Origin of the sequence: Domibacillus indicus, from assembly GCF_000970685.1 — a bacterium.
GTDB lineage: Bacteria > Bacillota > Bacilli > Bacillales > Domibacillaceae > Domibacillus > Domibacillus indicus.
In genome coordinates this window covers 569879-685221 of sequence record NZ_LAJB01000002.1, presented here as the reverse complement: position 1 = coordinate 685221, position 115343 = coordinate 569879, and the positions used below count along the sequence as shown (strand labels likewise).

Here is a 115343-nt window from a genome sequence, read left to right as displayed (position 1 = left end):
TCGAACAAAAAAGCGGCCAAATCCTTTCCACAAGAAAAGTGACTGTAAATGAATAAGATACGGATTCATCCATTAACCTGGCTGTTTGGTGCTGCTGCCGCAGCAACAGGGTTGTTCCTGGAAGCCATATGTGTTGGAGTAATCCTGCTGATTCATGAATTGGGGCACACCGGTGCTGCGTATGCAATGGGCTGGCGTATTCAAAAAATAGAGCTGCTCCCGTTCGGCGGAAAAATGGAAACAGATGAATACGCGGGAAAGCCGCTTTTTGAAGAATGGATCGTTGTTTTGGCCGGTCCGTTTATGCACATTCCCATGTTGATCGGAAGCTTTCTGCTTTTAAAAGCCGGATGGATGGATGCTGCTTTATATGATCTGTTTTTTAAGCTGAATGCGGCTGTGTTCTTATTCAATCTGCTTCCGGCTCTTCCACTTGATGGAGGGAAAATAATTCAACTTGTTTTATGCGCAGCACAGCCTTATTATCATGCATATAAGCAATCCATTTTTTTATCAGCGGCGGTGCTTTTTTTAATTATGGCTTCAGCCGTAATGGTCCTGCCATTTTATGTGCAGCTGCTTTTGACTGTTTCTTATATTGGAGTTCAGCTTCTGGTTATGTGGAAAGAAAAAGAAATTATGTTTATTCGATTTTTAACCGCCCGTTTTTATAGCCCTGTATCGATGCGCCTGTTATGCCTGCCTCTTTTAAAAACGGACCGGCTGCTTCATGCTGTCCGTTTATTTAGAAGAAACCGGACTCATAAATTTCAGGTGGACGGACAGGAGGAGTTATCGGAGGAACAGCTTCTTCAATCTTTTTTTAAAGGAAAAAAAGAGGTTGAAGATCTATTTAAAAATACAGATTGACACTCCTTTTGAAAAATGATAGAATTCATATGTTATTGTTTGTAGCACCCGTGCTACAACCGCACACAGCAGGTTTGAAAGTACCGGTCCGGTCACCTGTTACGTGGCGAGTCTGAGTAAACAGGGAGGTGCAGAAATGTACGCAATTATTGAAACAGGCGGCAAGCAGGTTAAAGTTGAAGAAGGCCAGGCAATCTACATCGAAAAATTGAACGCACAAGATGGTGACACTGTCACATTTGATAAAGTTCTTTTCGTTGGCGGTGACGACGTTAAAGTCGGCAGCCCAGTCGTAGAAGGCGCAACAGTAACGGCTAAGGTTGAAAAGCAAGGCCGTGCGAAGAAAATCATCGTTTTCAAATTCAAAGCGAAGAAAAACTATCGCAGAAAGCAAGGACACCGTCAGCCTTACACGAAAGTAGTCATTGAAAAAATCAACGCATAAGGCGATGATCCAATGATCTATGTAAACATTAATAGAAACGAATCCGGCTGTATTTCATCGTTTACAATGGAAGGACATGCAGGTTTTGATGACAGCGGCAAAGATCTGGTTTGCGCCGGTGCTTCAGCAGTTTCGTTCGGAGCGCTCAATGCAGTCATGGCATTGACCGGCATTATCCCTGATATTGAACAGGGAAAAGACGGCGGTTTGCTGTCTTGCCGTGTGCCTGATGGACTGCCGGAAGCGAAGCAGGAACAAGTTCAGCTGTTGCTGGAAGGCATGATTGTTTCATTACAGACGATTGAAGAAGAGTACGGGCAGTATATTCAAGTAAAATTTCTATAGGAGGTGAAAACACATGTTGAAATTAGATCTTCAATTTTTCGCATCCAAAAAAGGGGTAGGTTCTACAAAAAACGGACGTGACTCTGAAGCGAAGCGTCTTGGCGCTAAGCGTGCAGATGGTCAGTTCGTAACAGGTGGTTCTATTCTTTACCGTCAACGCGGTACGAAAATTCACCCGGGTGAAAACGTTGGCCGTGGCGGAGATGATACATTGTTTGCAAAAGTAGACGGTATCGTTCGTTTTGAGCGTGTTGGCCGCGATCGTAAAAAAGTAAGTGTATATCCTGCTGCTCAATAAGCGGATAGATGAACGGAGGCGTTCTGAAAGTCAACTTTCGGAGCGCTTCTTTTTTTTATGCAAAGCCGTTTATCTTTCCCGTTCAAATGGTACATTTTTCTGCTATACTAATGAAAAGGAATGATGTTCGTAAACGGGCAGGAGGTGTGATCAGTCAAGTGGAAAAAGAAGAATGGACGGTAGTAAAAACGCTTCGTCATGCGCGTCATGACTGGATGAATGACATACAGGTTGTCAAAGGGTATCTTGCCATGAATAATCTTGATGAAGCAGCCAGGGCAACCGATCACATTATTATGAAAGCTGTGCAGGAATCAAGACTTTGTAATCTTGGCATGCCGGGGATGGCGGAGCTGTTTATAACGTTCAATTGGTCGCAGCGCCTATTTAAGCTTGAATATGAGCTCGATCATACTATTATATCTCGACGGGCAGATGATCAAAAGGCACTTTGTTTCTTTAACCGTTTATTTTCACTGCTGGAGCAGCACATAAAAGAATACAACGAACATGAGTTATTTGTGCATATGTCTGAAAAAGAAGGGCGTTTTTTTGTGCAAATGGAATGGATGGGTGAAGTGCTTAATCGGTCCCTGCTATTGAAGGAAATGGATGAAATATCAAAAGCGCTGGGCTTGAAAAGCGCTGTGTTGGAAACGAGCGGTCAGGATATACTAATGGAAGTGACATTTTAGGAGGAGCAGACAATATGTTTGTAGATCAGGTTAAAATATATGTTAAAGGCGGCGATGGCGGAAATGGCATGGTTGCATTCCGCCGGGAGAAGTACGTGCCAAACGGAGGCCCTGCAGGCGGCGACGGCGGAAATGGCGCAAATGTTGTGTTTGAAGTAGAAGAAGGACTTCGGACACTTATGGACTTTCGCTACCAGCGCCATTTTAAAGCTCCGCGCGGCGAGCATGGCATGAGCAAGAACATGCACGGGCGCAATTCAAAGGATATGGTTATTAAAGTGCCGCCCGGAACAGTGGTAACAGATGACGAAACAGGAGAAGTAATTGCTGATCTTGTCGAACACGGACAGCAGGCAATTATCGCCAAAGGCGGACGCGGCGGACGGGGGAACAGCCGCTTTGCCACTCCGGCCAACCCCGCACCGGAAATTTCTGAAAACGGGGAGCCGGGCATTGAGCGCAATGTAACACTCGAATTAAAGCTGTTAGCGGATGTCGGGCTTGTCGGCTTCCCGAGCGTTGGAAAATCAACACTGCTTTCTGTTGTAACAGCGGCAAGGCCTAAAATTGCTGCTTATCATTTTACAACACTTGTGCCGAACCTTGGTATGGTCGAAACAGAAGACGGCCGAAGCTTTGTTATGGCAGATTTGCCGGGATTAATTGAAGGTGCCCATGAAGGGACAGGTCTTGGACATCAATTTTTACGGCATATTGAACGAACGCGTGTTATTGTGCATGTGCTGGATATGTCCGCCATGGAAGGACGTGATCCATATGAAGATTACGTAACCATTAGAAATGAGCTGAAAGAGTATAATCTTCGCCTGACAGAACGTCCTGAGATTATTGTAGCGAACAAAATGGATATGCCGGAAGCGGAAGAAAATTTAAAAGTATTTAAAGAAAAAGTAGAGCCTGATGCGGTTATTTTCCCGATTTCTGCTCTGACCCGCACCGGGCTGCGTGATCTATTGTTTGTGATTGCTGATAAAGTGGAAGAAACACCGGAATTCCCGCTTGACCACGAAGAAGAAGATCTATCGGTTAACCGGGTAGTGTACCGCCATGAAAAACAAGCCGCAGAGTTTGTTATCTCCCGAGGACCGGATGGTGCCTTTGAAATAACAGGCAGCAAGGTTGAAAAGCTGTTTAAAATGACGGACTTTACTCGCGAAGCATCCATTCGCCGGTTTGCCCGCCAGCTTCGTACGATGGGGGTAGACGACGCCCTGCGCGAACGGGGTGCTGAAAATGGCGATATTGTACGCTTGCTGGATTATGAGTTTGAATTTGTCGAATAAAAGCTGTTGCAGGCGGTTTTAAGGGGGAACGACATGGGGAAAAAAGAGCGAAATGAAAAATTTTATCTGGTTCGGGAAGATGTACTTCCCGAAGCCATGAAAAAAACGCTTGATGCCAAGGAATTAATTGAACGGAAAAAAGCCGATTCTGTCTGGGAAGCGGTGCAAAAAGTAGATTTAAGCCGCAGTGCTTTTTATAAATACCGCGACACGGTGTTTCCGTTTCACACGGTTGTTAAAGAGCGGATCATTACACTGTTTTTTCATTTGGAAGACCGGTCGGGTACCCTGTCTGAGCTGCTTGCTGTTGTAGCGGGCTGCGGCGGAAATGTGCTGACGATTCATCAGACGATTCCGCTGCAAGGCCGCGCAAATGTGACGCTTTCTTTAAACGTCACCGGCATGAAAACGGGATTGGACGAGCTGTTAATGCGCTTAAAAAAATTAGAATTTGTTGATACAGTAGAAGTGCTTGGATCTGGTGCGTGATCCACTTGAATGAGAAGACTGGAGTGAATTGTTTTGAGGAAAATTGCTTTTTTGGGGCCAGCAGCAACTTTTACGGATATCGCTGTATCAGACGCTTTTCCGCATGATGAGCGAATTCCGTGCGTAACCATTCCGGAGTGCATGGATTATGTACTGGAAGGAAAAGCGGACCTGGCTGTTGTACCTATTGAAAATGCCTTAGAAGGAACGGTCAATATGACCATTGATCATTTATTTCACGAAGCAGACTTAACGATAGTTGGGGAACTGACAGCGCCGATTCAGCAGCATTTGCTTATTCACCCGGATAATGCCCACAAATGGAAGGAGTCTGCGCGTATCTTATCGCACCCGCACGCAATCGCGCAGTGCCATAAATTTTTGCATCGCTATTTTTATAGTGTTCCATCCCAGCAAATGACCTCTACGGCAGCGGCCGCCAAATACGTAAGTGAACATCCTGAAGAATGTGTGGCGGCGATTGCCAATTCGCTGTCTGCAAAAGAGTACGGGTTATTTACAGCGCAAAGGGATATTCATGATTACAATTTCAACCACACCCGGTTCCTGGTTTTGTCGAAAACACATGAAGAGCTGGCGTTTCCACTTCCACGAACAGGAGGCAAGACAACGATTGTCGTCACGCTTCCAACCGATCGTCCAGGAACACTTCATCAGGTTCTAGCAACGTTTGCATGGAGAAACTTGAATCTTGCAAAAATTGAATCACGCCCTCTCAAAACAGGGCTGGGCAATTATTTTTTCATTATCGATGTGGCACAGCGTATTGATGATGTGCTTGTACCCGGTGCTTTTGCAGAAATGGAGGCGCTTGGGTGCAAGGTGCAGGTGCTGGGCAGCTATTATGGCTATGAAGTGGGACAAGCCGCAGAAAAAGCGTAAAAAAGCTCATCGAATGATGAGCTTTTTTTTTATTCAAGCAAAAAGCCGGCGTCCCGAAGCGCCTGCTCTGCTTCATCCAGGGCCGCTTCATCCCTGGCGGATAGTGTATGCAGATGGACTCCTTCTGTTAATTCAGATAAATAAGCCGCTTTCGTTTCGTTAATCTTTTCTAAAAACCGGAGGGCTTCTTTCCGGTTTGACACCATAATCGAAGCTGTTAAATCTCCGTAAACCGGATGTTCAATTTTCACATCTTTGACCAGGACGCCCAGATCGACAAGAAGCAGCAATTCTTCCTTTGTTTGAGACGGAGGATGCGAGCAGGCCACCACGCGCTCAACACTCGCTGCTTCCGGGGCTGTAAAATATACATATCCCTGGCTTGTGGCCATAATGGGAATGCCGCGTGCTTTAAGAAGCGTAATGTCCCCTACGATCACCTGGCGGCTCACTTGTGCGCGTTCAGCAAGCTCATTCCCGGTCAGCGGCGCATTCTCCGACTGAAGCCAGAATAAAATTTGTTCCCTCCGCTCTTCTCCAATCAGTTTCTTTTTTTCAGTCATGACATAATCCCTCCACCGGCTATCATAGCACAACCGCCTGCTCTGCAACATGCCGGAGCGCCTGTCCAAGCCTGGTGACTTCCTTTTCAGTTGTGTCCGGCCCGAATGAAACGCGGAAAAACTGGCGCGCTTCTTCAAAACTCATTCCCATCGCAAGAGCTGCTTTCATGCCAGATGCTGAAGAAGCATCACACGCACTCCCGGTTGAGATGTATATATTCTGTGCATTTAAAGCGAGCATAACAAGCTGGCCTTCCAATCCCGGAATACACATACCGATTACACCGGGATATTGATGGGAGCTTTCACCTTCAATCCATCGAATCGAAGATCCCTTCAGCTTTTCTTTCAGCAGACTTCTTAAATAGGCAAGCTTTTTGATAGAAGGAGAGCTTTTCGCTGCTTGTGCAAAAGCGGCGATGGCTGGTGTATCCACAGTGCCGCCCCGGATGCCTTTTTCATGAGTTAAACCTGGAAACACCGGCTTGAGCGAATGAAAAGGAGAAAGATACACGGCGCCGCATCCTTTTGGACCGCCGACTTTATGGGCTGAAAATGTCATAGAGTCCGCGTGAATAGAATCAAGCGGAATTTTGCCGAATGACTGGACACAGTCCGTGTGGAAAAGAATATTTCTTTTTTTTGCTTCTGCGGCAATTTGCTCAACAGGCTGAATAGTTCCGATTTCAGGATTAATATGCTGAATGGAAATCAACACGGTATCAGCGCGGATTGCGCGTAAAATCGATTCTACTGTGACAATTCCATTTTTATTCATCGGAAGTTTTGTTATCTCATAGCCCTCTGACTGCAGGAAGGACATCGCAGAGTGCACAGAAGTATGTTCCGCTGCCCCGGTGATAATATGCTTTTTGGATTTGTTTCTCACTAAAGACAAAACAGCCAGAATATTTCCTTCGGTCCCGCTGCCGGTAAAATAAATGCCATCCTTTAACACACCGGCCTGTCTGGCGATATCGGCCCGGCACTGTTCAAGAAGCAGCGAGGCACGTGTGCCTTCATCATGAGGGCTTGATGCGTTGCCAAAAAAATAACGGGCTGCTTCCAGGTAGATATCAAGTGCTTCTTTCTTCATAGGAGAAGTAGCGGCATAGTCAAAATACAATAGTATCCCTGCTTCCTTAAACTTAAATTTATTCTTGTCTTTCTGTTTATTTTATGTAAAGATAAGTGTCAAGACAACTGTAAAGTGAGGGTGAATGATGAAAAAAACGCCGGGCGCGGTCATTGTTGGATCGGGAATTGCGGCTTTGCAGGCAGCAAGGCACCTGGCTGCGCATATGAATGTGATTGTTATCACAAAAGGAGAAATTCGTCAGAGCAATTCGTATTTTGCACAGGGCGGTATCGCGGCAGTCCTGTCTCCGCCAGATACGCATGCCTCTCATATAAATGATACGCTTTCTGCAGGAGAACAGCATCATGTTCCTGAAGCCGTTGAACAGCTTATAACAGAAGGGGCAGCGAGGATAAGGGAACTGCTCATAGAAGGCTTCCCGGCAGACCGGCAGGAAAACGGAGCCCTGTCACTGGGGCTTGAAGGTGCCCACAGCCGGCCGCGTATTGTTCATGCGGGAGGCGATGCAACAGGGAAATGGACGGTTGAACATCTTCTTGCACGTCTCCCGGGCCAGGTAGAACTCCGTGAGAATGAACTGGCTTTTGAACTCATTGTTCATGAAGGAGTTTGTACAGGAGTGAAGACGAAGGATGCAAAAGGCGGTATTCATGAATACAAAGCTGATCATATCGTGCTGGCAGCTGGCGGAGCGGGTGCGCTTTATTCCTTTACTTCTAATCAGGAAACGATAACAGGTGATGGCATCGCGCTTGCTTATCGAGCCGGCGCAGCCGTAACAGACATGGAATTTATCCAGTTTCACCCAACCCTCCTTTATGTAAATGGAAAAGCAAAAGGATTGATTTCCGAAGCGGTCAGGGGGGCCGGGGCCGTATTAGTAGATGAATCAGGAAAAAGAATTATGCAGGGTGTACATCCACTGGAAGATCTGGCGCCGCGCCATATAACAGCTTTTGAGATATACAAAGCCCGAAGAAGCGGAAAAGAAGTTTATCTTAACATGTCCATGATTGAAGGGTTTGAGAAACTATTTCCGACTATCTCGGCTCTTTGCAGTAAGCAGGGAATTGATTTGCAGGAAGGGCGCATTCCTGTCGCGCCAGGAAGCCATTTTTTAATGGGCGGAGTAAAAGCGGATACGTGCGGGCGAACGTCCATTAAAGGTTTATATGCCATTGGTGAAACAGCCTGCACAGGTGTTCACGGCGCGAACCGGCTTGCCAGCAATTCGCTGCTGGAAGGTATTGCATTTGGCAGGCGTTTTGTAAAGTCATTGCTGGAGGGTGAAAACACTATAGAAAGAGCTGTCCCGTCGGTTTCGGCAGCAGCATCTGATATACCGCCTCTTTTTGAAAAAAGTGAATTGCAATCGATGATGATGGAATCGGCCGGATTGATACGAACGGAAGAAAAGCTTGAGGCACTGGCAGGCTGCCTTCGGGAGGCCGCGCAGTTAAAAGGGGATATCAGCCGCTGGCCGGCAGAGAAGATAGAACGTTTATTTATGCATACGACGGCTTATTTGATTGCTGTTTCGGCCCTGAGCCGGACAGAATCGCGCGGTGCCCATATACGGTCAGATTATCCGTCCAGAGAGGACAGCTGGGAAAATACATGGATTACAATCGAAAATGGCCAATTAAATAAGAGGAGCGGAGAACATGAATGGAATCAAAATAGAGGAAGCACTGAAAGCCTTTTTTATTGAAGACATTGGTGACAGGGATCTTTCAGGAGAAAGCATTTTTTCAGAAGCAGAAACAGGCGGTTTTTCTTTTTATGCGAAGGAAGCAGGCATTTTTTGCGGGAAAACGGTAATTGAAAGAGGGTTTCGGCTTATTGATGAGCATGTCTTTGTTCAGGTGCGGGAGAGGGACGGTGAATGGGTGGAAAAAGGCGAGTGCCTGGCCCGGATCGAAGGTTCATACCGGTCACTTTTAGCAGGAGAGCGGGTCATTTTAAATTTGGTTCAGCGTATGAGCGGCATTGCCACAACAGCGGCGCTGGCAGTAGAACAAACAAAAGGCACAGCGGCAAAAATATGCGATACGAGAAAAACAACCCCGGGCCTGAGAATGTTTGAAAAATATGCCGTTCGGACGGGCGGCGCTTTTAATCACCGAAACGGGCTGTACGATGCTGTCATGCTGAAAGACAATCATATTGCGTTTGCCGGCGGAATTAAACAGGCCGTTGTGAAAGCGAAGGAGTCCTGCGGCCACACGGTCAAGGTTGAAGTGGAAATTGAAACGAGGGAACAGCTGGAGGAAGCTATAGACTCGGGGGCTGATATTATCATGTTTGACAATTGCAGGCCGGCTGATATTGCTGCATGGCTGCCGCTGGTGCCAGATCACATTGCGACAGAAGCCTCGGGAGGCATTACGCTTGAAAATATTCGTGATTACGCAGTGACCGGTATTGAATGGATTTCGCTTGGAGCATTAACTCACTCGGCCAGGGCGCTCGATATTAGTGCAAGAGCTGAAATGAAAGGAGCTGTTTCCCATGGCTTTAATTGAATTAACAAAAGGATTGCTGCCAGGCCGATATCGACAGATGGAACGGGCGGAAATGGAAGAGAGAGTCAGGAAAATCAAAGAGGAGCTGGGTACATCTCTTTTTATTCCGGGACATCATTATCAAAAAGATGAGGTTATTCAATTTGCTGATGCAGTGGGAGATTCTCTTCAGCTGGCACAGGTTTCAGCTGCCAATCGGCAGGCTGAACATATTGTTTTTTGCGGTGTTCACTTTATGGCGGAAACGGCAGATATTTTAACAAGTGAGGCGCAGACGGTTTATTTGCCGGATATGCGCGCCGGCTGTTCTATGGCAGATATGGCTGACATTTACCAGACAGAGCGTGCCTGGTCTGCTTTGCAGGAATTATTCGGCGACACAATCATCCCGCTCACGTATGTAAATTCTACAGCGGCGATCAAGGCGTTTACGGGGCGAAATGGCGGCTCCTGTGTCACTTCATCCAATGCCCGCTCGATGGTGGAATGGGCATTTACAGAAAAACCCCGTATTTTATTTTTACCGGATCAGCACCTGGGACGCAATACTGCTTTTGATATTGGCGTCCCGCTTGAAAAAATGGCAGTCTGGAATCCTGTGTCAGATATACTTGAATTCGAAGGAAATATAAACGATATACAGGTAATTTTATGGAAAGGGCATTGTTCTGTTCATGAAAACTTTACGGTGTCGAATATTCAAGAGCTGCGCCGAACAAGGCCGGACATGAATATTATTGTTCACCCGGAGTGCCGGAGGGAGGTAGTCGCTCTTGCGGATGATAATGGCTCGACCAAATATATCATTGATGCTATTGAAAGAGCGGAGGCTGGGTCCGCCTGGGCAATCGGGACTGAAATGAACCTTGTTAAACGGATTATTGAAAGCCATCCAGACAAGGATATTGTGTCACTTAATCCAAATATGTGCCCGTGTTTGACGATGAACCGAATTGATCTGCCTCACCTGTTATGGTCTCTTGAAACAATCGCTGCAGGAGAGAGAGGCAATGTGATTCAGGTTGGCAACGAAACAGCTGCAGAAGCAAAGCTGTCACTTGCCCGAATGCTGATGCGGGCTTATTAACTTTTCCGCACACAGCCCAGCCGGGCGCATACAATATGGTTGAATGATCATTGAGGAGGGACACAATGAAAATCCATATTGTGCAGCGCGGAGATACGCTTTGGTCTATTGCAGAGAAACATCAAGTATCTTTTGAGGAAGTTAAAAAATTGAACGCTCATTTGGCCAATCCGGATATGATCGTTCCAGGCATGAAAATTAAACTGCCGGATACAGCAGTAATGCCGATGGAGAGGGAACATCCATATGCAGATAAAAAACCGATTGCAAACCCGCCGCAAATGGAAGAGGTAAAAGAAATGGAAGAAGTAAGCCCGGAAGAGCTGACAATGCCAGATGAGTTTAAAATGCCTGAAAACTGGATGACAGAACCGGTGCCAGCTCCAGCGCCAGCTCCAACACCGGTTCCAATGCCAGCTCCAGAACAGGTAGAATCGGATATGATGATGCCTATGCCGTACCCGCCCGTGCCCTGCTATTTTTTCCCGGTTCCTTATCCGATGCCCTATATGATGCCGATGATGCCGGAGGTCGAAGCCGAGGAAGAAGCTGAATATCCAAACATGCCGAACATGCCAAAGCCTGATATGCACCAAATGCCGGAAACACATCAGATGCCTGAAGCACATCAGATGCCAGAGGCACACCAGATGCCCGGAATGCAGCAAATGCCTTATATGATGCCGCGGTGCCCGTATTGCCACCGCTGAGCGAAAAGACGTGCGTTTTTGCACGTCTTTTTTATTTTGTACAAATTGGCCAGCTTATATATATACATATTTTTTATGCGGAATGATCAAAAATAGGAGGGTATGTGACGGAATGATTACATTTGATTGATTTATTGAATGTTTTTGGTGTATATTGATTGAAGATGATTGTTTTTGTGTGAAAGCGGTTGTATAATGGAAGTATTAAGAGAAGGGAGGGATGCAGCCAGTGCTGACAGAAGAACGCCATGCCATGATTTTAAACTTGTTAAAAGAAAAAGAAGTGGTGAAAATTCAGGAGCTGACAGGAGCAACAGGAGCATCAGAATCGACTATCCGCCGCGATTTGACGGATCTAGAAGCAGCAGGTCTGCTGAGGCGGGTTCATGGCGGCGCTGCAAAAGTATCGAGGAAACGTATTGAACCAACAATGGGTGAAAAAAGTAATCGTTTCTCAGAAGAAAAGCGTGCAGCAGGCAGGCTGGCTGCTTCTCTCATCGAAGACAATGACTGTATATTTATTGATGCGGGAACAACAACACTTGCTCTTATTCCATACATTCAAGCGAAAAATATTGTTGCTGTAACGAGTGGTTTTGATCATTTGCGGCTTTTAGCTGAACAAGGAATTGAAGCGTACAGCACCGGGGGGCGGTTAAAAAAGTCCACGGAAGCTCTAACCGGAACAGGAGCGGTACATGGCCTTCAGCAATATTGGTTTGATAAAGCGTTTCTTGGTGTAAATGGAATTCATTTAAAAGCGGGGTATACAACCCCAGATCCCGAGGAAGCAGCTGTAAAAACAGAAGCAATCAATCGTGCTCAGCAGCCGTTTATTTTATCTGATGCATCCAAATTTCAGGAGAGCACCTTTGCTCATATTGCTGATCTTGACGAGGCAGTTATTATTACGGGCAAAATACCGGAGAAAACAAGACGGATGTTTGAGAAAGTGACGGACATCAAGGAGGCACTATCATGATTTACACATGCACATTAAATCCCGCTGTTGATTATGTGATACGGGTAAATGAGTTCGAGGCAGGAGGATTGAATCGTTCCGAAAGCGCCGATATGTATGCAGGCGGAAAAGGAATCAACGTTTCCAGGGTATTAAAACGCCTTGGCAGCGATACGTGTGCAATCGGTTTTGCAGGCGGATTTACGGGAGAGTTTATTAAAAATGAACTGGACCGGGAAGGTGTGTTTCATCGTTTCACAACAGTACAGGGTGTGACCCGGATTAACGTGAAATTAAAATCAGACACAGAAACAGAAATCAACGGCCCTGCTCCGGCTGTCACAGAAGAGGATGCAAGCCGTCTTGTGCAGCTGATAAGCGGGCTGACTGAGCGGGACTGGCTGCATATTGGCGGCAGTGTTCCAGCCTCATTGCCGGCAGACTACGCAGGTACACTGATTGACGCAGCGCGGAAAAAAGGAGCGCGGGTTGTCGTGGATACGAGCGGTGCTGCGCTGAAAGCATTGCTGCCGTATAAACCGTTTTTTGTTAAACCAAACCATCATGAGCTTGGTGAATTATTCGACACAGAAGTAACATCAAAAGAGCAGGCGGCTTCTATCGCGAAAAAATTGGTTGATGAAGGCGCTGAAAATGTGATTGTTTCGATGGGCGGTGAAGGAGCCGTGCTGGTAAACGAAGCGGGAGCTTATTTTGCTTCACCTCCAAAAGGAACAGTCAAAAATACAGTTGGCTCCGGTGATTCAATGGTAGCCGCCTTTATGGCGAAAATAGACGCCGGCCTAAAGCCTCATGAAGCGTTCCATTGGGCAGTTGCAGCAGGAAGTGCCACTGCGTTTTCAGATGATCTGTGCACAAAAGCAGAAGTAGAAGATGTGTACAGCCGCGTAACAATTGCAAAAGCAAAGCAGGAGGGGTAAGGATGAAAATTACAGACTTGCTGAAAAAAGACACTGTTATTATGGATTTGTCTGCAACGGATAAAGCGTCTGTTATCGATGAGTTGGTTGCAAAGCTGGATCAAGCCGGCCGTTTAAACGACCGTGCTGCCTATAAAGAAGCGATTTTAGCCCGTGAGGCACAAAGCACAACAGGTGTCGGTGAAGGAATTGCTATCCCGCATGCGAAAACAGCCGCGGTAAAAACACCGGCTGTCGCATTTGGCCGGGCAAAAAATGGAATTGATTACGAATCATTGGATGGCCAGCCGTCTACGCTGTTCTTCATGATCGCGGCTCCTGATGGCGCCAACGAAGCGCATTTAGAAACACTTTCAAGCTTATCCGGCTTTTTAATGGATCCTGGCTTCCGGGATGAACTGCTGAATGCGAAAAACGAAGATGAAATAATCCAGGCGTTTGACCTGCGCGAAAATGCCGAGGAAAAAGAAGAAACAGCAGCTCCTGCTGAGACGGATGCGCCGCTCGTTCTTGCGGTAACAGCCTGCCCAACGGGGATTGCACATACGTATATGGCAGCAGACGCACTTAAAGCAAAAGCAAAGGAAAAAGGCCTTAACTTTAAGGTAGAAACAAACGGATCAAGCGGCGTGAAAAATGCTCTTACAGCAGACGAAATTGCCAGTGCAGCAGCGATTATCGTTGCAGCCGACAAGCAGGTTGAAATGGAGCGCTTCAAAGGCAAGCACGTTATTCAAGTGCCGGTCGCACAGGGAATCCGCAATCCGGATGGACTGCTTGATCGTGCGGTCAAACAGGATGCTCCCGTATTCCAGGGCGGAGGCGGGTCCGCCTCTTCCTCTTCGTCTAATGAAGGGACTTCTGCCGGCAGCGCATTTTACAAGCATTTAATGAGCGGTGTATCCGCGATGCTCCCACTTGTAGTCGGCGGCGGTATTTTGATCGCGATTTCGTTCTTCTTCGGTATCGATGCCGTAAATCCCGAGGACCCGTCCTATAATGCATTTGCTAAAGCGTTGAATGATATTGGCGGCGGCTCTGCTTTTGCTTTAATGATTCCGGTTCTTGCCGGGTTTATTGCAATGAGTATTGCGGATCGTCCCGGTCTTGCTCCTGGTTTAGTCGGCGGTCTTCTCGCGGCAAATGCTAATGCTGGCTTTCTTGGCGGTTTAATTGCCGGTTTCCTTGCTGGTTATATTGTAGTTGGATTGAAAAAGCTGTTTGCCGGCCTTCCACAGGCACTTGATGGAATTAAACCGGTTCTTCTGTATCCGTTATTCGGTATTTTAATTACCGGCCTTGTGATGGTTTATGTAATAAACGGCCCGGTTGGTGCTTTAAACAAATGGCTTGTTGATGTTCTTGGCGGTATGGGGACAAGCAACCTTGTGCTGTTAGGAATTATTCTTGGCGGTATGATGGCCGTTGATATGGGTGGTCCTATTAACAAAGCAGCGTTTACTTTCGGTATTGCTATGATTGATGCCGGCAACTTTGGCCCGCATGCGGCTGTTATGGCCGGCGGTATGGTTCCGCCGCTTGGCATTGCGCTTGCAACAACATTCTTTAAAAATCGTTTTACTGCACAGGAACGCGATGCAGGTAAAACAAACTATATTATGGGTCTGTCCTTTATTACCGAAGGAGCGATTCCATTTGCAGCAAAAGATCCGGCTCGTGTGATTCCAGCGGCAGTAGCCGGTTCAGCAGTAGCCGGTGCGCTTACAATGATCTTTGGGGTTAAGCTTCCTGCTCCACACGGCGGAATTTTCGTTTTCCCTGTTGTCCAGGGCAGCGCGCTTTTATACCTTTTAGCGGTTTTAATCGGTGCAGCAGTAACAGCACTTCTGCTTGCCGTTTTGAAAAAGCCGGTTAAATAAAATCATAAACGGCGGTTCAACAAATGTTGAGCCGTCTTTTTTTATTTAACGATATATAAGCCCTGGACTTTTCTATGGAAAAAAGAAACTGAAAGGGATAGTATTAAAAGAAAAGGGAAACGGGGAAAGTAAATGGGAAACTTGCATGGGAAACGAGTCGCCATTACCGGTTCGCGCAAAATGGCGGAAATGAGTATGATGGTACAGAAAAAAGGAGGCACAGCATTGGAGCGGCCTCTTCAGGAAACCATTAAATGCACAGCGGAGAACATGAAAGCATCGGTTGATGAAGTGATTGAGAACGGAACAGACTGGAGCGTCTTTACAACCGGAATTGGCACATCTGCCGTTTTTGAGGCTGCCGCTGAACTGGGGCTTGCCGAACCGTTTTACAAAGCTGTTGCGGCTTCCCAAATTGCAGCCCGGGGTTATAAAACCGTGCAAGAATTAAAGAAACACGGCTTAAAACCAGCGGCAGAAGACAGCGACGGCACCAATGCGGGGCTGCTGCAGGCAATAGAAGAAGTAGATTTGCAGGAATGCCGTGTTTTCCTGCAGCTGCACGGCGAACCAGCACCGGCATTGGAACAGGGATTTGCAGCCAAGGGAGCAAAAATGACTTATATTTTGCCGTATAAAACAACTGTACCGCAGCCGCAAACAGTTACACAGCTTGTAAAAGAAGTTATCGCTGGAGATATGGATGCCGTATTGTTTACAGCAACTCCGCAGGTGCGCGTGCTGTTTCAGGAAGCAGTAAAACAGGGGCTGGCTGAAGAACTGGCTGAAGCATTTAATGAGCGGGCAGCAGCCGGTTCCGTCGGCAGAGTGACGACTGGCACGTTAAACGAATACGGGGTCAGCCGGGTGATTGCCCCGGACCATGAGCGGATGGGGGCGCTGGTTGTAGCCGTTAATGAGTTTTTCAAAGAGAACTGAATATTCAGGGAACAAACGTTTCTTTTTGCGCTTCATTATGATATGATACAATGAACAAAGCGTTTTTAAAGGAGACAAAAATTTGTACGAGTATATTAAAGGAATTATTTCATTTATTGGGCCGGAGTATATTGTCGTTGAAAACAGCGGCATCGGCTATCGGATTTTAACGCCAAATCCGTTTGCTTTTTCAAAACATGAGCAAAAAGAACAGCAGGTTTATTTATACCAGCATATTCGTGAGGATGCTCACCTGCTTTTTGGCTTTGCAACAGCTGAAGAAAAGCGGCTTTTTGAAAAGTTGATCAGCGTATCGGGCATCGGGCCAAAAGGAGCGCTGGCGGTTCTTGCATCTGGAACACCTTCACATGTTGTGAACGCAATTGAGCGTGAAGATGAGCCATACTTAATTAAGTTTCCGGGCATCGGTAAAAAAACAGCCCGGCAGATGATTCTGGATTTAAAAGGAAAGCTTGATCATGTTGTATCTGATTCCTTAACAGGCTTATTTGTTCAAGAACAGGCAGAAACGGAACCAGTGGATAATGAAGCGCTCGCTGAAGCTTTGCTCGCGCTCGAAGCACTCGGCTATTCGGCCCGTGAGATTAAACGCATATCCGGGAAGCTGGAGAAAGAAGAGGCCATGTCGACCGATGAATATATTCGGAAAGGGCTGCAGCTGCTGCTCGGATAACAAGGAGGGACTGTCTTGGAGGATCAACGTGTTCTATCAGGCGGAGCCGGAGCGGAAGAACGGTTTGAAGAACAGTCGCTCCGTCCGCAGACGTTAAGCCAATATATCGGACAAGACCAGGTAAAACAGAACTTGTCTATATTTATTGAAGCGGCATTAAAGCGGGAGGAAACATTAGACCATGTGCTGTTATACGGACCGCCGGGTCTTGGGAAAACAACGATGGCTGCTGTCATTGCCAATGAAATGGGTGCCGGCTTCCGGACGACTTCCGGACCGGCTATTGAACGGCCGGGTGATTTAGCGGCCGTTTTAACGGCGCTTGCGCCTGGTGATGTTCTATTTATAGATGAAATTCACCGTCTGCCGCGTTCCATTGAAGAAGTGCTGTATCCGGCGATGGAAGATTTTTGCCTGGATATTGTCATTGGAAAAGGGCCGGAAGCGAGATCTGTCCGGCTTGATTTGCCGCCGTTTACACTGATTGGCGCTACAACCCGGGCTGGAGCGCTGTCTGCGCCGCTTCGTGATCGTTTTGGCGTTCATTCCCGCCTGGAATACTATACGTCAGATCAGCTGAAAGAAGTGGTAATGCGGACAGCAGACATATTCGGAACGGCAATTGATAAGGCTGGCGCCGAAGAGCTGGCAAGGCGCTCGCGTGGAACACCTCGTATTGCCAACCGGTTATTAAAGCGGGTGCGCGATTATGCGGAGGTTCGCGGGGAAGGGCATATCACTCTGGAGAAAGCAAATGAGGCACTTGAGCTTTTGCAGGTGGACCGTCTTGGTCTTGATCACATTGACCATAAATTATTAACAACGATTTTAGGGCGTTTTAAAGGCGGACCGGTCGGCCTGGATACACTGGCGGCCAGTATCGGTGAAGAATCAGCAACGATTGAGGATGTGTATGAGCCGTATTTGCTGCAAATTGGTTTTTTACAGCGAACGCCGCGGGGAAGAACCGCACTGCCTGCCGCATATGAACATTTTCACATGGAGGTGCCGCCTTTATGACAGGACTGGGCAGACTGTTAATGCTGGCTGGTGCTGTCCTGTTTGTCCTTGGCGTGCTGCTGCAATTTACAAAGCTCGGCCGGCTGCCGGGTGATATTGTCATTAAAAGGGAAAATGCAACTTTTTATTTTCCAATTGTAACATCCATTGTGGCAAGCATTGTGCTGTCGCTTATTTTTTATGTAATTGGAAAATGGAGATAAATTAGAGGTGTAATGAATGAAAGTAGAAGAGTTTGATTTTGAACTGCCGGAAGAATTAATTGCACAGACTCCTTTAAAAGAGCGTGCAGAAAGCCGCTTGATGGTGCTGGATAAAAACGATGGCACACTGATCCACGAAACATTCAAAAATGTTATAGAGTATTTGAACCCTGGTGATCTGCTTGTTTTGAACGATACGAAAGTACTGCCTGCACGCCTTCATGGAATAAAGGAAGAAACGGGCGCCAGCATTGAGGTGCTTCTTTTAAAACAGGATGAAACAGATGTGTGGGAAACACTTGTAAAGCCGGCCAAGCGTATTAAGGAAGGCAGTGTGATCACATTTGGGGGCGGAAAGCTGAAAGCCGTCTGTACCGGTGAAAAAGAACAGGGAGGCCGGCTGCTGCGTTTTGAATATGAGGGGATTTTTTATGAAGTACTCGACGAACTTGGGGAAATGCCGCTGCCGCCCTATATAAAAGAACAGCTTGAGGAAAAAGACCGCTATCAGACAGTGTATGCAAAAGAGCGCGGCTCCGCTGCCGCGCCGACAGCAGGTCTTCATTTTACTGAACCGCTGCTCGCCCAGCTGAAGGAAAAAGGGATACAAATTGAATTTATTACCCTTCATGTCGGCCTTGGCACGTTTCGGCCGGTATCCGTTGATTCAATTGAAGAGCATGACATGCACGCGGAGTATTACACAATTTCAGCGCAAACAGAAGAAGCGATCCGGGAAACGAAAAAACGCGGCGGCCGTGTGATCGCTGTTGGCACAACATCTGTCCGTACGCTCGAAACGGCTGCGCGTGAACACGGCGAGGTAAGGCAATCAAGCGGCTGGACTGATATTTTTATTTATCCAGGATTTGAATTTAAAGCAATTGACGGCATGATTACGAATTTTCATTTGCCAAAATCAACATTAATTATGTTAATCAGTGCGCTGGCTGGAAAAAATCATGTGCTTTCAGCATATGCAGAAGCAGTCAAGGAAAAATACCGCTTTTTCAGTTTCGGAGATGCGATGCTGATTATCGATTTGAAAGGTGACAAACAGAATGACAGCCATTAAATATGAACATATTAAAACATGTAAACAAACAGGAGCACGCCTGGGCCGTGTTCATACGCCGCACGGCAGCTTTGAAACACCGGTTTTTATGCCGGTCGGGACGCTTGCAACCGTTAAAACGATGGCGCCGGAAGACATTAAGGCAATGGGCGCCAATATTCTGCTCAGCAATACGTATCATCTGTGGCTTCGGCCAGGGCACGACATTGTCCAGGAAGCAGGCGGCCTTCATAAGTTTATGAATTGGGACGGGGCTATTTTAACGGATTCTGGCGGATTCCAGGTGTTTTCCCTGAGTGAATTCCGAAAAATCGAAGAAGAGGGTGTCCACTTCCGCAATCATATTAACGGGGATAAATTATTTTTATCACCGGAAAAAGCGATGGAAATTCAAAATGCGCTTGGTTCAGACATCATGATGGCATTTGATGAGTGCCCTCCATATCCAGCAGAGTACGAATATATGAAAAAGTCTGTGGAGCGGACATCACGCTGGGCAGAACGCTGCTTAACCGCACACAAGCGCCCGGACGACCAGGGGCTGTTTGGTATTGTACAGGGTGGAGAATACGAAGAGCTCCGCAAGCAAAGCGCCCGTGACCTTGTATCGCTGGACTTTCCTGGATATGCCATCGGCGGCCTGTCTGTTGGAGAGCCGAAAGATGTTATGAACCGTGTACTTGAATTTACAACGCCGCATCTGCCGGCAGACAAACCCCGTTACTTAATGGGCGTCGGCTCACCGGATTCATTGATTGACGGAGCGATACGCGGCATTGATATGTTCGACTGTGTACTTCCGACGCGGATTGCGCGAAATGGAACGTTAATGACAAGTGAAGGCAGGCTGGTTGTAAAGAATGCCAAGTATGCCCGTGATTTTGGGCCGCTTGACCCAAACTGCAGCTGTTATGCCTGCAAAAATTATTCGCGTGCTTATGTCCGCCACTTACTTCATTGTAATGAAACATTCGGAATTCGACTTACGACTTACCATAACCTCCATTTTCTGATAAACTTAATGGAAAACGTACGTCAAGCGATTCGAGAGGACCGGCTTGGTGATTTCCGCGAAGAGTTCTTTGAACAATATGGGTTTAACCGTCCGGATGCAAAGAACTTTTGACGTTGTTCTGTTTTTGGAAAGGAGTGAAAAAGACGAATGGAAGCTTTAGCACAATTTCTCCCATTAATCGTTATGTTTGCGCTGTTTTATTTTCTGTTAATTCGCCCGCAGCGCAAGCGTCAGCGGCAGGTAATGGAAATGCAAAACAATTTGCAAAAAGGTGATAAAATTGTCACGATCGGCGGACTGCATGGGATGATCGAATCATCTGATGAAACAACTATCACGGTCGTTGTTGGAGATGGTACACGTTTGACATTTGACCGTTCAGCAATACGTGATGTAGTTGACAAAAGTGCCAAGTAAGGAAAACCAGGCTGTATGAAAACACCTGTTTTTCAACGCCCGCTGGCGGACGAAAAGTGGAATAGTTTTCAAAGCCATAAGTATTCTTCTGCATGAAGCACTGAAAGCCCGGATTTTTCTCCGGGCTTTTTTACGTGCGCCAAAACAGAAGGGTGTTTATATCTTCTTTTTTGAAAATACCGAGAACAGCCGCACCGAACAAATAAACAGCCAAACAGCCCAGAATGCCTCCTCCAAGATAAAGAAATGTGTTATGCATTAGAAACGGCAGAAAAGCATGGGAGCCCAAATACGTGAAAGCAAGCAGCAAAACAATTTTCGCATAAAGTCCGTACTGGAGAGAAAATGGAACAGATTTAAGCATAGACGCTGTATGAAGAAGGGTAACAAGCACGATGCCAGCCGATATCGAAATAGCAGTTCCGCGAATGCCGAACGCCGGCTGGCTGGATAAAAGGAAGATAATGCAAAGCTTGACTGCTGCTCCATAAAAGCTGTTCAGCATGGCAGCACGCGACAAGTTCAGTGCCTGCAAAACCGCCTGCAGTGGTCCCTGACAGTAATAGAAAAGAAAAAAGGGAGCCATAAGCTGAATTAAATCTGCTCCTTTTTTTATATGATACATAACAAGCATTAAAGGTTCGGCAAATAAAAACAGAACGACTGCCGCAAATCCGCCGGAAAACAGGCAAAAACGGATTGATTCGTTTACCCGCCATGCAATAGCACTGAATTTTTTTTTGCTGAATGACTCGCTTATATCCGGAACAAGTGAAGAGGAAAGAGCCACCGTTAAAAAAGAGGGCAAAAACATAAGCGGAAGTGCATAGCCGGTTAATACCCCGTATTCTTTCATTGCTTCACTGGATGCCAGTCCGGCAATTGCCAGGCTTTTTACCACCACAATAGGTTCAAGAAACCAGGCTCCCGAGCCGATCAGCCGGCTTCCAACAGCAGGGAGAGCTGTCTCGGCAATTTCTCCGGAAAGAGCCCGGCTTGTCCACCTTCCAGGCCACTGGCGGACTTTTTTCCACTCCGGGCGAAAGGAGGCGAGAAGGTAAAAAAGTGACATAAGCTCTCCGACTGAAGCAGCGGCCATTGCTCCAGCTGCCGCATATTCAATGCCATACGGCAAGAGCAGCCGCCCCGTAGCAATAATCAGCCCGATCCGCACAATCTGTTCAACAAGCTGTGAGATGGCGGCCGGCTTCATATGCATTTTCCCCTGAAAATAAGCACGGATAATGGAAGAAACAGCAATAATAGGCACAGAAGGAGCAATTGCATAAAGAGGCAGAACCGCCCGCTTATCATGAAAAAGAGACTCGGCCAGGTAAGGAGCAAACAAGCAGAGCAGCGGCGTTAAAACAACAGCTAACGAAAGAGTGATAAAAAGGGATGTGTATAAAATATGCTTTCGCTGCGCGTCATTTTCTGCCGCCGCCACACTTCGGGTGACCGCGACGGGCAGCCCGAACTGAACAGCTGTGACCGTTAAAATAAATGCCGGGAAAACGGCCATGTACAGGCCGACTCCTTCTTCTCCAATTAAGCGGGCAATTACCATTCGATTAACAAAGCCAAGAATTTTAACAAGGAAAATGGCACCCGCCAGCCACATCGTTCCTTTTATAAATGATGACAACCTGCCACCGCCTTTTTAGGAAAGTAATTGTAAAGAAAATATTGTATAATGAGATATATGTGCTAAGATGGACGAGCATGACAGGGGGCATTCAGAATGGGGAAGCATCCATACGACATGTATTATGACAAGCTGCTGCCGGCATTGGTCAGCAAAGTGGAAGAATTCAGGCTGCTTGATTACCAGACGGCGGAGACAGCAACACTCTGGCGTTATTTGCTGAGTAAAAAGTGGAAAAAAACCGATGAAGAACGGCCGCTTTCACGGCTGGTCGGCGATATTTTATCAGTCAAGCCCAGTGATTATATGAATTTTATGCAGCTTGCCGCTTTCAAAACGCCGGGATGGGGGGAGCCGTTATCCGAGCAGGAGCTGGCTTCTTTATTTGATCCCCGGAAAGATCAGGAAGTAAATTGACAGTCTGTTTTTTCTCATTCATAATGAAGAGTGCTGAGGAATTCTGGTATTCGTTACCGGAATTTTTTTTATCAACTTGTTCTTTTACATACAATAAGGAGTGGAAATGAAGAATGGTAAAACGAAGCCGTATCGTTGCTTTTTTGCTTGTTGTCCTTGTTTTGTTTGGTGCAATGGGCGGAACGGCAGGCGATATTGTCAAAAATATTAAATTAGGCCTTGATTTGCAGGGCGGTTTTGAAGTGCTCTATGAAGTTAAGCCTGCAAAAGAAGGACAGAAAATAACCGAAAGCGTTGTGGCTGACACGGCCGAAGCACTCGATCGCCGCATTAACGCACTTGGTGTCAGCGAGCCTAGTATTCAAGTAGAAGAAGGAAATCGTATTCGAGTCCAGCTTGCCGGTATTGAAGACCAGGAACAGGCGCGGAATATGCTGTCGACACAAGCAAATCTGTCTTTCCGTGACGTAAATGACAATTTAATGATGGATGGAAGCGACCTGGTAGAAGGCGGTGCCGAACAGTCATTTACAGAAACGGGGCAGCCAAACGTAGCTGTTAAGCTGAAAGATAAAAACAAATTCAAGGAAGTAACGGAAAAAATTGTCACGATGGCCCCAAATAATCAGCTTGTAATCTGGCTTGATTTTGAAGAGGGTGTTGATTCGTTTGCTAAAGAGGCACAGAAAGAAAACCCGAAATTCTTATCTTCTCCTAATGTAGACGAAGTGTTTAATACAACGGAAGTAACCATTCAAGGCAATTTTACTGTAGAAGAAGCTCAGGAACTGGCAGCTTTATTAGATGCAGGCGCTTTGCCGGTTAAATTAAATGAAATATATTCTACATCCGTTGGTGCGCAATTTGGCGAAAAAGCGCTGAACGAAACTGTTCTTGCTGGTATTGTCGGCATTGGAATCATCTTTTTGTTTATGATTCTTTATTACCGGCTGCCCGGCTTAATTGCAGTCATCACGTTAACGGCCTTTCTTTATTTAACCCTGCTTATATTTGACTTGCTCGGTGCGGTTATGACATTGCCGGGTATTGCGGCACTCATACTCGGGGTTGGAATGGCGGTGGATGCGAACATTATCACTGCTGAAAGGATTAGGGAAGAAATCAAAATTGGACGCTCTATAAAAGCTGCATTTAAAACAGGAAGCAGCAATGCGTTTCTTACAGTAGTGGATGCAAACTTAACAACCCTTTTAGCGGGCGGTGTATTATTTTATTTTGGAACGAGCTCCGTTAAAGGATTTGCGACTACGCTTATTATTAGCATCCTTGTCAGCTTTATTACCGCTATTTGGGGGGCAAGAGTTTTAATGAGCCTGCTTGTAAAAAGCAATTGGCTTAACGACAGACCCGGCTGGTTTGGTGTAAAGAAATCCGCAATTTATCCAATTAGTGAAGGATACGATGCGCTCGATCTGCCAACTAAATTTGATAAGCTTGATTTTGTTAAGCCTCATAAAAAATTATTTGCTTTTTCAGCTGTTGCCATTATAGCAGGCATGATTGTTCTTGCTGTTTTTCGTTTAAACCTGGGAATTGATTTCTCAAGCGGTTCCCGCCTCGAATTATTAGCTGATCAGCCACTGACCGAGCAAGCCGTGGAAGCGGAGCTGGATAAACTCGGCTATGATGTAAACGTGACGCTTGGCGGAGACAACCAAAACATAGCATCCGCGCGCTTTGATGAAGCACTGACACAGCAGGAAATTGCAAAAGTAAAATCTAGTTTAGATAAAAAATTCGGTGCCGAACCAAATATTAGCACCGTATCACCAGTAGTCGGAAAAGAATTGGCGAAAAATGCTGTCAAGGCACTTGCTATTGCAGCGGTAGGGATTATCTTATATGTAGCTTTCCGCTTTGAACTTTACATGGGTATTGCTTCTGTATTGGCTTTGCTTCATGACGTGTTTTTCATTATTGCGTTTTTCAGCTTAACCCGTTTAGAGGTGGATATTACTTTTATAGCAGCGGTTCTTACCATTGTTGGATATTCCATAAATGACACAATCGTTACATTTGACCGGATTCGTGAAAATCTGACAAAGATCAAAAAAATTACCGCGCCGGAACAGCTTGATGGTATTGTTAACAAAAGTATTCGCCAGACATTAGCACGTTCTGTGAACACGGTGCTGACTGTCGTTATTGCCGTAATAGCTTTAATTATTCTAGGAAGTACATCAATCCTAAATTTCTCAATTGCTCTGCTTGTCGGCTTGATCGGCGGCGCATATTCTTCGATCTTTATTGCAGCCCAGCTTTGGCTGATCTGGAAAAAGAAAGAACTGAAGAAAAAAGGGAAGCTTATTACGTATAAAGAAAGAAATACGAGTAAAGATGAGCTTCAAGTGTAACAAAAAGCGTCCAGGCTTCCTGGACGCTTTTTTACATATGCACAAACGCTTCTGCAGAATCAATCTGGCCAAAGACTCGTGTAACAGGGAGACGCTCTCCTGTAAGCCACTGGTTAAAATCGATTGGAAACGGATGAGCCTGTTCGCCGACACCGACCAGAACGCGCAGGGAGCGAGGATCATAAACCGTTGTGTGAAGCGTACCGGCCCAGCTGCCGTATTTCTTTTTGAAGATACAGTAAGCCGGATTGTTAAAAAGCTCGTATGCTCCCTCCATGCTTCGCGGCGTGTCAGCAAGCTTTTGCAAGTTGGAAAGCCGTTCTTTGGACTCGGCCGTGTGATAACGATTTTCGCCGGACAGCTTGTCCGAAACGAAATGATTGGCACAGACATCGGTCTGCCTGCGCACTTGAACACCACGCGGAGAGGCTTCCACGACAGCACTTTGCAGGGAAGCATCGTAAAGAGAGTAGTTAAACGAATGGCGATGCGGAAGAGAAGAAAGGAGAGCAATGGCTTCCTCAGTTGTTGCACACGAATCAAGCACCAGACGGGCAATGATGCTGCATGTAAATCCATCTTCAGCACGGCGACGGTTTACAAAATGAAAGCCGATCACCAGCCCTTTCTCATTCATGCCATCGATTCGTCCCACCAGCCGGCCGCTAATGCCGACAGAAGCATATCCATGGTCCGGCTGCCACAAAAGAAGCCGTCCTTCATATGTTTTAGGGTGGAAATCATAATTTCGGACGAACAGGCCATTTTTCATCATAGCCGAACAGCCGCTGTTTACATCATCTGCTTGAAAGCCGCTGTATTCATGAACTGCATCGTATAATGACCAGCCAAGTGATTCCGCTAATCCTTCAAACTCTTCCCACATAACAGGCGCGAATGTTTGAAAATATTGTTTTATCCGGTGAAAATCAATCTTATAGGAATGAAGTGATTTTTTGCGGCGCTGCTGATGCACGGCAAAAAGCGGTGACTGCTTTAATTTGTCACCGGCCAGCCGGCCCAGCTCATAATAACTCCCTCTTCCTTGAATCACATCTATATAAAAGCGCTGCATTGTAATTCCTGCTTTCTTTTTCTTTCTATCGTGCCTTTTTTGAAAGAAGAATTCAAGGACAGAATGAGCCGGAAATGTTTGAAGCGAATAGGGAAACGGGAAAAGTAAAGACAGGCAAGGGAGGGAATAAAAATTGAAAACACAAACAGCACTTATTCTAGGACTGGTTTTTGCATTAATTATTGCCATTTTTGCAGTGCTGAATGTTGATCCTGTTACAGTCAACTACGCCTTCGGCTCTGCCCAGTGGCCGCTAATTCTTGTGATTTTGTTTTCCGTTTTGCTGGGCGGCCTGGCCATCTTTATGTTTAGTTTGTTCCGCACGATGGCACTTAAGCACCAAAATAAAGAGCTGATCCGCCAGAATGAGCAATTAAAAAAGGAAATGCATGAATTAAAGCTTGAGCACCGGGAGATTGTAACGCCGGATGCCAATTCAACCCGGCTGTCTCCGGACGGAGATTAAAAGAAACCGGAAGCTGTGTAATCTACATACAGCTTCCGGTTTTTCCTTTGTTGTCATTTATTCATTTGACCCGTATAATGAGTACGTTATGGGGTGAAATTATGCTAAAACCAAAAATGCGCTGGTCCTTAAAAGAAGTGGATCGCATACAAAGTGAAGCGTTCGCGGAAGAAATCGGGACGAGTCCGCTTGCCGCATCACTTTTATTGGGACGCGGAATTACCAAAAAAGAAGAAGCACGGGCTTTTTTATTTGATGAAGGTATGACATTCCATGATCCTTTTTTGCTGAAGGATATGGACAAAGCCATCAGCCGCATCCGCCAGGCGAAAGAGCAGGGGGAGGCAGTGCTTGTTTTTGGTGATTATGATGCGGATGGAGTCAGCAGTACATCTGTCCTTTTAACAGCACTTCGTGATTATGGAGTTTCTGCTGATTATTATATTCCAAACCGGTTTACGGAAGGGTACGGTCCGAATGAGCCGGCTTTTCGCCATGCAAAGGAAAGCGGCTTTGGCTTGATTATTACAGTGGACACCGGCATTTCAGGTATTCACGAAGCAACAGTGGCGAAAGAAATCGGTATTGATTTAATTATTACAGATCATCACGAGCCCGGACCTGAATTGCCGGAAGCACTGGCCATTATACATCCTAAGCACCCGGGCGGGTCCTATCCGTTTGGGCATCTTGCCGGAGTAGGCGTTGCTTTAAAGGTAGCCCATGCCCTGTATGAGAAAGTGCCGGAGCATTTGCTGGACCTGGCCGCGATTGGGACGATTGCCGATTTAGTTCCCCTGAATGGAGAAAATCGGCTCATTGCCAAAAAAGGCATCAGGGCATTGCGCCAATCGCAGCGGCCGGGCATTGTTGCTCTTTGCAAGCAGACAGGCACGGAGCAGTCTTCGATCAATGAAGAAACAGTCGGATTTATGATTGGTCCGCGTATTAATGCAGCAGGCCGGCTTGATGATGCCGGGCCTGCCGCAGAGCTTATGCTGACAGAAGACATGGAAGAAGCAATGATGCTGGCAGAAGAAATCGACGCAATGAATAAGCAGCGCCAGACAATTGTAAATGAAATGGCAAAGGAAGCAATCGAGATTGTCAGCCGGGATTATCCGCCAGACGAATATCCTGTTATTATTGTTGGGAAAGAAGGATGGAATCCCGGAGTTGTCGGGATTGTGGCATCCCGTCTCACCGATACGTTTTACCGTCCGGCTATTGTGCTTGGTTTCGATACGGAAAAAGGAATCGCCAAGGGCTCTGCAAGGAGCATTAAAGGTTTTGATCTTTATCAGAGCTTATCAACGTGCCGCGATATTTTGCCGCACTTTGGCGGCCATCCGATGGCTGCAGGCATGACCCTGTCTATTGATGATGTGGATGAGCTTCGCCGCCGCATGGTTAAAATCGCCAATGAAACACTGGCGGAAGAAGATTTTACGCCAATTATTCAAGTCGACAGCGAAGCATCCATACCGGATATTACTGTGCAAAGTATTGAGGAGCTTAACAAACTGGCTCCTTTTGGCATGAACAATCCGAAACCGCTTTTTGTTATTCGTGATGCAAAAATCGCAGCAATGAAAAAAATCGGTGCAAATCAAACCCATTTAAAGGCTGCCTTTGAACAAGCCGGCCAGGCCATTGATGGCATCGGTTTCGGGATGGGAGAGTACGCGGACCATATTGCAAAAACGGCGGAAGTGTCTGTGATTGGTGAATTGTCTATTAACGAGTGGAATAATATGCGCCGCCCGCAAATTATGCTCCGGGACATGCGGGTGGATGAATGCCAGCTGTTTGATATGCGCGGCGGCAAAAGCCATTTACACTGGCTTAATGATGTGCCAAATGAAAAAATCACTATCTCGTTTGGCCGCGAATCTGCTGATCCTTCTGTTGTATGTGTCAAGTCAGAGCAGGAAGCGGCGCAAATTGAAATGGACGACAAAAATATCATCCTGTTAAACCTGCCGGAGAACGAACAAGTAATAAAATCATTGCTTGCCGGCAAAGCCCCGGCACGTATTTACGCTCATTTTCGTACAGAAGAAAGCCACTTTTTCAGCGCCATGCCAACACGGGACCAATTTAAATGGTATTATGGATTTTTACTGAAAAGAGGCATATTTGACATAAAGCAGCACGGTGAACTTCTGGCGAAGAAACAGGGATGGCCATATGCGTCTATCCGGTTTATGTCAAAAGTGTTTTTTGAGCTTGGATTTGTTAAACTAAACGATGGAAAGATTGAAGTGCAAAAGGATGCGGACAAGCGTGATTTAAGTGAGTCGCCTGCCTATATACAAAAGCAGACGCAATTTAACCTTGAACAAAAGCTCGTTTATTCATCCTATCAGGAGCTGAAGTCCGTTTTAGACAAATGGATGAAGGGTTCTGATGCATACAGGGAGGAACTATTGAAATGAATTTAAAAGAGTATATTAAAATTGTGCCGGACTGGCCAAAGCCAGGCATTCAGTTTAAGGATATTACCCCGCTCATGGATAATGGAGACGCATTTCGTTATGCAACGGATCAAATTGTTCTGTATGCAAAAGAAAAGCAGGTGGATTTAATTGTCGGCCCGGAAGCACGCGGCTTTATTGTCGGCTGCCCGGTTGCTTATTCGCTTGGTGTCGGCTTTGCACCTGTGCGTAAAGAAGGCAAGCTGCCGCGTGAAACCATTAAAGTCGAGTACGGCCTTGAATACGGGAAAGATGTGCTGACGATCCACAAGGATGCTGTGAAGCCTGGACAGCGTGTTCTCATTACCGATGATCTTCTGGCAACAGGCGGAACAATCGAAGCAACAATCAAGCTTGTAGAGCAGCTTGGCGGGATTGTAGTCGGCATCGCCTTTTTAATTGAATTAAATTACTTGAACGGGCGTGAAAAACTCGATGGGTATGATGTATTAACAATCATTCCTTATGATTAATTCGACAAAAATCGCCTGATTCAGAAAAAAAGTGCAGGATGACTTTACATCCTGTACTTTTTTTTCGATAATAAGAACAATCAGTTTTTTCGGAAAGGGCGAAGGTGAACAAAACATATGGCGAAAGACCAGATATTAACCGCCGATCAGGTCATTGACCGGACCCGTGCCTACTTGAACGAAGAGCATGTCAAGTTTGTCCGGCGTGCGTTTGAGTATGCGAAAGAGGCGCACAAGCACCAGTTTCGTAAATCGGGCGAGCCGTATATTATTCATCCGATACAGGTCGCAGGTATTTTAGCTGACCTTGAAATGGACCCTGCAACGGTTGCATCCGGCTTCCTTCATGATGTAGTGGAAGATACGGAAGTCACCCTGCAGGACCTGGCGGATGAATTTAATGCGGAAGTGGCTATGCTTGTGGACGGTGTGACAAAGCTCGGGAAAATTAAATACAAATCAAAAGAAGAGCAGCAGGCGGAAAACCATCGGAAAATGTTTGTGGCAATGGCGCAGGACATCCGGGTTATATTAATTAAGCTGGCTGACCGCCTTCATAATATGCGGACGCTTAAGCACCTGCCGCAGGAAAAACAGCGGCGTATTTCAAATGAAACGCTGGAAATCTTCGCACCACTCGCCCATCGCCTCGGTATGTCAAAAATTAAATGGGAGCTTGAAGATACAGCGCTTCGTTATTTAAACCCGCAGCAGTATTACCGAATCGTTAATCTGATGAAGCGAAAGCGGGAAGAGCGGGAGCAATACCTGGACGATGTAATTGATTCGATGCGGAGCCGGCTGGATGAAATGGATATTACTGCAGAAATTTCGGGGCGCCCAAAACACATATACAGCATTTACCGGAAAATGGCGATGCAGCACAAACAGTTTAATGAAATTTATGATTTGTTAGCGGTGCGTATTGTAGTTGACAGCATCAAAGACTGCTATGCGGCACTTGGCATTATTCATACATGCTGGAAGCCGATGCCGGGAAGGTTTAAAGACTATATTGCAATGCCGAAAACAAATATGTATCAGTCCCTTCATACGACGGTTATCGGTCCAAAAGGTGATCCGCTCGAAGTGCAGATCCGCACCGAAGAAATGCACCGTATTGCTGAATACGGGGTAGCGGCGCATTGGGCGTACAAGGAAGGCCGGGCCGTTGACGAAAACGCATCGTTTGAAAAGAAAATGACCTGGTTCCGGGAAATTTTGGATTTTCAAAATGATTCACAGGACGCGGAAGAATTTATGGAGTCGCTTAAGCTGGATTTATTCTCCGATATGGTGTTTGTGTTCACGCCAAAAGGTGATGTTCTTGAATTGCCGGCTGGTTCCGTCCCGATAGATTTTGCTTATCGAATTCATTCTGAAATCGGCAATAAAACAATCGGCGCAAAAGTAAACGGCAAAATGGTGACGCTTGACTACAAGCTGAAAACAGGGGATATTTTAGAGATTTTAACCTCCAAGCATTCATACGGTCCAAGCAAGGACTGGATTAAAATGGCCCAGACTTCCCAGGCGAAAAATAAAATACGCCAATTTTTCAAGAAACAAAACCGCGAAGAAAATGTGGAAAAAGGCCAGGAAATGATCGAGAATGAAATTAAAAATATGGACTTCGATGTAAAAGAAGTGATGACGCAGCAAAATTTAAAGCGCGTGGCTGAAAAGTTTAACTTTTTAAACGAAGATGACATGTTTGCAGCAGTAGGCTACAACGGTGTAACCGCCCTTCAGGTAGCAAATCGGCTGACGGAGAAGCTTCGCAAGCAGCGCGACCAGGAAGCGGCGCTCAATGAAGTGGTGAAAGAAATAAAAGCACCGCCAAATCCGGCAGCCCAAAAGAAAAACGCCGGCGTAACGGTTAAAGGAATTGATAATCTATTAATTCGCCTGTCCCGCTGCTGCAATCCCGTACCTGGTGATGATATCGTAGGCTATATTACGAAAGGCCGCGGGGTCTCCGTTCACCGGGAGGACTGCCCGAATGTAACAGCGGATGACGATACAGAAAACCGTCTTATTCCGGTTGAATGGGAATCCGGAGGAGCGAATCAAAAAGAATACCTTGTGGACATTGAAATTTCCGGCTATGACCGCCAGGGTCTTTTAAATGAAGTACTGCAGGTTGTCAGTGAAACGAAAACCAATATTTCCGCAGTATCCGGGCGCTCTGACCGAAATAAAATGGCGAAAATTGATATGTCTATTTTTATCCGCAATGTAACCCATTTGCAAAAAGTGGTTGAACGGGTCAAGCAGATTCCCGATATTTATTCGGTCCGCCGTATTATGAATTAAATGTAGAAGGTGTTTACCAATGAAAGTTGTTTTGCAAAGAAGCAAAAAAGCAAGTGTTACAGTAAATGGTGAAATAAAAGGCAAAATTGATTCAGGGCTTGTGCTGCTTGTTGGAGTAACGCATGATGATACCGAGCAGGATGCAGCATGGCTCGCTGAAAAAATTATTCACCTCCGTATATTCGAAGATGAATCGGGAAAAATGAATGAATCCCTGCTTGACCGGGGGGCATCTATTCTATCGATATCGCAATTCACCTTATATGGTGACTGCAAAAAAGGGCGGCGCCCAAATTTTATGAAAGCAGCGCCCGGTGAACAGGCTGAAAAACTATATGAAACATTCAACCGCCTTCTTCGTGAACAGGGAGTACATGTAGAAACCGGCGTATTCGGTGCAATGATGGATGTTGCGCTTGTAAATGATGGCCCGGTTACATTGATTCTTAATACAAAAGATTAAGGTTGAAATAAAGGGAAAAGTTTTTTATACTTTTTTCAGCAGGGTTGTACAGAAAATCCATGACAGCAGCATAAATAAAGCCATAGACGAAGAAAAGTAGTAAAGGGCTGGCCGGACAGAGAAAAATGCCGAGACTGAGAGCATTTACGGTACATCTTTATGAACAGACACTTCCGAGGCGTTTTTCTGAAATAAAAAGTAGGGAAAACCGCGAATTGCGTTATCAAAAAAAGTGAAAGCTTTGGCTTTAACGAGGGTGGTACCGCGGAAAACTTCCGTCCCTGCGCAAATTGCAGGGATGGAAGTTTTTTTATGTGCTTTTACAAATAAAGGAGGAATGACCATGTCAGTGAATATTCCACGCGGCACACAGGATATCCTGCCAGGCCAGTCAGAAAAATGGCAGTACATAGAAACCATCGCCAAAGATGTCTGCCGCCGTTATCACTATAAAGAAATTCGGACGCCGATTTTTGAGCATACCGAATTGTTCAAGCGCAGTGTCGGCGATACAACGGATATCGTTCAAAAGGAGATGTACACCTTTGAAGACAGGGGAGAACGAAGCTTAACGCTCCGGCCGGAAGGAACAGCTGCGGTGGTCCGGTCATTTGTTGAAAATAAAATGTTTGGCCATCCAGATCAGCCGGTGAAACTTTTTTATACGGGCCCGATGTTCCGTTATGAACGTCCCCAGGCCGGGCGCTACCGCCAGTTTGTCCAGTTTGGAGTCGAAGCAATTGGCAGCGAAGATCCAGCAATTGATGCGGAAGTCATCGCACTTGTAATGGACATTTACAAATCAGCGGGGCTTAAAAAGCTAAATCTGGTTATTAATTCTCTTGGCGATGCCGAAAGCCGGAATGCACACCGTGAAGCGCTCATCCGCCATTTTGAGCCGCGTATCGGTGAGTTTTGCAGTGACTGCCAGACACGTTTGCAGCAAAATCCGCTTCGGATTTTAGATTGTAAAAAAGACCGGGGGCATGAGCTGATGCAGACGGCACCGTCTATTTTGGATTACTTAAATGACCAATCAAAAGCGTATTTTGAAAAAGTTACGAGTTATTTGGACGCTATTGGTATTTCATGCACAGTAGATCCGAAACTTGTCCGCGGGCTTGATTACTACAATCACACAGCTTTTGAAGTTATGAGCGAAGCAGAGGGATTTGGAGCGATCACGACGCTATGCGGCGGGGGACGTTACAACGGCCTTGTGCAGCAGCTCGGCGGCCCGGAATCACCCGGAATTGGCTTTGCTTTCAGCATTGAGCGTTTTATCGCCGCAATGGAGGCGGAAAAAGCAGAGTGGCCGATTGATCAAGGGCTGGACTGCTTTGTTGTAGCACTTGGAGACGCAGCGAAAGACCGTTCCGTGTCACTCGTTCATGAGCTGCGGGCAGCCGGGCTTTCAGCGGATCGTGATTATCAGGATCGGAAGATGAAGGCGCAGTTAAAGGCATCCGACCGTCAAAATGCGCGCTTTACCGCCATTTTAGGCGAAGATGAACTGGCGGAAAACCGGATCACTATCAAAGATATGGCAGAAGGTTCTCAGGACCAGATATCACTTGATGAACTGGCCGGTTATATTAAAACAAAAATGGAGGAAAAGTAAATGTTTGGACGCACGTTTTATAACGGTGAAATGACCGAAGAACATATTGGACAGGAAGTATCATTAAAAGGATGGGTACAGCGCCGCCGTGACCTGGGAAGCGTAATTTTTATTGATTTGCGCGACCGCACAGGCATCATGCAGATTGTTTTTAACCCGGAGATTTCAGCGGAAGCGCTGGCTGTGGCTGAAAAAGTCCGCAATGAATATGTACTTGATGTAAAAGGGACTATTGTAAAACGTGATCCGGAAACGGTAAACGAAAATATCCCGACTGGTACCATTGAAGTACATGTAACGGAAATCAATGTACTGAGCGAGGCGAAAACACCGCCGTTTATGATTGAAGACGGAACAGAAGTAAACGAAGATGTACGTTTAAAATATCGTTATATGGACCTTCGCCGCCCGGTCATGTTTGAAACGCTGAAAATGCGCAGTGATGTAACAAAAACCATCCGTGATTACCTGGACGAAGGCGGCTTTTTGGATGTAGAAACACCGATTTTAACAAAATCAACGCCGGAAGGTGCACGCGACTACCTGGTTCCAAGCCGTGTACACCCGGGTGAGTTTTACGCGCTGCCGCAGTCACCGCAGATTTTCAAGCAGCTGCTGATGGTATCCGGCGTGGACCGCTATTACCAGATCGCCCGCTGCTTCCGTGATGAGGATTTGCGTGCCGACCGCCAGCCTGAATTTACGCAGGTCGATATTGAAACAAGCTTTATGAGCCAGGAAGACATCATGCAAATGACAGAAGAAATGCTGAAAAAAGTAATGAAGCGTGTGAAAAACGTTGAGATCGACGGAGCTTTTGAACGCATAACATATGAAGACGCCATGAACCGTTTTGGCTCTGATAAGCCGGATACACGCTTTGGTCTGGAATTGATTGATATGGCGGATGTAGTGCGCGGTTCAGGCTTTAAAGTATTTGCACAGGTTGTGGAATCAGGCGGTCAGGTAAAAGCCCTTTGTGTACCGGGAGGCGGAGAAAAATATTCCCGTAAAGACATCGATCACTTAACAGAATTTGCTGCCATTTACGGCGCGAAAGGTCTTGCCTGGCTGAAAGTTGAAGAAGATGGCATGAAAGGCCCGATCATTAAGTTCTTCACTGATGAAGAACAGGCAAAAATGCTTGAAACAGCAGGTGCCAAAACGGGTGACTTGATTATGTTTGTTGCAGACAAAAAGCAGGTTGTAGCCGATGCTCTCGGTGCTCTGCGCTTAAAGCTAGGAAAAGAGCTTGGCATGATTGATGAGTCAAAATACAATTTCCTCTGGGTGACAGACTGGCCATTGCTTGAGTACGATGAAGAAGAAGGACGCTACTATGCAGCGCATCACCCGTTTACAATGCCATTCCGTGAAGACCTGGATAAAATGGAGTCTGATCCGGGCGCTGTACGGGCGCAAGCCTATGACATTGTCCTAAACGGCTATGAGCTTGGCGGCGGTTCCATCCGGATTTTCGAGAGAGATGTCCAGGAGAAAATGTTTAAGCTGCTTGGCTTTACAGAAGAGCAGGCGAAAGAGCAATTTGGCTTCCTGCTTGATGCATTTGAATACGGAACGCCTCCGCATGGCGGGATTGCTCTTGGCCTTGATAGACTCGTAATGCTGCTTGCCGGACGGACAAACCTGCGGGATACGATCGCGTTCCCGAAAACAGCCAGTGCTGCGGATGTACTGACAGATGCGCCGGGCGAGGTATCAGATGCCCAGCTCGAAGAATTGCATTTGCGTATCAGCCAGACTGCAAAATAAGACAAAAGTTTTATTTTAAATTTTCAGATTAATTTGGAAGGGTCTTAGTTGACCTTCAAAAAAACGTATGATAATATGTATCCAATGAGGCGAATCCTGATGTGTACGTTAGTTACACATTCTGTTTTGACCGAACACTATATGTTAGGGAGTCCGAGTTTTTGGACAGCGCACATGCCCTTTGCGGGGACTTGCAACGCCCGAAACAGGGCACCCACCTGCTGAAGAGCGGGTTCAAAACATATGTTTTACAACGACGGCACGATCGGGATTCGCCGTCTTTTTTTATGCCTAAAACAGGAGTGAATGATATATGCTTCATCAATTTTCCCGCAATGAGCTTGCTTTTGGACAGGAAGGACTTGAATTATTAAAAAATACAACCGTCGCCGTTCTTGGAATCGGCGGAGTCGGCTCCTTTGCCGCCGAGGCGCTTGCACGCTCCGGTGTGGGGCGCTTGATTCTGGTTGATAAAGATGTTATTGATATTACAAACATAAACCGCCAGCTGCCTGCCCTGTTATCAACAGTCGGCCAGCCGAAAGCGGATTTAATGAAAGAGCGGATTGCTGATATTAATCCTGACTGCGAGGTAACGGCTCTGAAAATGTTTTACACGGAAGAAACATATGAGCAGTTTTTCAGCTATGGTCTCAATTACGTAGTAGATGCATCCGACACTATCTCTTATAAAATTCACTTAATGAAAGAATGCCTGAAACGAGATATCCCGATTATTTCCAGCATGGGAGCTGCGAATAAGATGGATCCAACACGGTTCACCATTGCCGACATTTCCAAAACTCATACGGATCCCATTGCGAAAGTGATTCGTACGCGCCTGCGGAAGGAAGGAATTAAAAAAGGCATTCCGGTTATTTTTTCAGATGAAAGCCCGATTGTCATTCGTGAAGACGTGCGGCAGGTCGTTGGAAATGAAAAAGCGGAAATCCGTAAAGCAAAAATGCCTCCTGCTTCCAATGCGTTTGTTCCATCTGTTGCGGGATTAATCGCGGCAAGTTACGTAGTACGTGATATTTTAAAAGATATTAAAATTGCACGTGTAAATGATTAAAAAGATCGCCTTTTATGGCGGTCTTTTTTTTGATAAATCAGGACTTTTTATCTAGTTATTGGTATAATGTCATTGATTAACAATGAACGGAGCTTATGAATATGAATATATTTATGGCGCGCCAGCCTATTTTAGATGACGAAGAACGTGTAATTGCGTATGAATTGCTGTATCGAAACAGTGAAACAAATTCTTTTCCAGACATTTCACACGACCGGGCAACAATTGAAGTTCTTGTCCATTCCTTTTTAACAGTAGGCATTGAGAAAATAGCTCATGGAAACCCGTGTTTTATTAATTTTACTGAAACGCTGCTTAAACAAAGAGTCGCTGAAAACTTTAGTCCTCAGCATGTCGTTGTGGAAGTGCTCGAAGACGTACCGATTACGCCCGAACTGATCGATACGCTCAGACAGCTTAAGCGGAAAGGGTATTCCATTGCACTCGATGATTTTGTTATGCAAAAAGACGTACATTTGTATGACGAACTATTTATGCTTGCTGCGTACATAAAAGTTGATTTTTTGCATTCAACTGAAGAGGAAAGATCAGCAGTTGAACAAAAAGTAAAAAATGAATTTCCCCATATTGCTCTTCTGGCAGAAAAAGTAGAAACGCGGGAAGTATTTGAGCGGGCAAAAAAAGCAGGTTATAAATTGTTTCAGGGGTACTTTTTTTCGAAACCGCAATTAATTCGTTCTACTGATCTGCCATTGAACATAATATCTTATTTTCATTTAATTAAACTGCTGCATTCAGAAAATATCGATATTAAGGAGGTCACCCGCTTAATTGAACAGGACGTTGCTCTTTCGTATCAATTACTAAAACTGGTGAATTCACCCGCTTTGCGCAGACGGTCAAAAATTAATTCCATCAAGCAGGCAGTCATGATGCTTGGGCTTGTGGAATTAACCAAATGGCTTTATGTATTGGCTTTAAGAGAAATCCAAATGGATATTCCTGAAAAAACAAAGGAATTAATGGAATCAGCTTTGTTTCGTGCCAAGGCATGCGAGCAGCTGGCAATTGAAACACAGGCGTCCCCTCCAGCAGAATTTTTCCTGGCGGGTATGTTTTCACTGGCGGATGTACTTTTGCAGTACAGCATTCCGGAATTATTAAATCAAATTCCTTTATCAGATCAGGTAAATGAAACACTTATGGGGAAGGAAACCGCGATTACGCCTTATTTAGAACTGGTTACCGCAATGGACAGGGTCGATTGGAATGCGATCCGCTTAAAAGCAGTTGAAATGCAGCTTGATGCAGAAAGCATTCAAAGAATTTATGAAACGGCCCGCTTATGGGCAAATAATATATACGTGGAAACAGATTACTAAAAAAGTAGTGAATGGAAAAACAGTTATTAGTCTTAGTCTGCAGGCAGCCGGAACATACGGCTGTCTTTTTTTATGCTGGACCAATAGGAAAAGCCTTTAAGCAGTGAGCAATAAAAAAGTTTCTCGCGGCTTTGTTTTCCTTCTAATATTTGCAGGCCGCTTTTATATAAAGAAGCCAGACTTTCACAAACAAATTTGCCTGCAGAACTGCTTATTAATAAGCAGTTGCATGCTGTTGAAAAAAAGAGATTGTCAATTGAAATACGTAATAAAAGCACAGCCATTCTCTGAACAATAAAAGTGGAATGAGCTTTTCTTCCGCCGCCCAGCCCTCCGCCCGTTCCGTTTCAGAAAAAACAGCTATACATGAATAAAAGTTCTCTCTTTCTTCTGACAGAAGAAGAAAACAAATCCTGCTGTTTTCCTCCCCACAAAGGCGGCATGCGCGGGGCGTAGACTCCAATGGGACAAACTGGCTCGCCTGACCCATGGAACGCGGAGCCCCGCGAATACCGCCGTTTCTTGCATGGACCAAGCACTGTTCTTCTGCACTCTCGTTTTTTTGTATGAAAATGGTTGACGTGTGTTTGTGTATTAGTGTACTATTTGTATAGTACACTAATACATGAGGTGATAATGGTGTTTAAGGGATTGGTAATAAAAGATTTTTTGCTGATTAGAATGTATTTATTTACCTGGCTGGCTGTTCTCATTGTTCTTTATACAGCAGGCGCAAGCTTTGCTGCCTATCAAAAACAGTTTTATTTGGTTTTTCCGTTTCTACTTGTCCTGTACGTAGGCCACACATTGGTTCTGCCGGTTACAGCGGGGATTTTGCTGAAAGCAGAAGAAAAAGGACAGTACTGGCTGCATGGGACAGCCGATGGCAAAAGGCTGTTAAGTTCAAAGCTTATTGTCTCCACTATTGTTCTTCTCGCTTCCCTGCTTTTGACAAATGTGTTGATGGCATTCAGCTTAATGGCGGCCAATGGGGAGAGCCAGCTGGCATTCCTGGAAGGCCAGTTTCCCTGGGTTGAGGGCGTTTTGTTTAATGGAGGGATCATCTTTAGTGCATTTTACCTTACCACATGGGGGTTGTTTTTATGGTCTTTATTTCATTCGATGGCCCAATCCCCTGCTTTGAGAAAAATTCGCTGGATCCTTATTATTGCGGTTTATTTTATTACCCAGACTGTTATTGTAAGAGTTACAGAGTGGAGTGCCGTAAAAGCATTTTTGCAAAGCTGGTCAATTCAAATTGAATCGCCCCTGTCAAGTACAGGAGGGATGAATGAAATCAGTTTTACAATGGACAGTAACGGGCTTTTGGTCTGGCCCCTTCTTTTGTCCTGTGCAGGCTTTTGTCTGCTGTTTTTTGCGGCCGCATGGCTTCTTGATCGAAAAGTTGAGGTGTAAATAATGAGTGCTGAATTTAAAACATCAAAGCCGATATACAGTCAAATTGCCGACCGGATTATCCAGCAGTTTGTACGGGGTGAATTGCATCCTGGTGAAAAACTTCCGTCAGTGCGGGAAATGGCGATTCAATCGGGCGTTAATCCAAATACAATTCAACGGACATACGGGGAGCTGGAACGCCTTGGTGTCGTTGAAACAAAGCGGGGGCAGGGAACATTTATGACAGAGCAAAACGAAATGAAGCTGAAGCTGCGGCATGATATTCAAAAGGAAATGATCGAAGCGTTTATTGAAAGTATGCGGAGCATTGGGCTGAATGACCATGAAATTTATGAATCCGTCAACCAGTCTTTAAAAAGGAGTGATCACGAATCATGATCATGCTGGAAGGTGTTACAAAGCAGTATGGAACAAGAAAATCACTGCAGGATATCAGCTATACATTCGAAAAAGGAAAAGTCTACGGTATTCTTGGGCCAAATGGAAGCGGCAAATCAACGATGATGAAAATGATTGCAGGGCTTGTGTATCCAACCGGCGGTAAAATTTTAGTAGAAGGAAAGCCAGTCAGCCGAAAAATCGCCGCAAGCCTGGCTTTTCTATCTACCGAGGGAATGCTGTACCAGAATTTTAAAGTGGAGCAGATGATTCATTTTTTTGCCACCCAGTATCCTGATTTTCAAAGAGAAAAAGCAGAGGAACTGCTTGCGTTTATGGAGCTGGACCGCCGGCAGAAAGTCAGCCGGCTTTCTAAAGGGCAGCAGGGGCGGCTGAAGCTGCTGCTCGTTCTCTCCCGCAATACAGACATTCTGCTCCTGGATGAGCCTTTTATCGGGCTGGACCCAATGGTAAGGGACATGATCGTAAAAGGGCTCGTTTCGTTTATTGATTTTGGCAGGCAGACCGTCATTATAACAACACATGAGATTAACGAAATAGAGCCGGTTTTGGAAGAAGCTCTTCTTCTGGACAACGGCAGGATTACAGCATTTTGCAATGTAGAGGAAGTAAGAGAAAAGGATGGACTCTCCGTATTAGAATGGCTCAAAACAAACGTGAAAAAGGAGGCTGTATTGTGAAAGCTTTAATCCAGCTGGAAAACGTGACCAAAACGATCAAGGGGAAAAAGATTATTGATTCTTTAAACTTTTCCATTGAGGAAGGGGAAGTGTTCGGCTTTCTTGGACCGAATGGTGCCGGGAAAACAACAACCATCCGTATGATGGTTGGTTTAATGAAGCTGACAGAAGGAGACATTCTTATTTCAGGCCACAGCATTCAAACAGAATTTGAAGAAGCAGTCCAGCATATCGGTGCCATTGTAGAGAACCCTGAAATGTACAAGTTTTTGAGCGGGTATGACAATTTAAAGCAATATGCCCGTATGCACAAAGGAGTCAGCAGAAAACGAATGGATGAAGTCGTTAAGCTTGTTGGGTTAGAAGACCGAATTCATGATAAGGTAAAGTCCTACTCACTGGGAATGCGCCAGCGGCTTGGCATTGCCCAGTCTTTGCTTCACCGGCCCAGGGTACTGATTCTGGATGAGCCGACAAACGGTCTTGATCCGGCAGGCATTAAAGAAATTCGTCAGTATATCCGCGATCTGGCGGAAAAAGAAAACATGGCGGTTGTTGTTTCGAGCCATTTGCTGTCGGAAATGGAAATGATGTGCGACCGGATTGGTATTTTGCAAAAAGGCAGGCTGATTAATGTCCAGCCGGTCCGTGACTGGATGGATGAAGGGACTGACACATACAGCATGGAAGTTGATGATGTTGAAGCGGAAGCGGCGGCAGACTTCATACGGGAGGCATTCACTGATATTGCCCCTGCCTTAAAGGACAACAGGTTAACGTTTAAAGCGGAAAAAAAAGATATACCGGCTGTCATTCATTTTTTAACAGGTAAAGGCCTGGCAATTTATGAAGTGAAAAAAGTGTCAAAAACATTGGAAGAGCGGTTCCTGGATCTTACTGAGACACGGGAGGTGGTCTAATGGCCGGGCTTATCGCAAACGAGTGGGTGAAATTATTCAAACGGCCTGGAACCTATGTAATGATTGGACTTTTGCTCCTGGTTGTCTGCGCGTTTGCCGCACTTTCAAAATACGAAGAGGGCAAAAAGCCTGAACAGCAGGATTGGAAGCAGATTGTACAGACAGAGAACTCGGCATATGCAAAGCAGCTAAATGAGCAGCCGGAAATGACAGCAGACCGAAAAGAGTATCTCGAAGAACAAATTGCAATTAATGAATACCGGCTTGCAGAAAATATTCCACTTTCAACATCAGAGCACGTATGGTCATTTGTTGAGAAAGCTGGTGATTCTCTTCAAGTTGCCGGCTTGTTTATGATTATCGTAGCGGGAGGAATCGTAGCCAGTGAATACACATGGGGAACCGTAAAGCTGCTGTTAATCAGGCCGGTCAGCCGTTTCCGCATTCTTTTTTCAAAATATGCAGCAGTTGTTTTATTCGGAGCCTTTTTAGTCAGTTTATTTTTCCTTTTTTCAACTATTGTTGGAGCGGCCCTGTTCGGGCTTTCCGGAGAGCCTGTTCATTTAACGTTTGTTAATGGCCGCGTTGTAGAGCAGAATATACTGATTTACCTTATAAAACTTTATGGAATGAAGTCCGTAGATGTAGTAATCCTGGCGACCCTGGCTTTTATGATTTCGGCTGTGTTTCGTAACAGCTCACTTGCTATCGGGGTTTCGCTGTTTTTACTATTTACAGGCCCTAATTTAACTTATTTGCTTTCTATGCGCTATGAATGGGCGAAATATCTTTTATTTGCTCACACAAACCTGCTGCAGTATGAGACTGGAGAAGTTATGGTGGAAGGAATGACAATGAATTTTTCGCTTCTTATGCTTGCAGCTTACTTCCTCGCCTTTCAGTTTTTTGCTTTTTTTGTTTTCGCAAAGCGGGATGTAGCTGCATAAATAGGATACCCGCTGGAAAAAATAAAAAGCGGGATTATTTGGCTAAAAAAACACGCCGATATTCTCAATGGCGTGTTTCTTTTTTTCCTTTTTCAATTTTTTCGTATACACTGGCCAGCGCCTGTTCAAACTTGCCGGTCATTTTCGGTTCAAAATACCGTTTATTCTTTAACAGGTCTGGCATGTATTGCTGGGCAATCCAGCCATTTTTGAAATCATGAGGATATTCATACCCGACGCCCCGGCCGAGTTTAGCAGCACTTTTATAGTGTGCATCTTTTAAGTGAAGCGGCACCTCGCCTGCACGTCCGGCCCGCACGTCTGCCAGAGCCGCATCGATGGCTTTGTAGGCAGAATTGGATTTGGGCGATAAGCACAGCTCCACTACCGCATTGGCAAGCGGAATACGCGCTTCGGGAAACCCGAGCCGTTCTGCTGCTTCAACGGCTGACAGAGTCCGCTCGCCTGCCTGCGGGCTGGCAAGGCCGATATCTTCATAAGCAATGACGATCAGCCGGCGGGCGATGCTGACAAGATCACCCGCTTCAATCAGCCGGGCTAAATAATGAAGAGCGGCGTTTACGTCGCTGCCGCGTATGGACTTTTGAAAAGCACTTAACACATCATAATGGGCATCGCCATCTTTATCATGCACAAAGCTTTTTTGCTGCAGACACTCTTCAGCAATGGCCAGTGTAATATGAATAACATCGTTTTTATCAGGCTTCGTGGAAGTAACCGCCAGCTCAAGTGCATTTAATGAACTGCGGACGTCTCCTCCGGATGCCCCGGCAAAATGTTCAAGTGCTTCATCTGTTATATGGGTTTTAAAAGAGCCGAGGCCATTTTCTTTATCATGAAGTGCTTTAACCAGAAGCTTCTTTATAGAAGCGGGCGCAAGCGGTTTTACTTCGAAAATCTGGCACCGGCTGCGGATGGCCGGATTAATCGCATGATAGGGATTGCTTGTTGTAGCTCCTATCAGAATAATCGCGCCATTCTCCAAGAATGGCAGTAAAAAATCCTGTTTTGCTTTATCCAGGCGGTGTACTTCATCCAAAAGCAAAATGACCGTGCCAGACATTTTCGCTTCAGCAGCGATAATTTCCATATCCTTTTTGTTGCTGGTGACCGCATTCAGCATGCGGAATGCATACTGGGTTGTGCCGGCAATTGCGCTGGCAATAGACGTTTTACCGGTACCGGGCGGCCCATATAAAATCATGGAAGATAGTTTTTTCGCCTCGGTCATTCGCCGGATGATTCTGCCTTCACCTGTTAAGTGCTCCTGGCCGATAACATCATCAATAGTACGCGGCCTCATTCGGTAGGCGAGCGGCTTCATCTGAATCCCTCTTTCTCATTTGGTAGATTTACTTTACCATAAACCTGAGTATTCCGGCATGTTTTTTGTAACTATAAAGTGATATACTATACAAACAATTCGATTAAACAAGAAGAGGAGCGCAGGCAGATGAGAATTTCGACTAAAGGAAGATACGGGCTGACCATCATGATTGAGCTGGCTAAGCGCCATGGCGAAGGTCCAACATCGCTCCGCGTCATCGCCGGCACGCATGATTTGTCGGAGCATTACCTGGAACAGCTGATTGCACCGCTTCGGAATGCCGGCTTTGTCCGCAGCATTCGGGGAGCTTATGGCGGCTACGTGCTCGGCCATGAGCCGGAGGAAATTACAGCAGGAGATATTATTCGTGTGCTGGAGGGGCCGATTACCCTTGTAGAAGGAATTGAAGAAGAAGAACCCGCAAAGCGGGAGTTATGGATCCGAATCAGTGATGCGATTAAAGGCGTTCTGGAAAACACAACGCTTGATGATCTCGCAAACCACACAGCAATTAACGAATCAGATGCATATATGTTTTATATTTAACGAGGTGTCAGTATGGAACGAATTTATTTAGACCACGCAGCGACGTCCCCTGTTCACCCGGAAGCAGCCTCGGCGATGACAGCTGTTTTAACAGAGATGTACGGAAATCCATCGAGCATCCATTCATTCGGGCGGGAATCGCGCCGCATTGTAGATGAGGCTAGGGCTGTTGTTGCCAGAACAATGCAGGCTGGATTTACTGATGTAACTTTTACAGGCAGTGGCACGGAAGCGGACAATATGGCGATATTTGGAACGGCGCGTTTTAAAAAGTCCGGCCATATTATTACATCATCCATTGAACATCATGCTGTTTTGCACGCATGCGAGGCGCTTGAAAAAGAAGGATTCGAGGTTACCTATCTTCCGGTCAATGAAGAAGGAATCGTTTCTGTCCCGGACGTCCAGTCAGCTCTTCGTGAGGATACCATTCTTGTTTCTATTATGTATGGAAACAATGAAACAGGCGCCATCCAGCCAATCAGTGAAATTGGCCGCCTGCTTGCCGATCATCCTGCCCTGTTTCATGTTGATGCAGTCCAGGCGTATGGTGTTTTGCCGATTAATGTCAATGAATTAAACGTTGACTTTCTGGCGGTATCCGGCCACAAGATTAATGGCCCGAAAGGCATTGGTGCTCTTTATATAAAGCCGGGCACGCCGCTTGCACCGATTTTATACGGCGGCGAGCAGGAACGAAAGCGCCGTGCTGGAACAGAGAACACAGCCGCTATTGCGGCAATGGCGAAAGCGGCGGAAATAGCAGAAAGCACCCGGGAAGAGCGGGCTGTCCGCTATATGGAGCTAAAACAGCTTTTCATTGAGACGCTCTCGCAAAATGGCGCCTCATTTTCAGTGAACGGGAAAGTTGAACATTCCCTTCCTCATGTGCTAAACTTATTTTTTCCGGGTACTGATGTTGAGGCATTCCTGGTCAATCTCGATATGGCGGGAATTGCTGTGTCAAGCGGCTCAGCGTGTACAGCAGGTTCCATTGAGCCATCGCATGTTTTAACGGCGATGTTTGGGAGAGAGTCGGAAAAGCTGCGTTCATCGATCCGGTTCAGCTTCGGGCTGAATAATACAGCGGAACAAATAAAGCAAGCCGCGCTTAAAACAGCGGAGATCGCAAAGCGGCTGTCATAGAAAGAGGATGAAGAAATGAAAGCACCGAAAGACACCCGTGTGGTAGTGGGTATGTCCGGCGGCGTTGATTCTTCGGTTGCGGCGCTTCTTTTAAAAGAGCAGGGGTATGACGTTGTCGGCATCTTTATGAAAAACTGGGATGATACCGATGAATTTGGCGTCTGCACAGCAACGGAAGATTATGAGGATGTTATTCGTGTCTGCAATCAAATTGGAATTCCATATTATGCGGTCAATTTTGAAAAGCAGTATTGGGATAAAGTGTTCACATATTTCCTGGATGAATACAAAGCGGGCCGGACGCCAAATCCTGATGTGATGTGCAATAAAGAAATTAAATTCAAAGCTTTTCTCGATCATGCCATGAAGCTTGGGGCCGATTATCTGGCAACAGGCCATTACGCACGCATTGACCGTTCAGGCGATGAAGTAAAAATGCTTCGGGGAGTCGACAATAATAAAGACCAGACATACTTTTTAAATCAGCTGTCGCAAAGCCAGCTGGATAAGGTTATGTTCCCAATCGGAGAACTCGAGAAAAAGCGGGTTCGTGAACTGGCAGCAGAAGCAGGCCTTGCCACAGCAGCCAAAAAGGATTCTACCGGTATTTGCTTTATTGGCGAACGGAATTTCAAAGAGTTTTTAGGACAATATCTGCCGGCACAGCCAGGCGACATGGTGACATTTGACGGCCGTAAAATGGGCCGCCATGACGGATTAATGTATTATACAATCGGCCAGCGCCACGGCCTTGGCATCGGTGGAAGCGGCGAGCCGTGGTTTGTCGGAGGCAAGAACCTGAAAACAAATGAACTGTATGTTGTGCAGGGCTTCCACCATGATTCGCTTTATTCCGATTCGTTGGACGCCGTGCAGGTTAGCTTTACAACGGATCAAGAAGTGCCGGAAACCTTCCACTGTACAGCGAAATTCCGGTATCGCCAGGCCGATACGGGCGTTACGGTGACACGGACGGGTGAAAAAACAGCCCGTATTGTTTTTGATGAGCCAGTCCGCGCCATTACACCGGGGCAGGCAGTCGTCTTTTATAATGAAGAGGTATGCCTGGGCGGCGGCACAATTGATAAAGTATACAAAGAAAACAAACAGCTCGACTACGTGGGCTGAACACAACCCGCCCCTTTACGCATGGGGCGGGTTTCTTTGTTATAATGAGAGAAAACAGGAGGCTTCAGATGGATAAAAATCAGCAGGGCATTGAATTACTGCAGGAAGGCAAGTGGGAAGAGGCTTTAAAGCTTTTTACTGAACAAATTGAAGAAAAGCCGCATGACCCCGCTGCTTATATTAATTTTGGACATGTTCTTGCAGAAATGAATGATGCGGAGCGGGCATTACGGTTTTATGAAAAAGCAGTGGAGGTTGATCCGTCTTCCAGTGCCGCGCATTATGCACTGGGTTCGTTTTGCTTTGGGCGGGAACGATTTGAAGAAGCTGCCCAATTCTTTGAAAAAGCAATTCGCTGCGGCATGGAAGAAGCAGACGCTTATTTTATGCTTGGTCTGTCGTTTTTATATTTAGACCAGACAGTTATGGCGCTTCCGTATTTAATGCGTGCAGTTGAATTGGACGAAGAGGATGCAGAGGCGCGGTTTCAATTTGCACTTGCCCTGGCAAAAACGGAGCAGTATGAAGAAGCGGAAAAAAATCTTCAAAAAGTAACTACACAGGAACCGTCCCATGCGGATGCGTTTTATAATCTCGGTGTTTTATATGCCGGACACTATGAGCAGCCTGAAAAAGCAGCCGGCTATTTTGACCGAGCGCTTGAAATTCAGCCGGATCATATGCTGGCAGGCTATGGGAAGAAACTGCTCGAAAAAGCGGAATAAAAAGAGGTGGTCAGCGCCGTGCAGGAGAAACGGGATTTATTCACAGAAGGCGAACAGTTTTTAAAAGGCCGGCATATTGTCACAATTTTCCGGAACAATGAAAACTTCTATACGGTTCTTCGAGTCCGCGTTGCCGAGACCGATGGAAACTATGAAGAAAAGGAAGCAGTGGTTACGGGCTATTTTCCGGCGGTGCATGACCATGAAATGTACATATTTAATGGCCGCTTTAAAGACCACCCCCGGTTTGGCCGGCAGTTTATTGCCCGAACCGCCCAAAAAGAAATGCCGCAGACTAAGCAGGGGATCATCGCTTATTTATCCGGTGATTTATTTAAAGGAATCGGTAAAAAAACAGCTGAATCAATTGTTGAAACACTTGGAGAACAGGCGATTGCAAAAATCATCTCGGACAAAAGCTGTTTGGAGAAAGTGCCACGCCTGCCAGCTGAAAAAGCGGACAGTTTACATGAGACGCTTATGCAGCACCAGGGCCTTGAACAAATTATGGTCTCGTTAAATGAATTAGGTTTCGGCCCGCAGCTGTCAATGAAAATTTATCAAATGTATTACGAGGAATCGCTGAATGTGATTCAGGAAAATCCGTACCGCCTGGTAGAAGATATTGAGGGGATCGGGTTTGTCCGGGCAGATGAAATTGGTGCGCAAATCGGTATCAGCGGTGCGCATCCAGACCGGCTGAAAGCCGCCATTTTGTATTCACTTGAGCAGCAGTGCCTGCAGGAAGGCCATTGTTACGCCGAAGCAGAGCATTTATTAAAGGGCGTAAAAGAACTGCTTGACAAAAGTGCAAATGGGACTGCCGAGTTTGAAACAATTGCCACGCGGCTGATTGAGCTCGAAGAAGAAGGAAAGGTAGCGGGAGAAGAGCAGCGTATTTATATGCCGTCTCTTTATTTTTCAGAAAAAGGCCTTGTTGCAAATATCCAGCGCGTGCTTGAGCAGGAGCCTCATTCGTTTCCGGAATCAGAATTTTTACTCGCACTCGGTGAGCTTGAAGACCGGACAGGTATTACGTATGCTCCTTCGCAAAAGCAGGCGATTCAAACCGCCCTGGCCTCGCCTTTAATGATTTTGACTGGCGGGCCGGGTACTGGAAAAACGACCGTTATCAAAGGCATTGTTGAATTATACGGAGAACTGCATGGCTTATCGCTTGATCCTAAAAAATATGACAAGGAGGACCCGTTTCCCATCAAGCTTTGTGCTCCGACCGGGCGTGCAGCCAAGCGGATGATGGAATCAACCGGGCTTCCGGCGGTTACCATTCACCGGCTGCTTGGGTTTAATGGACAGGAAGAACCCGAGGAGGACGGAAATGCGGTTTCAGGCCGGCTGTTAATTGTAGATGAATCTTCCATGGTCGATATCTGGCTTGCCCACCAGCTTTTTAAAGCAATTCCTGATGACATGCAGGTAGTGCTCGTTGGCGATGAAGACCAGCTTCCCTCTGTCGGTCCCGGGCAGGTGCTGAAAGACATGCTGGCTTCTAAAGCCATCCCATCAGTACGTTTAACGGATATTTACCGGCAGGAAGAAGGCTCTTCCATTATCAGCCTTGCCCACAGCATTAAAGACGGCTTTGTCCCCGAAACGCTGACAGCGCCGCAAAAAGACCGTTCCTTTATTAAATGCAGCACCGGCCAGATTGCAGATGCAATTGAGAAAGTGGTGAAAAATGCGGCGGGAAAAGGCTACGAACCGCGTGATATTCAAGTTCTGGCTCCCATGTACAAGGGGCCGGCCGGTATTGATAAGCTAAATGAGGTTTTACAGGGAGTGCTGAACCCAAACAAGGATGGCCGCCGGAAAGAAATTGTCTTCGGGTCTGTTAAATACCGGATTGGCGATAAAGTGCTTCAGCTTGTCAATCAGCCGGAGCAAAATGTGTTTAATGGAGATATTGGCGAGGTTATATCGATTTTTTATGCAAAAGAAAACACCGAAAAAGAAGATATGGTGATAGTCTCCTATGAAGGCAATGAAGTGACCTATACGAGAAATGATTTAAACCAGATTACACATGCTTTTTGCTGTTCAATCCATAAATCGCAGGGAAGCGAGTTTCCGATTGTTATTTTGCCGGTTGTTAAAAGCTACTATCGGATGCTGAGGAGAAACCTGTTGTATACCGCAATTACAAGAAGCAAACAGTTTTTGATTTTATGCGGAGAAGAAGAAGCGTTTAAGATCGGAATCGCCCGGAATGACGATTTAGTTCGAAAAACAGCACTTGCCGAACGCCTTTCGGCTGAAAAGCCAGCGGGCAATCAAAATGAAAAGCTGCGGGAAGATAACTGGATGACAATTGACCCGATGATTGGCATGCAGGGCGTTTCACCATATGATTTCATGATTGTATAAAAGCTTTCTGATTCGGACATACTGATCGCAAAAACAGGAGGGATCATTTTGCAATCGTGTCCGAACTGCGGGAGCCGGGAAGTAGGACGTATCGGCTCTGACCACTATTACTGTCATGACTGCTGCGTGGAAATGTCTGAGCTTGAAGGCGGGCTGGTCATTCATCAAGTAGAAGAAGACGGGTCACTTATTCCGCTTGATGAATGGTCATAACCATGATTGACAAACGCTTTATTCCTTTTTATAATTCGGGTATACGAATTTGGACAAAACGATGAAGGACAGAAGTACATTATAGCCCATTCAAAGAGAGAAGCGCCCGTGGCTGAAAGGTGTTTCGGATGAAGAATAATGGAAAGCTGGGTCCTGAGTGCAGCAAACACTGCCGTCAGCCGCGTTAAGGCATATGAGAGGCGAATTCTTTCAGTAGAATTGGCAATCAGGGTGGTACCGCGAACAAAAAGCTTCGTCCCTGCTGGGGATGAGGCTTTTTTTGCTGTCTTTTTTCGGATTGTATACATATGTTAAGGAGGATTTTAATAATGAAATCATTAACAGGCGCAGATATTCGCCGCCTTTATTTAGAGTTTTTCCAGGAAAAAGGGCACCGGGTGGAGCCGAGTGCGCCGCTTGTGCCAATTGATGATCCAAGTCTGCTCTGGATAAACAGCGGTGTTGCCACGCTGAAAAAATATTTTGACGGCCGGATTATCCCTGACAATCCGCGGATTACAAATGCACAAAAGTCTATCCGCACAAATGATATTGAAAACGTCGGCAAAACGGCACGTCATCATACATTTTTCAAAATGCTCGGGAATTTTTCAATTGGTGACTATTTTAAAACAGAAGCTATTCATTGGGCATGGGAATTTTTGACGGATGAAAAATGGATTGGCTTCGATCCGGAAAAACTTTCCGTAACCATTCACCCGGAGGATGAAGAAGCATATCTTATCTGGAAAAATGAAGTAGGAGTGCCGGATGAACGTATTATTCGGCTGGAAGGAAACTTCTGGGATATCGGTGAAGGCCCATCCGGCCCGAATACAGAAATTTTCTATGACCGCGGTGCTGAGTATGGCAGCGATGAAAATGACCCGGAATTGTACCCGGGCGGTGAAAATGAACGCTATCTAGAAGTATGGAATCTTGTATTCTCTGAATTTAACCATAATCCGGATGGTACTTACACTCCGCTTCCAAAGAAAAACATTGATACGGGGATGGGGCTTGAACGGATGGCCTCGGTTGTCCAGAACGTACCGACGAACTTTGACACAGATTTATTCATGCCAATTATTCGTGAAACAGAAAAGATATCTGGTGAACAATACGGCGAAACGGATGAAAAAGATACGGCATTCAAAGTAATTGCTGACCATATTCGCACAGTTGCTTTTGCTATAGGAGACGGTGCGCTTCCTTCGAACGAAGGACGGGGCTATGTGCTTCGCCGCCTGCTTCGCCGTGCAGTGCGCTATGCAAAGCAAATCGGCATCAACCGGCCATTTATGTACGAGCTTGTGCCGGTAGTTGGCGGAATCATGAACGACTATTATCCTGAGGTAACGGAAAAAGCCGCTTTTATTCAGAAAGTAATTAAAAATGAAGAAGAACGCTTCCATGAAACCCTAAATGAAGGGCTGGCAATTCTTTCTGCTGTTATTAAAAGGGCAAAAGAAGCTGGATCAGATACAATTGACGGCGCTGATGTTTTCCGTTTGTATGATACGTACGGCTTTCCTGTTGAACTTACGGAAGAATACGCAGAAGAAGAAGGCATGAAAGCAGACCATGCGGGGTTTGAGAATGAAATGAAGCAGCAGCGTGACCGCGCTCGTGCGGCCCGCCAGGATACAGATTCCATGCAGGTACAGGGCGGCGTATTATCATCTGTCACAGAAGAAAGCACGTTTACGTATGACAGGCTGACGGTTGATACAACAGTGGCCGTTTTAATCAAAGACGGGGCATTGGCAGACGAAGCGCATGAAGGCGAAGAAATTCAATTTATCTTGAAAGAAACACCGTTTTATGCAGAAAGCGGCGGTCAAATTGCCGATAAAGGCGTATTGGAGTCCCAAACTGCCCGCGTTGTTGTAAAAGATGTTCAAAAAGCGCCGAATGGCCAGAACGTTCACAGTGCAGTGGTGGAAAGCGGGATGCTCACTGCAGGAAGCGCAGTAACAGCGAAAGTAGATGTTTTGTCACGGGGAAAAATTATCAAAAACCATACAGCAACCCACTTAATGCACCAGGCATTAAAGGATGTGCTCGGCACACATGTTAATCAGGCGGGATCGCTTGTAGAACCAGAACGTCTTCGCTTTGACTTCTCTCATTTTGGACAAGTAACCGCAGAAGAAATCGCTCAAGTAGAAGAGATCGTCAATGATAAAATTTGGAAAGGAATAGCGGTCGAAACAGCATTTAAGCCAATTGCAGAAGCAAAAGCAATGGGGGCTATGGCGTTATTCGGTGAAAAATACGGCGATATCGTCCGGGTAGTATCTGTAGGTGATTACAGCCTTGAGCTTTGCGGAGGATGCCATGTTGTCAACACAGCAGAGATTGGTTTGTTTAAAGTGCTGTCTGAGAGTGGAATCGGTGCGGGAACACGCCGTATTGAAGCGGTGACAGGTGAAGGAGCATTCCGTTATTTAAATGAGCATTCTGGAGTGTTAAAAGAAGCGGCGGCCAAATTAAAATCAAGCCCAAAAGATATTCTGGCAAAAGTGGACAGCCTGCAAGCTGAGATGCGTGAGGTCCAGCGTGAAAATGAATCACTTTCAAAAAAATTGTCAAATATAGAAGCAGGAAGCCTTACCGACAAAGTTGAAATAGTAAATGGTGTGCAGCTTCTTGCAGCAAATGTCCAGGCGGCTGATATGAATACACTGCGGACAATGGCAGATGAATTAAAACAAAAAGTAACCCCGGGTGTTATTGTGCTTGTTGCGGCAGCAGATGGAAAAGTCAATGTTGTCACAGCGGTTACCGGGGATCTGACCGAAAAAGGCTTCCACGCCGGCAAGCTGGTCAAAGAAGTAGCCGGCTGCCTGGGCGGCGGCGGTGGAGGCCGCCCGGATATGGCACAGGCAGGCGGAAAAGACCCATCGAAAATCGACGAAGCATTGCAAATTGCTGTGGAATGGGTAAAATCGATTTGAATATGTTGTCATTTGTTGTACAATGAAACATATCGTACAGAATCGGGCAATCAAATATCCGCCTGAAGTGAGGTGCTGACAGTGAGTTCTTTTGACAAGACAATGCGGTTTAATTTTCCGGAAGAGCCGTATGATGAAAACGTAAAAGAAGTGCTGCTGAAAGTCCATAGCGCGCTGGAGGAAAAAGGGTATAATCCAATCAATCAGATTGTCGGCTATTTGCTTTCTGGAGATCCAGCTTACATTCCGCGCCATAATGATGCGCGAAATTTAATTCGCCGGCTTGAGCGGGATGAAATTATTGAAGAGCTTGTCAAAACGTACCTGAAAGAGCAGCAGGAGGAACCAACATCATGAGAACAATGGGCCTTGACGCCGGCACGAAGACCATTGGCATTGCCATAAGCGATGCGTTCGGCTGGACTGCGCAGGGCATTGAAACAATAAAGATCAATGAGGCGGCAGGAGAGTTTGGCCTTGACCGAATCGGTGAACTTGTGCGGGAGCATGAGGTGAGCAAATTTGTTGTCGGTTTTCCAAAAAACATGAATAATACAGTAGGACCCCGTGGAGAAGCAGCCGAAGCATTCGCAGCGCTCCTCGAGGAAACGTTCAATTTGCCGGTTGTCCTCTGGGATGAGCGTTTAACCACAATGGCAGCCGAACGGATGCTGATTGATGCAGATGTCAGCCGGAAAAAGCGTAAAAAAGTAATTGATAAAATGGCTGCAGTGATGATTTTACAAGGGTATCTTGACAGCCAAAAATAATGAGGTGACCATTAAAATGGAACATGGCGAAAAGCAAATTACTGTAATTGATGAAAACGGCAACGAACAGCTTTGTGAAGTATTATTTACTTTTCACAACGATCAATTTGACAAATCTTATGTTCTTTATTTCCCGGTAGGTGCGGAAGAAGACGATAATGAAGAAATTGAAATTCATGCATCATCTTTCATTCCGGGGGATGAAGGAGAAGATGGCGAACTTGAGCCGATTGAATCGGATGAAGAATGGGAAATGATCGAGGAAATGCTCAATACATTTCTTGATGACGAAGAACAAGAATAATCAGGAGGAACAGACGGTGAAATAAACGTCTGTTCTTTTTCTTTTTACATCATTCTTGTATACTATAAAAGGAAAGATGGTGTCGAAAGGAGATTTTTATGTCGAATGATGTTTTTCCGCCGGCTTCAGGACGAAAAAGACGGCTGAAAAGAGCAATTTTAATTATGTTATTATTCCTTTTGCTTCTTGCAGCGGCTGCAGCAGCAGGGGTGTACTATGTATGGAAAGCCGCATCAGAACCAGCAGATGCTGAAAGCCAGGAAGAAGTAAATATCTCTATCCCGCTTGGCTCAAGTTTATCCTCCATTTCTCAAACGCTTGAAGATAATGGGATTGTTAAAAATGCCGCTCTTTTTAAGTACTATGCAAAATATAAAGGAGAAGGAGATTTTCAAGCGGGAGAATATGTGCTTTCTCCTTCCATGACGCCGGATGCCATTATGGCTTCGTTAAAAGAAGGCAGAGTAATTGGGGTGCATGGACAAGTTATCATTCCTGAAGGCTACCAGCTGACGCAGATTGCAGAGGCAATCGCCTCAGAAACAGGCGAAAATCCCCAGGAGGTTCTTGCTGTCCTGAATAGCGAAGAATTTGTAAATAAAATGATAGCCAGCCATCCAGAACTTGTAACAAAAGCAGTGCTCGGTGAAAATATCCGCTATCCTCTTGAAGGCTATTTGTATCCAGCCACATATGATGTTGGGAAACCGGCAAAAACGACCGAAGAAATTGCCGAAGAAATGATTGCGAAAACAGATGAAGTGGTTCAAGGATTTTCAGAGCAGATTAAAGCGTCTGGAATGACCGTTCATGAGTTCTTGACATTTTCCTCACTTGTGGAAGAAGAAGCGACAGGCAAAACAGACCGCAAGAAAATTGCCAGCGTTTTTTATAACCGGATGAAAGCCGATATGCCGCTGCAGACAGATCCGACTGTTCTATATGCCCAGGGGAAACATAAAGACCGGGTCTTATATGAAGATTTGAAGGTAGATTCTCCTTATAACACATATCAGGCAAAAGGACTTACACCGGGCCCAATCGGCAACAGCGGCATTGATTCAATGGAAGCCGTGCTGAAGCCCGAGCAAACTGATTTTCTTTATTTCCTTGCTTCGCCGGCCGGAGATGTTTATTATTCTAAAACGCTGGATGAGCACAATAAGCTAAAAGCCAAATACATTACAAACAGCCAGTAGAAAGCACACGTAGATTTTCTGTATTTTCTATGATAAAATAGTTCGGGCACATATGAAAACAGGGGAAAGCTTTTATAGCTTTCTCTTTTTCTTAGAAAGAAGGGTATTTTTACCATGAAAGACAATATACACGGCTATATTGAATCACTTTTAACGCCGCGGGAAGGCTTGCTTGCCGAAATGGAGCAGTATGCAGCCGACCATCGTGTGCCGATTATGGAACCAGTTGGAATGGATACACTTTTGGCTATGCTAAAGCTGCAGAACCCCGTCCGGCTGCTTGAAATTGGGACGGCAATTGGGTACTCTGCTCTGAGAATGGCTGAAGCTGTTCCACAACTGCATATAACCACGCTTGAGCGTGATGAGGACCGGTTTGAAAAGGCTGCTCAATATATTAGCCGCTCGGACAGCCAGGACCGTATTCAGCTTTTACTGGGTGATGCGCTTGAACTGGCGGACAAAGCAGCGGAAAACGGACCTTTTGATGCAATCTTTATAGACGCGGCAAAAGGGCAATACCGCCGCTTTTTTGAATTATACGCACCGCTGTTAAAAACAGGCGGCGTTATATACTCGGATAATGTCCTGTTTAAAGGCTATGCCGCTGGAACCGATGCGCCTACGAAGCGGATCGAGAAAATCGCCCGGAAAATTACGGGATATAATGAATGGCTGACGGCTCATCCCGGATACGATACATCCATCATACCGTCCGGGGATGGAATTGCAGTCAGCATAAAACGGAGTGAAGAAAAGTGAAAAAACCTGAATTACTTGTAACACCCGGGAGTGTTACTGAAATACAAAAACAAATAGTGGCAGGCGCAGATGCTTTCCTTATTGGAGAGCAGCGTTACGGCCTGCGTCTTGCCGGGGAGTTCAGCCGCGAGCAAATAAAAGAAGCCGTTCGTCTTGCTCATGAACATGGCAAAAAAGTGTATGTTGCAGTGAATGCCATCTTTCATAATAATATTGCAAACGAATTAGACGATTATATTGCTTTTGTGAAAGAAGCAAATGCTGATGCGATTGTTTTTGGAGATCCTGCAGTCATTATGGCGGTCAGGGAAGCAGCACCTGGCTTTCCGCTTCACTGGAATCCGGAAACAACCGCAACAAATTATTACACAGCAAACTACTGGGGCAAACGGGGAGCTGTTCGGGCGATTTTGGCCCGTGAGCTTAGCATGGATGCTGTCATTGAAACAAAAGAAAATGCGAATGTCCAGATAGAAGTGCAGGTTCATGGAATGACTTGCATGTTTCAGTCAAAGCGTCCTCTTCTGGGCCATTATTTCGAATATATGGGCCAGAATATGGAAGTCGAAAAGCGCCAGGGTGCCAAAAATATGCTTCTTCATGATGAAGAAAGAGGAAATAAATACCCAATCTATGAAGATGCAAACGGCACACATATTATGAGCCCGAATGATATGTGTATTATTGATGAACTGCAGGACCTAATCGATGCGCGGATTGACTCATTTAAAATCGACGGCGTCCTTCAAACAGAAGAATACCGTCTTGAAGCAACAAAGCTGTACCGCAAAGCGATTGACTTATGCGTCGATGATCCAAGCCGGTACGATGAGGAAAAGGACAGCCTTTTTGAAGCAGCAGAATCGCTGCAGCAAGATCACCGTCCGCTTGATTCTGGCTTTTTCTTTAAAGAGACGGTTTATTAATAGAGGAGGAAAGAAAGATGAACGGATTGAAAAACGATGCCATTTCGGAAATCGTTGACGGCAAACGGGTTATTGTGAAAAAGCCAGAGCTGTTAGCGCCAGCTGGCACACTTGAAAAGTTAAAAATCGCTGTCCGTTACGGAGCGGACGCTGTATACATCGGCGGGCAAGAATACGGTCTTCGCTCAAATGCGGGGAATTTTACATTCGAAGAAATGAAGGAAGGAGTCGAGTTCGCCAAAAAATACGGCGCCAAAGTATATGTCACAACCAATATTTTTGCTCATAACGAAAATATAGATGGCCTGGAAGACTATCTCCGCGGAGTTGGAGAAGCCGGTGTCACAGGAATCATTGTGGCAGATCCGCTGATTATTGAAACTTGCCGCCGTGTAGCTCCGCACGTCGAAGTTCACTTGAGCACACAGCAGTCTCTTTCAAACTGGCGAGCGGTTAAGTACTGGAAAGAAGAAGGGCTGGACCGCGTTGTGCTTGCCCGCGAGACAACCGGAGAAGAAATGCGCCTTATGAAAGAGAAAGTGGATATTGAAATCGAAACGTTTATTCACGGCGCGATGTGTATTGCTTATTCAGGACGCTGCGTACTGAGCAACCACATGACAGCTAGGGATTCAAACCGCGGCGGCTGCTGCCAGTCCTGCCGCTGGGATTACAATCTAGTTGAATTGGAAGATGGCGTTGAGTCGCCTATTACAAAAGAAAGTGACTCGCCGTTCGCCATGAGTCCGAAAGATTTGCGCCTTCTGCAATCCATCCCGGGACTGATTGAACTTGGTATTGACAGTTTGAAAATTGAAGGCCGTATGAAATCCATTCATTATGTGGCAACTGTTGTGAGCGTGTACCGGAAAGTAATTGATGCTTATTGCGCAGATCCGGAAAACTTCACTATTAAAGATGAGTGGCTGGAGGAATTGGAAAAGTGTGCGAATCGCCCGGCGGCGCCGGCATTTTTCGCCGGAACACCTGGTGCGGATGAACAGCTTTTTGGCGTTCACGGCAAAAAGGCCTCCCATGACTTTGCAGGGTTAGTGGTGGATTATGAGGAGGATACACAAATGGTCACACTGCAGCAGCGGAACTTTTTCCGCCCGGGTGATAAAGTGGAGTTTTTCGGGCCGAATATGGACACATTTACCCAGGTTGTAGGTACGGTAGTGGATGAGGATGGAAATGAACTGGATGCAGCCCGCCACCCGCTGCAAATTGTCCGCTTTAAAGTGGACCGTCCTGTTTCAAAAGATGATATGATGCGGAAAGGGCTGTGACAGGCATGAGCAAAAAGCCGATTGTAATCGGTGTCGCGGGCGGCTCGGGTTCTGGAAAAACAAGCGTTGCCCGTGCAATTCACGATTTCTTTCAAGGCGGCTCAATCATGATGATTGAGCAGGATTATTATTATAAAAATCAATCACATCTTACATTTGAAGAACGGCTGAATCAAAATTATGATCATCCGCTTGCTTTTGATAATGATCTCCTGATTGAGCAGATGAAGGACTTGATGAAGGGCCGTTCCGTTGAAAAACCGGTATATGACTACGCGAAGCATACTCGTTCATCGGAAACCATTCCGCTTGAGCCGAAGGACGTCATTATTTTAGAAGGTATTTTAGTACTCGAAGATGAACGGCTCCGGGAATTGATGGACATCAAGCTGTTTGTGGATACTGATGCCGATTTGCGTTTTATCCGCCGTTTAACACGCGATATTAAAGAACGCGGCCGGTCGCTTGATTCAGTTATTGACCAATATACAGAAGTGGTCCGTCCAATGCATAATCAGTTTATTGAACCGACAAAGAGATATGCAGATGTCATTATTCCAATTGGCGGCGAAAACAAAGTCGCCATCGATTTATTAATTGCAAAAATACAAACAATTCTTGAACAAAAAGACATTTTATAGTATGTTTTTATGAAACAGGCATACAATGGGAAAAACGCGCGCCTTCTAAATTGGAAGGGGCGCGCTCATATTTAAGTGCTTTTTGGGTGAACATTAAAGGAGTGGAAGAAGTTGTCGAACGAAAAAGTATACCCGATGACACGGGAAGGCAAAGAAAAACTGGAGCAGGAACTGGAGTATTTGAAATCTGTAAAACGGAAAGAAGTTGTGGAACGCATTAAAATTGCCCGCAGCTTCGGCGACCTGTCAGAGAACTCTGAATATGACTCAGCAAAAGAAGAGCAGGCGTTTGTGGAAGGCCGGATTGGTACAATTGAAACGATGATCCGTAATGCAAAGATTATTGAAGCAAGCGAGATGAATGCGGATGAAGTATCACTTGGAAAAACAGTGACGTTCGTTGAACTTCCAGATGGCGAAGAAGAAAGCTATACAATTGTGGGCAGCGCGGAAGCGGATCCATTTGAAGGGAAAATTTCAAATGATTCGCCTATTGCGAAAAGCATGATTGGCAGACGTGTTGGCGATAAAGTAATTGTTCAAACACCGGCCGGCGAAATGAATGTAAAAATTGTTTCAATCAGTTAATTGCAAAGCGTAGAAGGCTTAGGCCTTTTGCGCTTTTTTAATGAAAAACTTTTATCAAGCAAACAGAACATGTTAAAATGGAAACGTAATGAGGAGGAGAAGCAAATGGAACAATCGTCGCGTGCCGAGCGCAAAACCAAGCGGAGAAAAACAAACCGCATTTTAAATACAGCCATCGCGGTTGTCGTGCTGCTTATAATTATTGTCGGATTTACCATTTTTGCAGGTGGAAATAATGATGAAGAGCCGGCAGCACCGGAAGAAACAAAGCAGGATCAGACAGCTGCTGTTTCGGATGAGGAAACAGAAGAGGAGCCAGCTCAATCTGAAGAAACAGGAACGGAAGACGAAAGCGAACCGGCTGAGACAGAGGAGCCGGCTGAAGAAGAGCAAACAGAAGAGGAACCAGCAGATGAAGAAGTCATTGTTTCGGAAGGAACCGACCCAAATGTTGAAGAGGATATTGTGAATCCGAATTGGGAGGGTGTAGGCACATCTCAAACGGGAGAGCATACGTCTTCTTTTGAAACAGATTCCACTGACTGGCAGGAAAAAGAGCAGGCGCTGGCTTATGCAACAGGTATTCCACTAAGCGACATGACGGTTTGGTATATTAGCGGAGATGGCCCTCAAGCAGCTATCGGAACCGTATCGCCAAAATCAAACCAGGATGAAGCGTACCGCGTACACATTGAGTGGGTAGACGGTGAAGGCTGGAAGCCGACGAAAGTCCAGAAGCTCGAAGAAAATGACAAAGGCCGCTAAAACCCGCTTTGACGGCGGGTTTTTTTTGCGGACTCAATAAAAGGAGTGTCACAGATGAAAGCAGCTATTATTGGTGCAATGGAAGAAGAAGTTACAATTTTACGCAATGAAATGGAAAACAGGAAGGTCAAGACGATAGCAGGCAGTGAATTTACAATAGGCCGGCTTCATGGTGCTGATACCGTATTGCTGCGTTCGGGTATCGGCAAGGTCAATGCGGCGATGACGACTGCAGTGCTTATTCATGAGTTTAAGCCAGATGTCATTATCAATACAGGTTCGGCAGGCGGGCTGTCACCGGATTTGCAGGTAGGCGATGTAGTTGTTTCAACGGAAGTGCGGCATCATGACGTGGATGTAACTGCCTTCGGTTATGAATATGGCCAGGTGCCGCAGCTGCCTGCAGCTTTTCAAGCAGATGAAAAGCTGGTTGATATTGCTTATAAGGCATCAGAAGGAGACTCAGAAGTAAAAACGGTAAAAGGCCTTATTGCAACAGGGGATTCCTTTATGAATGACCCGGCGCGTGTACAGGCCATTGCAGAGAAGTTCCCCGGCCTTCAAGCCGTTGAAATGGAAGCTGCCGCCATTGCCCAGGTAGCTTATCAATTCACTGTGCCATTTGTTATTATTCGGGCGCTTTCCGATATTGCCGGCAAGGAGTCAAACATTTCATTTGAACAATTTCTGCCGAAAGCCGGTCTTCATTCAGCCAGCCTGGTAATGAAAATCGTTGAACAGCTTCAAATGAAGCAATAACAGGTCACAAAAGGTATATTTTGTGGTAAAGTAGAAACAACGAATAAGTGGATAAAAAGGAGAGTTGTCACGAATGATTATGATGATTATGGGGTTACTTTTGGCAACGGTAATGGGTGTTATGATCTCGGTTTCAATCGATTGAGGAAAAGTGATTTGAAGGGTGCTCCAGATCTTTTGGAGCCCTTTTTTGTTTCGCTTGAATCCGTTTAAATTCCTGCATCATTTTCGCCAGGGCTCTTTTTTCAATGCGGGAGACGTAGCTTCTTGAAATATTCATTCCGGCCGCGATCTCCCGCTGTGTCTTATCCTGGTCATTCACCAGGCCGTATCGGGCCGCAATAACAGAAAGCTCCCGGTCATCAAGCACTGATAAGCATTTTTTCATTTGGTCAATGTCCATTTGAAGAGATAAGCGTGCGGCAACGTCTTCATCCTCGGTTTTTAATAAATCAAGAAGGCTGATTTCATTGCCTTCCTTGTCGCGGCCGACCGGGTCATATAAGGACACATCTTTTTTGGTTTTCTTTAAGGAGCGAAAGTGCATTAGAATTTCGTTTTCGATGCAGCGGGCTGCATAAGTCGCAAGTTTTGTACCTTTTTTTCCGGAATAACTTTCAATTCCTTTAATGAGTCCTATTGTTCCAATGGAAATAAGATCTTCTGTATCGTGGTGGGTTTTTTCGAATTTCTTCACAATGTGAGCGACAAGGCGAAGATTGTGCTCTATCAGTTTTGCTCGGGCATGACGGTCGCCTTTTTCATGGAGTGCCAGGTATTTCTTTTCATCTTCCGGGCTTAAAGGCTGGGGGAAGGCATTATGCTTCACATAAGAAACGAAAAAAACCGCTTCCTTTAGTAAAAAAGAGAGAGCGGCTGCTAAGTCAATCATTAGAATCCCTCCTTTAATATGAACATATTCAGAGGGAAACAGGGCTATTCCTTTTTATTCATTTTTTGTGACTGGATGGCCCGCCGCTTCATTTCTTTTTCCATGAGTGCAAGAAACTCGTCATTGAGTTTCAGCTTTGCTGCTTTTGTATAAGAAGAAAGAAGTAAATTATCCGATAAAGAATGCATAATCTATCATCTCCATATAAGTAATATGTTTTCTTAAATTTTAACAAAAAAACCAGTTTAGAACAATTGTTCTTTTTTCCACAGGTGATGGTGGATAACTTTAGGGGTGCTTTTGGATAAGTAACGAAACCCCTTGAAACAGCTGTGTTTATTTGTGCATAACGTTATCCACAGAGAGAGAAAGCGAAAAAAATGTCGAAAAGTTTTTGTTCTTATTATTACTTTGTCACATATGGAAAAATCGGCTATGATAGGAGAAGCAAACGAATAGTAGGGGTGTACATTGTGCTGAAATTATTTTTGCCGAATGAGCAGGTGAGAAGCGTCCTGGAAATCGAACCGGAACGTTTAAAACAAAAAGGAATTAAAGCGATCATAACAGATCTTGATAATACGCTCGTAGCATGGGACAGACCGGATGCTACGCCCGAGCTTTTACAGTGGTTTCAAAAAATGCGCGATGCAGGGATTAAAGTGCTGATTGTATCGAACAATAATCAAAAGCGGGTCAGCTCGTTTTCAACACCTCTTGATTTGCCGTTTATATTTGAAGCAAGAAAACCAATGGGCCGGGCTTTCAGAAAAGCAATCAAGCTGTTGAATGTGAAAAAGCAAGAAACCGTCGTAATCGGTGATCAGCTGCTGACCGATGTATTTGGAGGAAACCGCAGCGGCATTTATACAATTTTGGTTATCCCAATCGCGGCAACTGATGGGTTTTGGACGCGGATTAACCGGAAGATTGAACGAAGGCTAATGTCTTTTTTCAAACGGAAAGGGATGATTGAATGGGAGGAACGGAATCAATGAGTGAGACAATTACATGTGAAGGGTGCGGTGTAGCCATTCAAACGGATGATCCAAATGCGCTTGGCTACGCGCCGTCCGCTGCTCTTGAAAAAGAAACTATCGTCTGTAAGCGGTGCTTTCGTTTAAAGCACTATAATGAAGTGCAGGATGTGGAATTGACGGATGACGATTTTTTAAAAATTTTAAATACCATCGGTGACACCGATTCATTAATCGTAAAAATCGTAGATATTTTTGATTTTAATGGAAGCTGGCTGCCGGGCCTGCATCGTTTTGCCGGGAAAAATCCCGTGCTGCTGATTGGAAATAAATCTGATCTTCTTCCAAAATCGGTGAAAAAAGAAAAAGTGATTCACTGGATGCGCCATGAGGCAAGCCAGCTTGGCTTAAAGCCAATTGATGTACTGCTGACCAGCGCTTCAGAAGGCAAGGCAATTCGTGCGGCAGCAGAAGCTATTGAGCATTTCCGAAACGGGAAAGATGTTTACGTAGTCGGCTGTACAAATGTTGGGAAATCTACATTTATCAACCGCATTATACAGGAGATTACAGGAGAAGGTGACATTATCACTACTTCTCATTTTCCGGGCACTACACTGGATATGATCGAAATCCCTCTTTCTGATGGCCGTGTTCTGGTCGACACTCCGGGGATTATTAACCATCATCAAATGGCTCATTTTGTAGATAAGGAAAACTTAAAATATCTGCTGCCGAAAAAAGAAATCAAACCAAAGGTTTTTCAGTTAAATGAAGAACAGAGTTTGTTTTTTGGAGGATTGGCCCGCTTTGATTACCTATCAGGAGGGCGCCGTTCATTTATCTGCCATGTGTCCAATGAAATTGAGATTCACCGGACAAAATTAGAAAAAGCTGACGCCTTGTATCAGAATCATGCGGGAGAGCTGCTGAAGCCGGCAGGGCAAGGAGGAAAGGCCCTCGAGCTGATTCGGCAGGAATGGACAATTAAAGAAGCGAAAACCGATATCGTTTTCTCCGGGCTTGGGTGGATTACAGTCAACGAACCAGGAGCCAAAGTAGCGGCTTATGTACCAAAAGGGGCCGCTGTCACATTACGCAAGTCGTTAATTTAAAGGTGGGACAGCCAGATGAAAAAGTTATATGGGGTTATTGGCGACCCGATTGGACATTCAATGTCGCCGGCTATGCATAATGACGCGTTTGAGACGCTTGGAATAAACGCTTATTATCACCCCTTTCATATAAAAAGAGAAGATTTAGCAGCTGCGGTTGCCGGGATGAAAGCCATCGGTGTTTCCGGCTTTAATGTAACTGTACCGCATAAAACAGCGATTATGCCGCTGCTTGATGAAGTAGATCCGCTTGCCCAGGCAATCGGAGCAGTCAATACAGTCATTCGAAGCGATAACCGATACATCGGGTATAATACAGATGGAGAAGGATTTATTCGCGGATTGAATGAAGAATATGGAAAAAGTGTGTTAGATAAACACATATTGATTATCGGGGCAGGCGGAGCAGCACGCGCTATTTATTATACGCTTGGACAGCAGGGAGCAAAACGGGTAGATATTGCAAATCGAACGGCAGAAAAAGCGTCACAGCTGAAGGAAAGATGTCCATATGCTGTGGAAACGGAGCTGCTGGCACTTATTGAAGCGGAAGAAAAGCTGGGCGATTACGATATTATTATTCAAACGACATCGATCGGAATGTCTCCCGGTGTAGATAAAATGCCGCTCCGGCTTGCGAATATTCGTCCGGATGCTTTTTTATCTGATATTATCTATAATCCAGCTCAAACAGCTCTTATGAAAGAAGCAGGACTGCGCGGCGCACGAGTGCAAAACGGATTAAGGATGTTTGCTTACCAGGGGGCGCTCGCGTTTGAAAAATGGACGGGCGTCCTGCCTGATCCGGACCGAATGGAGAAAATAGTACAGGATAAACTTGGAGGGAAAACATGCTGACAGGAAAACAAAAACGATTTTTACGGGCGGAAGCACACCATTTAGACCCGATATTTCAAGTAGGAAAAGGCGGTGTGAGCGAAAATATGACAACGCAAATTGCTGAAGCACTTGAAGTGCGCGAGCTGATTAAAGTAAGCATCCTGCAAAACAACGAAGATGACAAACATGAAGTAGCAGAGGCGCTGGCTCAAGGGGCAGGGGCAGAGCTTGTTCAGCTCATCGGCCACACAGTTGTGCTCTACAAAGAGTCAAAAGAAAACAAAAAACTTGTTTTGCCCCGATGAAAAAAGTGGGGATTTTAGGCGGGACGTTTAACCCGCCGCATATTGGCCACTTGATCGCTGCAAATGAAGTGCTTCATGCTCTGAACCTGGATGAAGTTCGTTTTATGCCAAATTCGGTTCCGCCGCATAAGCGGCTGGCCGGGCATATAGCAGATGAACACCGTCTTCAAATGACGAAGCTTGCTATTGAAGACAATCCTTTATTTAAGCTTGAAACAATAGAAATTGAACGTGCCGGAGTGTCGTATACGATTGACACTTTACGGGAACTGATAAAACAAGAACCAGGCACGTCATTTTACTTTATTATTGGGGCAGACATGATTGAGTATTTGCCAAATTGGCGGGAGATTGATGAATTAAGCCGGCTGGTTACATTTGCCGGGGTTAAACGGCCAGGCTATTCAACAGAAACAGCATACCCGGTCACGCTCATCGAAACACCGGAAATTCATTTATCATCAACCGCGCTCCGAAAAAAAGCGGCGGCCAATGAAACGCTTCATTACTTGCTGCCGGAACCAGTCATTCAGTATATAAAGGAGAATGGGTTATATGGAGCGAAATAAAGCACTTGAAATCGTCAAAGCACAGTTAACAGATAAACGGTATGTGCATACACTGGGCGTGACGGAAACGGCAGTAAACCTTGCAAAACAGTATGGAGCAGACATACAAAAAGCAGAACTGGCTGCCATCTTTCACGACTATGCGAAATTTCGCCCAAAAGAAGAGATGAAGAAAATTCTGCTGGAAGAGAAAGAAGATGACCGGCTTTTTGATTTTCACCATGAACTCTGGCATGCACCGGCGGGCGCTGTTCTTGTCCGGAGAGAGGCCGGTATAAAAGATAAAGAAGTATTATCGGCTATACGCTGGCATACAACAGGCCGGCCGGGTATGACACTGCTTGAAAAAATTGTTTATCTAGCTGATTATATTGAGCCGGGACGTTTGTTTCCCGGTGTGGAAGAAGTTCGAAAAATAGCTGAACAAAATTTGAATCAGGCCGTTTTGGCTGCTGTAAAAAATTCAATTTTATTTTTGATGGGGAAACAGCAGCCGGTTTTCCCTGTGACAATGGATACCTACAACGATTTTATTCAGAATGGAGACGATGGTTAATTGACAGAACAACAGCAATTATTACATGCAGTAACGAAGGCGGCAGATGACAAGCGGGCGGAAAACATCACAGCGCTTGATATGGAGGGCATCTCGCCGGTTGCCGACTATTTCGTTATTTGTCATGGGAATTCAGACAAACAAGTACAGGCGATTGCCCGCGAAGTAAAAGAGAAAGCGGAAGAGCTGGGTGCTGAGATTAAGCGGATGGAAGGGTTTGACGAAGCGCGCTGGGTGTTAATCGATATTGGCGATGTCGTCGTTCATGTATTTCACCGTGATGAGCGTATCTACTATAATCTGGAACGCCTCTGGGGTGATGCTCCGCACGTTGATGTGCTGACCTCATGAGCTACAGTCGTTTTGCCTCTGTCTATGATGCATTAATGCAGGATGCACCGTACAATGAGTGGGAAGAATATCTGCAGAAAGAAGTGAAACCCGGCCCGCTTCTTGATATTGGCTGTGGAACAGGGGAGCTCGCTGTCCGCTTTGCACGTGCCGGTTTTCAGGTAACGGGTGTTGATCTTTCTGAAGAGATGCTCACCATTGCCCGTGAAAAAGCGGAAGCAAATGGTGTAACAATCCCGCTTTTCCAGCAGGATATGCGTGAGCTTGACAGCCTCGGTATGTTTGACACGGCGGTTATCTTTTGTGATTCACTCAACTACTTGAAAACAGAAGAGGATGTAAAGCAGACCTTTCAATCGGTATTCCGCCATTTAAAGGATGGCGGTTTATTCTTATTTGATGTTCACTCTATTTATAAAATAAAGGATGTTTTTTTAAAGAATACGTTTGCTGATGCCGCGGAAGATGTTTCGTTTATTTGGAATGCATTTCCCGGAGAGAATGAAAACAGCGTGGAGCATGAATTGACCTTTTTTGTTCGTACAGAAGATGAAAAATATGAACGATTCGACGAACTGCACTGCCAGCGGACATTCACTCCAGAGAATTACGCCAAATGGCTTAATGAGGCGGGATTTCAGCTAGAAGCGATTACCGCTGACTTCACCAATCAAGCGCCGGGTTTTGAATCTGAACGAATTTTTTTAAAAGCAAAAAAGAGCAGCCGTTAAGCTGCTTTTTTTTGTTAAGTTTTTGTAAAGATGAGAGGGAAAAGAAAAGAAATGCCGAATTAATTTGTAATGCCAAATGCGGCAGATGCCTCTTTTCTGTCTTCCGCCGCTTTCTGCTGCGTCATTCTGCATAGCAGCGCAAAAAGGTTCCCCGCCTCTGATTCAATCACTTTAAGTCCGCGTGCTGTTACTCCACCCTTGGCTGCAGTTCGTTCCGTTAACTTCTCTAACGTCCAATTCTTTTGTTTAAGCAGCTCCCCCAGACCAATCATCATATGAAACGACAATATTTCCGCCTGCTCCTTCGTTAATCCGTATCTAGCAGCTTCCTCTGCATACATGACAGCCATTTTGGAAAAGAACGCAGGGCCACATCCTGTTAAATCTGAGGCGGCCCGTACAATACGGTCATCTGCTTCGAGAGCCACACCGGCAATTTGTTCAAACAGCCCTGTAAGGTGCTTCTGCCAGGCCGGTCCGCATGATTCCCCGAAAGAATACAAAATTCCGCCGGCGGCAGCCGAATTTGTTACAGAAGGAATCACCTTTCCACACGGACAGGGAAGAACAGATTCCATTTGTTTAATAGAAACAGCGCTTGCCGTTGAAAAAACACAATGGCCCGCAGTTAAAGAAGGAGCGATGGATTCAAGCAGCGGCTTTAAATCAGGCTGCCGCAAACAAACAAAGAGCAGCCTTGCTTTTTTGGCGGTTTCTTCGGCAGTCTGGCATACATGAACGCCGGGAAAGGTCATTTTTAACTGTTCGGCTTTTTCAATAGTCCGGTTATACAAGAAAAGGTCTTCCGGTGCAACTGCAGAAGAAGAGAGAAATGCTTCTGCTAAAACAGTGCCGATACTTCCCGTTCCAATGATTCCAATTTTCATAGCAGATGCTCCTTTCTTGTTCACTTGTTATCTGTACGTCTGTAATCCAAAATTATGCCAGGAGAATAGGAGAGGAATGAATGGATGTTAAAGAAACAATAAAAAAGTATAAGCTGGCTGGTGCCGGAGTGCTCGGAGTGGCTTTATTCTGGCTGTATGGGCTGACAGAAGAAAGCCCGATGCCCGAGTCTTCAGGAACGGCAGAAATAGAGGAAGTGCAGGTAAAAGAGGAAGAACCTGCAGAAGAAGCGTCACAGCCGGTTCAAGTAACGGTTGATATAAAAGGGGCAGTGTCTATGCCTGGAATTTATACAATGTTAAGTGAGGAAAGAGTAAATGATGTAATTAACAAAGCCGGCGGGATAACAGAACAGGCTGACGCAGCTTCTGTAAATCTGGCGCAAAAAGTGCAGGATGAAATGGTTATTTATATACCGGTAAAGGGAGAAGAAATTCCGGCTGTCCAGACTGCGCCGGTTTCTTCTGGAAACGCGGATTTCGCAGAGGATAAAGAGATGGTCAATATTAATACAGCCGATTCAGCTGGTCTTCAGGAGCTTCCTGGCATTGGAGAATCCAAGGCGCAGGCAATTATTGATTTCAGAGAAACGGACGGCCCTTTTACAAAAGTGGAAGATTTAAAAAATGTATCGGGTATCGGGGATAAAACGTTTGAAAAGCTGGCGCCGCTTATTACCGTTCAATAAATGGATTTGACGGATAGAAAGAAGAGCCGATAAACTAAAAGGACAGGCCGGACAGAAGGCCGGAAGAAACAGAAAAGAGGGTTTAGAGATGGAACGAAAAAGCTGGGATGATTATTTTTTAAATATTGCAGATGTTGTCGCTGCACGGTCGACGTGCAATCGGCTGCATGTCGGGTGTGTTATTGTGAAAGATAAACATATTGTGTCGACGGGTTATAACGGCTCCATTCACGGACATGAGCATTGCCAGGAAGCAGGCTGCCTGCTGTCTGATCAAGGGCGGTGTATACGCTGCCTGCATGCCGAGCTGAACGCGGTTCTTCATGCAGAGCGCGATAAGCTAAAAGGCGCTGCTGCTTATGTAACTCATGAACCATGTGAAAATTGTGCAAAAACTCTTGCGCAGGCGGGTGTAGCCCGTATTATCTATCAGCATGCTTATCCAAACAAATGGAACAGCCATTTTCTAAAAGATATCGAAGTCGTTCATATTCCACAAGAATAAAAGGATTGATAATTTATGCTGATTCTCCAGATGGGCACCGCAGCACTTACGGCGGTTTTGTTTGTTCTTCAGGTTCCAGCGCCTGTAGTCCTGCTGGTTAGTATAGCGGGAGGTATCCTTTTTTTAAAAGTTAATTCAGCAGTACGGGCCTGGATGATCGGCACTTTTCTCGTGTTTTTTATCACAACCTCGGTTCACCAGTCAGAGCACAAGTCCGCTGTTAGCGGTTCAGAAACAGAGTGGACCGTTTTATTTACGGACGACCTGAGAATGAATGGAGACCGGTTAAATGCAGAAGTTGTGGAAGCATCTTCAAAAGAAGCACTTAAGCTTACGTATCGCTTCCGGTCAAAAGAGGAAAAGGAGCGGTTCACCGGAGGGCTGGCACCCGGCTTAACGTGCCGCTTTCAAGCAGAAGCTGCACTTCCGGCTGAAGCGAGGAATCCGGGTGAGTTTAACTATCGTGCGTATTTAGCATCACAAGGAATCTTTTTTACGCTGACACCGAAAGAAATTCTGCTAGAGAGCTGTGTGGAGAATCATTCTGTTCGCTATCTGCCTGCTTCATGGCGTATTGAGGCACTGGACCGGGTCAAGGATCACTTTCCGGCTCCGCTTTCTTCTGTGGCAGCGGCCCTTTTATTTGGAGACCGTTCGTCTGAAGGGGAAGAAACAGCCGAGGACTATGAACGTCTTGGCATAGTGCATATTCTGTCTATTTCGGGCCTGCATGTTACATTGCTGACAGGACTTCTTTTTTACTCCTTTATACGATTAGGGGTTACGCGTGAACGGGCCAGGCTGCTGCTGCTTGCCGCCCTGCCTCTTTATGCGCTGCTCACAGGGGCCTCACCGCCTGTAGTCCGTGCCTGTCTTATGACGGGAGCGGTTTTATTTGCTTCCTCAAGCCATGTTAAGCTTTCGGCATCTTCTGCGCTTGGCATTGCTTTTTTAATCATGGCTCTTCAAAACCCGTACAGTGTGTTTCAAGCGGGTTTTCAGCTTTCGTTTCTTGTTACCTGGGCTCTTGTTTTGTCATCAGGCTCTATCTTAAAAAGGGCCCGAAATGCCATTGAACTGTCATGGTTTGTTTCGATTGTATCGCAGCTTGCCGCTCTTCCTGTGCTGCTTGTCCATTTCGCTGAGCTGTCGCTCATTGCTCCCGTGGCTAACCTCTTGTTTGTGCCTTTTTACTCGCTTCTTATGCTTCCGCTGCTTCTTCTATTATTTTTTCTCTCTTTTTTTGTTTCTATTTCGATTCCCGCCAGTTTTGCCAATGAACTTTTAATAAAAATGGATAAGCTGGCAGCCGTTATGGCAGACCTTCCATTTGCTGTACTGGTAACAGGGCAGCCTGATATGAAAATTGCCGCTGTTCTTGCCGCAGCATCCGTCAGCTCTTTTTTTCTCTGGGAAAAAACTCGAAAGCTGAGAAGTTCTTTTATTATCTGTGGACTTTTCTTGGCGGGAATCATCCTGTCGAATCGTTTTTCGGCAGAAGGAGAAGTGACGTTTCTGGATGTCGGGCAGGGGGACAGCATTTTTATTAAACTGCCCCGTAATCAGGGAACCTATTTAATTGATACAGGCGGGCAGGTGATTTTTGAAAAAGAAAAGTGGGCGGAGCGGCAGGGGGGATTCTCTGTTGGAAAGGACACTGTCGTTCCCTTTTTAAAAAGAAAAGGGGTGGCAGAGCTTGATAAGCTGATTATTACTCATGCGGATTTTGATCATGCCGGTGCAGCAGCCGAGGTGCTTGAGCGGATTCCGGCAAAAGAAGTTATTATTTCACCCGGCAGCGGAAATGCTGATGTTATGGCCGGCATCATTCAAATAAACGGAAAAGTCCGGGAGGGAATAGAAGGAGAAGCGTGGACAGCAGGAAATGCTTTTTTTCAATTTTTGGCGCCGAATGACCGGGAATATGAAGGCAATAACGATTCACTTGTCCTTTATGCGGAAATGGGCGGGAAAACCTGGCTTTTCACGGGTGATATGGAGGAAGAAGGAGAAAAAGAATTGATAAACCGCTATCTTCTTGATATCGACTGGCTGAAAGCAGGCCACCATGGAAGCAAAACATCTTCGTCTTTGGAATTTATTAAAGCGGTTAAGCCGGAGTTTGCTGTTATTTCAGCCGGTGTAAATAATCGTTACGGTCATCCGCATAAAGAAGTGACAGATACGTTTTCCAATGAAGGAGTAAAGATTTACCGGACTGATCAGCACGGAGCAATTACCTTTCGATTTGGCTCTGAAAAAAGTGAGGTAAAAACAGTTTTTCCAGTCAGATAAAATCCGCCCGGCGCATGCGGGCGGATTTTAAACTGATATATCAGCCGACCAGCTGAATAACAGTGGCAAGAATAAACATCGTTGCAAAGAAACCAAAAGAAACAACAAAGCCTACTCCGGAGTCTACTGCATCATTGCGTTTTGATTGGACATTTTTTTCAAAATCATTCATCCGCTACCCCTCCTGTTTCATTAGGACCACATAATATGAGTCACAAAGTGTGACAGCAAGTGCCCTATTTTTGAGCCTCTAATGCTATTAGTATAGACAATGAAAGCGGAAAAATCTAGACTCTCACGCGTATTTCAGAAAAAGCGGCTCTTGAGGCCGGCGGAAAAGACATCGTGATTTTTAAAAGAAACGGCAAGCCTGCTATAAGTGAATTTGCCTGCGTTCCGTTTACAATCCAGAAACAGTTTCTTGCGATTTAGAAAGGTTTTTTCTACAATAAAAACAGAAATGGAATGGAGTCGAGGGAATGGATGTATTAAAGGAATTAAAAAGCGGACGGTTCCGGTCCTTGTATCTGCTTTACGGGCCTGAGCAGTATTTCATAGAAGAAGCACGCCAGCTGCTTTTAAAAAGTGTATTGGACAAAGACGGCTCGGATTTAAATATTAACTCGTTCGATATGACCGAAGTACCGGTCGAGACAGCCATTGAAGAAGCGGAAACATTGCCGTTTCTTGGAGACAGAAAGCTTGTTTTTGTTCACAACCCGCTTTTTTTTACAGCAGAAAAAGTGAAAATTGAACATAATGTGAAGAAGCTGGAACAATATTTACAGGATCCCGCGCCGTTTACCATCCTAGTTTTTCAAGGAAGATTCGAAAAATTAGATGAGCGGAAAAAACTGACGAAGTTAATAAAAAAGCAGGCTGGCGTCCTGGAAGCGAAACGTCCGGCTGAACGGGAGCTCGCAGGGTGGATTAAGAGCAAGGCTGCAGAAGAAGGAGCTGTAATTGAAGGGGAAGCCATTCAGCAGCTGCTGGCAATTGCGGGTTTTCATTTGTCCGTACTGGCGATGGAAATTGCCAAGCTTGCTCTTCATGCCGGTGAGGGAAATGAAATAACGGAAGAGCACGTAGCCGCTTTAACATCACGAACGCTTGAAAGTGATATTTTTCGCCTTGTGGACCGAATCGTGACGGGCCAGTTACAGGAAGCGTTAAGAATTTACTACGATTTAATCCGGCTGAACGAAGAACCGCTGAAAATTTTAGCCGTTATTGCGGGCCAGTTCAGGCTTATTTACCAGGTGAAGGAATTGGTAAAAAAAGGATATGGCCAGCAGCAAATAGCCGGCCAGCTTAAAGTACACCCATTTCGCGTGAAAATTGCAGGAAGCCAGGCGCAGGCTTTTTCGGAGCACCAGCTCTCGGTGATTATGCAAATGCTGGCTGAATGTGATTACGAAATGAAGAGCAGCGGCATGGAGAAAAAAATGATTATTGAATTATTTTTATTCCGCCTGCAGACATTAATGAGAACAAAATAAAAAAAGTGTCCATCATAGTGGACACTTTTTTTATTAGTTAGCCAATTTCTTCATAAGACGGCTTTTTTGACGGTTCGCAGCATTTTTGTGGATAAGGCCTTTTGCTGCAGCTTTATCTAGTTTGCTGACTGCTTCTACAAGCAATTCTTTTGCGTTTTCGTCATTATTAGCAGCTGCTGTTTCGAACTTTTTCACTGCACTGCGCATAGCTGATTTAGCTTGCGTGTTGCGTGCTGAACGAATTTGAGCAGTTTTAGTGCGTTTGATGGCAGATTTAATATTTGGCATTTACTGTCACCTCCTAAAATGGATCGAACATTTATTCGTACCCGATATCAACTATTATTGAATTAAACAACAAGAAGTATTGTAGCAAAGGAATAAAAGAAATGCAATAGAAATCGGGTGTAAAGGAATAAACTTTTACACATGGGGGCAAACTGCGGAAAAATGGAGGTTGAAATCAATGAAAAAGTGGTCACCGCGTACTGATTTAGCTTTAGAATCTGCTTTAATTGCAGAACAGCAGACGGGCGGAAAAGTTGATGGAATTAATTTGAAAGAAGAGGAAAAAGAAGGAACGAAAGTAACGACAGTCGAGATCAGTGAAGGTGCAGAAAAGATAACCGGAAGAAAAGCGGGGCATTACGTTACCATTGAATCAGCTGATCTCCGCAAACCGGATACATCGCGCCACGCCGCTATCAGCCGGGTTGTTGCAGAAGAAATTCGCCTGTTTATAAAGGGGGCGGGACTGCCGCAGGATGCAGCCTGTTTGATTGCCGGGCTCGGCAACGATATGATTACCCCCGATTCACTCGGCCCCCGGGTAACAGACCGCCTGATTGTAACCAATCATTTGTTTAAGCTGCATCCCGAGCATGTCCAGGATGGATATCGTCCAGTCAGCGCCATTTCTCCAGGGGTCATGGGAATGACAGGGATTGAAACAGGAGATATTTTGCTTGGGCTGATTGAGCGCGAAAAGCCAGATTTTTTGATTGTTATTGATGCGCTTGCCTCCCGCTCCGTTGAACGGCTTAACGCAACAATTCAAATGACGGATGCTGGCATACAGCCAGGCGCAGGCATCGGAAACCGACGAAAAGAAATCAGCCGGCAGACAGCGGGAATTCCTGTTATTGCTGTTGGTATTCCGACGGTCATTGATGCGGCAACTGTTACGCGTGATGCAATAGAAATGGTTATGGCGCATCTCCAGGAAAAAAGCGGGCGTGAAGACGAAGCATGGAAAAAATCATTTTTGGGAAATATCGGCATGCTGGATGAAGATGAAAAACACCAGCTCATTAGTGAGGTTTTAACACCGGCCGGCTTCAATATGATTGTGACGCCAAAAGAAGCCGACTTGTTTATCCAGGGAGCTGCCGCAGTGATTTCGAGTGCTTTAAACGAAGCGCTGCACAACCGTCCGACGGAAGAAACACGTTCTTTTTTTGCAGGCTGAAATAGTGGTCTGCTTTTTTTGTTTGCGCATAAAGTAAAGGGACAAGAGTTAAAAAGGAGATGGCGAAGATCCTTTGGCGCAAAAAAAAGCAGACGTCTTTTTGGCTTGCTCCGGCTTATGCCTGTTTAGTTGTTATGCCGCTTTGGACAGCGGGCTTTTTAACCGTTATGCCGTTTTCCTATCATCTTACTTCTGAATCTATGAGCCGGGCGGCGGCTGAAATTCCAGCCGCTTCTTTTTATGAGCTGCTTCGCATTGAAAATCATGCGTTTGGTTCTGTTATGAAATCGGAACAAAGCACAATGAAGTGGGTAGATGCCGCTTTTCAGGCCGCCGCAGGTATCAGCCTCCGGGATCCGCGCACATTTTTGGGAAAAGAGCTGCCGGGCTTCTCCATTTATGACGGCCAGATTTTAATTGCCGGTGAAGGTACGGATTATACGACAATGCCAGTCGAGTCTAATAAGCCTGATGAACTTCCCGTTCCCGACGAACCGGTTAAAGAACCAGAGAAGCCTGAAACCGGCAGGCCGGCAATTGAAAAAAAAGAAGTCCTTCTTTATTTTACTCATACATCTGAATCTTTTACGCCGGAAGATGGACAGGCTCCTCTTAACATTACAGAAGTAGGATCGATGATTGCAAAGAATCTGGAGTCAGAAGGGATCGGTGTCTCGGTCAATAAGACGGATATCGGCGCGCTGCTCAGTAAAAAAGGGAAAAAGTATAATGCTTCCTATGAAGAATCCAGGGCAGTAGTGGCGGCTGTCCAAAAAAGTCAGCCGGCTTTATCGTATCTTGTTGATATTCACCGCGACTCCCAGGGAAAATCGGTTACCACAGCCGAGATAAACGGAAAAAAGATGGCGAAAACGGTTTTTGTAGTGGGGGGAGAACATGCCGGGTATGAAGAAAATGCTCGTTTTGCTTCAGCTCTCCACAAATTATTTGAACAATATTACCCCGGTCTCTCACGTGGCGTTATTGTAAAATCAGGAAGCCAGACGAACGGAAAGTTTAATCAGGATCTGTCAAACAGGGCGATGCTCATAGAAATGGGCGGAGTTGAAAATACTCGGGAAGAACTCGAAAGAAGCGCTGCAGCTTTTGCAGATATATTATCCCGCTTTATTAAAGAAGAACAAAATCGATAGCCGGTTCATTCAATGTTCGTTGTCAATTAGATAATGCGCTGATATAATCACAATAGTATCTATGTGCCGATAACAGGAGTGAACATTAATATGAACAACAACGACCGACTAGAACGGCAGGAGCGCATACGCAATTTCTCGATTATTGCCCATATAGACCATGGGAAATCGACGCTTGCTGACCGTATTTTAGAACAAACAAAAGCATTAACAGCGCGCGAAATGAAAAGCCAGCTTCTTGATTCAATGGATCTTGAACGCGAGCGGGGCATTACCATAAAGTTAAATGCCGTACAGCTGAATTACACAGCTAAAGACGGGCAGGATTATATTTTTCATTTAATTGATACACCGGGACACGTCGATTTCACGTATGAAGTATCAAGAAGCCTTGCCGCATGTGAAGGGGCCATACTGGTTGTCGATGCGGCCCAGGGTATCGAAGCCCAGACGCTGGCTAACGTTTATCTGGCTCTTGATAACGACCTGGAAATTTTGCCGGTGATTAATAAGATTGATCTTCCTGCTGCAGAACCGGAACGCGTGCGCAAGGAAGTAGAGGATGTAATTGGCCTTGATGCTTCAGAAGCGGTTCTTGCCTCTGCCAAAGCGGGAATTGGCATCGAAGAAATTCTGGAACAAATTGTGGAAAAAGTACCGGCGCCAACAGGAGATCCGGAAGCGCCGCTTAAGGCTTTGATTTTTGATTCGCTTTATGACGCATATCGCGGTGTTATCGCTTATATTCGTGTAGTGGACGGTACGGTCAAAGTAGGCGATAAAATCAAAATGATGGCCACCGGGAAAGAATTTGAGGTAACGGAAATTGGCGTTTTCACCCCGAAAACCACCCAAAGAAAAGAGTTAACAGTCGGCGATGTTGGATATCTTGCAGCTGCAATTAAAAATGTAGGAGATACACAAGTCGGTGACACCATTACTTCAGCAAAAAACGGGGCTTCTGAACCGCTGGCTGGTTACCGGAAATTAAATCCGATGGTGTATTGCGGTCTTTACCCAATTGATTCATCCAAGTACAATGACTTGCGCGAAGCACTTGAAAAGCTTGAGTTAAACGACTCGGCTCTTCAATACGAACCAGAAACGTCCCAGGCACTTGGCTTTGGCTTCCGCTGCGGATTCCTCGGGCTTCTTCATATGGAAATTATCCAGGAGCGGATTGAACGGGAATTTAAAATCGACTTGATTACAACAGCACCAAGCGTTATTTACCAGGTTGCGATGACAGATGGCGAAGAACTGCGGGTTGACAATCCGTCTGATATGCCGGACCCGCAAAAAATTGCGCATGTTGAAGAGCCGTACGTAAAAGCGTCTATCATTGTGCCAAACGATTACGTTGGAGCAGTCATGGAGCTGGCGCAGGGGAAACGAGGCATATTCATCGACATGCAGTACCTTGATACGAATCGTGTCAGCGTCGTGTATGAAATGCCGCTTTCTGAAATCGTATATGATTTCTTTGACCAATTAAAATCAAGCACAAAAGGATATGCCTCCTTTGACTATGAGCTTATTGGCTATAAGCAGTCCAAGCTTGTGAAGATGGATATTCTTTTGAATGCAGAAACAGTCGATGCACTGAGCTTTATTGTACACCGTGACTTTGCTTATGAGCGTGGAAAGGTTATTGTGGAAAAGCTGAAGGAACTTATCCCGCGCCAGCAGTTTGAAGTGCCGGTGCAGGCGGCAATTGGCAATAAAATTGTTGCCCGGTCAACGATTAAAGCGATGCGTAAAAATGTTTTAGCCAAGTGTTACGGCGGGGATATCTCCCGGAAACGAAAGCTTCTCGAAAAACAAAAAGAAGGAAAAAAACGCATGAAGCAGGTTGGTTCCGTAGAAGTTCCGCAGGAAGCATTTATGGCTGTCTTGAAAATGGACGATCAGCAGAAATAAAAAGAAGGTGTCCGGACTTCGGGCACCTTTCCTTTATGTATAGAAAGGTGTGAGCAAACGTGACAAACGCTGCTTATATTCATATCCCATTTTGCCATCACATTTGCCACTACTGTGATTTTAATAAAGTGTTTATGAAAAATCAGCCGGTGGAACAGTATTTGAAATGCCTTGATGAGGAAATGGGCATGGCGGAAAGAAACGGTGGCTATAAATCGATTTTTGTCGGAGGAGGCACCCCGACATCGCTTGATGCGCAGCAGCTGTTTTTATTAGTCGAATCTATTGGTCAAAGGCTTCCTTTGCTGCCGGATGCAGAATACACCTTTGAGGCAAACCCTGGCGATTTAACTCTTGAAAAAATGCGTATCTTAAAAGAAGGAGGAGTCAACCGCCTCAGCATTGGTGTGCAGTCCTTTAATGATGCTCATTTGAAGCGGATCGGACGCACTCACACAAAAAAAGATGTTTTGCGGACGCTTCATGATGCAGAAAAAGCAGGCTTTGATAATTTAAGTATTGATTTAATTTACGGGCTGCCCGAACAAACGACAGATGATGCTGTTGATACGGTCAAACAGGCAGTGGCTCTCGGGCTGCCGCATTACTCCGCTTATTCCTTAATTATCGAACCCAAGACCGTATTTTATAACTTGATGGTCAAAGGAAAGCTGCCGCTTCCAAAAGAAGAAGCTGAAGCTGAAATGTATGAAGCTGTAATGCAGGAAATGGCTGCCGGCGGCCTGTATCAGTATGAAATCAGCAACTTTGCCCGGCCGGGCTTTGAAAGCCGCCATAATCTAACGTACTGGAACAATGAAGAGTATTACGGATTTGGCGCGGGAGCGCATGGATATGTAAAAGGGCAAAGGTATGCAAACTTTGGCCCGTTGAAAAAATATATGGAGCCGATTAATGAAGGAAGATGGCCTCGTATAACCAGCCAGCAGACGACAAAGCAGGAACAAATGGAAGAAGAAATGTTTCTCGGCCTTCGAAAAACAGAAGGTGTCTCTATCTCAGCTTTTGAAAACAAATACAGTGAAAATCCACTTTGCTTTTTTAAAGAAGCAGTGGAAGAAATGACAGGCCGGGGCCTTCTTGAAATAAGAGAAGATTTTATCCGCCTGACTCATAAAGGAAAGTTTTTAGGGAACGAAGTGTTTCAATCCTTTTTAATTCAGCCGGAAATATAAGCGTACTCGTTGACAGACAAACAGGTTTTTGATAATTTAAATGTAGATTTAGCACTCGAATAGAAAGAGTGCTAACAGAGGTGATTAATGTGCTGACAGACCGCCAACTTTTCATCTTGCAAATTATAATTGATGATTTCATTCGCTCGGCTCAGCCAGTCGGGTCACGTCATCTCGCGAAGAAAAATGATGTGTCGTACAGCCCGGCTACGATTCGAAATGAAATGGCTGATCTTGAAGAAATGGGTTTCCTGGAAAAAACACATACTTCATCCGGGCGTGTTCCGTCTGAAAAAGGGTATCGTTATTATGTGGACCACCTGTTGTCGCCGGGATCTCTTCGGCGCAGCGAACGCACAGCGATTCATTCCGTTTTTGCCGACAGGCAGGAGGGACTTGAAAAAGCGATTCAAAACGCGGCGACGATTTTATCGGAATTGACCAGCTATACGTCGATCGTCCTCGGTCCTAAATTTAATGATAATAAAGTGAAAAGCCTGCAGATTATTCCGATTGATGCTCAAACTGCAGTGGCGATTATTGTAACGAATACAGGGCACGTAGAAAACAGGGTTTTTTCGCTCCCTGAAGGAATTGAACCAGCAGATATTGAAAAGATGGTCAACATTTTAAATGATCGGCTGACCGGTGTTCCGCTGTCAGAACTCCGCCACAAAATCTATAAAGAAACGACGGAGTTAATGAGGCGCCACCTTCGCAATTACGAAGCTGTACTGCATATGTTTGCAGAAGCATCCGGCGGCTCGCCGATTGGCAAGCTTTTTATCGGAGGCAAAACAAACATTTTTAATCAGCCTGAATTTCGTGATGTGGAAAAAGTGCGCCTTGTTATGGACATGATGGAAAAAGAGCACGACGTGTATCAAATGATCCGTCCGACAGATGCTAAAGCTGGTGTGCAAGTGAAAATCGGTACGGAAAATGCCGAACAGGCAATGGAAGACTGCAGTTTAATTACAGCATCTTATTCAGTGGGCGATCAGCCGGTTGGGACGATTGCGATTCTTGGGCCCAAACGGATGGAATATTCCCGTGTGATTACGCTGGTTGATTTTTTGAGCCATGATATGACGAATGTGCTGACCCGTCTTTACAATACCCGCTCTTAAATATAATGATAACTGAATGTTGGAGGTGGCATCAGTGGCAGAAGATCAAAAGCCATTGACAGAAGAAAAACCGCTTGACGAGGATCAGGCGGTTCCTTCTAAAGAAGATCAAGCCGTTGAACTGGATGAAACAATTGTCGGAGAAACAGGCGAGGAAATTTTAGAAGAAACAGAAACAAAAGAAGAACAGCTTCAAAAACAGCTGGACGAGTCAGAGGACCGTTACTTGCGTTTGCGGGCTGACTTTGATAATTTCCGACGCCGGGCAAATTTGGACCGGGAAGCGCAGGAGAAATACCGTGCCCAAAAGCTGGTAACTGAACTTTTGCCGGTGCTCGATAATTTTGAGCGCGCTTTGCAGGTTACTGCGGAGCACGATGAAACAAAATCCGTGCTTCAAGGGATGGAAATGGTGTATAACACACTTGTAAAGGCTCTTGAAAGTGAAGGGGTAGAACCAATTGAAACAGTTGGCAAGCCATTTGACCCGACGGTTCATCAGGCTGTTATGACAGACAATGATGAATCAGCGGAGCCAAATTCTGTTTTAGCTGAGCTTCAAAAAGGCTATAAACTTAAAGATCGGGTTATCCGCCCGTCAATGGTAAAAGTCAATCAATAATATTTTGATAAGCAATGATTTCAGGAGGGAATTTTAAAATGAGTAAAATTATCGGTATTGACCTTGGAACCACAAACTCTTGCGTAGCGGTGCTTGAGGGAGGCGAAGCGAAAGTTATTCCTAACCCGGAAGGCAACCGTACCACACCATCTGTGGTTGCATTTAAAAACGATGAACGCCAGGTAGGAGAAGTGGCGAAGCGCCAGGCGATCACGAATCCGAATACCATCATTTCTATTAAACGCCACATGGGAACAAACCACAAAGAAAATATTGATGGAAAAGAGTATTCACCACAAGAGATTTCCGCAATGATTTTACAGCATTTAAAAGCTTATGCAGAAGACTATTTAGGCGAAAAAGTCGATAAAGCTGTTATTACAGTTCCGGCTTATTTCAATGATGCAGAGCGTCAGGCAACAAAAGATGCCGGTAAAATTGCCGGTCTTGAAGTAGAACGTATCATCAACGAGCCGACTGCTGCGGCACTTGCATACGGCATGGATAAAACAGACCAGGATCAGACGATTCTTGTATACGACCTTGGCGGCGGTACATTTGATGTGTCTATTCTTGAACTGGGCGACGGCGTATTTGAAGTGCTTTCAACTGCCGGTGACAACCGTCTTGGCGGCGATGATTTTGATGAAGTCATCATTGATTATCTTGTAAATGAATTTAAAAAAGACAACGGCATTGATTTGTCAAAAGATAAAATGGCGATGCAGCGTTTAAAAGATGCAGCCGAAAAAGCGAAAAAAGATTTGTCCGGCGTCACTTCAACACAAATCTCTCTTCCATTTATCACAGCCGGCGAAGCAGGCCCGCTTCACCTTGAAACAACACTTTCACGTGCAAAATTTGATGAATTGTCATCAAACCTTGTAGAACGCACAATGGGTCCTGTCCGCCAGGCGCTTCAGGATGCTGGAAAAACAAACGCGGATATTGATAAAGTAATTTTAGTCGGCGGTTCGACTCGTATCCCGGCAGTGCAGGAAGCAATCAAAAAACAAACAGGCAAAGAGCCGCATAAAGGCGTTAACCCGGATGAGGTAGTAGCAATGGGTGCGGCGATTCAAGGCGGTGTACTAACAGGTGATGTAAAAGACGTTGTTCTTCTTGACGTTACACCGCTTTCGCTTGGTATTGAAACAATGGGCGGTGTATTTACGAAGCTGATTGACCGTAACACAACAATCCCGACTTCAAAATCACAGGTATTCTCAACGGCAGCTGACAACCAGCCGGCTGTAGACATTCATGTACTTCAAGGGGAGCGCCCAATGGCAGCGGATAACAAAACGCTGGGCCGCTTCCAGCTGACTGATATTCCGCCGGCACCGCGAGGCGTACCACAAATCGAAGTGACGTTTGATATCGATAAAAATGGTATCGTAAATGTAAAAGCAAAAGATCTTGGAACTCAAAAAGAGCAAAATATTACGATTCAATCTTCATCCGGCCTTTCTGACGACGAGATCGAGCGCATGGTAAAAGAAGCGGAAGAAAATGCAGATGCTGACAAGCAGCGTAAAGAAGAAGTAGAACTTCGCAACGAAGCAGACCAGCTTGTTTTCACAACAGAAAAAACAGTGAGCGAGCTTGAAGGCAAAGTGGACGAAGCAGAGCTTCAAAAAGCGACAGAGGCAAAAGATGCCCTGAAAGAAGCGATTGAAAAAGGCGATCTTGAAGAGATCCGTACAAAACGCGATGCATTGAATGAAATCGTTCAGCAGCTGTCCATGAAGCTGTACGAAGAAGCAGCAAAAGCGGCACAGGCACAGCAGGGAGCGGAAGGCGCGCCAGCGGATGACGGTGTTGTTGATGCTGAATTTGAAGAAGTAGACGACTCAAAGAATAAAAACTAAGCAAGAGCTACATGAAAAAGTCAAAGTCAGCGGTTTCCCGGCTTTGGCTTTTTTCATGAAACAAATTACCAATGAAAAGCCGATGTATGTTAAAATAGCGGTTATGTGAATGAAACGGGAGTGAAAAAGGTGAGCAAACGGGATTATTATGAAGTACTGGGTGTCCAAAAAGGAGCCTCCAAGGATGAAATCAAGAAAGCATATCGAAAACTGTCGAAGAAGTATCATCCGGATATTAACAAGGAACCGGGCGCAGATGAAAAGTTCAAAGAAATTTCTGAAGCCTATGAAGTGCTGAGTGATGATAATAAAAAAGCCCAATATGACCAATTCGGTCATGCAGGCCCGCAGCAGGGCGGCTTTGGCGGCGGCGGTTTCTCTGGCTTTGGCGGCGGCTTTGATGATATATTCAGCACGTTTTTCGGCGGCGGCGGCGGACGCCGGCGCGACCCAAATGCCCCGCGCCAGGGCGACGACCTTCAATACACAATGACTCTGTCATTCGAAGAAGCAGTTTTTGGAGTGGAAAAAGACATCACCATTCCGAAAGAAGAAGAATGCGGCACGTGCCATGGCAGCGGGGCAAAACCGGGCACTTCCCCTGAAACATGTCCGCATTGCGGCGGTGCCGGGCAGTTAAATGTAGAGCAAAACACACCGTTTGGCCGGGTGGCCACACGCCGTACGTGCCACCATTGCAGCGGCACAGGCAAAATCATTAAAGAAAAATGTTCAACATGCGGCGGCGACGGGCGTGTAACAAAAAATAAAACGATCAATGTAAAAGTGCCGGCCGGTATTGATGAAGGCCAGCAAATCCGGTTGTCGGGACAGGGAGAAGCCGGAGTAAACGGAGGACCTCCGGGAGATCTCTATGTAGTATTCCGTGTTCGTGAACATGAGTTATTCGAGCGTGAGGGCGATGACATTTATTGTGAAATGCCGATTACATTTGTACAGGCTGCGCTTGGGGATGAAATTGAAGTGCCGACTATACATGGCAAAGTGAAATTGAAAATTCCGGCAGGTACACAAAGCGGCACAAGATTCCGTCTGCGCGGCAAAGGTGTAGTAAATGTAAGAGGCTTTGGAACAGGCGATCAGCATGTTCTTGTTAAAGTAATTACACCGGTTAAATTAAGTGAAAAACAAAAACAGCTTCTTCGTGAATTTGCAGAAGTCAGTGGTGAACAGCCAAGTGAGGAAGATGGCTTTTTTGATAAAGTAAAACGCGCGCTCAAGCGTGATTAAAGCCTTGATAGGAGCTGGCAAAGATGAAATGGTCGGAAATTTGCATTGAAACCGTCAATGAAGCGGTTGAGCCGATTTCAAATATTCTGCATGAAGCGGGTGCAAGCGGTGTGGTCATTGAAGACCGTGCTGAACTGGATAAAAAGCGGGAGGGCGGCCTTTTTGGTGAGCTGTATGAGCTAAACCCGGATGATTACCCGGAAGAAGGTGTTGCCGTGAAAGCTTACTTGCCCGTTAACAGTTTTCTGCAGGAAACGGTAGATGATATTACCGCGGCAGTTAAAAATTTGGCTGTGTACCAGATTGATACGGGAAATTTGAAAGTTTCTGTCAGTGAAGTTCACGAAGAAGACTGGGCCACTGCATGGAAGCAGTATTACAATCCAGTCAAAATCTCTGAAAAGTTTACAATTGTTCCAACCTGGGAGAAATATGAACCTTTTTCGACAGATGAGATTATTATTGAACTTGACCCGGGCATGGCTTTTGGAACAGGCACACACCCGACGACCGTAATGTGTCTGCAGGCACTTGAACGATTTGTAAAACGGGATCATCACGTAGTGGATGTAGGTACTGGCTCAGGGGTTCTTGCAATTGGTGCTGCCCTGTTGGGGGCTGCTCGTGTTACTGCACTGGATTTGGACGATGTGGCCGTGTCAGCGGCCCGCCAGAACGTAGCGCTTAACCATGCTGAGGATATTGTCTCGGTTGCAAAAAATAATTTAATTGATGGCATTGATGACCAGCCGGATATAGTAGTATCCAATATACTGGCTGAAGTAATCATTTCATTTACGGGTGATGTGGCGTCTATTTTACGTCCGGGCGGCTTTTTTATTGCCTCCGGTATTATCGGCCAGAAAAAAGAGGATGTACGCAAAGCGATGACCGATGCTGGATTGTTCATTGAAGAAACCGTTGTAATGGAAGACTGGGTATGCATTGTCGGAAAAAAAGCAGAGTAAGCGGGGTACAGTCATGCAGCGATACTTTTTAACAGGTGACCAGGACGAGCAGAATATTACATTTGCAGCGGAAGATATCCATCATATCCGCCGGGTTATGCGCATGGAAGCAGGCAGCCGTGTGTATGCTGTTTTTCCGGATGGCCGGGCAGCGGTTGCTGTGCTTAATCAAGTCAGCGATGAGGCAGTTCGCGCCGAAGTAGAAGAATGGGTGGGAGCATCTGCTGAACTGCCGGCTGATATTGTCCTCGCATGCGGGCTTGTGAAAGGCGATAAATTCGATTATATTATACAAAAAGGAACAGAACTCGGCGCAGCCGGGTTTATTCCTTTTGAAGCTGCGCGTTCAATTGTAAAATGGGACCGGAAAAAAGGGAGCAAAAAAACAGAACGGTGGCAAAAGATTGCAAAAGAAGCGGCGGAACAGTCTCATCGAAACCGGATTCCGGCCGTGTCGGAACCAATGTCTCTGGAGGAGCTGATCGAGTATGGAAAACAATTCGATACACTCCTTTTCGCTTATGAAGAATCGGCCAGGGACGGAGAAATGACCGCTTTTTATGAAGCGGTCAGCAGTATGCAGCAGGGAGGACGGATGCTTGTTGTATCAGGACCCGAGGGCGGGTTTTCTGAGCGGGAGGCGGACCGCTTGAAAAGCAGCGGCTTCGTTCCCTGTGCGCTTGGCCCAAGAATTCTTCGGGCCGAAACCGCGCCGTTATACGTTCTTTCTGCGGCATCGTTTTATTTAGAATTGAAGAGGTGATATACATGCCAACCGTGGCATTTCATACATTAGGCTGCAAAGTAAACCATTATGAAACGGAAGCAATCTGGCAGCTGTTTGAGCAAAAAGGCTATGAACGGACAGATTTTGAAAAAACATCTGATGTATATGTAATCAATACATGTACGGTGACCAACACGGGAGATAAGAAAAGCCGGCAGGTGATTCGCCGGGCAGTCCGTAAAAACCCGGATGCGGTTATTTGTGTGACAGGATGCTATGCACAAACGTCCCCGGCTGAAATTATGGCCATTCCTGGTGTTGACGTAGTTGTAGGCACGCAGGACCGAGTCAAAATGCTCGATTACATTGAGCAGTTTAAAGCGGAACGCCAGCCTATCAATGCAGTCGGAAATATTATGAAAAACCGTGTTTATGAGGAATTGGATGTTCCGGCTTTCACAGACCGGACGAGAGCTTCCCTGAAAATTCAGGAAGGCTGCAATAATTTCTGCACATTTTGTATTATTCCATGGGCCCGCGGCTTAATGCGGTCACGCAATCCGGAAGAAGTAATCCGCCAGGCCAGCCAGCTCGTGCAGTCAGGCTATCAGGAAATTGTTTTAACCGGCATTCACACCGGCGGCTATGGTTCTGATTTTAAAGATTATAATTTAGCGATGCTTCTTCGTGACCTGGAAGCGAAAGTGCCGGGTTTAAAAAGAATTCGTATTTCCTCTATTGAAGCAAGTCAGTTAACGGATGAAGTAATTGATGTAATCGATAAGTCCAATATAGTCGTACGCCATATGCATATCCCGCTTCAATCAGGGTCGGATACTGTCTTGAAACGGATGCGCCGCAAGTATACAATGGCTGCCTTTGCAGACCGTCTTACCCGCTTAAAGGAAGCACTGCCGGGTCTCGCGGTTACGTCGGATGTTATTGTCGGGTTCCCGGGGGAAACAGAAGAAGAATTTATGGAAACCTATAATTTTATTAAAGAGCATAAATTTTCTGAACTGCATGTATTCCCTTATTCCAAACGGACCGGCACACCGGCAGCGCGCATGGATGACCAGGTGGATGAAGAAATAAAAAATGAACGGGTTCATAAACTAATTGCCCTGTCTGACCAGCTTGCAAAAGAATACGCAGCTCAATTTGAAGGAGAAGTGCTTGAAGTTATTCCAGAGGAGCCATTTAAAGAAGGCGGAGAAGGACTTTACAGCGGCTATACAGATAATTATTTAAAAGTTGTGTTCCCCGCAACAGAGGAAATGGTCGGAAAGATTGTAAAAGTAAAAATAACAAAAGCAGGCTATCCGTATAACGAAGGACAATTCGTCCGGGTAATGGAAGCTGCTCATGCATAAAACCGGCAGCTCTGCCGGTTTTTTGTTTATTTTCTCGCAAGAAGTGCATGATAGTGATAAAATAAAGAGGTACGGACAACTAATGGAAAGGGGTATCATGCCATGATCACCGATACATTTGGAAATATCGCTAAAACGATTGACCATACACTTTTAAAAGCAGATGCCACAAAAGAACAAGTGGCACAATTATGTGAAGAAGCAAGCCGGCATGGATTTGCTTCGGTCTGCGTAAATCCGGCCCGTGTAAAGCAGGCAGCGGAATTGCTTCGCGGCTCTGACGTAAAAGTCTGCACGGTTGTTGGGTTCCCGCTTGGCGCAACCATTACGGAAGTAAAAGCATTTGAAGCCAAAACGGCTATTGAGCATGGAGCGGCGGAAGTTGACATGGTCATCAACATCGGTGCTTTAAAGGATGGCGATTTAGAGACGGTCGAAAAAGACATTAAAGCCGTAACAGCATCATCTCAAGGAAAAGCGCTAGTAAAAGTGATTATCGAAACAAGCCTTCTCACCGATAAAGAAAAGAAAACAGCGTGCGAACTGGCCGTTGCGGCAGGAGCGGACTACGTAAAAACATCGACTGGCTTTTCAGCAGGAGGGGCTACAGAAGAAGACATCCAATTAATGCGTGAAACAGTGGGCCCTAAGATTGGCGTAAAAGCATCCGGGGGTGTCCGTACACAGCAGGACGCGATGAATATGATTAAGGCGGGAGCTACACGGATTGGTGCCAGCTCTGGTATTGCGATTGTAAAAGGTGTCGAAGGAGAAGCAGGCTATTAATCGTGCATTTTTTGTAAAGAAAGTTTCTTGACGGTCGAAAGTACATGTATTATAATAGTTCAGTACATGGAATTTCCATCGTAATGTGTTCGGAGGGAGGGAAAAAGAAATGTCAAAAACTGTTGTTCGCAAAAACGAATCGCTTGAAGATGCTCTTCGCCGTTTCAAGAAAACTGTTTCTAAAACAGGCACCCTGCAGGAGTACAGAAAGCGTGAATTTTATGAAAAACCAAGCGTGAAACGCAAAAAGAAATCTGAAGCAGCTCGTAAGCGTAAGTTCTAAGAGGAGGTTTTTTTATGAGTCTTCTCGGACGTCTTAATGACGAGATGAAGCAAGCGATGAAGAACAAAGAGAAAGAAAAGCTGACAGTCATCCGTATGCTGAAAGCTTCATTGCAAAATGAAGGCATTAAAGCGGGCGGAAGGGATCTGACAGAAGAGGAAGAACTGACAGTCCTTTCTCGCGAAGTGAAACAGCGCAAAGACTCCCTCCACGAGTTTGAAAAAGCCGGCCGCGGGGACCTTGTGGCCAAAATTCAAACTGAACTGACTTACGTGAACGAATATATGCCGGAACAGCTTTCAGAAGAAGAAGTTTCAGCCATTGTTGATGAAACAATCGCTGAAACAGGAGCTTCTGCAAAAGCGGACATGGGAAAAGTGATGGCTGCGCTTATGCCAAAAGTAAAAGGCAAAGCGGATGGCTCGCTTGTTAACCGTCTTGTCCAGCAAAAGCTTTCCTAAAAAACTGCCGTCCAATCAGGGCGGCAGTTTTTTTATTTATTCTATGAAACTTTTTGCCCGGTTATTCCGTATAGATAAGAAAGAACCGGCAGGAAGGCGGTGAAACAAATTCGAAATAAAAAAACAATCGGATTGCTTGCAGCTATTCCATTTCTGCTGGCATTCGATAGCAGCGGACGATTCGTTGATTTTGCGACCAATCCAATTGTCGTTACAGTACTGTTATCGGTCATGCTGACAGGATTTGTTTTGGAATTATTTACACCAGGGTTTGGTATACCTGGGGCAGCCGGCACGCTTGCATTAATTATTTTTACTGCAGGGCATGTTATGTCAGGAGATGCCGGTATTTTGACAGTGCTGCTTATTGTGGCAGGCGTTATTTTTATCCTTGCAGAAGTCATACTGCCCGGAGGAATCGTCGGCTTCATCGGCTTCTTGTTATTTGCAGCAGGCGTTCTTTATGCTGGGGCAAGTATGCTTTTGATGGCCATTTCTCTCTTAATTGCCTTTTTAATAGCAACAGCAGCACTGATTTTAATGATAAAGGTGTTGGGGAAAGAAATGAAATTTTTTAGAAAGTTCATTTTAAGCGATTCGACTGATACGGAGCATGGTTATGTTTCCAATGTAACGCGTATCGAATTAATTGGAAAAATTGGCAAGACGAAAACAGCGCTACGTCCATCTGGCACTATAGTTATTGAGGGAGAACGCATCGACGCTGTCGCAGAAGGTGTTTTTATCGCGGCCGGAAAAGAAGTAGCTGTGGTAAAAACAGAAGGTATCCGTGTAGTAGTAAGAGAAACGGAGTCATAAAAGGAGGAAGATTGAATGTTTGCAGGAAACACCATTTTATTACTCGTAGCAATTGCTGCTGCAATTATCTTGCTTAGTATTTTGCTGACGCTTGTACCTGTTGCGCTCTGGATTTCAGCGCTTGCAGCCGGAGTAAAAATCAGTATATTTACTTTAATTGGTATGCGTCTTCGCCGGGTTATTCCAAGCCGTGTAGTTAACCCGCTTATTAAAGCTTCAAAAGCAGGTCTTGGATTAAGCATTAATCAGCTTGAAAGCCATTACCTCGCCGGAGGAAATGTAGACCGGGTTGTGAATGCGCTTATTGCCGCCCATCGAGCGAACATCGAATTAACATTTGAACGGGCTGCTGCGATTGACCTGGCCGGGCGTGACGTATTGGAAGCTGTTCAAATGAGTGTAAACCCGAAAGTAATCGAAACGCCATTTATCGCAGGTGTGGCGATGAATGGAATTGAAGTAAAAGCGAAAGCCCGCATTACAGTCCGGGCAAATATTGACCGGCTTGTTGGGGGTGCGGGTGAGGAAACGATTGTTGCCCGTGTTGGTGAGGGCATTGTATCGACTATTGGTTCCAGCGATCATCATAAAAAGGTGCTGGAAAACCCTGATATGATTTCGCAAACAGTTTTAAACAAAGGGCTGGATTCTGGAACGGCTTTTGAAATTCTGTCCATTGATATTGCAGATGTGGATATCGGTAAAAATATCGGCGCTGAACTTCAAACAGAGCAAGCGGAAGCCGACAAAAATATTGCCCAGGCGAAAGCAGAAGAAAGACGTGCGATGGCCGTGGCAAAAGAGCAGGAAATGAAAGCGCGCGTTGAAGAAATGCGGGCGAAAGTAGTAGAAGCAGAAGCAGATGTGCCCCGCGCGATGGGTGAAGCGCTTCGTGCCGGAAATATTGGCGTAATGGATTACTTAAATATCCAAAACCTCTCAGCGGATACAGATATGCGTGATGCGATCAGCGGTCTTGGCGACAAGAAAAAAGATCATAAGAAGGACTAACAGTAGCATAAGGGGGTCATCGCAATAGAAGGGTTAATTTTTGCAATTATTGCCGGTTTGATCTCGCTTTTTTTGGGCAGAAACGCAAAACAGGAAACATCTAAAACGAGCAAACAAAAAGCAGAGCAGAAGCAGAAAGGCCCATCTGGTCAAATGGATTCGAAGCCGGCCGAGCAGCCTCGGCCTGCCGCTGTTTCAACAGGCCGGAAGCAGCTTAAGCCGCCGGAAAACAGTGAAAAGCTGTCCCCGTCTGCCCGGACGAACCGGATGAAAAAAGAGGAGCCTGCTTCTGTTATTGATACGTGGACAGGTGAAGATATGATTAAAGGCATTGTCCTATCGGAAATACTTGGACCGCCAAAGTCAAAACGCAAAAAGTGATGAATGCCCCTTTCTTTTCATACATATATGAAAAAGAAAGGGGCGTTTTTTATGAAGTGGATGGGGAAAATGGCGGGTCTGCCGGAAGACGCTGTCGGGCGGATTCCGAGAGTGGTTGTAATCGGTAAAGGCAAGGTGGTTGTATACAATGCTGAAAAGCTGGAACAGTTTACAAGCCAATCTGTGCGTATTCAGCTATTGGATGCTGTTCTTGAAATAAAAGGGAAAAAGCTGGAGGTAATTGAGCTGATGCCGGCTGAGCTAGTAATTGAAGGAGCCATTACCACTGTTTTTATGAAGGAAAAGAAAAGTGTCTGACTTCTTTTTCACTGGCGCTGTAACTGTACTGATTAAAGGAGAAGAAGCCCCTCTATTTCCAGGCCGATTACATCAACGAGGGGTGACATTAAAAAATCTTCGATACAGCCGCGACAATGAAGTCCGGTTTTGTATATCTGTCCGGGATGTAGGCAAGCTCCGTCAGGAAGCAAGGCTGTTTTCCGGTAAAGTTCAATTTGAAGACAGGACAGGTTTTCCATTTATAAAAAAGCGGCTTGCCCGATACGCACCATTTTTCTTGACAAGTATTTGCTTTTTTATTGCCATGATTCTTTTATCCGCAATGATTATTCGGATCGATATCCAGGGAGCAGATGCAGAGCTGGAAGGAGATGTCCGTTTGTTTTTGCGAAAAGAAGGCATTCGAGAAGGAGCAGTTCGTTTAAATGAGCTGGACCTGGAGAAAATCTCAAGGCGTGCCGTGCAGGAGATTCCCGGCGTTGTGCGTGTTTCAATTGAAAAAAAAGGGGTTGCTTATGTTGTCGATGTTTCTGCTGAAAAGAAAAAAGGGAATACTAAAAAAGAGGGCACTCATTTAAAGGCCTCTAAATCAGGTGTGGTATATGATTTATTTGTAGAGCGCGGAATAGCAGCGGTTCGGCGGGGAGATTTTATAAAGGCCGGAGAACGGCTGGTTACGGGCACCAAAAAAAAGCCGGCCTCTGGAACAGTAACAGCGGAAACATGGTACAAGGCCACAGTAACCATCGGCAGCTCCTTGAAAACGCGGAATGGGGAAGAAAGAAAAAGCATCTTTTTTTCGCTTGGAGAAAAAGAATACAGCCTCTGGACTGCTTCTCCATTTTCGAAGCCCGTTCAATCTGAAGAAAACCGTTATTCTTTTCACTTTTTTTCTTACCGGCTGCCTGTTTCTGTACGAACTGAAACATACTATCCACTAAAGCCGGTTACAGCGATTGAATCAAAGGCTGAACAAGAAAAAAAAGCTGTTCAGGCAGCCAGGGGAGCTTTGATGGCCAGGCTGCCTAAAAAGGCAGTCATTATAGGCGAAAACGTTTTACAGAAGAGGGTCGAAAATGGTAAAGTAAAAGTGATTATACACTTCCAAGTACTAGAAAATATTGCAATTAACTAACGTGCCAGCTAAGGAGAATGATTGAATGCAGGAAGAACTGAAGTCAGCAGCCGTCGCTCTTGGCGACCAAAACGAAGCCGTATTATTGTTCGGCGTTTCCGATCGCCATTTGGCGATCATGGAAGAAGAGTTCCACGTATCAATGGTTACACGGGGAGAAGCGGTCCATATATCAGGACCCGCCCAAAACGTTGAAAAAGCACGCATTGTAGTGGAGCAGCTGCTCGGTGTCATTCGCAAGCAAATTAACATAAGTGAACGTGATGTTATTAACGCTGTTCAAATGGCTAAAAATAACACAATTGAATATTTAGATGAGTTATATGAGGAAGAAATAACAAAAAATGCCAAAGGGAAGTCCATTCGTATTAAAACCCTTGGACAGCGGGACTACATTGAAGCAATCCGAAGCAAGGATCTTGTATTTGGCATTGGTCCGGCCGGAACCGGCAAAACGTATCTGGCTGTTGTTATGGCGGTGCGTGCCTTAAAAAACAGCCAGGTCAAGCGTATTATTTTAACGAGGCCAGCAGTGGAAGCGGGCGAAAGCCTCGGCTTTTTGCCGGGAGATTTAAAAGAAAAAGTTGACCCGTATCTGCGTCCCCTGTATGATGCGCTTCATGATGTTCTTGGAGCAGAGCACACTGAACGGATGATTGAACGCGGAACAATTGAAGTGGCGCCGCTTGCTTATATGCGCGGCCGCACACTGGATGATGCTTTTGTTATTTTAGATGAAGCACAAAATACAACAAATGCACAAATGAAAATGTTTTTAACCCGGCTCGGCTTTGGCTCTAAAATGGTTATCACCGGTGACCAGACCCAGATTGATTTGCCTAAAGGTGCCGTATCAGGCCTTGTGTCTGCGGAGCGGATTCTTAACAATACATCTGGCATTTCGTTTGTACATTTAAATCAGACGGATGTTGTTCGGCACCCGCTCGTAGCCAAAGTCATTACAGCATACGAAAAAGCAGAAAAAGGAGATGGGGGCAATGGCACTCGTCGTTGATTTTTTGGATGAAACGAATAACCTTGCGGAAGACGCAGCGAAGCTTTCTGAAGAACTGCTGCAGCTGGCGGCAGCGAAAGAGTCCGTGCCGGATGGAAGTGAAGTATCCGTTACATTTGTGACAAATGAGCGGATTCGGGAAATAAACCGGGAGTATCGGGATAAAGACACACCGACCGATGTGATTTCGTTTGCGCTGGAGGAAATGAGCGAAGATGAAGTCGCCATTACCGGAGCAGAGATTCCCAGGGTTTTAGGTGATATTATTATTTCAACTGACCGGGCGAAAGAACAGGCAGAAGAGTACGGCCATTCATTTGAACGGGAGCTTGGATTCTTAACCGTCCACGGATTCCTCCATTTGCTTGGTTATGACCATATGAATGAGCAGGATGAAAAAGAGATGTTTGGCCGCCAAAAAGATATTTTGGATGCGTATGGACTTGAAAGGTAAACAGGCGTTCAGCCCAAAAAGACTCTTATCTTCGTTTTGCTTTGCCGGGAATGGCTTAAAACTGGCGTTGCTTGAACCAAATATACGTGTTCACGCTGCTGCAGGTATTCTAGTATCTGCAGCTGGTTTTATTTTTCAGCTGACACGAATGGAATGGTGTATCCTTGTTTTGACCATAGCAGGCGTGATTGCTCTTGAAATGGTTAATACCGCTATTGAAAAAACAGTGGATCTGGTAACGGAAGAATACCGGCCGCTCGCCAAAATGGCAAAAGATCTCGCTGCCGGCGCAGTTCTTTTGTTTGCCTGCATGGCAGTGATAATCGGGTGTATTTTATTTATACCAAAAATTTTAACGAGGTGAACGGCATGAATGAACAGCAGCTTATGAAAGCAGCAAAAGAAGCGCGCGAACGAGCGTATGTTCCTTATTCGAACTTTAAAGTTGGCGCTGCCCTGCTGACAAAAGACGGACAAATATTTGGCGGCTGTAATATTGAAAATGCAGCCTACAGCGTTGTCAACTGTGCTGAGCGTACGGCCATTTTTAAAGCATGGTCAGAAGGTGCGAGCGAGTTTGCCGGCATTGCTGTTGTAGCGGATACAAAAAGACCGGTGCCCCCATGTGGTGCGTGCCGGCAGGTAATAGCTGAGCTTTGCCCGCCGGATATGCCGGTTATACTGACAAATTTAGAAGGCGATGTGCAGAAGCTGACCGTTTCGGAGCTTCTGCCGGGCGCTTTTTCACCGGAGGATTTGAATGGAGAGTAATAATAACTATAAATCAGGATTTATTTCAATTATTGGCCGTCCGAATGTCGGCAAATCAACATTCTTAAATCGGGTCATTGGCCAAAAGATCGCCATTATGAGCGACAAGCCGCAGACGACCCGTAATAAAGTGCAGGGCGTCCTGACTGCAGATGAAGCCCAGATGATTTTTATTGATACACCTGGTATTCATAAGCCGAAGCATAAACTGGGTGACTTTATGATGAAAACAGCAGTGAATACACTGAAGGAAGTAGACCTCATCCTTTTTATGATTAATGCTGAAGAAGGCTTTGGCGGCGGGGACGAATTTATTATTGAAAAGCTCAAAGGGATAAAAACACCTATTTTTCTGGTGATTAACAAAATTGACCGCGTTCACCCCGATAAATTGATGGAGCTTATTGTCCAGTACAAGGAACTGCTTGAATTTACGGAGATTGTGCCGATTTCCGCCTTAGAAGGCAATAATGTGGACCGGCTGCTGGAGCAAATTAAAAAACAGCTTCCGGAAGGCCCTCAATATTATCCGGCTGATCAAGTGACAGATCACCCCGAGCGCTTTATCGTTTCCGAATTAATTCGTGAAAAAGTGCTGCACTTAACACGGGAGGAAGTGCCGCATTCCATTGCGGTTGTCATTGATAAAATTTCTAAACGGGATGGAAAAGACATGATTGATGTTATGGCTACCATTGTAGTGGAGCGTGACTCGCAAAAAGGAATTGTCATTGGAAAGCAGGGTGCACTTTTAAAAGAAGTCGGCAAACGCTCACGGCAGGACATTGAACATTTGCTTGGATCGAAGGTGTTTTTAGAATTATGGGTAAAGGTTCAAAAGGACTGGCGGAATAAAGCCGCGAATTTACGGGACTTTGGCTTCAAGGAAGACGAATATTAATGTCCGAATAAGGAGTGGGGCAGCATGCTTGAAAAATGGGAAGGCATTGTGCTCCGGACAAATGACTATGGTGAAACAAATAAAATTGTCACGATGCTGACGCGTGAAAAGGGCAAAAAAGCGGCCGTTGCAAGAGGCGCTAAAAAAACAAACAGCCGTCTCTCAGGGGTCACGCAGCCGTTTACCCACGGTTATTTTCTGGTGCAGGGCGGCAGGGGGCTGGGCACGATGCAGCAAGGAGAAGCGCTCGATTCAATGCGACATATTCGTGAAGACTTAGTAAAAACAGCATATGCAGCATATATTGTTGAGCTGACAGACCGGACAACGGAGGATGGCGAAGCCGGAGCTCCGTTGTTTGAACTTGTCCGTAAAAGTCTTGCTTATATCAATGACGGAATGGATCCTGCGATTGTTACCAATATATTTGAAATGAAGATGCTGACGCAGGTGGGGCTGCGGCCGGAATTATCAGCCTGTGCAGTCTGCGGGGAAACAGAAGGGCAGTTTGGTTTTTCCGTTCGGGAAAATGGATTGATCTGTCACCGCTGTTTTGAAAAGGATCCGTACTACTTGCCGTTGTCGCAGGCTGCAATTCGTCTGCTTAGGCTTTTTTATTTTTTTGATCTTGACCGTTTGGGCTCTATCGATGTAAAAGAATCAACGAAAAAAGAGCTCCGGGCCGCGATTTCAATGTATTATGATGAATATGCGGGTTTGTTTTTAAAGTCACGCCGCTTCCTGGAACAAATGGAGCGGTTTGAGGACGTCTTTAAAAAAGATAAGAAGGAAGATTGACAAACGGGCGAATTTGCATTACTTTTTAATAGATAAAAATAAATAATGAAGTGCAGTGAAGGAAACAAGTAGGCATCATTTTTCTGACAAAGCGAGCCCGGGACAGTGAGAGCCAGGCCAGAAAGGATGTTGAACAGGCATTCCGGAGCACGTTTACAAGAAAGCGGCCATTAGGCAAATAGGGTGGAACCGCGGGTGATAAGCCCGTCCCTATGTACACAGTTTTGTGCTACATAGGGACGGGCTTTTTGCCGTTAAAAAAAGGAGGAACGACAATGAATATTCAAGAAATGATCTTAACGCTGCAAAAGCACTGGTCGGATCAAGGCTGTATTTTAATGCAGGCTTATGATGTAGAAAAAGGCGCAGGCACGATGAGCCCGTACACATTTTTACGGGCGATTGGACCGGAGCCCTGGAACGTTGCTTATGTAGAGCCGTCACGCCGCCCGGCAGACGGCCGGTACGGGGACAACCCGAACCGCCTGTATCAGCACCATCAGTTCCAGGTAATTATGAAGCCGTCACCGGACAATATTCAGGAGCTTTACTTGGACTCATTAAAAGCGCTTGGCATTGATCCCCTTGAACACGATATCCGTTTTGTTGAAGATAACTGGGAAAATCCGTCGCTTGGCTGCGCAGGCCTTGGCTGGGAAGTATGGCTGGACGGCATGGAAATTACCCAGTTTACGTATTTTCAGCAGGTTGGGGGGCTGGAGTGCAAGCCGGTATCCGTTGAGATTACATACGGCATTGAGCGCCTGGCATCTTACATTCAAGACAAAGAAAATGTATTTGAACTAGAATGGACAAACGGATTTACCGTACATGATATTTTTTATCAGCCAGAGTTTGAGCATTCAAAGTACACGTTCGAAACCTCGGATCCTGATATGCTGTTTAATTTATTTGGTGTGTATGAAAAAGAAGCAAAACGCCAAATGGATGAGGGGCTTGTACATCCCGCTTACGATTATGTTTTAAAATGTTCCCATGTCTTCAATGTACTTGATGCCCGGGGAGCGATTTCCGTTACGGAACGGACGGCTTATATAGGCCGAATGCGGAACCTGGCCCGCCAGGTAGCAAAAACATTTTATGAAGAAAGGGAAAAGCTAGGCTTCCCTATTTTAAACCGGAAAGGAGACGCGGCGCATGAGTAAAGATCTTTTATTAGAAATTGGCCTGGAGGAAATGCCGGCCCGGTTTGTTACCCAGTCCATGGAGCAGCTCGGTGAAAAAGTGAGTGCGTTCTTAAAGGAACTAAATATTGAATTTGGAGATGTTTATACGTATTCAACGCCAAGAAGACTGGCAGTAGTAGTGAAAGCAGTGTCAGAAGCACAGGCAGATATTAACGAAGAAGCAAAGGGACCGGCAAAAAAAATTGCCCGGACGGAAAATGGGGAATGGTCCAAAGCAGCTCTTGGCTTTGTAAAAGGACAGGGCATGACAACAAATGATATTTACTTTAAAGAAATAAAAGGCGTTGAGTATGCGCATGTCAAGAAATTCGTAAAAGGGCAGGAAACGACAGCCCTGCTGGCCGGCCTGGAAAATGTAGTGTTGTCTTTAACATTTGGCAAAAACATGCGCTGGGGATCAAACGATATCCGCTACGTTCGCCCAATCAAGTGGCTGGCCGCTTTGTTCGGACGGGATATTATCGCATTCAATGCTGCCAATGTGGAAACAGGCAATAAATCATTGGGCCACCGCTTTTTGGGAACGGAAGTAATCATTACTGAGCCGGCTGCCTATACAGAGGCCTTAAAAGAACAGTTTGTAATCGCTGACCCGGCTGAACGCCGTGAAATGATTTTGGCAGGATTAAAACAATTGGAAAAAGAAAACAATTGGGTGATTCCTGTGGATGAGTCGCTGCTGGAAGAAGTTAATAACCTGGTTGAGTATCCGACGGCTCTTTTTGGCTCTTTTAACGAAGAGTTTCTCGCATTGCCGGAAGAAGTGCTTATTACATCAATGAAGGAGCACCAGCGTTATTTTCCGGTGAAAAACGAAGAGGGAATGCTGCTTCCTTACTTTGTGACGATTCGAAACGGAAACAGCCATGCGATAGAAAAAGTAGCCCGCGGCAATGAAAAAGTTTTGCGTGCCCGCCTGGCTGATGCAGATTTCTTTTACAAAGAAGATCAAAAAACATCAATTGACGCATCACTCCAAAAGCTTGAAAAAATTGTATACCATGAAAAGATTGGCACTCTTTCGGAAAAAGTAGCCCGTATCCGCCGTATTACTGCTAAATTAGCAGAGCTGCTTTCTATTTCTGATGAAGTAAAAGAAAATGCGGACCGTGCGGCCGAAATCTGCAAATTTGACCTTGTTACCCAGATGGTTTATGAATTTCCAGAGCTGCAGGGTGTAATGGGGGAAAAATACGCCCGCCAAAAAGGCGAAAAAGAAGAAGTCGCTGTCGCGATTAATGAGCATTATATGCCTCGTTCAGCAGATGACGCGGTTCCAGCTGCAGTAACAGGAGCCCTTGTCAGCCTTGCGGACAAGCTTGACACGATTGTATCCTGCTTTGCGGTTGGCATTATTCCGTCAGGCTCTCAAGACCCGTATGCACTTCGCCGGCAGGCAGCAGGCATTGTGCAGACAATGATGGAACACAACTGGGATGTAACCCTTTCAGAGGTAATTTCCGCTGCGATCAAAGAAGTATTAGCAGATGGGGTTGGCGGTAAAACGGCTGATGCGCTGCAAACAGAGATCGGCTCATTCTTCACCCAGCGCGTGAAACACATCCTGCAGGAAAAAGCGATTCGTTATGACATTATTGACGCTGTTTTAACAAAAACAAGCACTCTTTCCGATATTAATGAAACAGCTGCTGTGTTAATGAATCATAAAGAAGATGATGGCTTTAAGGAAACGATTGAAGCATTAAGCCGCATTGTCAATATTTCGAAAAAAGCAGAAGGCGAGCATGACATTGATCCGGCTTTGTTTGAAAATGAGCAGGAAAAAGAACTCTATCATGAATATGTAAAGCTGCAAAGCGAGTGGGACAAAACAGCAGCGGCAGAAAGCCGTTTTCAAAAGCTGGCCGGGCTTAAGCCGGCAATTGAGCAGTATTTTGACCATACAATGGTGATGGCTGAAGAAGAAGAATTAAAACAAAACCGCCTGGCTGTTATGCGGCGCCTTGCCGGCCTTATCCTCGATTTTGCAGAAGTATCAGCAATTCTTGTAAAATAAACAGCTGAGCCTGCACTGCCCGCTGTTTATTCGTTGAAAATAAGCTATAATAAAAAGACGAAACAAGATAACGGGGTCCATTTTGACGGGGTGGTGAGGACGATCGAATTAAATAAACGGCAGGAAAAAATTCTGGAAATCGTAAAAGAAAACGGTCCGATAACGGGGGAAAACATTGCCGAACAGTTAAACTTAACCCGGGCAACACTGCGTCCGGACCTGGCTATTTTAACAATGGCCGGGTTTTTGGATGCGCGCCCGCGTGTTGGGTATTTTTATACCGGAAAGTCAGGCGCCCAGCTGCTGACAGAAAGCCTGGCGAAGCTGTATGTGCGTGATTTTCAGGCAGTGCCGGTCGTTGTGAAAGAGCAGGCAGCGGTTTATGATGCCATCGTTACCATGTTCCTTGAAGATGTCGGAACTTTATTTGTAGTGGATGAATCATTTTGTTTGTCCGGTGTGTTATCGAGAAAGGACCTGCTCCGCGCCAGCATTGGCAAGCAGGATTTAAACACTCTTCCGGTAAACATCATTATGACGCGTATGCCAAATATTGCTGTCTGTGAACGGGATGATTTGCTGCTGGATGTTGCCAGAACACTTCTTGATAAGCAAATTGACTGTGTTCCGGTTATAAAGAAAACGAAAAAAGGACAAGAAGTGATAGGCCGTGTAACGAAAACAACCATTACGCGGGCATTTGTGTCGTTAACTGATAATCATTAAAAGAAAGGCGGCTACATACGTGAATGATCCAATTATTTATATTGTGTCTGATTCCGTTGGCGAAACGGCGGAATTGGTTACAAAAGCAGCTTTAAGCCAGTTTAGTGGGCCGCATGCCGTCATTAAACGGTTTCCTTATGTGGAAGATCCAGCCCATATTGATGAAGTAATCAGCCTGGCCCGGGAAGACCAGGGAATTATTGTATACACGCTTGTAAAACCGGATATTCGGGCATACATGATTGAGTCTGCTGAGGCAAATAATATTAAAGTATTTGATTTAATCGGTCCGTTAATGGACCAGCTTGGATCCATGTATGCAATGCAGCCGTTGTTTGAACCGGGCCTGGTCCGCCGCCTTGATGAAGATTACTTTAAAAAAGTGGATGCGATTGAGTTTGCTGTAAAATACGACGACGGCAGAGATCCGCGCGGCTTGCTGAAAGCGGACATTATTTTAATCGGGGTTTCACGCACATCAAAAACGCCATTGTCCCAGTTTTTAGCCCATAAACGGGTAAAAGTAGCAAATGTGCCAATTGTCCCGGAAGTTGACCCGCCTCAGGAGTTATTTTCAGTGCCGAGAGAAAAATGCATCGGCTTGAAAATCAGTCCGGAAAAACTAAACTCAATCCGGCGGGAAAGGCTTATCTCACTTGGTCTTGATGACAGCGCCAGCTATGCGGATATGGAACGAATCAAAAAAGAATTAACTTATTTTGAGGAAATTACAAAGAAAATCGGCTGTGATGTTATTGATGTAACGAATAAAGCGGTTGAAGAAACAGCAAATATTATTATGAGCCTGTATCGAAGCCGGAAAAGTACATAATCAGTGGATTATGTACTTTTCATTTTTGTGAAAATGTTCTATAATAGAAAATTGTGATAAAAAGTATTAAGAAAAGGTTTAGACCTCTCTTTAAAAGAATAAACTAAGTATGTATCCTTTCTTTTAACCGCATTTGTATCGACAGGTATTCTTTTTAACGAACTTTTGTGCGAAAAGAAGGAATCTATTCACGTGTGTAGAATAAATAAAAAATACGATTTCACAGCTGGTGATGCCACATGTCTGGAAGAATTCCTGAAGCAACGATTCAACAGATTAAACAGGGCGTCGATATCGCCGACGTAATCGGGGATTACGTTCAGCTGAAAAAGCAAGGTCGAAATTATTTCGGTTTATGCCCATTTCACGGTGAAAATTCGCCGTCCTTTTCCGTATCGCCTGAAAAGCAAATTTATCACTGCTTTGGATGCGGTGCGGGAGGAAACGCCTTTACTTTTTTAATGGAAATGGATCAAATTTCATTTCAGGAAGCTGCCGCCAGGCTTGCCGAGCGTGCAGGTGTCATACTGGAGATTTCCCCATCAGAAAGCGAACAACCGACAAAAACAGACGAAAATTCCGATCTGTACGAAGCGCATGAACTGATGGCGAAATTTTACCGGCATCTTCTGCTTAACACGGAAGAAGGAAAAGAAGCTCTTGATTATTTGCGCAAACGCGGTTTTACAGAAGAAGATATTGACCGTTTTCAAATTGGCTGGGCATTGCCGCAGCCGGAATTCGCGTTAAATATCTTGCAAAAGCGCGGGTTTTCTATCGAGCGGATGGAACTAGCAGGGCTGTTAATCAAAAATGACGAAACGGGCCGTTATTTCGACCGTTTTCGTGGCAGGGTGATGTTTCCGCTTCATGACCAAAAAGGGCGTGTAGCCGGATTTTCGGGCCGTGATCTCCATAACGGACAGCCCAAATACTTAAATTCGCCTGAAACGCCTATTTTTCATAAGAGCAGCCTTTTGTATCATTTCAGCGCAGCACGGACTGCAATTAAGAAACAAAAGCAATTTATACTGTTTGAAGGCTTTGCAGATGTTATTGCGGCAGTGAGAGCTGGTTTTGGCCAGTCCGTTGCCGTTATGGGTACAGCTTTGACGGAAGAGCATATCAGGCAGTTAAAGCGTGTCTCCAATCAAGCCATTATATGCTATGACGGGGATAATGCCGGCTTAAATGCTGCTTATAAAGCAGCCAATATGCTGGAGAGTCATGATATATCAGTAAAAGTGACCATTCTTCCTGACCAGCTTGACCCTGATGAATTTATTAAGCAAAAAGGAGCGGACGCCTTTTCTGCTTACATTAAGGATTCCTCTCTTACGCTTATGGCGTTTAAAATGGATTATTTAAAACGCGGAAAGAATATGCGGGACGATGAGCAAAAGTTTCGTTATATTGAGGAAGTTCTTGCCGAAATTGCCGGCCTGAAAAAAGCAGTAGAGCGGGATCATTATCTTCGCCGTTTAGCTGATGAATTTTCGCTGTCACTGCAGGCGTTGCAGGAACAAGAAAAAATGCTGTTTTTAAAAAAGCGTCCACCCAGGACGGAACAGACAAAAGGAGAAAAAACGCCCGGTGCTTTTTCAGAGCGTGAACGTTCTATTCGACAATATCCGCGTCATGAAACAGCAGAACGAAGGCTGCTGGCCCACATGTTTGCTGCTCCAGCACTTGCCGAAAAAATTCGAAAGATGCTGGAAGGTGATCCGTTTTCAATTGATGAGCATCAAGCCCTCTTTACGTATCTGCTTGGTTATTATGAACAAACTGAAGAACCCGATATGGCATCTTTTTTATCTGTACTGCAAGATGATCAGCTTCGGCGGTTGGCGGTTGATATCAGCTTAATGACCGTGAATACTGAGCCTGGTGAAGAAGAACTGCATGATTATGTAAAAGAAATACAAAAACAGCACCGCCGTTTTGAAATTGAAGAGAAAAAAAGAGAGCGTATTGAAGCGGAAAAACGCCACGATTATGTAGGCGCTGCCCGCATTTTAAATGAAATTATTTCGCTTGAAAAGCTGCTTGCCCGCTAAGATTGTCCAGGAAGTTGGAAGGAGGGGGACTAATGGCTGAAAAGTCAACACGTTCCAAAGAAACTGAATTAACACTTGAAAAAGCAAAAGAACTTATTATTGAAACAGGTAAAAAAAGAGGGGAATTAACATATAATTACGTCGCAGATAAACTTGCTTCATTCGAAGTGGATTCGGGGCAGATCGATGAATTTTACGAATCGCTGACGGAGCAAGGCGTAGAACTTGTGGATGAAGAAGAGAGCAACGATGATGACGATCCAAACATCCAGGATTTAGAAAAAGAAAGTGAAGAATTCGATTTAAATGACCTCAGTGTTCCTCCGGGAGTGAAAATTAATGACCCGGTCCGTATGTATCTCAAAGAAATCGGACGTGTGGATCTTTTATCCGCTCAGGAAGAAATTGAGCTTGCCCACCGTATCGAAGAAGGTGATGAAGAAGCAAAACGCCGTCTTGCAGAAGCAAACCTGCGGCTGGTTGTCAGTATTGCAAAACGCTATGTAGGCCGCGGAATGCTGTTTCTTGACCTTATTCAGGAAGGCAACATGGGCCTAATTAAAGCGGTCGAAAAATTTGACTATCGAAAAGGGTTTAAATTTAGTACTTATGCGACCTGGTGGATTCGTCAGGCTATCACCCGCGCAATCGCCGACCAGGCACGCACCATTCGGATACCTGTCCATATGGTTGAAACGATCAACAAATTAATCCGGGTACAGCGCCAGCTTCTGCAAGACCTTGGCCGGGAACCGGCACCTGAAGAAATTGCCGAAGAAATGGATCTTACACCGGAAAAAGTGCGTGAGATTTTAAAAATTGCCCAGGAGCCTGTATCACTTGAAACGCCGATTGGTGAAGAAGATGACTCACATCTGGGTGATTTTATTGAAGACCAGGAAGCGACATCTCCATCCGAGCATGCTGCGTATGAACTGCTGAAAGAGCAGCTTGAAGATGTTCTTGATACATTAACTGACCGGGAAGAAAACGTACTTCGCCTCCGCTTTGGACTTGATGACGGCCGGACCCGTACACTTGAAGAAGTAGGGAAGGTATTCGGCGTTACCCGTGAGCGGATTCGCCAAATAGAAGCAAAAGCGCTTCGGAAACTGCGTCACCCAAGCCGGAGCAAGCGTCTTAAAGATTTTCTGGAATAATGTTATCACGTTTATATTATTTCTTTACATTCACGCCATTGAGTGAGCACGCCAATCCATTGGCTTTAAAGGCAGGCAAGCTTGTTCTTATGTTTAAGTCCGTTAAGCTTTATTCAGCGATAAAAGAGCTTAAGGCTTGATATAGAGAAGAAAATGAACCACAAGCCGGGGGCTTCCCGGCTTTTTTTATGCAGGAAAGCAGGAAAATCCGTTCTCGTCACGAATAGTACTTTAAATAACGGAGTGTGACGCAAGGTGAAACAAGAGAAAAAAGAAATTATTATTCAAGAAATTCTTCTTTGGAAAGAAAACCACATGCTTCCGCCTCATTATTGTGATTATTTGCTTGCTCTTTATACGCAGGGAGAAGAATTCACTGAGTCTGGCAGGCGGGCCAAAACAAGGCACGCTTACATAACTTCAGCAGTACTCGCTCTTTTACTGATTCCAGCTGCTGTATGTATTCTTTATTTTACGGAATTGTCTTTTCTTTTGCAAACAGTGATTTTGACAACTTTTGTCGGAAGCCTGCTGCTGCTGGCTATTTACTTTTCTCGGAAAAAGGTGCTGGCACCGCTTCTTTTTCTTGGAGCAGCTGTCTTGCTGCTGCTGCTTTCATTGGAATTGAATACACAGGTGATGAATGGGAATTCTTACACAATGTATGGCCTTCTTTCACTAAACTGTCTGCTCTGGATTTATACGGGATGGAAACTGAGACTTCTATACTTTACTATTTCGGGAATAACCGGTTTCTTTGTTATCCTTTTTTTCTTTGTAAAAAGCTAAATGTGTCGGAATTGCGACATAACAAAAAAATTTTAAGTAAGCCTTTTCCAAAGAATAATTTTCAAGTAAAATGATAGGTGTTTGTACTTTTTAATTTGCATGTATACATAAAAGGGAGGGGTAAACAGCATGAGTCGCAATCCATTAATTCCATTTTTATTGATTGCCGTATTCGGACTTGGATTAATGTTCTTCTTATCACTAGAAGGCATTGATAATGCAAAAGAAATTGCCGAGGAAGAAAAAGCAGCGGAAGAAGGCGGCGGTGAAACAGCTGCCGGGGGCGAGTTTGATCCAGAAGCACACTACCAGCAAGCTTGTATCGCCTGCCACGGCAGCAGCTATGAAGGCGGTGCCGGTCCATCACTTAAAGGAGTGGGCGAAAAGTACTCACAAGAGGAAATTCAGGATATTGTTGTAAATGGTAAAGGGTCTATGCCTCCGGGGCTTGTACCGCAGGAAAATGCCGAAGCGATGGCTGCCTGGGTTGCTGAAATTAAATAACAACAAGAAAAAGGCCTTGTAGATGCAAAGGCCTTTTTCTTATGAGAAGTATGATAAAATAGGGAAGAATTTTAATAAAAAGCGGTGAATGTAGATGAACAGCAATCAACTATCAAAGCGGCTTGAAACAGTCGCATCTTTTATTAAACCGGCTCAAACGTTTGCCGATATCGGTTCTGATCACGCGTATCTGCCCTGTTATGCGGTGAAAAAAGGCCTGGCCGAACGGGCAGTTGCCGGTGAAGTAGTGGAAGGTCCGTTTCAGTCTGCTAAAAGGCAGGTGGCTTCTGACGGGCTTTCAGAACAGATTGATGTGCGAAAAGGAAGCGGTCTTGCTGTCCTGTCTCCTGGCGAAGTAGAGTGTATTACCATTGCCGGGATGGGGGGGCCGTTAATAGCTTCAATCTTAGAAGAAGGAAGAGAAAAGCTGAATGGCGTTCAAAAGCTTGTGCTGCAGCCGAACATTGCTGCTCATGCTGTTCGCAGCTGGCTTAATGAAAATGGATGGGCCATTGAAACGGAAGCAATCCTGGAAGAAGACGGCCAGGTGTATGAAGTAATCAGTGCCATTTCAAAGCCCGGACAAAAACTTTCTGAACAAGAACGCTACTTTGGGCCATTTTTGATGAAAGAAAAAAATAAAGCATTTCTTTTAAAATGGAAGCGTGAGCTTGAGCAAATTGAACAAGTACTGGGCCAGCTGGAAAGAGCTGCTGAAAGCGAAGGAACAGTACAAAGAAAACATGAGCTGAACAAAAGAAAAGATTGGATAAAGGAAGTGACCGGCTATGAAAACACCTAACGGCCATGAAATCATTGGACTTTTTGAACAATTTTCCCCGAAATCCTATGCAATGGAAGGAGATAAGGTTGGCCTGCAGGTTGGCCGCCTTAATAAACCGTGTTCCCGTGTTATGATCGCACTCGATGTTCTTGAAGAAGTAGTCGATGAAGCTATCAGCCAAAACGTGCAGCTCATTATTGCCCACCATCCGGTTATTTACCGTCCACTCGCTTCTATCCAGACGGAGCAAACATCGGGCCGGATCATTGAAAAGCTCCTGAAATATGATATTGCTGTTTATGCAGCGCATACAAACCTCGATGTGGCGGACGGAGGGGTAAATGACCTGCTGGCCGCTGCCCTTGGCCTAACGGGCACAGAGGTGCTTGTACCGACTGTAACAGAAGAGCTTCGCAAACTGGCTGTTTTTGTACCCGCTGATTATGCTGAGAAGGTAAGAGCGGCGCTTGGAAAAGCCGGTGCCGGATTTATCGGGCAATACAGCCACTGCTCTTTCTCACAGGAAGGAACTGGACGGTTTCAGCCGGAATCCGGGGCTGATCCGTTTATTGGGCAAACCGGAAAACTGGAAACAGTAAAAGAAGAAAAAATAGAAACGATTTACCCGGCACAACTGGAGAAGAAAGTGCTGGGCGCCATGTTTAAATCACATCCGTACGAGGAAGTGGCCTATGACATCTATCCGTTGCAAAACAAAGGAACGATGCTTGGCCTTGGACGCATTGGTTCTCTTCCGGAAGAGATGACACTTAAACAATTTGCACAGCATACAAAGCATTCCCTTGATTCGGGCGGCGTCCGGGTTGTTGGTGACATGGACCGGACCGTTCGAAAAGTGGCGGTTCTGGGCGGAGACGGAAATAAATACTGGCAGGCTGCTTTGCGGAAAGGGGCAGACGTTTATGTAACCGGCGACTTTTATTACCATACAGCACATGATGCGGATGCAGAAGGCCTGGCCGTTGTAGATCCGGGCCATAATGTAGAGAAAGTAATGAAAAAAGGGATTGCTTTACTGCTCCAGGAATGGGCTTCCGATCAAAAATGGGAAGTGGAGTTTATTGCGTCAGCGGTTCATACCGATCCATTCCAATTTGTATGAAAAAAGCAGCTCCGATCCTCGGAGCTGCTTTTTAGCGTGAAGTTAAAGTGGATTTTTTTACTTTCGGCAAAATTTTCTCAAGCGGTACTTTCCGTTCACGCATCCAGGTAGACTCGTCCTCTGGATCAAACGCTTCTAGAAATTGAATCACTTCTTTTACGATAGGTGTCGGGGTGGATGCGCCTGCCGTAACAGCCACTGTTTTAGCATCTTTCAGCCAGTCAATTTTAATCTCTGAAACATCGGACACACGGTAAGCGGCTGTGCCGGCAATTTCAATCGAAACCTGGGCCAGCCGGTTCGAGTTGTTGCTTTTCGGATCGCCAACTACGATAAGAACATCCGCATCGCCTGCTTGTTCTGCCACGGCTTCCTGGCGTACCTGTGTCGCCAGGCAGATTTCTTTGTGCATTTCCGCATGGGGATATTTTTCTTTAATAGCATCCATAATACCCATTACATCCCACTGGCTCATTGTTGTCTGGTTTGTAACAATAATTTTCGGATTTTCAATTTGAAGTGCCTGCACATCGTTTGCATTTTCAACCAGGTGTACAATTTCCGGCGCAACACCAACAGCACCCTCCGGCTCAGGGTGGCCCTTTTTGCCAATATAAATGACATGATAGCCTTCTGCTTTTTTAGCGCGGATCAAATCATGTGTAACGGTTACATCGGGGCAAGTTGCATCAATAGTTGTCAGGTTTTTTTTACGGGCAATTTCACGAACTTCCGGTGAAACGCCGTGAGCTGTAAAAATAATGGTTCCTTCCTGCACCTGCTCAATAATTTCTTTGCGGTTTTTGCCGTCGAGAGTAATGATGCCTTCTGCTTCAAAAGCATCTGTCACATGTTTGTTATGAACAATCATGCCCAAAATATAAATGGGGCGCGGCAATGTTTTATCAAGAGCGGCATTGCGGGCAATGACCATTGCGTCAACTACGCCGTAGCAATAGCCGCGGGGTGAAATTTTAATAATTTCCATACAGGAGCCTCCTCTATCTTCTCTCTTCTATTATAAAGGAGAAAACGTTGAAAACAAAGTGATCAACTAATCCGTCCGGGAAACCAGGGTACTGATTCAGCAGTTTGCTTTTTTACCCGTTCCGGCTCCTGTACCGGCTCTGTCTGCGGTTTACGCTTTGAAACTGCATCATTCGGCTCAGTTTCACTATCGGGGTCTGGCATAGATTGAACAGCGCGATACAATTTCCACATGGATGGCAGGTTTCTTACCATAGGGCCGTATTGCTCAACGAGCGGCCTCATTTGCTCGGCTGCTGCCATAACTTGTCTTGCCTGCTCAAGCCACCTTCCGGATTTCCCTGCAATGCCTGCAATGCCTGCAGCAGATCCGGGCACAGAGCCCGGTCTTCCTGGAGAGCCGAAAAATGGCGGAAGAGACTGGACAGGCGGGCGAGAGGGATACGGATAAAAAAAGCGGCGGCTGGCATTCGGTGCATATCGGTACAGCAACGTAGTCACCCTTTCCTTTTTCTCTATCGTATTCATTCTGGAAACGTCGTGTGCGTAAACCTTTTTTTGCTTTCTTTCCTCTTTTGGTATATTATCGTAACGTGCATAAACTTTGAACGTGAAAGGAATTTGATGCCAGATGGCAAACTATACATTTGAACAATTCGGACTTAAACCGTTTATTTATAAAGGTATTGAAGCGTTACGCTTTAAAGAGCCAACACCAATACAGCGCAGTATGGTTCCCCTTATTTTAAAAGGAGAAAGTGCAGTCGGCCAGTCACAAACCGGGACCGGCAAGACTCACTCATATGTACTTCCAATTTTAAATCGAATTCAAACCGATAAACAGGAAGTGCAGGCCGTCATCACAGCGCCCACGCGTGAGCTTGCGACCCAGATTTACCAGGCTTTTCAAAAAGTAGCAAAGGAATCAGAAGAAGAAATTTCAGTCCGCCACTTTGTAGGCGGAACAGATAAAAAGCGGGATGTTGAACGCTTAAAAAGCCCGCCGCATATCATGATCGGCACACCCGGAAGAATTGCGGACTTAATTGGCGATAACGCGGTTTCTGTTCATAAAGCGGATATGCTGGTAGTAGATGAAGCTGATTTAATGCTGGATATGGGCTTCATTAATGACGTAGACCGAATTGCCTCCGGAATGCCGGAAGAGCTTGGCATGTTTGTTTTCTCCGCCACTATTCCTCAGAAATTAAAGCCATTTTTGAAAAAATATATGGAGAATCCGGAATATGTGCACATTGAGCCTAAACGGGCATCTGCTGCCAATATTGAGCATCTGCTTATTCCTGCTAAAAGCCGTGACAAAGTAGATGTGGTTTATGATTTATTAAAAGCATTTAATCCGTACCTGGCTGTTGTTTTTACCAATACAAAGCAAAAAGCGGACGAAGTGGCAGACAGGCTTGCTGAAAAAGGTTTAAAAACGGGACGTATCCACGGGGATTTGCCGCCGCGTGAACGGAAAAAAATGATGAAGCAGATTCATGATCTTGACTACCAATATATTGTGGCAACTGACCTTGCTGCCCGCGGTATTGATATTGAAGGAGTCAGCCACGTTATTAACTATGAACTCCCGACAGATCTCGATTTTTACATTCACCGGGCAGGGCGGACTGCCCGTGCAGGTGCATCCGGTATTTGTGCCACTGTTTACGTGCCGGCTGATGAAGATGCAATTGCAAAGCTTGAGAAGCGGGATATTACATTTTCAAATGGTGACCTCCGCAACGGAGAAATGGTGGAGACGGCTGACCGCAACCGCCGGAAAAAACGAGAGAAAAAAGAAGATACAGTCAATCCAAAAATAAGAGCGGTCACAAGCCGACCGCAAAAAGTAAAGCCGGGCTATAAAAAGAAGCGGAAAGCAGAAGTCGCAAAAATTCAAAAGCGCCAGCGCCGTATCGATGCCCGCAACAAAAAGTAACAGGGAGTTTGAGGAATGTTGAAAATCGGATCACATGTTTCAATGAGCGGCAAAAAAATGCTGCTTGGTGCCAGTGAGGAAGCTGTTTCTTACGGAGCATCCACTTTTATGGTTTACACAGGCGCACCGCAAAACACGCGCCGCAAGCCGATTGAAGAATTAAATATTGAGGCGGGGCGCCGGCATATGGAGCAAAACGGCATTGAGGAGATCGTCGTTCATGCTCCTTATATTATAAATCTTGGCAATTCTATCAAGCCGGAAACATTTCAGCTTGGCGTCGATTTTTTACAGATGGAAATCGAACGGTCAACAGCAATCGGTGCCGGCCAGATTGTCCTTCATCCTGGCGCTCATGTGGGCGCTGGCACAGAAGCAGGGCTTAAAAAAATTGCGGAGGGCTTAAACGAAGTGCTCGAGCAAAGCCAGAACGTGCAAATTGCCCTGGAAACGATGGCTGGCAAAGGAACTGAATGCGGACGGCGTTTTGAAGAAATCGCCATGATTATGGATATGGTAAACCATAATGATAAATTATCGGTCTGCTTTGACACGTGTCATACGCACGATGCAGGTTATAATATCCGCGATAATTTTGACGGTGTACTGGAGCAATTTGACCATATTATTGGAATTGACCGCTTAAAAGTTCTTCATATAAACGACAGCAAAAACGAGTGCGGTGCCGGCAAGGACCGTCATGAAAATATTGGTTTTGGCCATATTGGCTTTGAGGCACTTTCTTACATTGTGCATCATCCACAGCTTAAAAGTGTGCCGAAAATTTTAGAAACGCCATTTATTGGTGAAGAGAAAAATACAAAAAAACCGCCGTACCTTCAAGAAATCGCCATGCTTCGTGCAAAGCAGTTTGATGAAAGCGTGCGGAAAAAAATCACAGAAGGCGTTACAATTTAAGAAAGTGCATGTATGGACGGAGCATCATTTCAAGGGCAGCTGCTTCTCGTTTACCGAGAATCCTCTCAGCCGCTTGAAACAGCTCGGTCCTTTTTTCTTCTGAAAACAAATCTACTTTATGATGTGCGAGCCATTCAATGAACTGATCCGCCTGTTTTTCTGTTAACGCCACCTGAAATTTTTGGGCCTGCTGCAAAAGTTCGGCTTTGGTAATGGTTTGAACACGCCGATTGATCATCTGATGAAGGTGCTGCATAATCTGCTCCTTTCCCGAGTTTGCTTGATTTACTTGCAAGCGGCCATACTGTATACTGTATAATGTCTAAATCGTAATCATTCTTACCATTAAAGGAGTTACTATATATGAAGGAAAAACCGCCTGTCATTGATATACGCGATGTAAACTTTCGTTATGACCGCGAAAATGTACTAGAGCATATCAATTTATCAATTCCGAAAGGTGCCTTCGTCGGCCTGGTCGGACCAAACGGCTCCGGAAAATCAACATTGCTGAAAATTATTTTGGGGCTCTTAAAAATAAAAGAAGGGTCTGTCGAGCTTTTTGGTATTCCCCAGGAGAAATTTAAAGAATGGGACCGAATCGGCTTTGTTTCTCAAAAAGCGAACTCATTTAATACAGGCTTCCCGGCAACAGTGGCTGAAGTAGTGATGGGCGGACTGGTAAAAAAGGTTGGATTGTTTCGACGGCCCGGCCAAAAAGAAAAAGACGCCGTAAAACGGGCTGTGAAGGCGGTCGGCATGGAATCCTTTTTAACAAGAAATATTGGAGATTTATCAGGAGGCCAGCAGCAGCGAGTTTTTATCGCTCGGGCCATTGTATCAAATCCATCTGTATTAATCTTAGATGAGCCGACTGTTGGAGTAGACAGCCAGAATGTTGATTCGTTCTATCGTATGCTGACGTATTTAAATCAAGAACTCGGCATGACACTTTTGCTTGTTACCCACGATATTGGCACGATTACTGATAAAGTGACCCATGTTGCCTGTTTGAATAAATATTTACATTTCCATGGCAGTATGGAACAATTTGTGGAGCTGGATGAACAGGAACTGTCCGATCTATATGGACACGGCATCCGCCTGCTTGATCATCACCACGATCATTGAAGGGAAGAATATAATGATAGAAGCTATTTTTACGTATAAATTTTTGCAAAACGCTTTTCTGTCCGGGGCGATTATTGGCATTATCGCACCGCTTCTTGGTGCTTTTATTGTAGTGCGGCGCTTATCGCTTATTGCGGATGCCCTCAGCCATGTAACACTGTCCGGCATTGCAGCCGGCCTGCTTCTCGGGCAGAAGGCATCATTGTTTGCAGGAGTGAATCCTCTTTATTTTGGAATGGCGTTTTCCGTGGGCGGCTCTTTACTAATTGAGCGGCTGCGCAATGTATATCGACATTATCAGGAATTAGCCATTCCGATTATGATGTCAGGAGGAATTGGAATTGGCGTTATTTTTATCTCACTTTCCGATAAGGGGTTAAACACAGACTTATTCGGCTATTTATTCGGCAGTATCAGTGCGGTCAGCCGGACAGACCTTTATGCCGTAATTACGATCAGCGCCATTGTCCTTATTACGGTATACTTTCTTTATAAAGAGCTGTTTATTTTGTCCTTTGACGAAGAATTTGCCAAAGCATCGGGAATTCCGGCGAAAGCTGTTCATCTGGCGTTTATTATTTTAACAGCGCTCGTCATTGCAGTTTCCATGCGAATTGTCGGAGTATTGCTTGTGTCGGCGTTAATGACTCTTCCGGTTGCAGCTTCCATACGCCTTGCAAAAGGATTTAAGCAAACCATCTGGCTGTCTGTTTTATTTGGCGAGATATCCGTAATTACGGGTCTGATCAGTGCTTTTTATCTTGATCTTGCACCCGGCGGAACGATCGTTGTAACATCGATTCTTATTTTGCTCGGTGTGATTATTTGGAAAAAAGAAAAGAATTAATAGAGGGGGGGCTGTTTCATGAATCTATCAAAAGCAAGAGAAATTATGAAAGAAAAAGGCTATAAGCAAACAGGAAAACGGGAGGAAATGCTCGCGCTTTTTGCCCGTCACGATAAATACCTGACAGCCAAAGATGTTCTGGAGGAAATGAAAGAGGATTATCCCGGCTTAAGCTTTGATACTATTTACCGAAACCTGGCGCTTTTTGCCGAGATGGGTATATTGGAAGAAACCGAGTTATCAGGAGAGCGTCATTTTCGCTTTGCCTGCTCTCATAATCATCATCACCATCATTTCATTTGTTTGGACTGCGGGAAAACGAAAGAAATTCATATGTGTCCAATGAATGAAGTGGAGGAACTATCTGGCTGTGAAATTACCGGGCATAAGTTTGAAGTGTATGGAAAATGCGAAATATGCATGAAAAAGTGCGGCTAAGAATGGTTCTTAGCCGCACTTTTTACGTACGCAGCAGCGGACGGATTTGACCGAGCCGAAGCCATTGTTCTACCCATAAGTCTGCTTCATGCCAGTTATCAACCCGTATAACGCGGTCTGGTACCGGCTCCTGATTATAAGGAGTATTAAAAAGGACAACCGGAATGCCAAGTTCTTCTGCAATCATAACCGCATTATCATGTTTATCCTCAAAGAAAATATCAACCTCATGGCGTTTAGCCGATGCAATTTTATCATGAGAGCCGACTAACTCAATATGATCATAATAAATTTGTTGATCATGAAACCACTGTTTTGTCACATCAAAAAGGTGCTGGCGCCTTGCGCTGATAAAAAGCAGGTGAAACGTTTTTTGCCATTTTGCCAGTACATTGCCTGCTCCTTTTGCAAGAGGGGAGGCAGCATAAATAGCCGGCTCTGTTTGATCAAACCAGTCACGGACTTTATCGGGCGCAATATTTAAAGCCGCTGCAAGATCATATTCTTTGATGTCCTGCAGCGTGATATTGAGCGAAAACGATTCATTAATAAACGGAACAAGGCTGGACGGGCATGTCACTGTGCCGTCAATGTCAATACCAAAACGCTTTTCCTTTAACCTGTTCACTGCTCAACCGCAAGTGCCTGCTTGCGGTAAAATTCTTCCGCAATCAAGTCGATTTCTTTTTTTAATTCTTCAACCATTGTTTCTTCAGGAACTTTTCGAACCGTTTTGCCATGGCGGAACAAAAGTCCTTCACCACGGGCGCCTGCAATGCCGATATCTGCTTCCCGGGCTTCACCAGGGCCGTTTACAGCGCAGCCGAGAACAGCCACTTTGATTGGTGCTTTAATGGTTGAAATATATTCTTCTACTTCATTAGCGATAGCAATCAAGTCAATTTCAATTCGGCCGCAGGTTGGGCATGAAATAAGAGTGGCCGCATTAGCAGCAAGGCCAAAGGACTTCAGCAGTTCACGGGCTACTTTTACTTCCTCAACGGGATCGGCACTTAATGAAATGCGAAGAGTATTGCCGATTCCTTTGCTTAAAATGGCTCCAAGTCCGGCTGCGCTTTTTACGGTGCCGGCAAAAAGTGTACCCGACTCTGTGATTCCCAGGTGAAGCGGATAATCAAATGCTTTGGCTGCTTTTTCATACGCTTCAATTGCCAGATTAACATCCGAGGCCTTCATAGAAACGATAATGTCATGAAAATCAAGGTCTTCTAAAATTTTAATATGGTGCAGCGCACTTTCAACCATTCCATCCGCTGTAGGGTATCCGTATTTTTCAAGAATTTTACGTTCCAGGCTGCCGGCATTTACTCCGATACGAATGGGAATGCCTTTTGCCTTGGCAGCATTTACAACGGCTTCTACTTTTTCACGGCGTCCAATATTGCCCGGATTGATCCGGATTTTGTCAACACCCGCTTCAATTGCTTTTAATGCCAATTTATAGTCAAAATGAATATCAGCAACAAGGGGGATATTAATCCGGCTTTTAATAGCAGCAAGTGCATCCGCAGCGCGCTCGTCAGGAACGGCAACACGGACAACCTGGCACCCCGCTTCTTCAAGACGGTTAATTTCTGCTACCGTTGCTTCTACATCGTGTGTTTTTGTTGTTGTCATACTCTGGATAACAACTTGATCGTTGCCGCCAATGGTTAAATTGCCGACTTTAACAGGACGGGTTTTCGTGCGGTGGGTGATTTCACTCAATGGTGATTCGCTCCTTTAAAAGTTAATCTAAATGTATACCTGTTCTCATTCTATCAGAGGAACGCCCGTTCAGACAACAATTGAGTCTACCTCGGTATACCCGGAAGGAAGCGAATGGAAAAAAGAAGCATAATGGCAGTCAGCAGCCAGTCGAGCAAGTAATCAAACGAATAAGTTAATCCGCCCAGTTCTGCTGCTGTGGTGATAAGCAGCGGCAGGGTGAGGGAATAAGCCGCCATTCTGAACAAATGCCGGTATTCACCCCGCTTTTTTAAAAGGGAAACAAATAATACTCCAATTCCGGCAAAT

The 115343-nt window shown here is 45.4% G+C and carries 125 protein-coding genes, 1 other RNA gene and 3 other annotated features (2 of these 129 running past the window's edge); of the genes, 110 read left to right on the top strand and 16 right to left on the bottom strand.

All coding sequences use genetic code 11. The features are described 5' to 3' along the window. The 9 genes from VP98_RS03890 to pheA all read left to right on the top strand — a co-directional run. Positions 1 to 56 carry the 3' end of a hypothetical protein gene (locus VP98_RS03890; RefSeq protein ID WP_046173956.1) on the top strand. 382 nt of this gene lie to the left of the window's left edge, so only the last 56 of its 438 coding nucleotides appear in the window; its start codon lies beyond the left edge, outside the window; its stop codon occupies positions 54 to 56. Continuing rightward, on the top strand, positions 49 to 870 hold the full coding sequence (locus VP98_RS03885) for a site-2 protease family protein (protein WP_046173955.1): 822 nt from the start codon (positions 49 to 51) through the stop codon (positions 868 to 870). The genes VP98_RS03890 and VP98_RS03885 overlap by 8 nt, the downstream gene beginning before the upstream one ends. Positions 871 to 917: 47 nt before the next feature. Further along, positions 918 to 994, top strand: a sequence feature (ribosomal protein L21 leader region). Between the two features lie 12 nt (positions 995 to 1006). Next, positions 1007 to 1315 (top strand): 50S ribosomal protein L21, encoded by a 309-nt coding sequence (rplU, locus tag VP98_RS03880; RefSeq protein WP_046173954.1) that lies wholly within the window; start codon positions 1007 to 1009, stop codon positions 1313 to 1315. 12 nt (positions 1316 to 1327) lie between these two features. Continuing rightward, positions 1328 to 1660 carry a ribosomal-processing cysteine protease Prp gene (locus tag VP98_RS03875; RefSeq protein ID WP_046173953.1) on the top strand — a complete coding sequence of 111 codons (333 nt, stop codon included), beginning with the start codon at positions 1328 to 1330 and terminating at the stop codon, positions 1658 to 1660. A 13-nt stretch (positions 1661 to 1673) separates the two neighbouring features. Further along, on the top strand, positions 1674 to 1958 hold the full coding sequence (gene rpmA / locus VP98_RS03870; RefSeq protein ID WP_046173952.1) for a 50S ribosomal protein L27: 285 nt from the start codon (positions 1674 to 1676) through the stop codon (positions 1956 to 1958). A gap of 146 nt (positions 1959 to 2104) precedes the next feature. Next, complete coding sequence (locus VP98_RS03865) at positions 2105 to 2653, top strand: Spo0B domain-containing protein (RefSeq protein ID WP_197076547.1); 549 nt, start codon at positions 2105 to 2107, stop codon at positions 2651 to 2653. 14 nt (positions 2654 to 2667) lie between these two features. Further along, positions 2668 to 3957: a GTPase ObgE gene (obgE, locus tag VP98_RS03860; RefSeq protein WP_046173950.1), complete on the top strand. Its 1290-nt coding sequence runs from the start codon at positions 2668 to 2670 to the stop codon at positions 3955 to 3957. A gap of 33 nt (positions 3958 to 3990) precedes the next feature. Further along, the gene (locus tag VP98_RS03855; protein WP_046173949.1) at positions 3991 to 4446 is read left to right on the top strand and encodes an ACT domain-containing protein; all 456 of its coding nucleotides are present in this window, start codon (positions 3991 to 3993) and stop codon (positions 4444 to 4446) included. Between the two features lie 33 nt (positions 4447 to 4479). After that, entirely contained in the window at positions 4480 to 5349 is an 870-nt protein-coding gene (gene pheA, locus VP98_RS03850) for a prephenate dehydratase (RefSeq protein WP_046173948.1), read from the top strand. Between the two features lie 29 nt (positions 5350 to 5378). Here the strand turns inward: pheA and VP98_RS03845 are convergent, their stop codons facing one another. Further along, positions 5379 to 5912: a transcription repressor NadR gene (locus tag VP98_RS03845; protein WP_046173947.1), complete on the bottom strand. Its 534-nt coding sequence runs from the start codon at positions 5910 to 5912 to the stop codon at positions 5379 to 5381. A 22-nt stretch (positions 5913 to 5934) separates the two neighbouring features. After that, positions 5935 to 7038, bottom strand: coding sequence for an IscS subfamily cysteine desulfurase (locus tag VP98_RS03840; protein ID WP_231584103.1), 1104 nt, complete (start codon positions 7036 to 7038; stop codon positions 5935 to 5937). A 97-nt stretch (positions 7039 to 7135) separates the two neighbouring features. Between VP98_RS03840 and nadB the strand changes: the two genes are divergently transcribed. The 14 genes from nadB (at position 7136) to yajC (ending at position 20478) form a co-directional block, all read left to right on the top strand. Next, the gene (nadB, locus tag VP98_RS03835) at positions 7136 to 8722 is read left to right on the top strand and encodes an L-aspartate oxidase (RefSeq protein ID WP_046174149.1); all 1587 of its coding nucleotides are present in this window, start codon (positions 7136 to 7138) and stop codon (positions 8720 to 8722) included. Beyond that, on the top strand, positions 8676 to 9536 hold the full coding sequence (gene nadC / locus VP98_RS03830; protein ID WP_046173946.1) for a carboxylating nicotinate-nucleotide diphosphorylase: 861 nt from the start codon (positions 8676 to 8678) through the stop codon (positions 9534 to 9536). The genes nadB and nadC overlap by 47 nt, the downstream gene beginning before the upstream one ends. Then, on the top strand, positions 9523 to 10623 hold the full coding sequence (nadA, locus tag VP98_RS03825) for a quinolinate synthase NadA (protein ID WP_046173945.1): 1101 nt from the start codon (positions 9523 to 9525) through the stop codon (positions 10621 to 10623). The genes nadC and nadA overlap by 14 nt, the downstream gene beginning before the upstream one ends. Positions 10624 to 10688: 65 nt before the next feature. Continuing rightward, positions 10689 to 11333, top strand: a complete 645-nt coding sequence (safA, locus tag VP98_RS18210; RefSeq protein ID WP_052712117.1) for a SafA/ExsA family spore coat assembly protein — start codon at positions 10689 to 10691, stop codon at positions 11331 to 11333. Positions 11334 to 11562: 229 nt separating this feature from the next. Then, positions 11563 to 12315, top strand: coding sequence for a DeoR/GlpR family DNA-binding transcription regulator (locus VP98_RS03815; protein ID WP_046174147.1), 753 nt, complete (start codon positions 11563 to 11565; stop codon positions 12313 to 12315). Next, positions 12312 to 13235: a 1-phosphofructokinase gene (gene pfkB / locus VP98_RS03810; protein ID WP_046173944.1), complete on the top strand. Its 924-nt coding sequence runs from the start codon at positions 12312 to 12314 to the stop codon at positions 13233 to 13235. Before VP98_RS03815 ends, pfkB begins: the two co-directional genes overlap by 4 nt. 2 nt (positions 13236 to 13237) lie before the next feature. Next, complete coding sequence (locus VP98_RS03805; protein ID WP_046173943.1) at positions 13238 to 15115, top strand: PTS fructose transporter subunit IIABC; 1878 nt, start codon at positions 13238 to 13240, stop codon at positions 15113 to 15115. A 132-nt stretch (positions 15116 to 15247) separates the two neighbouring features. Beyond that, positions 15248 to 16054: a uroporphyrinogen-III synthase gene (locus VP98_RS03800; protein WP_046173942.1), complete on the top strand. Its 807-nt coding sequence runs from the start codon at positions 15248 to 15250 to the stop codon at positions 16052 to 16054. 82 nt (positions 16055 to 16136) lie between these two features. Next, a complete protein-coding gene (gene ruvA, locus VP98_RS03795) occupies positions 16137 to 16748 on the top strand; it encodes a Holliday junction branch migration protein RuvA (RefSeq protein ID WP_046173941.1) in 612 nt (203 codons plus the stop codon). 15 nt (positions 16749 to 16763) lie between these two features. Beyond that, on the top strand, positions 16764 to 17768 hold the full coding sequence (gene ruvB, locus VP98_RS03790; RefSeq protein ID WP_046173940.1) for a Holliday junction branch migration DNA helicase RuvB: 1005 nt from the start codon (positions 16764 to 16766) through the stop codon (positions 17766 to 17768). Further along, complete coding sequence (locus VP98_RS03785) at positions 17765 to 17971, top strand: DUF2905 domain-containing protein (protein ID WP_046173939.1); 207 nt, start codon at positions 17765 to 17767, stop codon at positions 17969 to 17971. The genes ruvB and VP98_RS03785 overlap by 4 nt, the downstream gene beginning before the upstream one ends. 16 nt (positions 17972 to 17987) lie before the next feature. Continuing rightward, a complete protein-coding gene (gene queA / locus VP98_RS03780; RefSeq protein ID WP_046173938.1) occupies positions 17988 to 19046 on the top strand; it encodes a tRNA preQ1(34) S-adenosylmethionine ribosyltransferase-isomerase QueA in 1059 nt (352 codons plus the stop codon). After that, positions 19033 to 20172, top strand: coding sequence for a tRNA guanosine(34) transglycosylase Tgt (gene tgt, locus VP98_RS03775; protein WP_046173937.1), 1140 nt, complete (start codon positions 19033 to 19035; stop codon positions 20170 to 20172). Before queA ends, tgt begins: the two co-directional genes overlap by 14 nt. 36 nt (positions 20173 to 20208) lie before the next feature. Further along, a complete protein-coding gene (gene yajC, locus VP98_RS03770) occupies positions 20209 to 20478 on the top strand; it encodes a preprotein translocase subunit YajC (RefSeq protein ID WP_046173936.1) in 270 nt (89 codons plus the stop codon). Positions 20479 to 20608: 130 nt separating this feature from the next. Here yajC and spoVB read toward each other — a convergent pair whose 3' ends face one another. Further along, positions 20609 to 22123, bottom strand: coding sequence for a stage V sporulation protein B (gene spoVB, locus VP98_RS03765; protein WP_046173935.1), 1515 nt, complete (start codon positions 22121 to 22123; stop codon positions 20609 to 20611). A gap of 96 nt (positions 22124 to 22219) precedes the next feature. On the opposite strand from spoVB, the gene VP98_RS03760 reads away from it, so the two are divergent. Both VP98_RS03760 and secDF read left to right on the top strand, forming a co-directional pair. Continuing rightward, positions 22220 to 22540 (top strand): post-transcriptional regulator, encoded by a 321-nt coding sequence (locus VP98_RS03760; protein ID WP_046173934.1) that lies wholly within the window; start codon positions 22220 to 22222, stop codon positions 22538 to 22540. 113 nt (positions 22541 to 22653) lie between these two features. Further along, complete coding sequence (gene secDF, locus VP98_RS03755; protein WP_046173933.1) at positions 22654 to 24915, top strand: protein translocase subunit SecDF; 2262 nt, start codon at positions 22654 to 22656, stop codon at positions 24913 to 24915. A 31-nt stretch (positions 24916 to 24946) separates the two neighbouring features. On the opposite strand, the gene VP98_RS03750 is transcribed toward secDF, so the two are convergent. Further along, on the bottom strand, positions 24947 to 25990 hold the full coding sequence (locus VP98_RS03750) for a C45 family autoproteolytic acyltransferase/hydolase (protein WP_046173932.1): 1044 nt from the start codon (positions 25988 to 25990) through the stop codon (positions 24947 to 24949). Positions 25991 to 26123: 133 nt separating this feature from the next. On the opposite strand from VP98_RS03750, the gene VP98_RS03745 reads away from it, so the two are divergent. The 15 genes from VP98_RS03745 to VP98_RS03670 all read left to right on the top strand — a co-directional run bounded on the left by VP98_RS03745 (position 26124) and on the right by VP98_RS03670 (position 42362). Then, entirely contained in the window at positions 26124 to 26456 is a 333-nt protein-coding gene (locus VP98_RS03745) for a LapA family protein (protein ID WP_046173931.1), read from the top strand. A gap of 101 nt (positions 26457 to 26557) precedes the next feature. Continuing rightward, positions 26558 to 28894: a single-stranded-DNA-specific exonuclease RecJ gene (gene recJ / locus VP98_RS03740; RefSeq protein WP_046173930.1), complete on the top strand. Its 2337-nt coding sequence runs from the start codon at positions 26558 to 26560 to the stop codon at positions 28892 to 28894. Beyond that, positions 28891 to 29406, top strand: coding sequence for an adenine phosphoribosyltransferase (locus tag VP98_RS03735; RefSeq protein ID WP_046173929.1), 516 nt, complete (start codon positions 28891 to 28893; stop codon positions 29404 to 29406). Before recJ ends, VP98_RS03735 begins: the two co-directional genes overlap by 4 nt. Positions 29407 to 29523: 117 nt before the next feature. Then, a complete protein-coding gene (locus VP98_RS03730) occupies positions 29524 to 31722 on the top strand; it encodes a RelA/SpoT family protein (protein WP_046173928.1) in 2199 nt (732 codons plus the stop codon). A gap of 19 nt (positions 31723 to 31741) precedes the next feature. Then, a complete protein-coding gene (dtd, locus tag VP98_RS03725) occupies positions 31742 to 32185 on the top strand; it encodes a D-aminoacyl-tRNA deacylase (RefSeq protein WP_046173927.1) in 444 nt (147 codons plus the stop codon). A 74-nt stretch (positions 32186 to 32259) separates the two neighbouring features. Next, positions 32260 to 32471 (top strand) — a binding site (T-box leader). Positions 32472 to 32528: 57 nt separating this feature from the next. Further along, complete coding sequence (hisS, locus tag VP98_RS03715; protein WP_046173925.1) at positions 32529 to 33806, top strand: histidine--tRNA ligase; 1278 nt, start codon at positions 32529 to 32531, stop codon at positions 33804 to 33806. Then, complete coding sequence (gene aspS / locus VP98_RS03710) at positions 33807 to 35579, top strand: aspartate--tRNA ligase (RefSeq protein WP_046173924.1); 1773 nt, start codon at positions 33807 to 33809, stop codon at positions 35577 to 35579. Positions 35580 to 35669: 90 nt separating this feature from the next. After that, positions 35670 to 35855: non-coding RNA, 6S RNA (gene ssrS, locus VP98_RS18460), on the top strand. 37 nt (positions 35856 to 35892) lie between these two features. Continuing rightward, the gene (locus VP98_RS03705) at positions 35893 to 36654 is read left to right on the top strand and encodes a tRNA threonylcarbamoyladenosine dehydratase (RefSeq protein ID WP_046173923.1); all 762 of its coding nucleotides are present in this window, start codon (positions 35893 to 35895) and stop codon (positions 36652 to 36654) included. Between the two features lie 101 nt (positions 36655 to 36755). Beyond that, on the top strand, positions 36756 to 37997 hold the full coding sequence (locus VP98_RS03700) for an EAL and HDOD domain-containing protein (protein WP_046173922.1): 1242 nt from the start codon (positions 36756 to 36758) through the stop codon (positions 37995 to 37997). Positions 37998 to 38648: 651 nt separating this feature from the next. Continuing rightward, positions 38649 to 39413, top strand: coding sequence for a hypothetical protein (locus tag VP98_RS03690; RefSeq protein ID WP_197076546.1), 765 nt, complete (start codon positions 38649 to 38651; stop codon positions 39411 to 39413). 3 nt (positions 39414 to 39416) lie between these two features. After that, on the top strand, positions 39417 to 39794 hold the full coding sequence (locus VP98_RS03685; RefSeq protein WP_046173919.1) for a GntR family transcriptional regulator: 378 nt from the start codon (positions 39417 to 39419) through the stop codon (positions 39792 to 39794). Further along, the gene (locus VP98_RS03680; RefSeq protein WP_197076554.1) at positions 39788 to 40495 is read left to right on the top strand and encodes an ABC transporter ATP-binding protein; all 708 of its coding nucleotides are present in this window, start codon (positions 39788 to 39790) and stop codon (positions 40493 to 40495) included. The genes VP98_RS03685 and VP98_RS03680 overlap by 7 nt, the downstream gene beginning before the upstream one ends. Next, positions 40492 to 41415 carry an ABC transporter ATP-binding protein gene (locus tag VP98_RS03675; RefSeq protein WP_046173917.1) on the top strand — a complete coding sequence of 308 codons (924 nt, stop codon included), beginning with the start codon at positions 40492 to 40494 and terminating at the stop codon, positions 41413 to 41415. The genes VP98_RS03680 and VP98_RS03675 overlap by 4 nt, the downstream gene beginning before the upstream one ends. Further along, positions 41415 to 42362, top strand: a complete 948-nt coding sequence (locus VP98_RS03670) for an ABC transporter permease (protein WP_046173916.1) — start codon at positions 41415 to 41417, stop codon at positions 42360 to 42362. Before VP98_RS03675 ends, VP98_RS03670 begins: the two co-directional genes overlap by 1 nt. Positions 42363 to 42426: 64 nt before the next feature. Here the strand turns inward: VP98_RS03670 and VP98_RS03665 are convergent, their stop codons facing one another. After that, the gene (locus VP98_RS03665; protein WP_046173915.1) at positions 42427 to 43713 is read right to left on the bottom strand and encodes a replication-associated recombination protein A; all 1287 of its coding nucleotides are present in this window, start codon (positions 43711 to 43713) and stop codon (positions 42427 to 42429) included. Between the two features lie 123 nt (positions 43714 to 43836). On the opposite strand from VP98_RS03665, the gene cymR reads away from it, so the two are divergent. The 18 genes from cymR (at position 43837) to mtnN (ending at position 60816) form a co-directional block, all read left to right on the top strand. Then, entirely contained in the window at positions 43837 to 44256 is a 420-nt protein-coding gene (gene cymR / locus VP98_RS03660) for a cysteine metabolism transcriptional regulator CymR (RefSeq protein ID WP_046173914.1), read from the top strand. A 12-nt stretch (positions 44257 to 44268) separates the two neighbouring features. After that, entirely contained in the window at positions 44269 to 45402 is a 1134-nt protein-coding gene (locus tag VP98_RS03655; RefSeq protein WP_046173913.1) for a cysteine desulfurase family protein, read from the top strand. 15 nt (positions 45403 to 45417) lie between these two features. Continuing rightward, on the top strand, positions 45418 to 46530 hold the full coding sequence (mnmA, locus tag VP98_RS03650; RefSeq protein ID WP_046173912.1) for a tRNA 2-thiouridine(34) synthase MnmA: 1113 nt from the start codon (positions 45418 to 45420) through the stop codon (positions 46528 to 46530). Between the two features lie 68 nt (positions 46531 to 46598). Next, positions 46599 to 47255, top strand: a complete 657-nt coding sequence (locus VP98_RS03645) for a tetratricopeptide repeat protein (RefSeq protein WP_046173911.1) — start codon at positions 46599 to 46601, stop codon at positions 47253 to 47255. An 18-nt stretch (positions 47256 to 47273) separates the two neighbouring features. Beyond that, a complete protein-coding gene (recD2, locus tag VP98_RS03640) occupies positions 47274 to 49640 on the top strand; it encodes an SF1B family DNA helicase RecD2 (protein WP_046173910.1) in 2367 nt (788 codons plus the stop codon). A gap of 48 nt (positions 49641 to 49688) precedes the next feature. Next, positions 49689 to 49853, top strand: coding sequence for a hypothetical protein (locus VP98_RS19055; RefSeq protein ID WP_197076545.1), 165 nt, complete (start codon positions 49689 to 49691; stop codon positions 49851 to 49853). 52 nt (positions 49854 to 49905) lie between these two features. Next, positions 49906 to 50117 (top strand) — a binding site (T-box leader). A gap of 65 nt (positions 50118 to 50182) precedes the next feature. Further along, positions 50183 to 52813 (top strand): alanine--tRNA ligase, encoded by a 2631-nt coding sequence (gene alaS / locus VP98_RS03635; RefSeq protein ID WP_046173909.1) that lies wholly within the window; start codon positions 50183 to 50185, stop codon positions 52811 to 52813. 81 nt (positions 52814 to 52894) lie between these two features. Beyond that, on the top strand, positions 52895 to 53170 hold the full coding sequence (locus VP98_RS03630) for an IreB family regulatory phosphoprotein (protein WP_046173908.1): 276 nt from the start codon (positions 52895 to 52897) through the stop codon (positions 53168 to 53170). Continuing rightward, positions 53167 to 53583, top strand: a complete 417-nt coding sequence (gene ruvX, locus VP98_RS03625; protein ID WP_046173907.1) for a Holliday junction resolvase RuvX — start codon at positions 53167 to 53169, stop codon at positions 53581 to 53583. Before VP98_RS03630 ends, ruvX begins: the two co-directional genes overlap by 4 nt. A gap of 16 nt (positions 53584 to 53599) precedes the next feature. Further along, the gene (locus tag VP98_RS03620) at positions 53600 to 53887 is read left to right on the top strand and encodes a DUF1292 domain-containing protein (RefSeq protein ID WP_046173906.1); all 288 of its coding nucleotides are present in this window, start codon (positions 53600 to 53602) and stop codon (positions 53885 to 53887) included. 98 nt (positions 53888 to 53985) lie between these two features. Beyond that, a complete protein-coding gene (gene mltG / locus VP98_RS03615) occupies positions 53986 to 55086 on the top strand; it encodes an endolytic transglycosylase MltG (RefSeq protein WP_046173905.1) in 1101 nt (366 codons plus the stop codon). A gap of 114 nt (positions 55087 to 55200) precedes the next feature. Then, complete coding sequence (locus VP98_RS03610) at positions 55201 to 55848, top strand: O-methyltransferase (RefSeq protein ID WP_046173904.1); 648 nt, start codon at positions 55201 to 55203, stop codon at positions 55846 to 55848. Further along, positions 55845 to 56774 carry a peptidase U32 family protein gene (locus tag VP98_RS03605; RefSeq protein ID WP_046173903.1) on the top strand — a complete coding sequence of 310 codons (930 nt, stop codon included), beginning with the start codon at positions 55845 to 55847 and terminating at the stop codon, positions 56772 to 56774. Before VP98_RS03610 ends, VP98_RS03605 begins: the two co-directional genes overlap by 4 nt. Positions 56775 to 56791: 17 nt before the next feature. Then, on the top strand, positions 56792 to 58063 hold the full coding sequence (locus VP98_RS03600; protein ID WP_046173902.1) for a peptidase U32 family protein: 1272 nt from the start codon (positions 56792 to 56794) through the stop codon (positions 58061 to 58063). A 5-nt stretch (positions 58064 to 58068) separates the two neighbouring features. After that, complete coding sequence (gene udk, locus VP98_RS03595; protein ID WP_046174146.1) at positions 58069 to 58704, top strand: uridine kinase; 636 nt, start codon at positions 58069 to 58071, stop codon at positions 58702 to 58704. Positions 58705 to 58815: 111 nt separating this feature from the next. Further along, on the top strand, positions 58816 to 59292 hold the full coding sequence (gene greA / locus VP98_RS03590) for a transcription elongation factor GreA (protein WP_046173901.1): 477 nt from the start codon (positions 58816 to 58818) through the stop codon (positions 59290 to 59292). Positions 59293 to 59397: 105 nt separating this feature from the next. Next, positions 59398 to 60057 (top strand): DUF1510 family protein, encoded by a 660-nt coding sequence (locus tag VP98_RS03585; RefSeq protein WP_046174145.1) that lies wholly within the window; start codon positions 59398 to 59400, stop codon positions 60055 to 60057. Positions 60058 to 60111: 54 nt separating this feature from the next. Beyond that, positions 60112 to 60816: a 5'-methylthioadenosine/S-adenosylhomocysteine nucleosidase gene (mtnN, locus tag VP98_RS03580; RefSeq protein WP_046173900.1), complete on the top strand. Its 705-nt coding sequence runs from the start codon at positions 60112 to 60114 to the stop codon at positions 60814 to 60816. Positions 60817 to 60949: 133 nt separating this feature from the next. Here mtnN and sigK read toward each other — a convergent pair whose 3' ends face one another. Both sigK and sda read right to left on the bottom strand, forming a co-directional pair. Then, positions 60950 to 61708, bottom strand: a complete 759-nt coding sequence (gene sigK / locus VP98_RS03575; RefSeq protein ID WP_046173899.1) for an RNA polymerase sporulation sigma factor SigK — start codon at positions 61706 to 61708, stop codon at positions 60950 to 60952. Positions 61709 to 61752: 44 nt separating this feature from the next. Then, a complete protein-coding gene (gene sda, locus VP98_RS03570; RefSeq protein WP_046173898.1) occupies positions 61753 to 61896 on the bottom strand; it encodes a sporulation histidine kinase inhibitor Sda in 144 nt (47 codons plus the stop codon). A gap of 282 nt (positions 61897 to 62178) precedes the next feature. On the opposite strand from sda, the gene VP98_RS03565 reads away from it, so the two are divergent. From VP98_RS03565 to VP98_RS03530, 8 genes are read left to right on the top strand one after another with little or no spacing between them, the layout of a single operon-like run. Beyond that, entirely contained in the window at positions 62179 to 62706 is a 528-nt protein-coding gene (locus VP98_RS03565) for a YqeG family HAD IIIA-type phosphatase (RefSeq protein ID WP_231584115.1), read from the top strand. Next, positions 62703 to 63800, top strand: a complete 1098-nt coding sequence (yqeH, locus tag VP98_RS03560; protein ID WP_046173896.1) for a ribosome biogenesis GTPase YqeH — start codon at positions 62703 to 62705, stop codon at positions 63798 to 63800. Before VP98_RS03565 ends, yqeH begins: the two co-directional genes overlap by 4 nt. Positions 63801 to 63815: 15 nt before the next feature. Next, on the top strand, positions 63816 to 64658 hold the full coding sequence (gene aroE, locus VP98_RS03555) for a shikimate dehydrogenase (protein WP_046173895.1): 843 nt from the start codon (positions 63816 to 63818) through the stop codon (positions 64656 to 64658). Further along, positions 64652 to 64945, top strand: a complete 294-nt coding sequence (gene yhbY / locus VP98_RS03550) for a ribosome assembly RNA-binding protein YhbY (RefSeq protein ID WP_046173894.1) — start codon at positions 64652 to 64654, stop codon at positions 64943 to 64945. Before aroE ends, yhbY begins: the two co-directional genes overlap by 7 nt. Beyond that, a complete protein-coding gene (locus tag VP98_RS03545) occupies positions 64942 to 65514 on the top strand; it encodes a nicotinate-nucleotide adenylyltransferase (RefSeq protein WP_046173893.1) in 573 nt (190 codons plus the stop codon). The genes yhbY and VP98_RS03545 overlap by 4 nt, the downstream gene beginning before the upstream one ends. Beyond that, a complete protein-coding gene (yqeK, locus tag VP98_RS03540) occupies positions 65501 to 66070 on the top strand; it encodes a bis(5'-nucleosyl)-tetraphosphatase (symmetrical) YqeK (RefSeq protein ID WP_046173892.1) in 570 nt (189 codons plus the stop codon). Before VP98_RS03545 ends, yqeK begins: the two co-directional genes overlap by 14 nt. Beyond that, positions 66071 to 66421 carry a ribosome silencing factor gene (gene rsfS / locus VP98_RS03535; RefSeq protein WP_046173891.1) on the top strand — a complete coding sequence of 117 codons (351 nt, stop codon included), beginning with the start codon at positions 66071 to 66073 and terminating at the stop codon, positions 66419 to 66421. Next, entirely contained in the window at positions 66418 to 67152 is a 735-nt protein-coding gene (locus tag VP98_RS03530) for a class I SAM-dependent DNA methyltransferase (RefSeq protein WP_046173890.1), read from the top strand. The genes rsfS and VP98_RS03530 overlap by 4 nt, the downstream gene beginning before the upstream one ends. A 59-nt stretch (positions 67153 to 67211) precedes the next feature. Here VP98_RS03530 and VP98_RS03525 read toward each other — a convergent pair whose 3' ends face one another. Continuing rightward, complete coding sequence (locus VP98_RS03525) at positions 67212 to 68039, bottom strand: pyrroline-5-carboxylate reductase dimerization domain-containing protein (RefSeq protein WP_046173889.1); 828 nt, start codon at positions 68037 to 68039, stop codon at positions 67212 to 67214. 80 nt (positions 68040 to 68119) lie between these two features. Here VP98_RS03525 and VP98_RS03520 point away from each other — a divergent pair, with 80 nt between their 5' ends. From VP98_RS03520 to VP98_RS03510, 3 genes are all read left to right on the top strand, one after another. Next, on the top strand, positions 68120 to 68746 hold the full coding sequence (locus VP98_RS03520; protein WP_046173888.1) for a helix-hairpin-helix domain-containing protein: 627 nt from the start codon (positions 68120 to 68122) through the stop codon (positions 68744 to 68746). Between the two features lie 88 nt (positions 68747 to 68834). Beyond that, positions 68835 to 69251, top strand: coding sequence for a deoxycytidylate deaminase (locus VP98_RS03515; RefSeq protein WP_046173887.1), 417 nt, complete (start codon positions 68835 to 68837; stop codon positions 69249 to 69251). Positions 69252 to 69266: 15 nt separating this feature from the next. Next, positions 69267 to 71546 (top strand): DNA internalization-related competence protein ComEC/Rec2, encoded by a 2280-nt coding sequence (locus VP98_RS03510; protein ID WP_046173886.1) that lies wholly within the window; start codon positions 69267 to 69269, stop codon positions 71544 to 71546. Positions 71547 to 71586: 40 nt separating this feature from the next. On the opposite strand, the gene VP98_RS18455 is transcribed toward VP98_RS03510, so the two are convergent. Further along, positions 71587 to 71718 (bottom strand): YqzM family protein, encoded by a 132-nt coding sequence (locus VP98_RS18455; protein WP_046173885.1) that lies wholly within the window; start codon positions 71716 to 71718, stop codon positions 71587 to 71589. 307 nt (positions 71719 to 72025) lie between these two features. Here VP98_RS18455 and holA point away from each other — a divergent pair, with 307 nt between their 5' ends. Then, entirely contained in the window at positions 72026 to 73045 is a 1020-nt protein-coding gene (gene holA / locus VP98_RS03500) for a DNA polymerase III subunit delta (protein WP_046173884.1), read from the top strand. 33 nt (positions 73046 to 73078) lie between these two features. Here the strand turns inward: holA and rpsT are convergent, their stop codons facing one another. Continuing rightward, a complete protein-coding gene (rpsT, locus tag VP98_RS03495; RefSeq protein ID WP_046173883.1) occupies positions 73079 to 73333 on the bottom strand; it encodes a 30S ribosomal protein S20 in 255 nt (84 codons plus the stop codon). Between the two features lie 178 nt (positions 73334 to 73511). Between rpsT and gpr the strand changes: the two genes are divergently transcribed. From gpr to VP98_RS03320, 35 genes are all read left to right on the top strand, one after another. Then, on the top strand, positions 73512 to 74513 hold the full coding sequence (gpr, locus tag VP98_RS03490) for a GPR endopeptidase (RefSeq protein ID WP_046173882.1): 1002 nt from the start codon (positions 73512 to 73514) through the stop codon (positions 74511 to 74513). 59 nt (positions 74514 to 74572) lie between these two features. Next, positions 74573 to 75667, top strand: coding sequence for a stage II sporulation protein P (gene spoIIP, locus VP98_RS03485; protein ID WP_052712116.1), 1095 nt, complete (start codon positions 74573 to 74575; stop codon positions 75665 to 75667). Positions 75668 to 75757: 90 nt separating this feature from the next. Then, positions 75758 to 77587: a translation elongation factor 4 gene (gene lepA / locus VP98_RS03480; RefSeq protein ID WP_046173881.1), complete on the top strand. Its 1830-nt coding sequence runs from the start codon at positions 75758 to 75760 to the stop codon at positions 77585 to 77587. A gap of 59 nt (positions 77588 to 77646) precedes the next feature. Continuing rightward, positions 77647 to 78783 (top strand): radical SAM family heme chaperone HemW, encoded by a 1137-nt coding sequence (gene hemW, locus VP98_RS03475; protein ID WP_046173880.1) that lies wholly within the window; start codon positions 77647 to 77649, stop codon positions 78781 to 78783. 89 nt (positions 78784 to 78872) lie between these two features. Beyond that, entirely contained in the window at positions 78873 to 79913 is a 1041-nt protein-coding gene (hrcA, locus tag VP98_RS03470; RefSeq protein WP_046174143.1) for a heat-inducible transcriptional repressor HrcA, read from the top strand. A 16-nt stretch (positions 79914 to 79929) separates the two neighbouring features. Continuing rightward, positions 79930 to 80535, top strand: a complete 606-nt coding sequence (gene grpE, locus VP98_RS03465) for a nucleotide exchange factor GrpE (protein ID WP_082087808.1) — start codon at positions 79930 to 79932, stop codon at positions 80533 to 80535. A gap of 38 nt (positions 80536 to 80573) precedes the next feature. Next, on the top strand, positions 80574 to 82406 hold the full coding sequence (gene dnaK, locus VP98_RS03460; protein WP_046173879.1) for a molecular chaperone DnaK: 1833 nt from the start codon (positions 80574 to 80576) through the stop codon (positions 82404 to 82406). A 129-nt stretch (positions 82407 to 82535) separates the two neighbouring features. After that, positions 82536 to 83657, top strand: coding sequence for a molecular chaperone DnaJ (dnaJ, locus tag VP98_RS03455; protein WP_046173878.1), 1122 nt, complete (start codon positions 82536 to 82538; stop codon positions 83655 to 83657). 23 nt (positions 83658 to 83680) lie between these two features. Further along, the gene (gene prmA / locus VP98_RS03450; RefSeq protein ID WP_046173877.1) at positions 83681 to 84625 is read left to right on the top strand and encodes a 50S ribosomal protein L11 methyltransferase; all 945 of its coding nucleotides are present in this window, start codon (positions 83681 to 83683) and stop codon (positions 84623 to 84625) included. A gap of 13 nt (positions 84626 to 84638) precedes the next feature. Continuing rightward, the gene (locus VP98_RS03445) at positions 84639 to 85388 is read left to right on the top strand and encodes a 16S rRNA (uracil(1498)-N(3))-methyltransferase (protein WP_046173876.1); all 750 of its coding nucleotides are present in this window, start codon (positions 84639 to 84641) and stop codon (positions 85386 to 85388) included. Between the two features lie 5 nt (positions 85389 to 85393). Then, positions 85394 to 86725 (top strand): tRNA (N(6)-L-threonylcarbamoyladenosine(37)-C(2))-methylthiotransferase MtaB, encoded by a 1332-nt coding sequence (gene mtaB / locus VP98_RS03440; RefSeq protein WP_046173875.1) that lies wholly within the window; start codon positions 85394 to 85396, stop codon positions 86723 to 86725. A gap of 102 nt (positions 86726 to 86827) precedes the next feature. Further along, on the top strand, positions 86828 to 87511 hold the full coding sequence (deoC, locus tag VP98_RS03435) for a deoxyribose-phosphate aldolase (protein WP_046173874.1): 684 nt from the start codon (positions 86828 to 86830) through the stop codon (positions 87509 to 87511). A 109-nt stretch (positions 87512 to 87620) separates the two neighbouring features. Beyond that, positions 87621 to 87794, top strand: coding sequence for a 30S ribosomal protein S21 (gene rpsU, locus VP98_RS03430; RefSeq protein WP_018393973.1), 174 nt, complete (start codon positions 87621 to 87623; stop codon positions 87792 to 87794). Positions 87795 to 87808: 14 nt separating this feature from the next. Further along, positions 87809 to 88255, top strand: a complete 447-nt coding sequence (locus tag VP98_RS03425) for a GatB/YqeY domain-containing protein (RefSeq protein WP_046173873.1) — start codon at positions 87809 to 87811, stop codon at positions 88253 to 88255. A 99-nt stretch (positions 88256 to 88354) separates the two neighbouring features. Beyond that, entirely contained in the window at positions 88355 to 89074 is a 720-nt protein-coding gene (locus VP98_RS03420) for an NfeD family protein (RefSeq protein ID WP_231584101.1), read from the top strand. A gap of 15 nt (positions 89075 to 89089) precedes the next feature. After that, complete coding sequence (gene floA, locus VP98_RS03415; protein WP_046173872.1) at positions 89090 to 90085, top strand: flotillin-like protein FloA; 996 nt, start codon at positions 89090 to 89092, stop codon at positions 90083 to 90085. 72 nt (positions 90086 to 90157) lie between these two features. Further along, entirely contained in the window at positions 90158 to 90466 is a 309-nt protein-coding gene (locus tag VP98_RS03410; RefSeq protein WP_197076543.1) for a hypothetical protein, read from the top strand. Between the two features lie 51 nt (positions 90467 to 90517). Further along, positions 90518 to 90784, top strand: coding sequence for a YabP/YqfC family sporulation protein (locus VP98_RS03405; RefSeq protein ID WP_046173870.1), 267 nt, complete (start codon positions 90518 to 90520; stop codon positions 90782 to 90784). Next, positions 90777 to 91901 (top strand): sporulation protein YqfD, encoded by a 1125-nt coding sequence (locus VP98_RS03400; protein ID WP_046173869.1) that lies wholly within the window; start codon positions 90777 to 90779, stop codon positions 91899 to 91901. The genes VP98_RS03405 and VP98_RS03400 overlap by 8 nt, the downstream gene beginning before the upstream one ends. A gap of 25 nt (positions 91902 to 91926) precedes the next feature. Further along, positions 91927 to 92916 carry a PhoH family protein gene (locus VP98_RS03395; protein ID WP_046173868.1) on the top strand — a complete coding sequence of 330 codons (990 nt, stop codon included), beginning with the start codon at positions 91927 to 91929 and terminating at the stop codon, positions 92914 to 92916. Next, the gene (gene ybeY / locus VP98_RS03390; RefSeq protein WP_046173867.1) at positions 92900 to 93370 is read left to right on the top strand and encodes an rRNA maturation RNase YbeY; all 471 of its coding nucleotides are present in this window, start codon (positions 92900 to 92902) and stop codon (positions 93368 to 93370) included. Before VP98_RS03395 ends, ybeY begins: the two co-directional genes overlap by 17 nt. Continuing rightward, positions 93354 to 93734, top strand: coding sequence for a diacylglycerol kinase family protein (locus tag VP98_RS03385; protein WP_231584100.1), 381 nt, complete (start codon positions 93354 to 93356; stop codon positions 93732 to 93734). The genes ybeY and VP98_RS03385 overlap by 17 nt, the downstream gene beginning before the upstream one ends. Further along, positions 93731 to 94141 carry a cytidine deaminase gene (locus VP98_RS03380; protein ID WP_231584114.1) on the top strand — a complete coding sequence of 137 codons (411 nt, stop codon included), beginning with the start codon at positions 93731 to 93733 and terminating at the stop codon, positions 94139 to 94141. Before VP98_RS03385 ends, VP98_RS03380 begins: the two co-directional genes overlap by 4 nt. After that, positions 94131 to 95042 (top strand): GTPase Era, encoded by a 912-nt coding sequence (era, locus tag VP98_RS03375; protein WP_046173864.1) that lies wholly within the window; start codon positions 94131 to 94133, stop codon positions 95040 to 95042. The genes VP98_RS03380 and era overlap by 11 nt, the downstream gene beginning before the upstream one ends. 24 nt (positions 95043 to 95066) lie before the next feature. Beyond that, positions 95067 to 95840, top strand: coding sequence for a DNA repair protein RecO (gene recO, locus VP98_RS03370; RefSeq protein WP_046173863.1), 774 nt, complete (start codon positions 95067 to 95069; stop codon positions 95838 to 95840). 275 nt (positions 95841 to 96115) lie between these two features. Then, positions 96116 to 97006 (top strand): glycine--tRNA ligase subunit alpha, encoded by an 891-nt coding sequence (gene glyQ, locus VP98_RS03365; protein ID WP_046173862.1) that lies wholly within the window; start codon positions 96116 to 96118, stop codon positions 97004 to 97006. After that, positions 96999 to 99065 (top strand): glycine--tRNA ligase subunit beta, encoded by a 2067-nt coding sequence (gene glyS, locus VP98_RS03360; RefSeq protein WP_046173861.1) that lies wholly within the window; start codon positions 96999 to 97001, stop codon positions 99063 to 99065. The genes glyQ and glyS overlap by 8 nt, the downstream gene beginning before the upstream one ends. A 90-nt stretch (positions 99066 to 99155) precedes the next feature. Continuing rightward, on the top strand, positions 99156 to 99791 hold the full coding sequence (locus VP98_RS03355) for a helix-turn-helix transcriptional regulator (protein WP_046174140.1): 636 nt from the start codon (positions 99156 to 99158) through the stop codon (positions 99789 to 99791). Positions 99792 to 99810: 19 nt separating this feature from the next. Next, on the top strand, positions 99811 to 100623 hold the full coding sequence (locus VP98_RS03350; RefSeq protein ID WP_046173860.1) for a pyruvate, water dikinase regulatory protein: 813 nt from the start codon (positions 99811 to 99813) through the stop codon (positions 100621 to 100623). Between the two features lie 239 nt (positions 100624 to 100862). Next, the gene (gene dnaG, locus VP98_RS03345) at positions 100863 to 102680 is read left to right on the top strand and encodes a DNA primase (RefSeq protein WP_046173859.1); all 1818 of its coding nucleotides are present in this window, start codon (positions 100863 to 100865) and stop codon (positions 102678 to 102680) included. A 32-nt stretch (positions 102681 to 102712) separates the two neighbouring features. After that, entirely contained in the window at positions 102713 to 103840 is a 1128-nt protein-coding gene (gene rpoD, locus VP98_RS03340; protein ID WP_046173858.1) for an RNA polymerase sigma factor RpoD, read from the top strand. Between the two features lie 255 nt (positions 103841 to 104095). Then, positions 104096 to 104629, top strand: coding sequence for a hypothetical protein (locus tag VP98_RS03335; protein WP_231584099.1), 534 nt, complete (start codon positions 104096 to 104098; stop codon positions 104627 to 104629). Positions 104630 to 104758: 129 nt separating this feature from the next. Beyond that, positions 104759 to 105133, top strand: coding sequence for a cytochrome c550 (gene cccA, locus VP98_RS03330; protein ID WP_046173857.1), 375 nt, complete (start codon positions 104759 to 104761; stop codon positions 105131 to 105133). A 94-nt stretch (positions 105134 to 105227) separates the two neighbouring features. Beyond that, positions 105228 to 105935, top strand: a complete 708-nt coding sequence (locus tag VP98_RS03325; protein ID WP_046173856.1) for a tRNA (adenine(22)-N(1))-methyltransferase — start codon at positions 105228 to 105230, stop codon at positions 105933 to 105935. Next, positions 105922 to 107040, top strand: a complete 1119-nt coding sequence (locus tag VP98_RS03320; RefSeq protein WP_046173855.1) for a Nif3-like dinuclear metal center hexameric protein — start codon at positions 105922 to 105924, stop codon at positions 107038 to 107040. The genes VP98_RS03325 and VP98_RS03320 overlap by 14 nt, the downstream gene beginning before the upstream one ends. 31 nt (positions 107041 to 107071) lie before the next feature. On the opposite strand, the gene VP98_RS03315 is transcribed toward VP98_RS03320, so the two are convergent. Continuing rightward, positions 107072 to 108028, bottom strand: coding sequence for a 4-hydroxy-3-methylbut-2-enyl diphosphate reductase (locus tag VP98_RS03315; protein ID WP_046173854.1), 957 nt, complete (start codon positions 108026 to 108028; stop codon positions 107072 to 107074). Positions 108029 to 108090: 62 nt separating this feature from the next. Next, positions 108091 to 108528 (bottom strand): VrrA/YqfQ family protein, encoded by a 438-nt coding sequence (gene vrrA, locus VP98_RS03310; protein WP_197076541.1) that lies wholly within the window; start codon positions 108526 to 108528, stop codon positions 108091 to 108093. Positions 108529 to 108658: 130 nt separating this feature from the next. On the opposite strand from vrrA, the gene VP98_RS03305 reads away from it, so the two are divergent. Together VP98_RS03305 and VP98_RS03300 are read left to right on the top strand one after the other, a co-directional pair. Next, positions 108659 to 109972, top strand: coding sequence for a DEAD/DEAH box helicase (locus VP98_RS03305; RefSeq protein WP_046173853.1), 1314 nt, complete (start codon positions 108659 to 108661; stop codon positions 109970 to 109972). Between the two features lie 15 nt (positions 109973 to 109987). Further along, the gene (locus tag VP98_RS03300; RefSeq protein ID WP_046173852.1) at positions 109988 to 110890 is read left to right on the top strand and encodes a deoxyribonuclease IV; all 903 of its coding nucleotides are present in this window, start codon (positions 109988 to 109990) and stop codon (positions 110888 to 110890) included. Here the strand turns inward: VP98_RS03300 and VP98_RS03295 are convergent. After that, entirely contained in the window at positions 110880 to 111146 is a 267-nt protein-coding gene (locus tag VP98_RS03295; protein ID WP_046173851.1) for a DUF2624 family protein, read from the bottom strand. The genes VP98_RS03300 and VP98_RS03295 overlap by 11 nt on opposite strands. A gap of 107 nt (positions 111147 to 111253) precedes the next feature. On the opposite strand from VP98_RS03295, the gene VP98_RS03290 reads away from it, so the two are divergent. From VP98_RS03290 to VP98_RS03280, 3 genes are read left to right on the top strand one after another with little or no spacing between them, the layout of a single operon-like run. Beyond that, on the top strand, positions 111254 to 112021 hold the full coding sequence (locus tag VP98_RS03290; protein ID WP_046173850.1) for a metal ABC transporter ATP-binding protein: 768 nt from the start codon (positions 111254 to 111256) through the stop codon (positions 112019 to 112021). 13 nt (positions 112022 to 112034) lie between these two features. Next, on the top strand, positions 112035 to 112868 hold the full coding sequence (locus tag VP98_RS03285) for a metal ABC transporter permease (protein ID WP_046173849.1): 834 nt from the start codon (positions 112035 to 112037) through the stop codon (positions 112866 to 112868). An 18-nt stretch (positions 112869 to 112886) separates the two neighbouring features. After that, a complete protein-coding gene (locus VP98_RS03280) occupies positions 112887 to 113306 on the top strand; it encodes a Fur family transcriptional regulator (RefSeq protein ID WP_046173848.1) in 420 nt (139 codons plus the stop codon). Positions 113307 to 113328: 22 nt separating this feature from the next. Here the strand turns inward: VP98_RS03280 and VP98_RS03275 are convergent, their stop codons facing one another. From VP98_RS03275 to VP98_RS03265, 3 genes are all read right to left on the bottom strand, one after another. Beyond that, positions 113329 to 113934, bottom strand: coding sequence for a nucleotidase (locus VP98_RS03275; RefSeq protein WP_046173847.1), 606 nt, complete (start codon positions 113932 to 113934; stop codon positions 113329 to 113331). After that, positions 113931 to 115025: a flavodoxin-dependent (E)-4-hydroxy-3-methylbut-2-enyl-diphosphate synthase gene (ispG, locus tag VP98_RS03270; RefSeq protein ID WP_197076553.1), complete on the bottom strand. Its 1095-nt coding sequence runs from the start codon at positions 115023 to 115025 to the stop codon at positions 113931 to 113933. The genes VP98_RS03275 and ispG overlap by 4 nt, the downstream gene beginning before the upstream one ends. Before the next feature lie 95 nt (positions 115026 to 115120). Beyond that, on the bottom strand, positions 115121 to 115343 hold the final stretch of the coding sequence (locus tag VP98_RS03265; RefSeq protein ID WP_046173845.1) for a DUF1189 family protein. It continues 311 nt past the right edge of the window; only the last 223 of its 534 coding nucleotides appear in the window; its start codon lies beyond the right edge, outside the window; its stop codon occupies positions 115121 to 115123.

Bases quoted from the DNA above. Each gene is read 5' to 3' on its own strand.
- VP98_RS03320 (WP_046173855.1), top strand. From the start codon at position 105,922: ATGAAAACACCTAACGGCCATGAAATCATTGGACTTTTTGAACAATTT.
- VP98_RS03600 (WP_046173902.1), top strand. From the start codon at position 56,792: ATGAACGGATTGAAAAACGATGCCATTTCGGAAATCGTTGACGGCAAA.
- VP98_RS03585 (WP_046174145.1), top strand. From the start codon at position 59,398: ATGGAACAATCGTCGCGTGCCGAGCGCAAAACCAAGCGGAGAAAAACA.
- VP98_RS03735 (WP_046173929.1), top strand. From the start codon at position 28,891: ATGAATTTAAAAGAGTATATTAAAATTGTGCCGGACTGGCCAAAGCCA.
- VP98_RS18455 (WP_046173885.1), bottom strand. From the start codon at position 71,718: ATGAATGATTTTGAAAAAAATGTCCAATCAAAACGCAATGATGCAGTA.
- mtnN (WP_046173900.1), top strand. From the start codon at position 60,112: ATGAAAGCAGCTATTATTGGTGCAATGGAAGAAGAAGTTACAATTTTA.
- VP98_RS03750 (WP_046173932.1), bottom strand. From the start codon at position 25,990: ATGCAGCGCTTTTATATAGATGTGATTCAAGGAAGAGGGAGTTATTAT.
- rpmA (WP_046173952.1), top strand. From the start codon at position 1,674: ATGTTGAAATTAGATCTTCAATTTTTCGCATCCAAAAAAGGGGTAGGT.
- nadC (WP_046173946.1), top strand. From the start codon at position 8,676: ATGAATGGAATCAAAATAGAGGAAGCACTGAAAGCCTTTTTTATTGAA.
- VP98_RS03385 (WP_231584100.1), top strand. From the start codon at position 93,354: ATGGACTTGAAAGGTAAACAGGCGTTCAGCCCAAAAAGACTCTTATCT.
- yhbY (WP_046173894.1), top strand. From the start codon at position 64,652: ATGCTGACAGGAAAACAAAAACGATTTTTACGGGCGGAAGCACACCAT.
- rpsU (WP_018393973.1), top strand. From the start codon at position 87,621: ATGTCAAAAACTGTTGTTCGCAAAAACGAATCGCTTGAAGATGCTCTT.
- alaS (WP_046173909.1), top strand. From the start codon at position 50,183: ATGAAATCATTAACAGGCGCAGATATTCGCCGCCTTTATTTAGAGTTT.
- holA (WP_046173884.1), top strand. From the start codon at position 72,026: ATGGATGTATTAAAGGAATTAAAAAGCGGACGGTTCCGGTCCTTGTAT.
- glyS (WP_046173861.1), top strand. From the start codon at position 96,999: ATGAGTAAAGATCTTTTATTAGAAATTGGCCTGGAGGAAATGCCGGCC.
- sda (WP_046173898.1), bottom strand. From the start codon at position 61,896: ATGCATTCTTTATCGGATAATTTACTTCTTTCTTCTTATACAAAAGCA.
- rpsT (WP_046173883.1), bottom strand. From the start codon at position 73,333: ATGCCAAATATTAAATCTGCCATCAAACGCACTAAAACTGCTCAAATT.
- pfkB (WP_046173944.1), top strand. From the start codon at position 12,312: ATGATTTACACATGCACATTAAATCCCGCTGTTGATTATGTGATACGG.
- glyQ (WP_046173862.1), top strand. From the start codon at position 96,116: ATGAATATTCAAGAAATGATCTTAACGCTGCAAAAGCACTGGTCGGAT.
- mltG (WP_046173905.1), top strand. From the start codon at position 53,986: ATGTCGAATGATGTTTTTCCGCCGGCTTCAGGACGAAAAAGACGGCTG.
- nadB (WP_046174149.1), top strand. From the start codon at position 7,136: ATGAAAAAAACGCCGGGCGCGGTCATTGTTGGATCGGGAATTGCGGCT.
- VP98_RS03445 (WP_046173876.1), top strand. From the start codon at position 84,639: ATGCAGCGATACTTTTTAACAGGTGACCAGGACGAGCAGAATATTACA.
- VP98_RS03760 (WP_046173934.1), top strand. From the start codon at position 22,220: ATGGGGAAGCATCCATACGACATGTATTATGACAAGCTGCTGCCGGCA.
- VP98_RS03805 (WP_046173943.1), top strand. From the start codon at position 13,238: ATGAAAATTACAGACTTGCTGAAAAAAGACACTGTTATTATGGATTTG.
- VP98_RS03290 (WP_046173850.1), top strand. From the start codon at position 111,254: ATGAAGGAAAAACCGCCTGTCATTGATATACGCGATGTAAACTTTCGT.
- safA (WP_052712117.1), top strand. From the start codon at position 10,689: ATGAAAATCCATATTGTGCAGCGCGGAGATACGCTTTGGTCTATTGCA.
- lepA (WP_046173881.1), top strand. From the start codon at position 75,758: ATGAACAACAACGACCGACTAGAACGGCAGGAGCGCATACGCAATTTC.
- VP98_RS03295 (WP_046173851.1), bottom strand. From the start codon at position 111,146: ATGCAGCACCTTCATCAGATGATCAATCGGCGTGTTCAAACCATTACC.
- aspS (WP_046173924.1), top strand. From the start codon at position 33,807: ATGTTTGGACGCACGTTTTATAACGGTGAAATGACCGAAGAACATATT.
- sigK (WP_046173899.1), bottom strand. From the start codon at position 61,708: ATGATTGACTTAGCAGCCGCTCTCTCTTTTTTACTAAAGGAAGCGGTT.
- VP98_RS03875 (WP_046173953.1), top strand. From the start codon at position 1,328: ATGATCTATGTAAACATTAATAGAAACGAATCCGGCTGTATTTCATCG.
- deoC (WP_046173874.1), top strand. From the start codon at position 86,828: ATGATCACCGATACATTTGGAAATATCGCTAAAACGATTGACCATACA.
- VP98_RS03670 (WP_046173916.1), top strand. From the start codon at position 41,415: ATGGCCGGGCTTATCGCAAACGAGTGGGTGAAATTATTCAAACGGCCT.
- era (WP_046173864.1), top strand. From the start codon at position 94,131: ATGGAGAGTAATAATAACTATAAATCAGGATTTATTTCAATTATTGGC.
- VP98_RS03300 (WP_046173852.1), top strand. From the start codon at position 109,988: ATGTTGAAAATCGGATCACATGTTTCAATGAGCGGCAAAAAAATGCTG.
- VP98_RS03800 (WP_046173942.1), top strand. From the start codon at position 15,248: ATGGGAAACTTGCATGGGAAACGAGTCGCCATTACCGGTTCGCGCAAA.
- VP98_RS03845 (WP_046173947.1), bottom strand. From the start codon at position 5,912: ATGACTGAAAAAAAGAAACTGATTGGAGAAGAGCGGAGGGAACAAATT.
- mtaB (WP_046173875.1), top strand. From the start codon at position 85,394: ATGCCAACCGTGGCATTTCATACATTAGGCTGCAAAGTAAACCATTAT.
- spoIIP (WP_052712116.1), top strand. From the start codon at position 74,573: ATGGCGAAGATCCTTTGGCGCAAAAAAAAGCAGACGTCTTTTTGGCTT.
- VP98_RS03315 (WP_046173854.1), bottom strand. From the start codon at position 108,028: ATGGAAATTATTAAAATTTCACCCCGCGGCTATTGCTACGGCGTAGTT.
- VP98_RS03610 (WP_046173904.1), top strand. From the start codon at position 55,201: ATGAAAGACAATATACACGGCTATATTGAATCACTTTTAACGCCGCGG.
- ruvX (WP_046173907.1), top strand. From the start codon at position 53,167: ATGAGAACAATGGGCCTTGACGCCGGCACGAAGACCATTGGCATTGCC.
- cccA (WP_046173857.1), top strand. From the start codon at position 104,759: ATGAGTCGCAATCCATTAATTCCATTTTTATTGATTGCCGTATTCGGA.
- prmA (WP_046173877.1), top strand. From the start codon at position 83,681: ATGAAATGGTCGGAAATTTGCATTGAAACCGTCAATGAAGCGGTTGAG.
- VP98_RS03885 (WP_046173955.1), top strand. From the start codon at position 49: ATGAATAAGATACGGATTCATCCATTAACCTGGCTGTTTGGTGCTGCT.
- VP98_RS03515 (WP_046173887.1), top strand. From the start codon at position 68,835: ATGGAACGAAAAAGCTGGGATGATTATTTTTTAAATATTGCAGATGTT.
- obgE (WP_046173950.1), top strand. From the start codon at position 2,668: ATGTTTGTAGATCAGGTTAAAATATATGTTAAAGGCGGCGATGGCGGA.
- secDF (WP_046173933.1), top strand. From the start codon at position 22,654: ATGGTAAAACGAAGCCGTATCGTTGCTTTTTTGCTTGTTGTCCTTGTT.
- rplU (WP_046173954.1), top strand. From the start codon at position 1,007: ATGTACGCAATTATTGAAACAGGCGGCAAGCAGGTTAAAGTTGAAGAA.
- yqeH (WP_046173896.1), top strand. From the start codon at position 62,703: ATGAGTGAGACAATTACATGTGAAGGGTGCGGTGTAGCCATTCAAACG.
- VP98_RS03655 (WP_046173913.1), top strand. From the start codon at position 44,269: ATGGAACGAATTTATTTAGACCACGCAGCGACGTCCCCTGTTCACCCG.
- VP98_RS03325 (WP_046173856.1), top strand. From the start codon at position 105,228: ATGAACAGCAATCAACTATCAAAGCGGCTTGAAACAGTCGCATCTTTT.
- VP98_RS03510 (WP_046173886.1), top strand. From the start codon at position 69,267: ATGCTGATTCTCCAGATGGGCACCGCAGCACTTACGGCGGTTTTGTTT.
- cymR (WP_046173914.1), top strand. From the start codon at position 43,837: ATGAGAATTTCGACTAAAGGAAGATACGGGCTGACCATCATGATTGAG.
- VP98_RS03855 (WP_046173949.1), top strand. From the start codon at position 3,991: ATGGGGAAAAAAGAGCGAAATGAAAAATTTTATCTGGTTCGGGAAGAT.
- yqeK (WP_046173892.1), top strand. From the start codon at position 65,501: ATGGAGCGAAATAAAGCACTTGAAATCGTCAAAGCACAGTTAACAGAT.
- VP98_RS03705 (WP_046173923.1), top strand. From the start codon at position 35,893: ATGCTTCATCAATTTTCCCGCAATGAGCTTGCTTTTGGACAGGAAGGA.
- VP98_RS03545 (WP_046173893.1), top strand. From the start codon at position 64,942: ATGAAAAAAGTGGGGATTTTAGGCGGGACGTTTAACCCGCCGCATATT.
- VP98_RS03620 (WP_046173906.1), top strand. From the start codon at position 53,600: ATGGAACATGGCGAAAAGCAAATTACTGTAATTGATGAAAACGGCAAC.
- nadA (WP_046173945.1), top strand. From the start codon at position 9,523: ATGGCTTTAATTGAATTAACAAAAGGATTGCTGCCAGGCCGATATCGA.
- VP98_RS03280 (WP_046173848.1), top strand. From the start codon at position 112,887: ATGAATCTATCAAAAGCAAGAGAAATTATGAAAGAAAAAGGCTATAAG.
- yajC (WP_046173936.1), top strand. From the start codon at position 20,209: ATGGAAGCTTTAGCACAATTTCTCCCATTAATCGTTATGTTTGCGCTG.
- recO (WP_046173863.1), top strand. From the start codon at position 95,067: ATGCTTGAAAAATGGGAAGGCATTGTGCTCCGGACAAATGACTATGGT.
- floA (WP_046173872.1), top strand. From the start codon at position 89,090: ATGTTTGCAGGAAACACCATTTTATTACTCGTAGCAATTGCTGCTGCA.
- dtd (WP_046173927.1), top strand. From the start codon at position 31,742: ATGAAAGTTGTTTTGCAAAGAAGCAAAAAAGCAAGTGTTACAGTAAAT.
- VP98_RS03685 (WP_046173919.1), top strand. From the start codon at position 39,417: ATGAGTGCTGAATTTAAAACATCAAAGCCGATATACAGTCAAATTGCC.
- hisS (WP_046173925.1), top strand. From the start codon at position 32,529: ATGTCAGTGAATATTCCACGCGGCACACAGGATATCCTGCCAGGCCAG.
- recJ (WP_046173930.1), top strand. From the start codon at position 26,558: ATGCTAAAACCAAAAATGCGCTGGTCCTTAAAAGAAGTGGATCGCATA.
- VP98_RS03405 (WP_046173870.1), top strand. From the start codon at position 90,518: ATGAAGTGGATGGGGAAAATGGCGGGTCTGCCGGAAGACGCTGTCGGG.
- grpE (WP_082087808.1), top strand. From the start codon at position 79,930: ATGTTGGAGGTGGCATCAGTGGCAGAAGATCAAAAGCCATTGACAGAA.
- VP98_RS03645 (WP_046173911.1), top strand. From the start codon at position 46,599: ATGGATAAAAATCAGCAGGGCATTGAATTACTGCAGGAAGGCAAGTGG.
- queA (WP_046173938.1), top strand. From the start codon at position 17,988: ATGAAAGTAGAAGAGTTTGATTTTGAACTGCCGGAAGAATTAATTGCA.
- VP98_RS03700 (WP_046173922.1), top strand. From the start codon at position 36,756: ATGAATATATTTATGGCGCGCCAGCCTATTTTAGATGACGAAGAACGT.
- dnaG (WP_046173859.1), top strand. From the start codon at position 100,863: ATGTCTGGAAGAATTCCTGAAGCAACGATTCAACAGATTAAACAGGGC.
- mnmA (WP_046173912.1), top strand. From the start codon at position 45,418: ATGAAAGCACCGAAAGACACCCGTGTGGTAGTGGGTATGTCCGGCGGC.
- gpr (WP_046173882.1), top strand. From the start codon at position 73,512: ATGAAAAAGTGGTCACCGCGTACTGATTTAGCTTTAGAATCTGCTTTA.
- VP98_RS03425 (WP_046173873.1), top strand. From the start codon at position 87,809: ATGAGTCTTCTCGGACGTCTTAATGACGAGATGAAGCAAGCGATGAAG.
- VP98_RS03285 (WP_046173849.1), top strand. From the start codon at position 112,035: ATGATAGAAGCTATTTTTACGTATAAATTTTTGCAAAACGCTTTTCTG.
- VP98_RS03785 (WP_046173939.1), top strand. From the start codon at position 17,765: ATGACAGGACTGGGCAGACTGTTAATGCTGGCTGGTGCTGTCCTGTTT.
- ybeY (WP_046173867.1), top strand. From the start codon at position 92,900: ATGGCACTCGTCGTTGATTTTTTGGATGAAACGAATAACCTTGCGGAA.
- udk (WP_046174146.1), top strand. From the start codon at position 58,069: ATGAGCAAAAAGCCGATTGTAATCGGTGTCGCGGGCGGCTCGGGTTCT.
- VP98_RS03530 (WP_046173890.1), top strand. From the start codon at position 66,418: ATGAGCTACAGTCGTTTTGCCTCTGTCTATGATGCATTAATGCAGGAT.
- tgt (WP_046173937.1), top strand. From the start codon at position 19,033: ATGACAGCCATTAAATATGAACATATTAAAACATGTAAACAAACAGGA.
- aroE (WP_046173895.1), top strand. From the start codon at position 63,816: ATGAAAAAGTTATATGGGGTTATTGGCGACCCGATTGGACATTCAATG.
- VP98_RS03520 (WP_046173888.1), top strand. From the start codon at position 68,120: ATGGATGTTAAAGAAACAATAAAAAAGTATAAGCTGGCTGGTGCCGGA.
- VP98_RS03525 (WP_046173889.1), bottom strand. From the start codon at position 68,039: ATGAAAATTGGAATCATTGGAACGGGAAGTATCGGCACTGTTTTAGCA.
- VP98_RS03395 (WP_046173868.1), top strand. From the start codon at position 91,927: ATGCAGGAAGAACTGAAGTCAGCAGCCGTCGCTCTTGGCGACCAAAAC.
- dnaK (WP_046173879.1), top strand. From the start codon at position 80,574: ATGAGTAAAATTATCGGTATTGACCTTGGAACCACAAACTCTTGCGTA.
- VP98_RS03730 (WP_046173928.1), top strand. From the start codon at position 29,524: ATGGCGAAAGACCAGATATTAACCGCCGATCAGGTCATTGACCGGACC.
- rpoD (WP_046173858.1), top strand. From the start codon at position 102,713: ATGGCTGAAAAGTCAACACGTTCCAAAGAAACTGAATTAACACTTGAA.
- VP98_RS03305 (WP_046173853.1), top strand. From the start codon at position 108,659: ATGGCAAACTATACATTTGAACAATTCGGACTTAAACCGTTTATTTAT.